The organism is Pseudovibrio sp. Ad5 (assembly GCF_001623095.1).
GTDB lineage: Bacteria > Pseudomonadota > Alphaproteobacteria > Rhizobiales > Stappiaceae > Pseudovibrio.
Genome location: NZ_LMCH01000008.1, coordinates 1 through 113627, shown reverse-complemented (window position 1 = coordinate 113627; position 113627 = coordinate 1). Strand labels below are relative to the sequence as shown.

At 51.0% G+C, this 113627-nt stretch carries 116 protein-coding genes and 2 tRNA genes (1 of these 118 running past the window's edge); 40 read left to right on the top strand and 78 right to left on the bottom strand.

Features of this window, described 5'->3' with window-relative positions; genetic code table 11:
* The 5 genes in view from PsAD5_RS05665 to PsAD5_RS05650 are tightly spaced (at most 45 nt apart) and all read right to left on the bottom strand, a layout consistent with a single transcriptional unit that may run on beyond the window.
* A protein-coding gene (locus tag PsAD5_RS05665; protein WP_063291378.1) for a hypothetical protein crosses the window boundary here: on the bottom strand, window positions 1-215 show its beginning. The gene continues 556 nt to the left of window position 1, outside the view; only the first 215 of its 771 coding nucleotides appear in the window; it begins with the start codon at window positions 213-215; its stop codon lies off the left edge, out of view.
* Window positions 215-1282, bottom strand: a complete 1068-nt coding sequence (locus tag PsAD5_RS05660) for a Rieske 2Fe-2S domain-containing protein (protein WP_063291377.1) — start codon at window positions 1280-1282, stop codon at window positions 215-217. The genes PsAD5_RS05665 and PsAD5_RS05660 overlap by 1 nt, the downstream gene beginning before the upstream one ends.
* Complete coding sequence (locus PsAD5_RS27980; RefSeq protein WP_159096913.1) at window positions 1279-1446, bottom strand: hypothetical protein; 168 nt, start codon at window positions 1444-1446, stop codon at window positions 1279-1281. Before PsAD5_RS27980 ends, PsAD5_RS05660 begins: the two co-directional genes overlap by 4 nt.
* Window positions 1446-1715, bottom strand: a complete 270-nt coding sequence (locus PsAD5_RS05655) for a hypothetical protein (protein WP_057462859.1) — start codon at window positions 1713-1715, stop codon at window positions 1446-1448. The genes PsAD5_RS27980 and PsAD5_RS05655 overlap by 1 nt, the downstream gene beginning before the upstream one ends.
* Window positions 1716-1760: 45 nt before the next feature.
* Window positions 1761-3377 carry a glutamate synthase-related protein gene (locus PsAD5_RS05650; RefSeq protein WP_063291376.1) on the bottom strand — a complete coding sequence of 539 codons (1617 nt, stop codon included), beginning with the start codon at window positions 3375-3377 and terminating at the stop codon, window positions 1761-1763.
* A gap of 523 nt (window positions 3378-3900) precedes the next feature.
* Between PsAD5_RS05650 and mog the strand changes: the two genes are divergently transcribed.
* Window positions 3901-4425 carry a molybdopterin adenylyltransferase gene (gene mog, locus PsAD5_RS05645; RefSeq protein ID WP_057462860.1) on the top strand — a complete coding sequence of 175 codons (525 nt, stop codon included), beginning with the start codon at window positions 3901-3903 and terminating at the stop codon, window positions 4423-4425.
* A 5-nt stretch (window positions 4426-4430) separates the two neighbouring features.
* Here mog and PsAD5_RS05640 read toward each other — a convergent pair whose 3' ends face one another.
* The gene (locus PsAD5_RS05640) at window positions 4431-5015 is read right to left on the bottom strand and encodes a nitroreductase family protein (protein WP_063291375.1); all 585 of its coding nucleotides are present in this window, start codon (window positions 5013-5015) and stop codon (window positions 4431-4433) included.
* A gap of 211 nt (window positions 5016-5226) precedes the next feature.
* Here PsAD5_RS05640 and PsAD5_RS05635 point away from each other — a divergent pair, with 211 nt between their 5' ends.
* Window positions 5227-6447, top strand: coding sequence for a dipeptidase (locus PsAD5_RS05635; protein WP_063291374.1), 1221 nt, complete (start codon window positions 5227-5229; stop codon window positions 6445-6447).
* 70 nt (window positions 6448-6517) lie between these two features.
* Here PsAD5_RS05635 and PsAD5_RS05630 read toward each other — a convergent pair.
* The 5 genes from PsAD5_RS05630 to PsAD5_RS05610 form a co-directional block, all read right to left on the bottom strand.
* Window positions 6518-6594: transfer RNA gene (locus PsAD5_RS05630), tRNA-Arg, on the bottom strand.
* Between the two features lie 74 nt (window positions 6595-6668).
* A tRNA-Arg gene (locus tag PsAD5_RS05625) sits at window positions 6669-6745 on the bottom strand.
* Between the two features lie 191 nt (window positions 6746-6936).
* Window positions 6937-8376, bottom strand: a complete 1440-nt coding sequence (locus PsAD5_RS05620; RefSeq protein WP_208988502.1) for a sensor histidine kinase — start codon at window positions 8374-8376, stop codon at window positions 6937-6939.
* A gap of 238 nt (window positions 8377-8614) precedes the next feature.
* On the bottom strand, window positions 8615-10060 hold the full coding sequence (locus tag PsAD5_RS05615) for a dihydrolipoyl dehydrogenase family protein (RefSeq protein WP_063286800.1): 1446 nt from the start codon (window positions 10058-10060) through the stop codon (window positions 8615-8617).
* A 40-nt stretch (window positions 10061-10100) separates the two neighbouring features.
* A complete protein-coding gene (locus tag PsAD5_RS05610) occupies window positions 10101-10877 on the bottom strand; it encodes a TVP38/TMEM64 family protein (protein WP_057462864.1) in 777 nt (258 codons plus the stop codon).
* A gap of 445 nt (window positions 10878-11322) precedes the next feature.
* On the opposite strand from PsAD5_RS05610, the gene rpmH reads away from it, so the two are divergent.
* The 10 genes from rpmH to PsAD5_RS05565 all read left to right on the top strand — a co-directional run bounded on the left by rpmH (window position 11323) and on the right by PsAD5_RS05565 (window position 20361).
* Window positions 11323-11457 carry a 50S ribosomal protein L34 gene (gene rpmH / locus PsAD5_RS27530; RefSeq protein ID WP_082596783.1) on the top strand — a complete coding sequence of 45 codons (135 nt, stop codon included), beginning with the start codon at window positions 11323-11325 and terminating at the stop codon, window positions 11455-11457.
* Between the two features lie 62 nt (window positions 11458-11519).
* Window positions 11520-11924 (top strand): ribonuclease P protein component, encoded by a 405-nt coding sequence (rnpA, locus tag PsAD5_RS05605; RefSeq protein ID WP_208988501.1) that lies wholly within the window; start codon window positions 11520-11522, stop codon window positions 11922-11924.
* A 49-nt stretch (window positions 11925-11973) separates the two neighbouring features.
* Window positions 11974-13785, top strand: coding sequence for a membrane protein insertase YidC (yidC, locus tag PsAD5_RS05600; RefSeq protein WP_063291372.1), 1812 nt, complete (start codon window positions 11974-11976; stop codon window positions 13783-13785).
* 162 nt (window positions 13786-13947) lie between these two features.
* A complete protein-coding gene (yihA, locus tag PsAD5_RS05595; RefSeq protein WP_057462867.1) occupies window positions 13948-14598 on the top strand; it encodes a ribosome biogenesis GTP-binding protein YihA/YsxC in 651 nt (216 codons plus the stop codon).
* Between the two features lie 283 nt (window positions 14599-14881).
* A complete protein-coding gene (locus tag PsAD5_RS05590) occupies window positions 14882-15808 on the top strand; it encodes an EAL domain-containing protein (RefSeq protein ID WP_063291371.1) in 927 nt (308 codons plus the stop codon).
* Between the two features lie 146 nt (window positions 15809-15954).
* Complete coding sequence (gene argB, locus PsAD5_RS05585) at window positions 15955-16842, top strand: acetylglutamate kinase (RefSeq protein ID WP_063291370.1); 888 nt, start codon at window positions 15955-15957, stop codon at window positions 16840-16842.
* A 114-nt stretch (window positions 16843-16956) separates the two neighbouring features.
* The gene (locus PsAD5_RS05580) at window positions 16957-17655 is read left to right on the top strand and encodes a pyrimidine 5'-nucleotidase (RefSeq protein WP_063291369.1); all 699 of its coding nucleotides are present in this window, start codon (window positions 16957-16959) and stop codon (window positions 17653-17655) included.
* 191 nt (window positions 17656-17846) lie between these two features.
* Window positions 17847-18740, top strand: coding sequence for a LysR substrate-binding domain-containing protein (locus PsAD5_RS05575; protein ID WP_063291368.1), 894 nt, complete (start codon window positions 17847-17849; stop codon window positions 18738-18740).
* A 110-nt stretch (window positions 18741-18850) separates the two neighbouring features.
* On the top strand, window positions 18851-19702 hold the full coding sequence (gene dapD / locus PsAD5_RS05570) for a 2,3,4,5-tetrahydropyridine-2,6-dicarboxylate N-succinyltransferase (protein WP_063291367.1): 852 nt from the start codon (window positions 18851-18853) through the stop codon (window positions 19700-19702).
* A 200-nt stretch (window positions 19703-19902) separates the two neighbouring features.
* Window positions 19903-20361 carry a DUF4265 domain-containing protein gene (locus tag PsAD5_RS05565; RefSeq protein WP_057462872.1) on the top strand — a complete coding sequence of 153 codons (459 nt, stop codon included), beginning with the start codon at window positions 19903-19905 and terminating at the stop codon, window positions 20359-20361.
* Window positions 20362-20985: 624 nt separating this feature from the next.
* Here the strand turns inward: PsAD5_RS05565 and PsAD5_RS05560 are convergent.
* The 10 genes from PsAD5_RS05560 to PsAD5_RS05515 form a co-directional block, all read right to left on the bottom strand.
* Window positions 20986-21603: an HAD family hydrolase gene (locus PsAD5_RS05560; RefSeq protein ID WP_057464148.1), complete on the bottom strand. Its 618-nt coding sequence runs from the start codon at window positions 21601-21603 to the stop codon at window positions 20986-20988.
* A gap of 106 nt (window positions 21604-21709) precedes the next feature.
* Window positions 21710-22180: a dienelactone hydrolase family protein gene (locus tag PsAD5_RS05555; protein WP_063291366.1), complete on the bottom strand. Its 471-nt coding sequence runs from the start codon at window positions 22178-22180 to the stop codon at window positions 21710-21712.
* 205 nt (window positions 22181-22385) lie between these two features.
* The gene (locus PsAD5_RS05550; protein ID WP_057464150.1) at window positions 22386-23567 is read right to left on the bottom strand and encodes an acetate/propionate family kinase; all 1182 of its coding nucleotides are present in this window, start codon (window positions 23565-23567) and stop codon (window positions 22386-22388) included.
* 25 nt (window positions 23568-23592) lie between these two features.
* Window positions 23593-25014 (bottom strand): bifunctional enoyl-CoA hydratase/phosphate acetyltransferase, encoded by a 1422-nt coding sequence (locus PsAD5_RS05545; RefSeq protein ID WP_057464246.1) that lies wholly within the window; start codon window positions 25012-25014, stop codon window positions 23593-23595.
* A gap of 273 nt (window positions 25015-25287) precedes the next feature.
* The gene (locus PsAD5_RS05540) at window positions 25288-25905 is read right to left on the bottom strand and encodes a TadE/TadG family type IV pilus assembly protein (protein WP_153040695.1); all 618 of its coding nucleotides are present in this window, start codon (window positions 25903-25905) and stop codon (window positions 25288-25290) included.
* Window positions 25906-25931: 26 nt separating this feature from the next.
* Window positions 25932-26516: a TadE/TadG family type IV pilus assembly protein gene (locus PsAD5_RS05535; protein WP_153040694.1), complete on the bottom strand. Its 585-nt coding sequence runs from the start codon at window positions 26514-26516 to the stop codon at window positions 25932-25934.
* Between the two features lie 14 nt (window positions 26517-26530).
* Window positions 26531-27040, bottom strand: a complete 510-nt coding sequence (locus tag PsAD5_RS05530) for a pilus assembly protein N-terminal domain-containing protein (protein ID WP_208981681.1) — start codon at window positions 27038-27040, stop codon at window positions 26531-26533.
* 140 nt (window positions 27041-27180) lie between these two features.
* A complete protein-coding gene (locus tag PsAD5_RS05525; RefSeq protein ID WP_063291363.1) occupies window positions 27181-28050 on the bottom strand; it encodes a C40 family peptidase in 870 nt (289 codons plus the stop codon).
* 61 nt (window positions 28051-28111) lie between these two features.
* On the bottom strand, window positions 28112-28462 hold the full coding sequence (locus PsAD5_RS05520) for a MarR family transcriptional regulator (protein ID WP_063286786.1): 351 nt from the start codon (window positions 28460-28462) through the stop codon (window positions 28112-28114).
* Window positions 28463-28573: 111 nt separating this feature from the next.
* A complete protein-coding gene (locus tag PsAD5_RS05515; RefSeq protein WP_063291430.1) occupies window positions 28574-29956 on the bottom strand; it encodes a leucyl aminopeptidase family protein in 1383 nt (460 codons plus the stop codon).
* A 212-nt stretch (window positions 29957-30168) separates the two neighbouring features.
* On the opposite strand from PsAD5_RS05515, the gene PsAD5_RS05510 reads away from it, so the two are divergent.
* Window positions 30169-30951 carry a tetratricopeptide repeat protein gene (locus PsAD5_RS05510; RefSeq protein WP_063291362.1) on the top strand — a complete coding sequence of 261 codons (783 nt, stop codon included), beginning with the start codon at window positions 30169-30171 and terminating at the stop codon, window positions 30949-30951.
* Window positions 30952-30955: 4 nt separating this feature from the next.
* Here the strand turns inward: PsAD5_RS05510 and PsAD5_RS05505 are convergent, their stop codons facing one another.
* The 13 genes from PsAD5_RS05505 to PsAD5_RS05445 form a co-directional block, all read right to left on the bottom strand.
* On the bottom strand, window positions 30956-31930 hold the full coding sequence (locus tag PsAD5_RS05505; RefSeq protein ID WP_063291361.1) for a type II secretion system F family protein: 975 nt from the start codon (window positions 31928-31930) through the stop codon (window positions 30956-30958).
* A 10-nt stretch (window positions 31931-31940) separates the two neighbouring features.
* The gene (locus PsAD5_RS05500) at window positions 31941-32960 is read right to left on the bottom strand and encodes a type II secretion system F family protein (protein ID WP_063291360.1); all 1020 of its coding nucleotides are present in this window, start codon (window positions 32958-32960) and stop codon (window positions 31941-31943) included.
* Complete coding sequence (locus PsAD5_RS05495) at window positions 32953-34434, bottom strand: CpaF family protein (RefSeq protein ID WP_063291359.1); 1482 nt, start codon at window positions 34432-34434, stop codon at window positions 32953-32955. The genes PsAD5_RS05500 and PsAD5_RS05495 overlap by 8 nt, the downstream gene beginning before the upstream one ends.
* A 41-nt stretch (window positions 34435-34475) precedes the next feature.
* Window positions 34476-35756, bottom strand: a complete 1281-nt coding sequence (locus PsAD5_RS05490; RefSeq protein ID WP_063291358.1) for an AAA family ATPase — start codon at window positions 35754-35756, stop codon at window positions 34476-34478.
* An 11-nt stretch (window positions 35757-35767) separates the two neighbouring features.
* Window positions 35768-36502, bottom strand: a complete 735-nt coding sequence (locus PsAD5_RS05485; protein WP_084404346.1) for a CpaD family pilus assembly protein — start codon at window positions 36500-36502, stop codon at window positions 35768-35770.
* An 11-nt stretch (window positions 36503-36513) separates the two neighbouring features.
* Window positions 36514-37872 carry a type II and III secretion system protein family protein gene (locus PsAD5_RS05480; protein WP_208981679.1) on the bottom strand — a complete coding sequence of 453 codons (1359 nt, stop codon included), beginning with the start codon at window positions 37870-37872 and terminating at the stop codon, window positions 36514-36516.
* Between the two features lie 103 nt (window positions 37873-37975).
* Window positions 37976-38755 carry a Flp pilus assembly protein CpaB gene (gene cpaB / locus PsAD5_RS05475; RefSeq protein WP_063291356.1) on the bottom strand — a complete coding sequence of 260 codons (780 nt, stop codon included), beginning with the start codon at window positions 38753-38755 and terminating at the stop codon, window positions 37976-37978.
* Window positions 38756-38985: 230 nt separating this feature from the next.
* The gene (locus tag PsAD5_RS05470; RefSeq protein WP_057464161.1) at window positions 38986-39498 is read right to left on the bottom strand and encodes an A24 family peptidase; all 513 of its coding nucleotides are present in this window, start codon (window positions 39496-39498) and stop codon (window positions 38986-38988) included.
* Between the two features lie 108 nt (window positions 39499-39606).
* Entirely contained in the window at window positions 39607-39822 is a 216-nt protein-coding gene (locus PsAD5_RS05465) for a hypothetical protein (RefSeq protein WP_063291355.1), read from the bottom strand.
* Window positions 39823-39954: 132 nt separating this feature from the next.
* Complete coding sequence (locus PsAD5_RS05460) at window positions 39955-40899, bottom strand: 2-hydroxyacid dehydrogenase (protein WP_208988499.1); 945 nt, start codon at window positions 40897-40899, stop codon at window positions 39955-39957.
* An 88-nt stretch (window positions 40900-40987) separates the two neighbouring features.
* Window positions 40988-41986, bottom strand: coding sequence for a carbon-nitrogen hydrolase family protein (locus PsAD5_RS05455; protein ID WP_063291353.1), 999 nt, complete (start codon window positions 41984-41986; stop codon window positions 40988-40990).
* Window positions 41987-42241: 255 nt separating this feature from the next.
* Window positions 42242-43240 carry a carbon-nitrogen hydrolase family protein gene (locus PsAD5_RS05450; protein ID WP_063291352.1) on the bottom strand — a complete coding sequence of 333 codons (999 nt, stop codon included), beginning with the start codon at window positions 43238-43240 and terminating at the stop codon, window positions 42242-42244.
* Between the two features lie 10 nt (window positions 43241-43250).
* A complete protein-coding gene (locus tag PsAD5_RS05445) occupies window positions 43251-43676 on the bottom strand; it encodes a VOC family protein (protein WP_063291351.1) in 426 nt (141 codons plus the stop codon).
* A gap of 172 nt (window positions 43677-43848) precedes the next feature.
* Here PsAD5_RS05445 and PsAD5_RS05440 point away from each other — a divergent pair, with 172 nt between their 5' ends.
* Entirely contained in the window at window positions 43849-44766 is a 918-nt protein-coding gene (locus PsAD5_RS05440) for a LysR substrate-binding domain-containing protein (RefSeq protein WP_057464167.1), read from the top strand.
* 4 nt (window positions 44767-44770) lie between these two features.
* On the opposite strand, the gene PsAD5_RS05435 is transcribed toward PsAD5_RS05440, so the two are convergent.
* Entirely contained in the window at window positions 44771-45994 is a 1224-nt protein-coding gene (locus tag PsAD5_RS05435) for a DNA recombination protein RmuC (RefSeq protein WP_208988498.1), read from the bottom strand.
* A 232-nt stretch (window positions 45995-46226) separates the two neighbouring features.
* On the opposite strand from PsAD5_RS05435, the gene def reads away from it, so the two are divergent.
* From def to truA, 4 genes are all read left to right on the top strand, one after another.
* The gene (def, locus tag PsAD5_RS05430) at window positions 46227-46754 is read left to right on the top strand and encodes a peptide deformylase (RefSeq protein ID WP_063291349.1); all 528 of its coding nucleotides are present in this window, start codon (window positions 46227-46229) and stop codon (window positions 46752-46754) included.
* A gap of 139 nt (window positions 46755-46893) precedes the next feature.
* Window positions 46894-47832, top strand: coding sequence for a methionyl-tRNA formyltransferase (fmt, locus tag PsAD5_RS05425; protein ID WP_063291428.1), 939 nt, complete (start codon window positions 46894-46896; stop codon window positions 47830-47832).
* 55 nt (window positions 47833-47887) lie between these two features.
* The gene (locus PsAD5_RS05420; RefSeq protein WP_057464171.1) at window positions 47888-48427 is read left to right on the top strand and encodes a GNAT family N-acetyltransferase; all 540 of its coding nucleotides are present in this window, start codon (window positions 47888-47890) and stop codon (window positions 48425-48427) included.
* A gap of 152 nt (window positions 48428-48579) precedes the next feature.
* Window positions 48580-49410, top strand: coding sequence for a tRNA pseudouridine(38-40) synthase TruA (truA, locus tag PsAD5_RS05415; protein ID WP_063291348.1), 831 nt, complete (start codon window positions 48580-48582; stop codon window positions 49408-49410).
* A 65-nt stretch (window positions 49411-49475) separates the two neighbouring features.
* Here the strand turns inward: truA and PsAD5_RS05410 are convergent, their stop codons facing one another.
* From PsAD5_RS05410 to PsAD5_RS05305, 22 genes are all read right to left on the bottom strand, one after another.
* Entirely contained in the window at window positions 49476-50294 is an 819-nt protein-coding gene (locus PsAD5_RS05410; protein ID WP_063286765.1) for a DUF2189 domain-containing protein, read from the bottom strand.
* A gap of 95 nt (window positions 50295-50389) precedes the next feature.
* Complete coding sequence (locus PsAD5_RS05405) at window positions 50390-50998, bottom strand: hypothetical protein (RefSeq protein WP_063286764.1); 609 nt, start codon at window positions 50996-50998, stop codon at window positions 50390-50392.
* A 24-nt stretch (window positions 50999-51022) separates the two neighbouring features.
* A complete protein-coding gene (gene dapE, locus PsAD5_RS05400; RefSeq protein ID WP_063291347.1) occupies window positions 51023-52192 on the bottom strand; it encodes a succinyl-diaminopimelate desuccinylase in 1170 nt (389 codons plus the stop codon).
* Window positions 52193-52294: 102 nt separating this feature from the next.
* On the bottom strand, window positions 52295-52738 hold the full coding sequence (locus PsAD5_RS05395; RefSeq protein WP_057464176.1) for a DUF805 domain-containing protein: 444 nt from the start codon (window positions 52736-52738) through the stop codon (window positions 52295-52297).
* A 250-nt stretch (window positions 52739-52988) separates the two neighbouring features.
* Window positions 52989-54038 (bottom strand): histone deacetylase family protein, encoded by a 1050-nt coding sequence (locus PsAD5_RS05390; protein ID WP_063291427.1) that lies wholly within the window; start codon window positions 54036-54038, stop codon window positions 52989-52991.
* A gap of 47 nt (window positions 54039-54085) precedes the next feature.
* Window positions 54086-55078 (bottom strand): aldose epimerase family protein, encoded by a 993-nt coding sequence (locus tag PsAD5_RS05385; RefSeq protein WP_063291346.1) that lies wholly within the window; start codon window positions 55076-55078, stop codon window positions 54086-54088.
* 142 nt (window positions 55079-55220) lie between these two features.
* The gene (locus PsAD5_RS05380) at window positions 55221-55730 is read right to left on the bottom strand and encodes a retropepsin-like aspartic protease family protein (RefSeq protein ID WP_208981677.1); all 510 of its coding nucleotides are present in this window, start codon (window positions 55728-55730) and stop codon (window positions 55221-55223) included.
* Between the two features lie 164 nt (window positions 55731-55894).
* A complete protein-coding gene (locus tag PsAD5_RS05375; RefSeq protein ID WP_063291345.1) occupies window positions 55895-56557 on the bottom strand; it encodes a phosphoribosylanthranilate isomerase in 663 nt (220 codons plus the stop codon).
* 170 nt (window positions 56558-56727) lie between these two features.
* The gene (upp, locus tag PsAD5_RS05370) at window positions 56728-57357 is read right to left on the bottom strand and encodes a uracil phosphoribosyltransferase (RefSeq protein WP_063291344.1); all 630 of its coding nucleotides are present in this window, start codon (window positions 57355-57357) and stop codon (window positions 56728-56730) included.
* 127 nt (window positions 57358-57484) lie between these two features.
* Window positions 57485-58720, bottom strand: a complete 1236-nt coding sequence (locus tag PsAD5_RS05365; protein WP_063291343.1) for a DUF1688 family protein — start codon at window positions 58718-58720, stop codon at window positions 57485-57487.
* A 243-nt stretch (window positions 58721-58963) separates the two neighbouring features.
* Window positions 58964-59965: an adenosine deaminase gene (locus tag PsAD5_RS05360; protein WP_063291342.1), complete on the bottom strand. Its 1002-nt coding sequence runs from the start codon at window positions 59963-59965 to the stop codon at window positions 58964-58966.
* A 3-nt stretch (window positions 59966-59968) separates the two neighbouring features.
* Entirely contained in the window at window positions 59969-60844 is an 876-nt protein-coding gene (locus PsAD5_RS05355) for a phytanoyl-CoA dioxygenase family protein (protein ID WP_063291341.1), read from the bottom strand.
* Window positions 60845-61094: 250 nt separating this feature from the next.
* Window positions 61095-62315, bottom strand: coding sequence for a phosphopentomutase (locus PsAD5_RS05350; protein WP_063291340.1), 1221 nt, complete (start codon window positions 62313-62315; stop codon window positions 61095-61097).
* Window positions 62316-62414: 99 nt separating this feature from the next.
* A complete protein-coding gene (deoA, locus tag PsAD5_RS05345; protein ID WP_057464185.1) occupies window positions 62415-63731 on the bottom strand; it encodes a thymidine phosphorylase in 1317 nt (438 codons plus the stop codon).
* 1 nt (window position 63732) lies between these two features.
* The gene (gene deoC / locus PsAD5_RS05340; RefSeq protein WP_057464250.1) at window positions 63733-64512 is read right to left on the bottom strand and encodes a deoxyribose-phosphate aldolase; all 780 of its coding nucleotides are present in this window, start codon (window positions 64510-64512) and stop codon (window positions 63733-63735) included.
* A 14-nt stretch (window positions 64513-64526) separates the two neighbouring features.
* Complete coding sequence (locus PsAD5_RS05335; protein WP_063286755.1) at window positions 64527-65333, bottom strand: purine-nucleoside phosphorylase; 807 nt, start codon at window positions 65331-65333, stop codon at window positions 64527-64529.
* Window positions 65334-65335: 2 nt separating this feature from the next.
* Window positions 65336-65740 carry a cytidine deaminase gene (gene cdd, locus PsAD5_RS05330; protein ID WP_063291339.1) on the bottom strand — a complete coding sequence of 135 codons (405 nt, stop codon included), beginning with the start codon at window positions 65738-65740 and terminating at the stop codon, window positions 65336-65338.
* An 11-nt stretch (window positions 65741-65751) separates the two neighbouring features.
* On the bottom strand, window positions 65752-66720 hold the full coding sequence (locus tag PsAD5_RS05325) for an ABC transporter permease (RefSeq protein ID WP_057464188.1): 969 nt from the start codon (window positions 66718-66720) through the stop codon (window positions 65752-65754).
* A gap of 10 nt (window positions 66721-66730) precedes the next feature.
* The gene (locus tag PsAD5_RS05320) at window positions 66731-67834 is read right to left on the bottom strand and encodes an ABC transporter permease (protein WP_063291338.1); all 1104 of its coding nucleotides are present in this window, start codon (window positions 67832-67834) and stop codon (window positions 66731-66733) included.
* A gap of 61 nt (window positions 67835-67895) precedes the next feature.
* Entirely contained in the window at window positions 67896-69434 is a 1539-nt protein-coding gene (locus PsAD5_RS05315; RefSeq protein ID WP_063286845.1) for an ABC transporter ATP-binding protein, read from the bottom strand.
* A 306-nt stretch (window positions 69435-69740) separates the two neighbouring features.
* Window positions 69741-70739, bottom strand: coding sequence for a BMP family lipoprotein (locus PsAD5_RS05310; protein ID WP_082830530.1), 999 nt, complete (start codon window positions 70737-70739; stop codon window positions 69741-69743).
* A gap of 69 nt (window positions 70740-70808) precedes the next feature.
* The gene (locus PsAD5_RS05305; protein ID WP_244271720.1) at window positions 70809-71741 is read right to left on the bottom strand and encodes a sugar-binding transcriptional regulator; all 933 of its coding nucleotides are present in this window, start codon (window positions 71739-71741) and stop codon (window positions 70809-70811) included.
* Window positions 71742-72469: 728 nt separating this feature from the next.
* On the opposite strand from PsAD5_RS05305, the gene PsAD5_RS05300 reads away from it, so the two are divergent.
* The 4 genes from PsAD5_RS05300 to hrpB all read left to right on the top strand — a co-directional run bounded on the left by PsAD5_RS05300 (window position 72470) and on the right by hrpB (window position 77596).
* The gene (locus tag PsAD5_RS05300) at window positions 72470-73294 is read left to right on the top strand and encodes a DUF1194 domain-containing protein (RefSeq protein ID WP_208860247.1); all 825 of its coding nucleotides are present in this window, start codon (window positions 72470-72472) and stop codon (window positions 73292-73294) included.
* 261 nt (window positions 73295-73555) lie between these two features.
* On the top strand, window positions 73556-73984 hold the full coding sequence (locus PsAD5_RS05295) for a methylglyoxal synthase (RefSeq protein ID WP_063291337.1): 429 nt from the start codon (window positions 73556-73558) through the stop codon (window positions 73982-73984).
* A 14-nt stretch (window positions 73985-73998) separates the two neighbouring features.
* Window positions 73999-75042, top strand: a complete 1044-nt coding sequence (glk, locus tag PsAD5_RS05290; protein ID WP_063286752.1) for a glucokinase — start codon at window positions 73999-74001, stop codon at window positions 75040-75042.
* Between the two features lie 100 nt (window positions 75043-75142).
* Window positions 75143-77596, top strand: a complete 2454-nt coding sequence (gene hrpB / locus PsAD5_RS05285) for an ATP-dependent helicase HrpB (protein ID WP_063291336.1) — start codon at window positions 75143-75145, stop codon at window positions 77594-77596.
* 53 nt (window positions 77597-77649) lie between these two features.
* Here hrpB and bfr read toward each other — a convergent pair whose 3' ends face one another.
* Together bfr and PsAD5_RS05275 are read right to left on the bottom strand one after the other, a co-directional pair.
* Window positions 77650-78135 carry a bacterioferritin gene (gene bfr, locus PsAD5_RS05280; protein WP_054784322.1) on the bottom strand — a complete coding sequence of 162 codons (486 nt, stop codon included), beginning with the start codon at window positions 78133-78135 and terminating at the stop codon, window positions 77650-77652.
* 54 nt (window positions 78136-78189) lie between these two features.
* A complete protein-coding gene (locus PsAD5_RS05275; RefSeq protein WP_063286750.1) occupies window positions 78190-78399 on the bottom strand; it encodes a (2Fe-2S)-binding protein in 210 nt (69 codons plus the stop codon).
* A gap of 117 nt (window positions 78400-78516) precedes the next feature.
* On the opposite strand from PsAD5_RS05275, the gene PsAD5_RS05270 reads away from it, so the two are divergent.
* Window positions 78517-79278 (top strand): SDR family NAD(P)-dependent oxidoreductase, encoded by a 762-nt coding sequence (locus tag PsAD5_RS05270; RefSeq protein WP_063291335.1) that lies wholly within the window; start codon window positions 78517-78519, stop codon window positions 79276-79278.
* 165 nt (window positions 79279-79443) lie between these two features.
* The gene (locus PsAD5_RS05265; RefSeq protein WP_208988496.1) at window positions 79444-80169 is read left to right on the top strand and encodes a hypothetical protein; all 726 of its coding nucleotides are present in this window, start codon (window positions 79444-79446) and stop codon (window positions 80167-80169) included.
* A 32-nt stretch (window positions 80170-80201) separates the two neighbouring features.
* Here the strand turns inward: PsAD5_RS05265 and PsAD5_RS05260 are convergent, their stop codons facing one another.
* From PsAD5_RS05260 to PsAD5_RS05240, 5 genes are all read right to left on the bottom strand, one after another.
* Window positions 80202-81002 (bottom strand): FAD binding domain-containing protein, encoded by an 801-nt coding sequence (locus tag PsAD5_RS05260; protein WP_063291334.1) that lies wholly within the window; start codon window positions 81000-81002, stop codon window positions 80202-80204.
* A gap of 41 nt (window positions 81003-81043) precedes the next feature.
* Window positions 81044-81541 (bottom strand): hypothetical protein, encoded by a 498-nt coding sequence (locus PsAD5_RS05255; protein WP_063286747.1) that lies wholly within the window; start codon window positions 81539-81541, stop codon window positions 81044-81046.
* A 3-nt stretch (window positions 81542-81544) separates the two neighbouring features.
* A complete protein-coding gene (locus tag PsAD5_RS05250; protein ID WP_063291333.1) occupies window positions 81545-83908 on the bottom strand; it encodes a xanthine dehydrogenase family protein molybdopterin-binding subunit in 2364 nt (787 codons plus the stop codon).
* Between the two features lie 108 nt (window positions 83909-84016).
* A complete protein-coding gene (locus PsAD5_RS05245; protein ID WP_057464199.1) occupies window positions 84017-84505 on the bottom strand; it encodes a (2Fe-2S)-binding protein in 489 nt (162 codons plus the stop codon).
* Window positions 84506-84698: 193 nt separating this feature from the next.
* On the bottom strand, window positions 84699-85400 hold the full coding sequence (locus tag PsAD5_RS05240; protein WP_057464200.1) for an SRPBCC family protein: 702 nt from the start codon (window positions 85398-85400) through the stop codon (window positions 84699-84701).
* Between the two features lie 356 nt (window positions 85401-85756).
* On the opposite strand from PsAD5_RS05240, the gene PsAD5_RS05235 reads away from it, so the two are divergent.
* From PsAD5_RS05235 to PsAD5_RS05225, 3 genes are read left to right on the top strand one after another with little or no spacing between them, the layout of a single operon-like run.
* Entirely contained in the window at window positions 85757-86962 is a 1206-nt protein-coding gene (locus PsAD5_RS05235; RefSeq protein WP_446737480.1) for a class I SAM-dependent methyltransferase, read from the top strand.
* A gap of 4 nt (window positions 86963-86966) precedes the next feature.
* Window positions 86967-87803 (top strand): TrmH family RNA methyltransferase, encoded by an 837-nt coding sequence (locus tag PsAD5_RS05230; protein ID WP_063291332.1) that lies wholly within the window; start codon window positions 86967-86969, stop codon window positions 87801-87803.
* A 21-nt stretch (window positions 87804-87824) separates the two neighbouring features.
* Window positions 87825-88688, top strand: coding sequence for an SDR family oxidoreductase (locus PsAD5_RS05225; protein ID WP_063291331.1), 864 nt, complete (start codon window positions 87825-87827; stop codon window positions 88686-88688).
* Window positions 88689-88755: 67 nt separating this feature from the next.
* Here PsAD5_RS05225 and PsAD5_RS05220 read toward each other — a convergent pair whose 3' ends face one another.
* Both PsAD5_RS05220 and PsAD5_RS05215 read right to left on the bottom strand, forming a co-directional pair.
* Complete coding sequence (locus tag PsAD5_RS05220) at window positions 88756-89169, bottom strand: GFA family protein (protein ID WP_063291330.1); 414 nt, start codon at window positions 89167-89169, stop codon at window positions 88756-88758.
* A gap of 72 nt (window positions 89170-89241) precedes the next feature.
* Window positions 89242-89658, bottom strand: coding sequence for a GFA family protein (locus tag PsAD5_RS05215; RefSeq protein WP_063291329.1), 417 nt, complete (start codon window positions 89656-89658; stop codon window positions 89242-89244).
* Between the two features lie 204 nt (window positions 89659-89862).
* Here PsAD5_RS05215 and PsAD5_RS05210 point away from each other — a divergent pair, with 204 nt between their 5' ends.
* Window positions 89863-90495, top strand: coding sequence for a DUF2799 domain-containing protein (locus tag PsAD5_RS05210; protein ID WP_063291328.1), 633 nt, complete (start codon window positions 89863-89865; stop codon window positions 90493-90495).
* A 41-nt stretch (window positions 90496-90536) separates the two neighbouring features.
* Window positions 90537-90989, top strand: coding sequence for a YtoQ family protein (locus PsAD5_RS05205; protein WP_063286740.1), 453 nt, complete (start codon window positions 90537-90539; stop codon window positions 90987-90989).
* A 104-nt stretch (window positions 90990-91093) separates the two neighbouring features.
* On the opposite strand, the gene PsAD5_RS05200 is transcribed toward PsAD5_RS05205, so the two are convergent.
* Window positions 91094-92569, bottom strand: a complete 1476-nt coding sequence (locus PsAD5_RS05200; RefSeq protein ID WP_063291327.1) for a methyl-accepting chemotaxis protein — start codon at window positions 92567-92569, stop codon at window positions 91094-91096.
* A 163-nt stretch (window positions 92570-92732) separates the two neighbouring features.
* Here PsAD5_RS05200 and PsAD5_RS05195 point away from each other — a divergent pair, with 163 nt between their 5' ends.
* On the top strand, window positions 92733-93149 hold the full coding sequence (locus PsAD5_RS05195) for a GNAT family acetyltransferase (RefSeq protein ID WP_084405915.1): 417 nt from the start codon (window positions 92733-92735) through the stop codon (window positions 93147-93149).
* A gap of 386 nt (window positions 93150-93535) precedes the next feature.
* Window positions 93536-95437, top strand: coding sequence for a PhoX family protein (locus PsAD5_RS05190; RefSeq protein WP_063291325.1), 1902 nt, complete (start codon window positions 93536-93538; stop codon window positions 95435-95437).
* 173 nt (window positions 95438-95610) lie between these two features.
* Here PsAD5_RS05190 and PsAD5_RS05185 read toward each other — a convergent pair whose 3' ends face one another.
* The 7 genes from PsAD5_RS05185 to PsAD5_RS05155 all read right to left on the bottom strand — a co-directional run bounded on the left by PsAD5_RS05185 (window position 95611) and on the right by PsAD5_RS05155 (window position 100601).
* A complete protein-coding gene (locus PsAD5_RS05185; protein ID WP_063291324.1) occupies window positions 95611-96177 on the bottom strand; it encodes a hypothetical protein in 567 nt (188 codons plus the stop codon).
* A 345-nt stretch (window positions 96178-96522) separates the two neighbouring features.
* Window positions 96523-96879, bottom strand: coding sequence for a 50S ribosomal protein L20 (gene rplT, locus PsAD5_RS05180; RefSeq protein WP_008553032.1), 357 nt, complete (start codon window positions 96877-96879; stop codon window positions 96523-96525).
* 29 nt (window positions 96880-96908) lie between these two features.
* On the bottom strand, window positions 96909-97106 hold the full coding sequence (gene rpmI, locus PsAD5_RS05175) for a 50S ribosomal protein L35 (protein WP_057464257.1): 198 nt from the start codon (window positions 97104-97106) through the stop codon (window positions 96909-96911).
* Window positions 97107-97290: 184 nt separating this feature from the next.
* Window positions 97291-97941, bottom strand: coding sequence for a lysoplasmalogenase (locus tag PsAD5_RS05170; RefSeq protein ID WP_193778136.1), 651 nt, complete (start codon window positions 97939-97941; stop codon window positions 97291-97293).
* Window positions 97942-98057: 116 nt separating this feature from the next.
* Window positions 98058-98564 (bottom strand): nucleoside deaminase, encoded by a 507-nt coding sequence (locus PsAD5_RS05165; protein ID WP_063291322.1) that lies wholly within the window; start codon window positions 98562-98564, stop codon window positions 98058-98060.
* A 128-nt stretch (window positions 98565-98692) separates the two neighbouring features.
* Window positions 98693-99235, bottom strand: coding sequence for a translation initiation factor IF-3 (gene infC / locus PsAD5_RS05160; protein WP_082596985.1), 543 nt, complete (start codon window positions 99233-99235; stop codon window positions 98693-98695).
* 190 nt (window positions 99236-99425) lie between these two features.
* Complete coding sequence (locus tag PsAD5_RS05155) at window positions 99426-100601, bottom strand: glycosyltransferase family 4 protein (RefSeq protein WP_057464213.1); 1176 nt, start codon at window positions 100599-100601, stop codon at window positions 99426-99428.
* 131 nt (window positions 100602-100732) lie between these two features.
* On the opposite strand from PsAD5_RS05155, the gene PsAD5_RS05150 reads away from it, so the two are divergent.
* Window positions 100733-101521: an alpha/beta hydrolase gene (locus tag PsAD5_RS05150; RefSeq protein ID WP_063291321.1), complete on the top strand. Its 789-nt coding sequence runs from the start codon at window positions 100733-100735 to the stop codon at window positions 101519-101521.
* Between the two features lie 34 nt (window positions 101522-101555).
* Here PsAD5_RS05150 and PsAD5_RS05145 read toward each other — a convergent pair whose 3' ends face one another.
* The gene (locus tag PsAD5_RS05145) at window positions 101556-102452 is read right to left on the bottom strand and encodes a LysR family transcriptional regulator (protein WP_208988493.1); all 897 of its coding nucleotides are present in this window, start codon (window positions 102450-102452) and stop codon (window positions 101556-101558) included.
* Window positions 102453-102582: 130 nt separating this feature from the next.
* Here PsAD5_RS05145 and PsAD5_RS05140 point away from each other — a divergent pair, with 130 nt between their 5' ends.
* The 3 genes from PsAD5_RS05140 (at window position 102583) to PsAD5_RS05130 (ending at window position 104309) form a co-directional block, all read left to right on the top strand.
* Window positions 102583-103092 carry a lactoylglutathione lyase family protein gene (locus PsAD5_RS05140; protein ID WP_063286729.1) on the top strand — a complete coding sequence of 170 codons (510 nt, stop codon included), beginning with the start codon at window positions 102583-102585 and terminating at the stop codon, window positions 103090-103092.
* A 130-nt stretch (window positions 103093-103222) separates the two neighbouring features.
* The gene (locus tag PsAD5_RS05135; RefSeq protein WP_063286728.1) at window positions 103223-103840 is read left to right on the top strand and encodes a flavodoxin family protein; all 618 of its coding nucleotides are present in this window, start codon (window positions 103223-103225) and stop codon (window positions 103838-103840) included.
* 148 nt (window positions 103841-103988) lie between these two features.
* On the top strand, window positions 103989-104309 hold the full coding sequence (locus tag PsAD5_RS05130; RefSeq protein ID WP_057464218.1) for a DMT family transporter: 321 nt from the start codon (window positions 103989-103991) through the stop codon (window positions 104307-104309).
* Window positions 104310-104331: 22 nt separating this feature from the next.
* On the opposite strand, the gene PsAD5_RS05125 is transcribed toward PsAD5_RS05130, so the two are convergent.
* Complete coding sequence (locus tag PsAD5_RS05125; protein ID WP_063291319.1) at window positions 104332-105207, bottom strand: nucleoside-diphosphate kinase; 876 nt, start codon at window positions 105205-105207, stop codon at window positions 104332-104334.
* Window positions 105208-105241: 34 nt separating this feature from the next.
* A complete protein-coding gene (locus PsAD5_RS05120) occupies window positions 105242-105934 on the bottom strand; it encodes an SDR family NAD(P)-dependent oxidoreductase (protein WP_063291318.1) in 693 nt (230 codons plus the stop codon).
* 266 nt (window positions 105935-106200) lie between these two features.
* Between PsAD5_RS05120 and PsAD5_RS05115 the strand changes: the two genes are divergently transcribed.
* The gene (locus PsAD5_RS05115) at window positions 106201-107115 is read left to right on the top strand and encodes an AraC family transcriptional regulator (RefSeq protein ID WP_193778135.1); all 915 of its coding nucleotides are present in this window, start codon (window positions 106201-106203) and stop codon (window positions 107113-107115) included.
* Between the two features lie 310 nt (window positions 107116-107425).
* On the top strand, window positions 107426-109450 hold the full coding sequence (locus tag PsAD5_RS05110) for a hypothetical protein (protein WP_084405913.1): 2025 nt from the start codon (window positions 107426-107428) through the stop codon (window positions 109448-109450).
* 26 nt (window positions 109451-109476) lie between these two features.
* Here the strand turns inward: PsAD5_RS05110 and PsAD5_RS05105 are convergent, their stop codons facing one another.
* Window positions 109477-110400, bottom strand: a complete 924-nt coding sequence (locus tag PsAD5_RS05105; protein WP_063291315.1) for a LysR family transcriptional regulator — start codon at window positions 110398-110400, stop codon at window positions 109477-109479.
* 90 nt (window positions 110401-110490) lie between these two features.
* Between PsAD5_RS05105 and PsAD5_RS05100 the strand changes: the two genes are divergently transcribed.
* The 3 genes from PsAD5_RS05100 to mepA all read left to right on the top strand — a co-directional run bounded on the left by PsAD5_RS05100 (window position 110491) and on the right by mepA (window position 113338).
* A complete protein-coding gene (locus tag PsAD5_RS05100) occupies window positions 110491-111081 on the top strand; it encodes a flavodoxin family protein (protein WP_063291424.1) in 591 nt (196 codons plus the stop codon).
* 132 nt (window positions 111082-111213) lie between these two features.
* Window positions 111214-112257 carry a patatin-like phospholipase family protein gene (locus tag PsAD5_RS05095; protein WP_063291314.1) on the top strand — a complete coding sequence of 348 codons (1044 nt, stop codon included), beginning with the start codon at window positions 111214-111216 and terminating at the stop codon, window positions 112255-112257.
* 88 nt (window positions 112258-112345) lie between these two features.
* Window positions 112346-113338 (top strand): penicillin-insensitive murein endopeptidase, encoded by a 993-nt coding sequence (gene mepA, locus PsAD5_RS05090; protein WP_063291313.1) that lies wholly within the window; start codon window positions 112346-112348, stop codon window positions 113336-113338.
* The last annotated feature ends 289 nt before the right edge of the window (window positions 113339-113627 follow it).

Sequence of the window (113627 nt, the reverse complement as noted above, 5' to 3'; positions counted from 1 at the left end):
GGTTTTGCATCTACATAGCCTGTAAACGTTTGATACCCAGCGCCCCAAGCAAAGCGCGCGTCACCCGGATCAGGAACAGACGAGCCAATACCAAACGCCACGCCTGCTGCTGCGCCAACAAGAATTGCAGAGATTAGGAACAAGAAGCCTTGCAGGCTCTTTGGTGGCTTTTTCGCCCAACCGATAAAGAAGGGATCTGGTTTCTTCTTGGCCATTAGCTTCCCTCCGCCATTATCGGAGAAACAATAGGTTCAACATACGTTCCCGGTGGCAGAGCCTCTACGTTCAGCCACAAACGACCGTTTTCCAATTTGAGCCGATAAGTGGAAATTTTCTCTGTAAATGGAGGTGGAGATTTTCCATCTTCCAGACGGTACTGATAACCATGCCACGGGCAGGTCACACAGCCATAGACAATCTTACCTTCTCCCAAAGGTCCGTTCTGGTGGGCGCAAACATTTGAGATCGCAGAGAGCTTCTTGCCATTTCTGAAGATCGCTACGCGCTCATCATCGGTAATGGAGATAATTCTTGCCCGCTTATCAGGAACATCTTTTGGATCACCTACATCCATCCACGTGCCGCTGTCATCCATCGTATTCTGTTGCGTATCAAAGAGGTGCTCTTTTCTTGCAGCAAGCAAGTGTAAGGTGGCGACAAGCGCGACAGACGCACCGACTGCAGTGGTCATGAAAGGACCGGCAGCACTCTGCAATGCACCGAGTGCAACATGGGCAACAACCAGCGCATAAGCCAGATAGATCCCCATATGAAGTGTCTTCCAAAGCGTAGGCTTTAGGAAATGCAGCCAGAAATCATGACTTGTAACTGCGAGAATGGTCAGGATCAGAAGGGCAAAGACGCCGAGGATTTCAAAAGGGAACCCCAAAAAACGGTCGAAGCTGGTATTTACAATGAAGACTGAGACGTAACGATTAATTGGCGAGAACGCATTGTACCAGCCAAGAATGTTGTCGACATGGAAGTAGGCCAGCACGCAAGTGATCACGCCCAAGTGACGGCGGTTATAAAGAAGCGGCAGGAAGCGCTTGTCCAGCCGAGCTAGTGGCCCGATACATAGAATAAATGTGAGTAGGAAGAAGACACAGGTACCAAATGCCTGAGCTTTGTAGATATCCCAATCAATCGGTCTTGTGACTGTCTGGAACATCGGCGCAATGTAGATGTAGATACCCAGATATGCGCCAACAGTTGCCAAGACGACGGCATCATAGACAAATTTTGTACGGTTCCAGATTACCGGTACATATTTAACACTCACTGGTTTGCCTCCAGAGCCGACTTTGCTGTGTCATCAAGGGGAACAGGCGGCTGTTCGTGCGTTCCTGTTGGACGCATCAAAAGCGCTAGGCCCAAAACGAGAGGAATCAGAATGGCCAGAATGAGCCAAATGGTGCGGTGGGCTTTTCTATAGGCACGTTGCATTACTTCTTGGCCTCCTGCTCTTCGTGGAGTTCTTTTTCTTCTTTATCGAGCAAGATCTTTTCACCGGAGCGTTCCAGCGCAATCCAACGTACAATGACGATCGGCCAAAGCAGGATCAGCCCCGGGATGATTTGCAGGCGGAAAAGAAAAGCTCCACGTGCGGCAAGTTCCACGCGCCCAAGGCCAAAACTGATAAAGGCCAGTGCGACGACAAGACCAATCACGCAGTAAATTTGTGCAATCAGAATAATACCTTCAGCAACAATCATTTCTGCACCCTACTGATTTTGTGCTGCCTTTGATGGCAGGGAGAATTAGTCATTGGGGCCGTGCCCTGCCCAGTTGATACCTGCAAGCTCCGACATTTCCTTCTTCCAACTTGTAATATCGTCGATAGAAAAATCGGAGATATGCGCATGCCCGCAAGCCCGGGCCATCACCTTCATCAGTTCAACAGAGGCCGTGAAAAACTTCTCCAAACGCTTTGCAGACTTTTCAACTTCCAGACGCGCGACCAGATGGTCTTTCTGGGTGGCAATACCGACTGGGCAGTTGTTGGTGTGGCATGCCCTCATGGCGATACAGCCGATAGCCTGCATTGGCGCATTCGCCAGGGCTATGGCATCGGCACCCAAGGCCATTGCTTTCACGAAATCTTCCGGTTTGCGAAGACCGCCGGTGATGACAAGCGTTACATCTCGTTGACCACTACGATCCAGGTGACGACGCGCTCTCGCCAACGCCGGAATGGTTGGAACAGAGATATTATCTCTAAACACGAGCGGAGAAGCACCAGTGCCACCGCCACGCCCATCGAGGATAATGTAATCAACGCCAACTTCCAGGGCGGCATCGATATCTTTCTCGATATGCTGCGCAGACAGCTTGAACCCAATTGGGATCCCGCCAGTCTTGTCGCGCACTTCATCTGCAAACTTGCGGAAATCTGCTGGTTTCATCCACTCAGGAAATCTTGCAGGCGAGATAGCGCCCTCTCCCGGAGGTAGTCCCCTCACCGCTGCGATTTTCTCAGTCACTTTCGCAGCTGGGAGGTGTCCACCAGTTCCGGTTTTGGCAGCCTGCCCGCCTTTGAAATGGAAGGCCTGAACTTTTTCCAGCTGATCCCAAGAGAAACCAAAACGTGCAGAAGCTAATTCATAAAAGTAGCGTGTGTTTTCTGCTTGCTCTTCTGGGAGCATCCCACCTTCACCAGAACAGATGCCTGTGCCAACGCTCTCTGCTCCGCGAGCAAGTGCAATTTTGGCGGGTTCTGATAGTGCTCCAAAGCTCATGTCTGAGACAAAGAGCGGGATTTTCAGGTGTAACGGCTTCTGGGCCTTGGGGCCGATAACAATATTAGTTCCAACGGGTTCTTCATCCAACCGCGGCGGCTTTTGCAGCTGCGCTGTCAGTATCTGAATATCTTCCCATTGAGGTAGCTCTGTTGTCGGCACTCCCATCGCTTCAATTGCGCCATGATGGCCCGTCTGCTTCAAACCTGCCCTTGCGTATGTCTGAATCAGTTTGTTATGAGGTTCTTCTTCCGTACCATGAAAATCTGCATACTCACCCAGATAGGCTTTGCGGAAATAGGGTTGCGGATTGTCCTTAGCCCATGCCTTCACTTCATCTTCATCAACATAGATGTTGCCGTCTTCAACGAAATGCGTGAATTTTCGCAGGCACTCTTTGTTGTCATAAGCGCTGACGCCGGAATTCAGGCGATAATCCCACTGATGCAATCCACAAATCAGATTGCGACCTCTGACATATCCATCAGAAAGCAATGCACCGCGATGGAGGCAACGACCGTAGAGGACGGAGATGTCCTCATCGAACCTTACGACAACGAGATCCACCTCGCTAACAAGTGCATGAGCAGGCTTACGATCTTCAAGTTCATCTAATGCAGCAACTTGCACTTTACGCATTAAGCGGATTCCTTACGCTTTGCAGCCCAACAGCTGTTTGAGTGCATTTCAAAATTCAGATCGCCAAGCTATTCTACGTACTTACCCATATCTGTTCTATTTAGCACAGCTGCAGAGTACATGTCCGAAACATCCCGGCGCATCAAAGTTGTAAGCTGAGAATGTCTTAGAATAACTGCACATGACCTTACCCAAAGTTAGTATCGGACTTGCAAGAGACCATTACTGTTACGGGTAAAATGCATCTCAATCTGTTGCAGCTTCTCCCCCCGGATTACGTAGATAACATCCTAAAAACTTCAGTAATGACGGGATAGTAACGTTTAAACAAAGAAGCGTCAGTCTATCAAAATACACAGTGAGAAACACATGGGGAGTAGATGGCAAACCTTGAAAGGAAGCCAGCTCTCTGCTGGCCTGAAAGAATAAGAGGACAAGGAAAGTAGCAGGTAATTAATGTTTGAACCCAAGCATTTCCACGCTTACTCTCGCAGCAAATCATCCGTGTCTATGAGAGATATCCATGAAGATTGCAGCTGTTACCATCTCCGATCGCGCCAGTGATGGAACTTACGAAGACAAAAGTGGCCCAGCTATTCTCGCATACCTTGAAGAAGCTGTGACCAGTCCCTGGGAGCCCATCCATAAGATCATTCCGGATGGAATCGAAAGCGTCAGCACTACTTTGAAGCAATTGGCTGATGAAGATGGTATCGACCTGATCCTTACAACAGGCGGAACAGGCCCCTCTCCTCGTGATCTGACTCCAGAAGCTATGGAACTGGTAATGGAAAAAGAGCTTCGCGGGTTTGGTGAGTTGATGCGACAGTTGTCCCTGAAAGAAGTGCCGACAGCAATTCTTTCACGTCAGACAGCTGGCATTCGGGGCAAAAGCCTCATCATCAACTTGCCGGGTAAACCAGCCAGCATCAAAACCTGCCTTGATGCAGTGTTTCAGGCGGTGCCGTACTGTCTTGATCTGATCGGTGCAGGGCGTATTGAAACGGACCCAGATGTGATTGTGGCGTTCCGCCCAAAAGCGAAGTAAGCGCGTTATTCCGGCACCCACGTTGAGTGAATTTCCTGAGCTTCTTGTCTACCCTTGGCAGGCCTTGCTTCGTCAACCTTACCAAGAGAGATAAAGCACAGGAATTCCTCGTTTTCTGAGAGACCCAGTCCTTTATGGAAGGCAGAGGAACGCGCACTGTCACCACTGGTAATCCGGGATGCATACCCCATTGCGTGAGCTACAAGCACCATGTTTTGCAAAGCTGTTCCCGCTGAGAGCATTTGCTCATATTGGGGAATACGGGTCTCATCCGAACCGTGAAAACATCCGATTAAAACCAGAAGTACAGGCCCTTTATGCGCTTTTTCCCTTGCACGGGTAAGCGCTTCTTCGGTTGGGTCATCTTTTACTTCTTCAACGGCTTTTACAAACAGATCTCCCAGATCATTGCGTGCGTCTGTCGGGATCTCCAAAATTCGGAATGGATGTAGATGCCCGTGATCAGGAGCAGCTGCAGCGGCCTCAATTATCAGCTTCATTTCTTCTCTATTCGGCCCGGGAGCTTTCATGAGCTTAAGAGATGCAGATGTACGCGAGCGAATGGTCTCGACCAGTTGCTGAGCATTCATGATAACGCCTTTCGCCTTTAACTGTTTATAGAACCGATGAAATTAGCTCTCATATTACCCAGAAGTGTTGTCTGCCTACAAGGAGATACGCAACACGCCTGCACTGGGACGGGAGCATCTCTCGGCTAGAGTATCTGGACAAACATGCGATTTACCTTAAGGTAAATCAATATTTCTGGGTCAGTGACTACAAACGTATTGGGCGTGTATTATGGGTATCTCTTATTTAAAGGTTGGTTTAGGTGCCGTTGTGATTGTTGCGGCAGCTGGATACGGTATCATTCGGTCTGGCTACGTTGCCCAGTATGTTGATCAATCCCAAAATCACGTTGTCGAACACGCTTCCTATTCCATCAGTGCAGATGCACAGGCTTTACACGATAGGCTACGGATTGCGGACCTTCACAATGATGTTTTGCTTTGGGGCCGGAACATATCGCAGGAATCGTCGATCGGTCACTCAGACCTGCCGCGCTTCAAAAAGGGTAATGTTGGTGTACAAATCTTCACCAGCGTCACCAAGTCCCCCCGTGGACAAAACTACAAGAAGAACTCAGCTGAGGCCTTTGACAACATCACTTTGCTAGGTTGGCTGCAAAGCTGGCCTTCTAGCGCACTGAATAAGCTTTCTGAGCGTGCGCTGTTGCAAGCACAGCGCCTTTACGATCTGGAGCAGAAGCATCCAGAGGAAATTACTGTTGTCCATAATAAAGAAGAACTGGAAGTTGTCCTCACAGCCAGAGCCCAAGGCTCTAGAATCATTGCTGGGATCTTAGGCACAGAAGGTGGGCATGCACTGGATGGTGATATCAAGAACGTGGATCGGCTTTATGAGGGCGGATTGCGGTTGATGGGCCTCCAGCACTTCTTCGACAATAAACTGGGTGGCTCTCTCCATGGCCAATCCAAGGCAGGTCTCACGGACTTTGGCAAGGACGTGGTACGGCTTATGGAGAAGAAGGAAATGATTGTTGACGTTGCTCACTCCTCTCCAGCGGTGATTGAAGACGTACTGGCAATAGCGACACGACCGATTGTCGTTTCTCATACAGGCGTAAAGGGGATTTGTGAGACGCCTCGCAATCTCACGGATGATCAAGTCAGAAAGATTTCAGCAAAAGGCGGGTTGATTGGTATCGGTTTTTGGGATGCAGCAGCTTGCGACATCAGTCCACAGGGCGTTGCAGCTTCAATTGATTATGCTGTTTCAATTGCCGGTATCGACCATGTGGCGCTGGGATCTGACTTCGATGGCTCCGTTACGACTGCCTTCGATACATCTGAATATGCGGTTCTGACACAGGAACTTTTGAAAAAAGGTTTCACAGAAAAACAGATCGCAGCTGTGATGGGCGAAAACATCATCAGGTTTTTGCTGGAAAATCTTCCACAAGGGCAGAGCGAAGAAGAAACTCTCGCATCAAGCAATTGAATGCTCGAAGAGTTTAGTAAGCACAACTCATCCATAAGATGAAGCAGCTAAATTTTAAGGGAGAGAATATTGGCGCACCGGGGAGGATTCGAACCCCCGACCCCCAGATTCGTAGTCTGGTGCTCTATCCAGCTGAGCTACCGGTGCGCTGTTTCTTGCGAACAAGAATTATGTATCGGCCTAGTGCTATCTAAGCCACCTACTCTCTAGAGAAGAGTAAATGGCGCACCGGGGAGGATTCGAACCCCCGACCCCCAGATTCGTAGTCTGGTGCTCTATCCAGCTGAGCTACCGGTGCAGGCCGCGTTCCCTGCGGAACGGGGGTCTATGTAGCCGCCTTACTGGACCTTGGCAAGCGCTTTAGAGAAGTTTTTTAAAGTGATTTTGCGTTTTGGGGATAACAATTTCTGACTATCAGAACAAAGACGTAGGGCATTGCAGCCTAAACGTGAGAAAAGCTGCACTTGCACAGTACAGCTTTTCTAGAGATTAGCCCTTGCTGCTGTTAGCAGGGAATAGTCTCGTAATTTTTTCAGTCGCTTGTGCCCCATGCCGGTATGGCAACTGGATTTTGAAACAAGCCCCGGTCGTCACCTCTTTCTCCAATGTGATCTTACCTCCGTGCGCCACAACGATCTCTGCTGCAATCGCCAGACCCAATCCTGTTCCGCCAACTTTGCCGGATGTCTGGAAGGCTTTGAACAATCCCTCCTGAGCTTTTGCAGGAATACCTGGTCCCGTATCAGAGACATAGATAGACAGCATGTCGTCTTTAACCTCTGAATGGATCTCAATCCTGCAAACAACACCAGACGCGCCTTTGGACGCTTCCATCGCCTGCACCGAGTTCCGGCAGAGGTTGAGCAGTACGCGGAATATTTGTTCAGGATCTGCTTCCAACTCCTGCGTCTCCGGTACGCTGACATGCATCTCTATGCCGTCAGCGTATCTGGACAGGCCAAGAACCTCCTCCACATCGCGTAGAACCGATGCAAGGCGGATGACACGTAGCTCAGGAGCAGCTTCCTGTGCCTTGCCGTAGGACAGCACTGCACTGGTGTAGGCGGCCGCTCGGTCAAGCGTCGCAAGAATCTTGGGTGCAACACGTTGTACGGTCGGGTCCGGCAATAACTCCAGCCTTTCAAGGAACAACTGTGCTGATGCCAGCAAATTCCGCATGTCATGATTGATCTTGGAAACAGCTAGTCCCAACGCTGCCATACGGCGTTGCTGGTTCAATGTCTGGTTCAGAGACTTCTGCATGGACTGCAGCTGCATTTCAGCCTCACCCAGCTCATCCGTACGTCCGCTTGGCTTGATAATCTCCCGAGCGTTCTCAGGGGATTCAGCAAACCGCATCATGGAGCCAGTGAGCCGCTGCAAAGGACGCAACAGCAATGACCGAATGGACAGGTAAACGAGCGCGGCTGTCAGGCATGAGATGAGGAGAGATAACTGCAGAATGTTCAGAGCATACTTCTGCAAATCGTCTCGCAGCAAAGATGCTGGGAAGACCATATCCACTCTACCGCCTGAGCGCATATCAATATCGCCGATGACGCGTATCTGGCCGGTTCGCGTTCCAGTCAGAAACTGAAGGCTGCATCCGATCGCATCCCAGGGAGAATCTTGTGTCATGTCAATCGTTTTGGTGACGTTCATTTCTGAACTCTCCATAGCGATCAAATTACGACGTTCTCCAAAGGCAAGAGAGATGGCCTGCGCACCAGTTGCTTCCAGTAGTTTGTGCTGGACCTGCGGAGACAGTGTCTCACTTTCTGACAACAATGTCGCAGCAACACCGCCGACTGCCAAACGGTCACTTAGCCAAGTGTTACGATAATTTGCAATTGAAGGTACGAAAATAAGAATTTCGCTGAGCATGACAAACGAGATCGTCAACATCAGGAGTTTGCCAGAGAGTCCCATGCCCCCGCGAAATAATCTGCGGTGTTTGCCTTTCGGAGTACCATCCGAGTTCAATTTTTTCGGTGTGACCTCTGTATCAGAGGTCACTCTCCCATTATTTTGAGCCATCCACCTACCTGATGAGTTGGTACACAATGATCGTGCAGCGCAGATTGTTGTTACGCGCTATGCCTTACTCATTTTTAGCAGATGACGTGTGTCAAGCAACACACTTCTCTCACAGCTGATCACAACTGCGTCATCCAAGCTTTCTCAGAAGCGCCAGAATTCTGCGGACCCATGGATTTTTGGGGGCATCCGCATAATACGTAAGTGCAGCCCTACGAATTGCTTCATTTAGTGTCGGGTACGGGAGGACCACTCCTAAGAGAGCGCCGACCTTCAACTTTTGAGAGATCATCAAAGCCAGCAGACCAATCTGTTCACCAGCGCCTGGGCCCACAATAGATGCTCCAACGAGCTGTCCTTTTCCGTTAGTCAGGAGCTTAACCTGGCCCTTACCTTTGCCTTCAGCAAGCGCTCTGTCGTTTCCGGAAAACTCTGCGGTCAAGATTTTCAGTTTATCGCCCAGCTGTTCGCGTGCCTGCTGCTCTGAAAGACCGACCTGCCCAATCTCAGGCTCAGTGTAGGTCACTGCAGGCATTGTTATGTTGTTATGGTTGACTGGCATCCGGAACAGGATTGAACGAATGACGAGTGACGCATGTGCGCCTGCTGCGTGTGTGAACTGCGGTCCACCGGCGACATCACCGATCGCATATACTTTACGGTTTGTGGTGCGTAGCCCGTCATCTGCTTTGATGCCTTTGCGGCTATACTCAATACCAGCGGCTTCCAAACCAAGAGAAGAGACGTTCGGGGAACGACCTGCCGCGATCAGCAGATGTGTGCCTTCAATGGTTCCTTCTGCTTCATCATCAACTTTAATAGCGACTTTTACGCCAGTGTCAGTGCGTTCAACACTGTTGACCTTGGTGTTTGCAAGGATCTCAACACCTTCGGACTCCATTTTCTGGATAACTTGAGCTGCATGAGCAGGATCGGTCACCGCCAGTGGACGTAGCGCTTCGATGACTGTGACACGGCTTCCCAAACGACGGTGAGCCTGTGCCATCTCCATGCCGATTGGCCCTGCGCCAATAATGATCAGGTGCTCTGGGCGTTCTTTCAGTTCAAACAGGTTTTCGTTGGTCAGGTACGGTATGTTTTCAATACCAGGGATCGGAGGGACCGCAGCGCTGGAGCCCGTGGCAATGACAAAGCGGCGTGCTTTGATGGCCTGCTCACCGACTTTGACGGTATCTGCGGAAGTAAACTCACCTGCGCCCTGAATGACGTGCACACCCAAGCCTTCGAAGCGTTCAACAGAGTCATGTGGAGCTATGGTGGCGATAACATCATGAACGTGATCATTCACCTTAGAGAAATCAATCTCAGGCTCTTGAGCACCAACGCCAAACTTTTCTGAGGACCGAAAGGTAGCGGCAGCTTTACCAGCTGCGATAATTGCTTTGGATGGGACGCAGCCATAATTCAGACAGTCGCCACCCATCTTACCCTTTTCAATCAGGACAACATCCACGCCAAAGGCTGCTGCAGCTGCCGCGACTGAGAGGCCGCCCGAGCCAGCGCCAATAACACAGATATCCGGGGTCAATGTTTTTGCATTATTGTTATTTGTCATCGAGAAAGTCCGTAATTTCGAAATTGATCTGGTCTGAGATTTATTTGCCGCGAAAACGCTGAACAATCGGCGGAATGAGCGCTACCAAACCTAGCGCTGCAAATGCCCAAATCAGCTCAGGCGTAATGAGTGCGGAAATCTCCACTTCACATGTACCAGCAGCCGAACAACCCGGATTTGCCTGCTCTTGCGCCAGGATCACACTATCCAGACCAGCCCCAACGAAGGCATAGGCGAAAGTGCCTGGAATGATACCGACGAATGTTGCGATCAGATATGTGCTCAACGGAACATGGAACAACGCAGGCGCAATGTTGACGAGCCAGAACGGAAACACTGGGGTGAGACGCAGAAAGAGTAGGTAACTGAACGCGTTCTTACGGAAACCCTCTGACATTTTATCGAGGAACGGCCCTGCTCTTGCTTTGAGCGTTGCACCAACCGAAGTTTTTGCAGCGATGAACAACAGTGCGGCACCAATTGTTGCTGCCAGAACGGTGAGCAAACCACCGAAGAACCAACCGAACAAAAAACCGCCTGCGATTGTAAGCAGGGATGCACCCGGGAAAGACAGAGCAACCGCAAGTGTGTACACGACGAAATAGATCAGCGGGGTCAGGATTGGGTATTCGGCCAGATAGCCAGAAAGCAGTTGCTGATTTTTGATCAGGTTGCTGATTGTGATTTGCTGATGCCAGCCTTGAGAGATGCCATAGGCGGACACGGCAAGGATAACAAAGAGTAGTCCCCAGCGTTTGATGAAGCCCAAAGCTCCCTCGGCTGGTGACTTGTTATCATTGTGTTCCGTGATTCCCATGTGCTTTTCCTTAGATGGTTTCAACGTTCAGACCTGAAAAGAACCGAAACCTCAGTGTTCTTGCCTAGTCTAGACTGAATAGGTTACTATGTTTTTTGCAGGCTCAATCGCCTAATGAATTGATGTCTTACAATTTTCATACAATCAGAAAGACCTCCGGTGTTATCACAGGTTCGTGCGTTACCCGTAGTTTCACTCTGTTTTGAATGAGGGGTAACGGCTCTACACGAGGCTGTGAGGCAATAAAGAGTCAGGATATCGTAGATTCCGGCACAGCAATTATTGACTTGAAGCACGCACACTAATATAAGCGCCGACGAATAGGAGTGCGGATCCCCTGCGCAAAGTCCTGCAACTTGAATAAAGTCGCGGTGACTTCGGGGAGAAGACGCACAATCCAAATTAACGTTTAAGTTGGAGCCAACGGCTCTGCTAGGGTAATAAAATGAAGCGTACTTTCCAACCGAGCAACCTTGTTCGCAAGCGTCGCCACGGCTTCCGGGCACGTATGGCAACTAAAAATGGCCGCCAGGTACTGGCACGTCGTCGTTCTAAAGGCCGTAAGCGTCTTAGCGCTTAATCGCGACGTTGCGCGGCGGCATTCACTTCATATCCATTGAACAAAAGTTCCGCCGCAAAAACATGAAAACACTCAAAAAGCGCTCCGAGTTTCTTACCGTCGCAAAAGGCGGAAGGACAGCTCGGCGCGCTTTTGTGCTTCAAGCGGCTAAAACCCGCAGTGATGGCGACCCTCGAATGGGTTATACGGTCACCAAGAAAACCGGAAACTCTGTTGAGCGCAGTCGAATAAAGCGCCGACTTCGAGCCGCTGTTGCCTTTCTTGATTTGGATATCGCCCAGATAGGCGCTGACTATGTTCTGGTTGGCAGGAGAGCTGCACTTTCACAACCTTTCGAAGATCTTCTGAAAGACCTCATAGGCAGTGTAAGAAATGCGTTCAAGCCTCGTAAACCTCGCCCTATCCGATCAAAACCGAACTCGCTGGCAAATTCTAAACCTCCACATGATAAAGTTGAGGCCAACTGACCAGTGATGACTATTTATTCCACCCTTTTGAAAATGAGTGATCCAGTCGATGAACGATAATCGCAATATGATCGTAGCGATCGTAATGTCGCTGGTTGTGCTATTGGGCTGGCAATATTTTATTGCCGGACCACAGTTAGAAGCTCAGCAGGAAGCGCAACAGGCGCAGCTGGCAGACGATGCACAACAAGCCGGTTCCAGCTCACCCGTTGCACTGCCTGAAGGTGCATCCGGTCAAGTGGCTGCTCCTGGCACCGATAGCGGGACCGCGGCGCAATCATTCGTCAGTCGCGCACAAGCACTGGCTGCATCTCCTCGCCTGACCATTGACACCCCTAGCCTCTCCGGCTCTGTCAATTTGCAAGGCGCGAAGCTGGATGACCTTCGCCTGAATGACTACCGTCAGACACAGGCCAAGGACAGTGAAACTGTTGTTCTTTTCTCGCCGAAAGGCAGCCCAGAGCCATACTACGCTGAGCATGGTTGGGTTGCGGATCCAGGTGCACAGGTTAAGCTTCCGAATGCTGAAACTGTCTGGACTGCAGAGACTTCTGGTAACCTGACACCGTCTTCCCCTATCGTTCTGAGCTGGGACAATGGCGAAGGGCTGGTGTTCAAGCGCACTTTCTCCGTCGACGAGAACTACATGTTCACTGTTGACCAGGAAGTGCAGAACAGCACTGGCCAGAACGTTCAGCTTTATCCTTATGGTTTGATTGCGCGTAACGGCGAGCCAGAAACCGCTGGCTTCTTCGTACTGCATGAAGGTCTTATCGGCGTTATCGGCGAAGAAGGCCTCCAGGAAATCAACTATTCTGACCTGATTGAGGATGGAAGCATTCGCCCAGGTCGCGCTAACACGGGTTGGCTCGGCTTTACTGATAAGTACTGGGCTGCAACACTGATCCCAACTCCGGGCACTGAGTTCCAGCCAAACTTCTCCTACAACGCCCGCACTCAGAACTTCCAGAGTGACTATCTTGGTGACGCGGTTCAGATAGCTGATGGCACTAAAATCACCAGCTCATCACTGCTCTATGCAGGTGCAAAAGTTACCAAGCTGATCGAAGGCTATCAGGCATCCTACAACATCGAAAGCTTCGATCTCATGATCGACTGGGGTTGGTTCTACTTCCTGACCAAGCCGATGTTCTGGGCAATTGACTGGCTCTATTCTCTGGTTGGCAACTTCGGTGTCGCTATCCTGCTTGTGACCGTTATTGTGAAGGCCCTGTTCTTCCCGCTGGCAAACAAGTCCTACGTCTCCATGAGTAAAATGAAGCTCGTGCAGCCGCAGATGACTGAGATCCGCGAGAAGTTCAAGGACGACAAGCAGAAACAGCAGCAAGCCATGATGGAGCTGTACAAGAAGGAAAAGATCAACCCATTGGCAGGGTGTTTGCCGATGGTCATTCAGATCCCCGTCTTCTTCTCGCTCTATAAGGTTCTGTTCGTTACCATCGAGATGCGTCATGCGCCATTCTTCGGATGGATTCAGGATCTTTCTGCTCCAGACCCAACCACAATCTTCAACCTGTTCGGCTTGATCCCTTGGGATCCGCCAAGCTTCCTGATGATTGGTGTCTGGCCTCTGATCATGGGTGTAACCATGTTCCTGCAGATGAAGATGAACCCAGCACCAGCTGAGCCTGCACAGCAGATGATCTTCAACTGGATGCCTGTTCTGTTCACCTTCATGCTGGCAACCTTCCCAGCTGGTCTCGTGATCTACTGGGCATGGAACAACACTCTTTCTGTTGCACAGCAGGGAATCATCATGCGTCGTCAGGGCGTGAAACTTGAGCTCTTTGATAACTTGAAGAGCATGTTCAAGCACAAGCCTAAGGAAGAAAGCAAGTAAGCTTTCCTCTTTGAATAAGACTTCGAAAACGCGGCCTCAGGGTCGCGTTTTTTGTTTGGGGTTAACACCTTTTGTGGTGAAGCTTCACCGTAGCAAACATTAAGGCTGCGCTTTGGAAAACAGCACTCGACCAAATCGAGATTGCAGGTTAAAAGGCAGGGCATGAGCTCAGAAAAAGAATATTCAGCAGAACAACTGGAGGCGGGACGCCTTCTGTTTGCGCGTCCTTGGGATTTTATTACCAGTGTGAAAGAGATGCATCAGCTTCCTGAGCTGGATGGTATCGAGATCGCGTTTGCCGGTCGCTCCAACGTTGGTAAGTCCAGCCTGATCAACAAGCTCACCGGTAAGAAAACGTTGGCTCGTACATCCAACACACCTGGCCGGACCCAGATGCTGAACTTCTTTGGAGCAGAGCACTCCATCCTCAAGATTGTCGATATGCCAGGCTACGGGTACGCTGAAGCACCAAAAGGCATGGTCGATGCGTGGACATCACTTATTTTTGACTATCTACGCGGTCGAAGCACCTTACGCCGTGTGTTCTCTTTGATCGACTCACGTCACGGCATCAAAAAGAACGATCTTGATGCCATGGCGATTCTGGACAAGTCCGCTGTGCCTTATCAGGTCGTGCTTACCAAGGCAGATAAACTGAAGCCAGGGCAACTGCAGCGTATGAAAGATGAGACGCTGAAAGTACTCGCGAAACGTCCTGCTGCACACCCGGAAGTCATTGCCACCTCTTCAGAAAAAGGCAACGGTCTGGATGAACTGCGCGCAGAGATCGCGCAGCTGGTCAGTTACGGCTAATCAATTGCAGGTGCAGGGCTCATATTTCCCTGCGCCTTCCTCTTTCGGACAGCGGCCCCACAAACATATCCAACACCCCTTGTCCATCCTGCAATTTCCAAAACTTCCCTTGTTCTCACGTTTTGCTGCCTTTTCCCCAGCCCGCCTTAACCTCTTCTTGACCTAGGGTCAATTTACCCCCCGAATATAGACAGACCGTCGTCGAAGGGGAGGTCGTCGAATGTCTGAAAAAGACAAACAAGATTACGATCACAGTGCTAAAATCAGTCAAAGGGGGTGATGTATGTGTGCAACTCCGTACCTCCGTCATCATTGGGCTCTTGTACCTGAGCATATCATTACCAATGCGTTGACCTATGTTTGGCGTTTCATTCATGCGCTACCAACGCTGCTGTTGGCAGGGCTGAATTTGAAGAAGTGGTACAAAGCACGCCAGCTTGGGCCTACCCCACTGGAGCGTTCACTGATTTCTGCCTACCTCCGTGATGAGTTCGTGCTCCATTATCAGCCAATCGTCCGTGTGACAGATCGCAAGCTGGTTGGGGCTGAGGCTTTGATCAGATGGGAGCACCCTGAGAGTGGCTTGTTGCCCCCTTCCCGTTTCATCACAACCCTGTGCCGCAGTTGCCTTGGAAAGGACGTCGGTTACTGGGTTATCCGTGAGGCCTGCAAAGCACGCAGCGGATGGAGCAATCTTGTTGATCCTAGTTTCAAGATCTCCGTGAACATTTGCGGCAGGATGTTTGTTGACCAATACATCGTCTCCCGCATTCAAAAGATTTTACAGGACACTGGCACCCCCGGGCATTTCTTAGAGCTTGAAGTTACAGAACGAATTGATCTGGACAGGGCACCACATGCCATGGAGAACATGCGCGAGCTGCAGGAGATGGGTATCTCAGTGGCCTTTGACGACTTCGGCACTGGCTTTGCCTCTATGAAACACTTGTTGGATTGCCCAGTTGACCGGATCAAGATCGACCGCAGTTTTCTATCTGGAGTGCCAACCTCTGCTGTTCACAGCACTGCTTGCGCTCATCTGATTGAACTGGCTCACTTGCTAGACATGGAAGTGACGGCTGAAGGTGTTGAAACGGAAGAGCAGATGCACTTGCTGGAAAGCAGCGGCTGCACCAATGCTCAGGGCTTCTTGTTCTCCCCTCCAGCGGGTGAAGACGGTTTTGCAGATTATTTACGCGAGAGGCATTAGACAATTTCCTCGATTACTTGAGTAAATCCACGCAGGTGGGGATGACTGAACATTTGTGACGTGTTCATAATGCGGCTATATACTTCACACGCAGTCCGTGTGATTTGCGTATCAGTCCTTTGTCTTCTCCAGGTGTACAAATCGCTATGAGTTTCTCGGAATCCAGTAATCGTGCGCACGTCATTGCCCAAGCTCTCCCTTATATGCAGCGCTATGATGACCGACGTGTTGTTGTAAAATACGGCGGCAATGCCATGGGAGATGACTCCCTTTCCCGCGCTTTTGCCCGAGATATCACTCTGTTGCGCCAATCTGGTGTTCATCCGGTTGTTGTTCACGGCGGTGGTCCTCAGATCGGCTCTATGCTTGATCGTCTCAACATCAAGAGCGAGTTTAAAGGCGGCCTTCGTGTGACGGATCAGGCGACCGTTGAGGTTGTCGAGATGGTGCTGGCTGGCTCCATCAATAAAGGCATTGTGGCAAGCATCAACCGCGAAGGTGGGCGCGCTGTTGGCCTTTGCGGCAAAGACGGCGACATGGTCACTGCACGCAAACTGCACCGCAAGCACCGTGATCCAGATTCCAAAATCGAAGAGGTTCTGGATCTTGGATTTGTTGGCGAGCCGGAAGCTGTGAACGCCAAGGTGCTTGAGTTGATCCTTGAACGTGACCTCATTCCTGTTGTTGCTCCTGTTGCGCCGGGTCGTGATGGTGCGACTTACAACATCAATGCAGATACATTTGCAGGTGCGATTGCTGGCTCTTTGAACGCCAAACGCCTGCTGTTCCTTACCGACGTTCCGGGTGTTCTGGACAAAGACGGCAAGCTTATCAAGCAGCTGACCCGTGCCGGTGCCCGGGCTCTTATTGAGGATGGTACAATCTCCGGCGGCATGATCCCGAAGGTTGAGACCTGTCTCGAGGCCCTTGAACAGGGCGTTGAAGGCGTTGTTATTGTTGACGGAAAAGTCGCCCACGCCGTTCTTCTGGAACTCTTCACCGACCACGGTGCTGGTACTCTGATCGTACCTTGATAATTGATACAGGGAGGCGAAAGACGCTCGCCTCTCTTGCTATCCTTATTCTTTCCTGTTTTGCTTGGTATCAAACAACACTTATCGGCATAGCTGATAACTGAACGGATAAGCATGACCAATTCCCCATTTGCCAGCGTTGAAAGCTGGGTTTTCGATCTGGATAATACTCTCTACCCTCACCATTCAAATCTGTTTGATCAAATCGATCAGCGGATGTCTGAGTTTGTACAAAAGCTCACCGGAAAGCCGGTTGAGCAGGCGAGAGAGCTTCAGATCTCCTATTACAAAAAGTATGGAACCACACTTCGTGGTTTGATGCTTGAGCATCACATTGAGCCCGATGAGTTTCTTGAATACGTGCATGACATTGACCACTCTGTGCTGGACCCAAATCCTCAGCTTGCAGATGCGATCAACCAACTGCCGGGCAAGTGCTACATCCTGACAAACGGAACGCGGAAACACGCGGAATCTGTTGCCAATCGTCTGGGTATCACACAGCACTTCGAAGACATCTTCGGGATTATGGAGGCCGATTTAGTTCCAAAACCTGCTGAAGCAACCTATCAGCGTTTTTTGGATAAGAACGGCATTCTTCCGCAGAAAGCGGCCATGTTTGAAGACCTTTCACGCAATCTGGTTGTTCCAAACTCTCTTGGCATGCGCACTGTTCTTGTTATTCCGGACGGAACACGTGAGGTTTTCCGCGAAGATTGGGAGCTTTCGAGTGGCAGCGAGCCTCACGTGGATTTTGTGACAGATCATCTGGATGGCTTCCTCTATAATATCCTAGGGGAACTCAAGAATTAAAGAATTTCCATCAAAACACGAAGGTGCCCCTGTTTCGCATCTCAAACTCCTGTAGGGGCAGTTTCGACCAAAAATTGCATTTTTTACGCATAATAAGGCGCAAAGAGAAAAAATATCACGATCGTCTAGACGAATGCCTTTTTTCCCTTTATTGAGATTAATTCAAGAACTCATAAGGAAGGGCATTCGTCATGGTTTCACTGCGCGCGCTACACGCATTTTCACTGCTGGCCAAACACGGCCGAGCAGCTCGTGCCGCAGAGGATCTTGGCGTTACACCATCAGCCCTGACGCACCTGCTCCGATCATTGGAAAATGAACTTGGCGCCGCGCTGGTTATTCGTGATGGCCGCGGACTTGCCTTGACTGAAGAAGGGCAGCGCCTGTCCTCCAATCTTGGCAACTCGTTTGACCAAATCGAGCACGCTGTTGAGGCGTTCCGGCGCAGAAGCCGGACTGAGTTGCGCATTTCTACCCTTTCTACAGTTGCAACACGCTGGCTTATTCCGCGGTTGCCGGACTTTCAGGAAAAGCATCCGGATATTGAGCTGCTGATCTCGACGAGTATGCGCGTCGTGGACCTTGACCGAGAGTCCTATGATTGCGCAATCCGATTGGGGGATGGGGCCTGGCCGCATGTTGAGCGGCACCAACTCTGGCAGGAAGATCTGGTTGTTGCGTTTGCTCCTCAGTTGAGTAACGGCGATCCGAACCCTGACATCAAGCTGCTTGATAAGCTGAAATTGCTGCATACCTCCTCCAGACGTGAAGACTGGCCGCGTTGGTTGAATGGCACTGGCCTGCCTCATCCGGATCAGACCTCTGGTGCGATGTTTGAAAGCCGGAACATGGCTATTCAGGCTGCGGTTGCGGGCATGGGTGCGATTGCGATTGATACCCGCTTTGTTGAACAGGAAGTGGCAGCTGGTCATCTGGTGGTTCCGGACTGGCCACGCCTTTCTCTCGAAAGTGGCTATTGGTTTGTACGTAATGCGAACCGTCCTTTGACCCGTCCAGTATCTTCCTTCCACAAATGGTTAATGGAACAATCCCAGCAGCCATTCAAGGCACATGAAGCAACCTAAATTGATACATGAGACAACCGGAAGTCTGAGAGTATTGACTTCTGGTTGGGGCTTGCGTACCCCTCGGTAGCTCTAATTCGAAACCCATTAATTATGAGAGTCTGCCGCCAATGAGCCAGATTGATCTTGCTGCCCTTGAGGCCACCATCAACGCTGCATTTGATGACCGTGAGAACATCAGCACCGACACCACAGGTGACGTGCGTGATGCAGTAAACACCGCACTGAACCTTATGGATCACGGCAAGCTGCGCGTTGCGGAAAAATCCTCTGGCGACTGGGTTGTTAATCAGTGGGCCAAGAAAGCTGTTCTGCTTTCTTTCCGCCTGAACCCAATGCAGATCATCAAAGGCGGTCCAGACGAGGCTCCCTGGTGGGATAAAGTTCCTTCCAAGTTTGATGGCTGGGGCGCTATCGACTTTGAAGAAGCTGGCTTCCGCGCTGTTCCAGGTTCCATTGTTCGTCGCAGTGCATTCATCGGCAAGTCCGCTGTTTTGATGCCTTCCTTCGTAAACCTTGGTGCATTCGTTGACGAAGGCACAATGGTTGACACATGGGTGACTGTTGGTTCCTGTGCTCAGATCGGTAAAAACGTTCACCTTTCCGGCGGCGTTGGCATTGGTGGTGTTCTTGAGCCACTTCAGGCTGGTCCGGTTATCATTGAAGACAACTGCTTCATCGGTGCTCGTTCTGAGGTTGTTGAAGGTGTTGTTGTTCGTGAAGGTGCCGTGCTTTCCATGGGCGTGTTCATCTCCGCAACGACCAAAATCGTCGACCGCACGACCGGTGAAATCTTCTACGGTGAAGTTCCTGCGTACTCCGTTGTTGTTCCGGGCTCCATGCCAGGCAAACCGCTTCCAGACGGCACTCCAGGTCCAAATCTGGGCTGTGCGGTTATCGTGAAGCGTGTTGATGCACAGACCCGTGCGAAGACCTCTGTGAACGATCTTCTGCGCGACTAAGTTTTAGATCAGATCTGATCGATTAAAGCCGGGGCGATTGCTTCGGCTTTTTTCTTGACTACCCGGTTCAAGTTCCACGTGTTTAAACGCACCTCTTAACCTAAAAACCGGCTCTGTTAGGCTATGAACACATTACCTCAAGATGCTTGTTGCTTCGCTGGAACGCATGAGTATATTGCGCTTAGAATTTGTGAGGCCCCATGAATAAGAACAGCAATCTGCACAAACTTGTCTTCCAGCTGGATCCACATGACTGGCACGGCATTGAGAGTGAAACTGTGTGGGTACGCTCGCTCGGTGGCAATCGCTATAAGCTTGAAAACACACCCTTCTTTGCTTGCGGCGTTGCCAATGGTGACGAGCTGCTTGCCAACCGGCAAAAAGGGCAGCTTGTTTTTGACAGGGTCGATAAGGCATCCGGTCATTCAACCTACCGGATCATGGTGGAAGAGACGACACAGCCGGAAGAATTCTCCAAGCAATGGTCCAAGCTGGAAAAGCTTGGCTGTACATGCGAGGACATTGACGCTGATCCACCGCTGTTCAGCGTAGATATTCCGGCAAATGTCGACATCCACGTCGCCTATTCCATTCTTGAAGAAGGCGAAGGCCTTGGCATCTGGGCTTTTGAAGAAGGTCACTGCGGGCATAAGGTCTAGCGTTTCAACCCGCTCAGACTGACAAGCACGAATATCACCGCTGGATCATCCCGGCGGTGTTTGTGTTTGAGGATCCCGTTAAACGGGTGGAGCAAGGCGAACAGGCTTTGCCTGCGCTACTTGTTAGATATGTATCTTCGGCATCAGCTGTTCGCCTCGCCCGGGCCTTTTATCATGAACACGCGGGCTCCCTCTCGGACAGACGTGAATGACACGTTCCCGTGTCACTGACAGGTTTCCCTGTCATCGACAATTTCTTGTCACCACCGGACGCCCTCCGGAACGACCCCAAACTCCCTAATACCACTGTGGTCTCAATAGGGTATGGCGCTTCACCGGACCTCCTGACACGATACGTTACCTCGTACCAGCAGCCCAACCCCACCCACGCCGCGGAATGGACGGTCCACTCCTGCCCGAATGCGTGGGTACCGGACTAAGAATAAGCAGGATTTTGGGGAGGGGGATAAGTTTTGTAGGCGAAAGTCAGTTGTTCTTTATCTCAGTCCGCCGCCGTCATCCCGCATATGATGCGGGATCTAGCGCAACATTCGCTAATGTCTAAGCAAGGTGCTCTGGATCCCGGGTCTCCGCTACGCTTCGCCCGGGAAGACATCATTGATCTTAGAGTGGCAGGCCAAGCTGCTTTAGTTCTGAGCGGAGTTTGTTTGCTTCGGAGAAGTGGAGCGCTTTCATACCAACGCCCTGAGCTGCTTCAACATTCTTCAGTGTGTCATCAATGAAGACAAGGTTGGAGGCTTCAAGCTGGTTTCTTTCCAGCAGCACGTTGTAGATGGCAGCATCCGGCTTCAGGAGCTTCTCATCGCCAGAGATCACGGTATCGATGAAGCTGTCCGCAAGGAAAGGGAACAGGCGTTTAGCATCCTCAAACTTCTCAGTAGAGAAGTTGGTGATGGCGTACAAAGAGATGCCCTTATCCTTGAGTTCTTTCAGGAGCGCGACATTGGCCTCGATCGCACCGGCCAGCATTTCTTCCCAGCGCTCGTAATAGGCTTTGATCCACTCTTCGTACTGAGGAAATTTGGCAAGCCGTTCGGCGATGGCATCTCCCCAAGGGCGCCCTCTGTCTTGCTCCAGATTCCAGTCGTAGGGGCATACTTCATCAAGGAAGAACTGGCGCTCTGATGCGTCCGGGATCAGGTCCTTATACAGGTTCTCCGGATCCCAAGAGATCAAGACATTGCCAATATCAAACACGACAGCAGTGACCGGTGAGGACATGAGCCCCTCCTTTAGATGTAAAGATTGAGTTGGCCCAGTAGTATTGCCTCAGCATACGGGATGCAATGCGTGGGATTACAAAATGACATCAGCCGGACGCACTGACTTATGCGTGGGTGAGCATTGGTAGTGCGGGCGTCATATCACTTTTTGAGATGTAATTGGCAACTTGCTCACCAATACCAAGACCAGAAATAGAGACGTCCACTGGCTCTACTTCTTCAACATTTTCCAGCACCTGCAAACCTGAATGGACATTTGCCATAAGCTCTTGCTGATGGTCCGTTTCCAGGATCGCTTCAACCAGTGGCTGGGCTTCTTCTTTTGACTGTGGGACCTTGCCGCCAAACAGATCAGGAAGGAACACTGCATAGCCTTGTTCTGCGATTTTCGCAGCCTGCAGGATCGCTTCTTCGGTTAATCCTGCCCAGTCATGAAACAGCACAAGTGCAGGCAGTTTCTTATCTGTCCGAGGTACAATGATGTAGGCTAAATTTCTTTGATGGTATTCCACCAGACGCAGCTCAGCAGCCTGCAAAGAGGCTGGTAGCGCTAATGTAGTTGCAGCGATGATCATAGGAATGCCAGTGTTTATTGAAGCTATATATAATAGAGATGCACGCCTCAATATATAACTTATTTTGATAATTCAACCTATGCAAATATGTTTGTGCAACTATCCCGTCTGCTCTTGTACGTATAGGCAAACAAAAAAGAAGCCGCACTTCTCCTTTAAGAAAAGTGCGGCTTAAACGCTGTGATCAACACCACTTTTAGGTCGATTACGACTCGCAAATCGCTCGGGTCTGACGAGCAATCATGGCTTCTTCGTTGGTTGGGATCGCCATGACCTTAACCTTGGAAGATGCTTTGGAAATTGTGATTGCTTCCTTCGCGCGTGCCTTGTTGGCTTCTTCGTCGATTTCTACGCCGAGGAACTCAAGGCCCTTACAAACACCAGCGCGGGTTTGAGAGGAATTCTCGCCGATGCCACCGGTGAAGACGATTGCGTCCAGACCACCCATGACAGCAACCAGAGCACCCAGCTCGCGCTTAATGCGGTTGTCGTAATAGTCGAGTGCGCGTTTTGCATCAGGGCTATCTGAATTTTCCAGATCACGCATATCCTGCGAGATGCCGGAAAGACCCTTCATGCCGGATTCCTTGTTTAGCAGGTTCGCGACTTCTTTCACGGACATGCCTTTTTCTTCCATCAAATAGAAGATGACACCCGGATCGATCAGACCGGAACGTGTACCCATTGCCAAACCATCCACCGGGGTAAAGCCCATGGTGGTGGTTACAGATTTGCCATTTTCGATCGCACACATGGATGCACCGTTACCGAGGTGAGCAACGACAACTTTGCCATCTGCCACTTCTGGCGCCACGTTGTGCAGCTCTTCCGCGATGAAGTGGAAGGACTGGCCGTGCATGCCATAGCGACGAATGCCTTCGTCATAGTATTTGGTCGGGATCGCGTAGGCTTCGTTCTTGAATTCCTGCGTGCGGTGGAACGCGGTGTCAAAACACGCAACGTTCGGCTTGCCCGGGAATGCCGCTTTGGAGCCAGCAATACCTGCAAGGTTGTGCGGGTTATGCAGAGGCGCAAGCGGGTTGAATGTTTCAAGTTCCGCCGCAACTTCTTCAGTAACCAGCACAGGTGCAGAGTATTTGGAAGAGCCGTGAACCACACGGTGACCAATAGCGTCAACTTCAAGGTTCGGATCGAACTCTTTCAGCAAAGCAAGAATAACCTGCAGAGCCGTGTTGTGGTTCTGTGCTTCTTCTTCTGAGAGCGCACGATCCATGATCGTTGCGCCTTCAGCGGATTTGCCTTTAACCCAAGCGGATGCTCCCAAACCGTCGATCTGGCCGGAAAGCACACTTTCTTCGCCTTTGAACAGCTGGAATTTGATGGAGGAAGACCCAGCGTTCAGTACAAGAATTGTTTCGATTGTCATTATTGTTTTCTCAGCTATCCCGAAATTACTCTGCGGCTTCTGCCAGATCCTGTTCACCAACATACGCAGCGCCGTTGCGCAGGTAGTAGTCGTACATGGATGCCAGAGCACAAGAAACGAGACGCGCACGATCGTTGTCAGCGCGGCTGGTGAGGATGATTGGCACGCGTGCACCGGTTACGAGGCCAGCTGTTTCTGCATGAGCAAGGAAGGTCAGCTCTTTCACGACCATGTTGCCAGCTTCGAGATTTGGCACAATCAGCACTTCTGCACGACCTGCAACAACGGATTCGATGCCTTTGGTACGAGCAGCTTCAAGATCAATCGCGTTATCCATCGCCAGAGGACCGTCAACGATACCGCCTTTGATCTGACCACGCTCAGCCATCTTGGACAGCACAGCTGCATCGATGGTGGATGGGATCGCCGGGTTTACGGTTTCAAGAGCGGACAGGATGCCGACTTTTGGAGGCTCAATGCCGATAGCACGAGCAACGTCGATTGCGTTCTGAGTGATATCAACTTTTGACATCAGGTCTGGTGCAATGTTGATTGCAGCATCAGAGACGATGAGCGGTGTTTCACGCCCCGGAACATCCATTACGAACGCATGTGACAGGCGACGCTTGGTGCGCAGACCACCTTCACGCTTCACAACGTGGCGCAGCAGGTCATCTGTATGAAGGTGCCCCTTCATGACAGAGCGCACACGGCCTTCATGAACCAATGCAACAGCTTTAGCAGCCGCAGAACCTTCATCAGGTGTGTCGATCAACTCGTAACCGGAGATGTCTGCACCGATTTTTTCAGCAGCAGCCTGAATGCGTTTTTCAGGACCACACAGGATCGGAATGATCAGGCCAGCCTGAGCGGCCATGACTGCACCACCGAGGGAGTTTGCATCGTCTGGACACACAACGGAAGTTGGGATCGCTGGCAGCTGGGCAGCAGTTGCAACGAGACGATCAAAGTGCTGGTGGCGCTTCATCAGCAGGCCTGGCAGCTCTTCTGCATCGTAAGAGATTGACTTAGTTGGTGCTTCTACCCGAGCTTCACCTTCAGCAACCAGAGTGCCATCGTCAACCTTCACACTTGTTGCAAGGCGGATGATGTTATCTGGCAGTTTTTCCAGAACGGTTACAGTGACGTCGAGAACCTGATCCACTTTCACCTTGTTATGGAAGGAAAGTGTCTGATCGCGGTACACACAGCCAGGACCTGGGAGGTAGTTGCCGACGACGGCTGAGATCAGAGTAGCGCCCCACATGAACGGTGCCGATGGGCCATCTTTCTTCTCAATGCCTTCCCACTGCGCGTTTGGCAGATGCAGTGGATTGATGTTGCCAGACGCGTGCGCAAAAACGTAAAGATCGTTTGCTGTACAGATGCGGGAGCGAGTGACGGAATCTCCGACCTGGATTTGGTCATAGGTCCGATTGGTAGCCATTGATAGCCTCTTTTCATTTTCCACATACCGCGCCAGTCCGAGCTCATGAGTATTGCGATAGGGCTCATGAGGGGAGGTCTCAGCCATACTATCGCAGCTCTGTGACTGTTCAGCGATATGTGCGTTAAATTCTTCGCCAAGCTTGGGGCGCTTATTCAACATTTGAGCTAACAAATCTATCGGTAAAGATCACAAAATAGCAGTTTTTGGCGATCTGCGAAGTTATGACACATCAATATTTAGATTACAGCACTAAATCTTACGTAGTTGTTATTATGATGGTGGCCAGTTTGCGCAATGGTCATCATACTCAACACAGGAGACCCTTCTAGGGAGAAGTATGAAGCTATCGCTGAGAGAAATGGATGCTAACTTTTCACTATCCCCTGAAAGTAGCCGGCCAAGATCAGACAAAACGCTACCTAGTAAGAAGTCGTATTCAAGGCGAGCGCTTGAGACAACATAAAACTGGCCATTAATCAGCATTGCATCCGAAAAAAACACGCCAGTCGGCTTACTTCCCCGAGCCCATGGTTCGTCTGTATTATTGCCCCAACTCCAAACAACTTGAGGCCTATCTTGCCTTATTTGGACCATTCCAATTCTAACATTGATGTCAGCATCTTCAAAGGGTGTCATTTGAAGCTCAATTGCTCTTTCGATATCGTCCATGTCATTAGAAACATTATCAGCACGCGCGACGAGATCACCTATAGAAGCGCCTGTCTTACTTACACGACGATCAAAGGATAGTGCTGTTGTGAGCTCAACCATTCCAATAAAAAGAAACAACAAGAGAGGCAAAACAATCGCAAATTCGATTGCAGCAACTCCTGTTTCACTAAATAAGAAACACCGTAATTTTCTAAAAAAACTTAAATATGAACTCATGAAGCAAATCAAACTCTAGTTAATATTTACGAAAACGGTTCATTTCTGAAAATTTCAGTTGCGACGAGAATGCGACTCCCATCATCGGTTTGACCAAAAAATTCAATCATCTTTGACGTAATCAAGGGCCAAGCACAAACTACCCGAACTACGACTACATCACTAGCCCGCCCTGGATCCCAGTTTTGGTCCATAGCAATTACACCGTCTTCCAGAAGAGGTTCCGATCCTGGAATATCGTTAAAATTCTCAAAAGATTCTACATTAATGAAAATGCGGTCTTCAGCAGCTTTCAAAAGACCCGCACCATTGTCCAAGATTACATTCTTAAACTTAGTTTGATTGTATTCCCCATCTTGTGCAGCAATAAAGACCTGACCAGTTCGGATCTGCCGCGCCGCTTCGGCGACAGCATTGTCTAATATGACCTCTACCAACATAGAAAGACCAAGCTCGAATATGGCCAGTACAACAGCAAAAAGGACTGGAGCTATAATCGCAAATTCGATTGCCGTTACACCACGTGAATCTGAGAGGAAAGAATACCTCCAGCATTGGCGCTGAAACCCTTTCTTTTGTTTTTGCCGCCTACACGATAGCAGATAAAACATTAGTATATTCCGAATCACTGACCGTTACCTGCCACGGTTCCGTCTTGCGCCAACTCATTACGAACACTGATGGTGCTGGCGACATCCTCGATCTTTTTCTTATTGTCGCCAAGACGCAGGACTTCGTGGCAGTCGGGGTTGCAGGAGTAGGTGAAGCGGTTGCTGTTGCGTTGGATGGCGACGTAGCCGGCCATTTCTGCTGTCACGGTGATCAGCTCTTCGACAACGGGCTCAGAGGCATCGTTCAGGACAACCAGATTGGTGGTGCCGTAGGATTTGCCTGTGATCACGATTGTCACGCGGTCGTGCACTGTCACATCTGCAATGCTTGGATTTCCAAGAATGATGGTTTCGGCTGGCTCCTCGAGACGGAAGACTTTTGCCTGATCGGCGACCACCTCAACATCCGCAGAGGCGGGTGTGATTGAGGTAGCAGAGATGCCTGCGATCATCGCAGTAGAGATTGCGACAGAGGCAATTTTTGACGAACGGTCAGAGACCTGTTTTTGCAGCTTCCAAAACACGGCAAACTCCACCGAATAACTGTTAAATTTTACTAGTTATTTGTGCGATTATTTTAGTGAACGAAAACCTAATTTGCGCGAATTGACGGGTCAGATATTCCGATAATGCGCTTTATGGTTAAGCACGGGTAAACATCGGTTCAACTTAGCCTCTTCACAGAGGTGAGCTGGCCAAATTCGTTCTCGCCAATGCGTTTAAGAGCCGCCTGAAGTCCTTCATAAGCGACCGTCATTGTGTAACCGTTGGCATGCAGCAAGGTCTCAGAATCAGACATAACGCCCACATGCCCCTTCCAGAACATCAAGTCGCCGCGCTGCAAAGCTGGCAGGCCACTGGAGAGGTCGAGTTGTTCGCCCAGCATGGCTTCCTGCATATCCGCATCACGTGGGGCATTTATACCGCCGATCTGGAGTGCAAGTTGGATCAAGCCGGAGCAATCCAGCCCCAGAGTAGAGCGTCCACCCCAAAGATATGGCGTTCCAACCATCGCTTCTGCTGCTCTCACCCAGTCGGCCGCTTTATCAGTCTGCTCTACCAAGTGTTTTTTGACCATAAACGAGCCATCGGCAAGCTGTGCAAACTCCAGCCCGCGCCTGGTCTCATATCCCACAACGCTTACCAGTGCTCCCATGGAGACCTGCCCCAGAGCTGGGCGTTTCATTTCGGCTTCCGGGTAGCGATAGGTGCGCAGGGCAATCACTCTGTGCGTTGCTTGTTCAACAGGCCCCAGCGCGTTCGTCGGCAGCCAGCCGACATATCCGTCTGTTTGCAACTGTCCCCAAGACCACCCTTCTTGCGTTGTCTCAAATACACGAAAGGTTTCGCCAAAATTCAGCTCAGTATCGATTCCGCATGCAACATCTGGCTGAGCACGTAGCTCAATCTTATCTGCTTTGACAGAGTAGTCGGTCCCCTCCACAAAACGCTCCGATTGCACCTGGCCGCGATAGTCAGTGGAAGCCAAATCCGGTCTTACCGGATGTAAACGGCGGTCAAGTTGAGCAGTCATATGAGGCCCCTCCAATCAAAATGGCATAGCGGAGTGATAATGTCTTGGTTCCGCCTTTCGATCAACGCGAAAGGTCCTGAGCTTTTTCTGAGACCAGATCGCCAAGCTGTTCCAGATACAGCGCCCCAGCAACTGTGCGTGTGACAACGACATTGCGGCGGTCATTTTCATCACGCTTTCTGGAAAGTAGCTTGTTTGTTCCAAGGGTATCCAATGCGCGCGTAATTGCAGGCTTGGTTACCCCTAGTTTTTGCGCAAGTCCGCGCACGGTATGTGGTGGAGGCTCAAGATATACAGTTAAAAGAATAGACATTTGGCGAGCAGTCAAATCCTGATCTGCTGCGCGCACCAATTCCAACACTACATCATGCCATAGCTTAAGCGCCTGCGACGGGCGGATCTCTACGGGCATATTTTATCGTCCTAATCCCTATTGCAGGCTAAAACCTAGCCTGCAAATCATTTCGGGACCCTTACCAGATTGAGGTATTAAGTAATTTTGACAGCGCAATCTGCACTTTGCTTAGGCAAATCGAGTCTTCAACATGTCAAAAAGTGCCCGAATTGCCTGGGCTTCTCCGCCATGGGTTCTGAAATCTTTCTCAATTGGTGTCCAACCGTAGATATCAAGATGTACCCAGCTTCCCGCGTTTTCAACGAATCTTTGAAGGAACAAAGCTGCAGTGATTGAGCCTGCAAAGCCTGCTCCGCTTGTGTTGATGTTTGCCAGATCAGCTGTTTTGGAGGTGATGTACTTTTTGTATGGCTTCCAGAGTGGCAGGCGCCACAATGGATCATTCACGGCTTCACTGTGAACAGCGATGGTTTCGGCCAAGTCTTCATCATCAGTATAGTATGGCGGCAAATCAGGTCCAAGTGCGACACGGGCAGCACCTGTCAGCGTTGCCATATCAACAATCAGCTCTGGGCTTTCTTCATCAGCCAGCGCAAGTGCATCTGCCAGGACTAAGCGTCCTTCAGCATCTGTATTTCCGATCTCTACAGAAAGGCCTTTACGGCTTGTGAAAATATCAGAAGGGCGGAAGGAGCGGCCCGAGATTGCATTTTCAACGGCAGGAATAATCACGCGCAGGCGCATTGGCAGCTCAGCTTTCATGATCATTGCCGCCAAGCCGAGAACATTTGCCGCGCCGCCCATATCCTTTTTCATAAGGATCATGCCTGCTGCTGGCTTTACGTCCAAACCGCCACTGTCGAAGATCACCCCTTTGCCGACCAACGTGATTTTCGGATCAGTCTCTTTGCCCCAAATCGCATCAACCAGACGCGGTGCCCTGTCACTGCCGTTGCCGACAGCATGCACAAGCGGGAACTCGTTCTCCAGAACATCGCCCATGATGACCTTTGAAGATCCGCCATGATCTTCAAATAGCTGGCAAGCTGCGGCGGCAAGTTCTTCCGGCCCCATATCATTCGCGGGTGTATTGATGAGGTCTTTTGCCAGGTGTGCGCCAGCGATAATTGGTGCCAGCTCTTCCAAAATGCCCGGCTCGCTGATGACGAGCTGAGACTTTGGCGCAGGGATTTTCTTATAAGCATCAAAACGGTAGGCTGCGAGTGAGAACCCGAGAGCGATACCAGCCGGATCTTCAAAGCCTTTTGCAAGTTCAAACGCGCCAGCTGGGAGCTTTTTATTAAGAGCAGCGCCTGTTTCCAAAGCATCTCTCTGGCTTTCACCATATCCAAACAGCACGGTTGCAATATTGCCTGCTTCATTTGGAACTGCCAGTGTCTCCCCAAAAGCAGCTGTAAACTCCTGCGCTTTCGCCCAAGATTTCACCATGGAACCCGCGGCATCAAGATACGCTTCTAACTCACTGGCAGAGAGCGCTACGACCGGGATTGGATTTACTGTTTTATCGGCAGAAATTAACGGTCCGTGCACCGGGAGCTCCATTGATGAGATGTTTGAAATTTGTGTTCTGTCCTATACGGACAGCGTTGTGGCAACCTAACGACGTTACTGGTTCTGCGCAAGACATTCAGCTTGCTGCTCCCCCGCCCGACAATGGGCTCACCTACACCAAATTAACCAGAAATTAGGGGTAATATTAGATTTTCAAACAATATTTGAATTGCTTCGTTGTTGAGGGTTCCATGGCCGTATTTGACCGCACACACACAACTAAGGTGTCTTCTGGCATTTTAAGAAGTGCAACAGCTGTCTCGCTGCTGCTGGTTTGTGGGCTTGCATTTTCTGGCTGCGCAACCAACAAACCACGCGCTCAGGCATCTATCTCGCAGAGCCAGCAGCTTAAACCTGGCTCACAAGAGATGCAAAAAGCCCTCGCCTATTGGGGCGGTGCTTATGCCAAAGACCAGAAAAATCCTCGTACGATCCTGAACTTTGCAGCAGCTTTGAGAATTGATGGCCAGGGCCAACAAGCAGAAGCAATTTTACGACGTGGTGTCATCGCAAATGCTGACAACAACACAATTGCGGCAAGCTATGGCAAAGTGCTCGCTGAAAACGGCAAGTTGCAGGAAGCGCTCAATGTCATCGACAATGCGTTCGACCCAGCACAACCAAACTGGAAGATGCTTTCTGCCAAGGCGGCTATTCTGGATCAACTTGGTGAGACAAAACAAGCACGCTCAACCTACCAGCAAGCGCTGAAGCTTTCGCCAAATGAGCCAACTGTTTTGAATAACCTGGGAATGTCCTACCTGCTGGGAGGCGATCTGCGCAACGCAGAGACGACTTTACGAACAGCACTGGATACCGGCAAAGCTGGCAGTCAGGTGCGCCAGAACCTTGCTCTGACACTTGGACTGCAAGGCCGGTTTGACGAAGCCGTTCGCATCGCCCAATCCGACATAGACCCACGTCAAGCCGCCGAGAATGTGGCGTACTTGAAGACCATGCTGGGCAAGGCGTGATGGGTTAGAATGCGTTCACTACCTGGATCACTGCAGGACCAATAATAACTATAAACAGAACAGGCATGAAAAATAGCATCATGGGTACAGTCAGTTTAGGTGGCAACGCCGCTGCCTTTCGTTCGGCTTCCTGCATTCGTTCTCGACGGTTTTCATCTGACAGAACTCTAAGGGCGTTGCCGATTGGCGTACCATATCTCTCGGCCTGCGTGAGTGCGACAACAACATTCTTAACACCGTCAAGGCCTGTTCGTTCTGCCAGATTTTGGTAAGCTTTCTTTCGCTCATCCAAGTAAGAAAGCTCTGCATTAGCCAGAACAAGCTCTTCAGCCAGTGCTGCAGATTGAGCTCCAATTTCTTCTGCTACTTTCTTAAAAGCGGCCTCAATCGACATACCAGACTCGACACAGATGAGCATCAAATCCATGGCATCCGGCCACGCTAATCGAATAGTTTCTTGCCGTTTCGAAATTTGATTTTGAACAAAAATACTTGGTGCATAGAACCCGATCGCGGAGAATAACAAACTAATGCAAAGCACACCCAAGACAGGAACATCTAACTTCAAAATGACGGCAAGATAAACAAATGCGAGAATAAAAAAACCTATCGGCAACATAATCTGCATAAACAAATAGGAATAGAGAGGAGATGACCCTCTATATCCTGCCATTTTTAGTTTTCTAACCACTCCATCATTCGATAAAATATTTTTTAGGTTATATTTATCGACAAATTCTCGCACGCTTTCTTTAGGGCTACTCCGAAGAGAAGCACGTTCAACCTCTTTACTGTTGGCTAAACGATTACGTTCTCGTGCTCGAATTTTCTCCCTCTCAAGAGCAACTGATTTCATGCGATCTTTTAGCTCATCGCGTTCAAACAGAGGCATTAAAAGCGTATAGGCTGTTCCTGATACTGCAAGTAATGTGAGAATGACTACAAATAAGTTGCTGTTTCCAAGATCTGCAATTGACATCTCTGGGCTCCTATATCTTGAAATCAATCATTTTACGCATGACCAAGATTCCAAGTGTCATCCAAGTTAGACCAACAGCGATGAGAATTAAGCCAATATCTGTATCCACGAGTAAGCGAATGTAACTTGGTGCGATTAAGTACAGCATGATCGTCACTAAGAAGGGTAGAGAGCCGATGATTGCTGCTGATGATTTTGCTTCCTGGCTGACGGCTCGAATTTTTCCTTTCATCTCTTTACGCTGACGCAACGTCTTTGAAAGGTTATTGAGCGCATCTGAAAGGCTACCACCGGCTTGTGCTTGAATAGCAATTACAATCGCAAGGAAGTTTGTTTCTTGCAGTGGCACTCTTTTCGGCATGTTTTGGATTGCTTCAGCCAGTGGTATCCCCATTTGCATCTTATCCAGTATAAGTGAGAATTCTAACCCAACAGGATCTTTCGCTTCGGAAGCAGCAATATGCATGCAATCTCCTAAAGGCATGCCTGATTTGATGCCACGAACGATGATATCGACTGCATTGGGAAACTCATCAAGGAATTGGTTGAACCGTTTTTTACGACGCCTTGAAACGTAGAACCGAGGTACCCCGAACACGCCCACAAAAAGAAGAGCAATTGAAATCCATAGAGGCTGCCCGGAGAAAAAACTTAAAGTAAAGACAATGCAGCCACACACCACTGAGATGAAATAGAATTTAGGCTTAGACCAGGATAGGCCAGCTTGCCCAATCCAGTCGGCAAAAATCGGTTTGTCTGCATTTTTTTTCTTGGCAGCTTGCGCTGCCTCCATAGCATTAAGCTGGTCCTGAACGGTTTTCCTACGAGCTGTAACATCAACCTTCTGAGACCGTCCGTTTGGTTGAGTTCCATTTTTCTGAACAAGGCCCTCTTTTCGTTTCCCAAGCTTGTCTTTGGAGAAGAGAGGCATCAAGAGTGTGAAAGTGACACCAACGACACTCACCATAATCAAGGCTGTAATCAGATAATCAGCGAGCGGAGAGGCTAAAAAGTTATCCAAGTCAGCCATGTAATCCTCCAGAAACATCTGAAGCATCCAGCGCGCGGGCTAGCCGCTCTTCCTCGTTGAAGTATCTTGCTCTTTCCCAGAAGAGCGGACGTCCTATGCCGGTAGAGCGATGCTGGCCTATGATTTTGCCATTCGCGTCTTCTCCTGTGATGTCATAGGTGAAGAGATCTTGTGTCGTGATGACATCACCCTCCATTCCTACAACCTCAGTGATATGGGTGATACGACGGGAGCCATCTCTCAAACGTGCAGCCTGAACAATTACATCAATAGAGCCAACAATGATCTCGCGTACTGTTTTAGATGGAAGAGAGAACCCCCCAAGAGCAATCATGGATTCAATACGCTTCAAGCACTCACGTGGGGAGTTCGAGTGAATCGTACCCATTGAGCCATCGTGACCGGTGTTCATCGCCTGAAGCAAGTCAAAGACTTCTGGGCCACGCACCTCACCGACAATGATCCGCTCAGGGCGCATACGCAGACAGTTTTTTACAAGATCACGCATTGTGATCTCACCCTCACCTTCCAGGTTTGGAGGTCTGGTTTCCAATCTGACGACATGTGGCTGCTGAAGTTGGAGTTCAGCACTGTCTTCGCAAGTGATAATGCGCTCCGTGCTATCGATATAGCGCGTCAAGCAGTTGAGAAGTGTGGTTTTACCTGAGCCCGTACCACCAGAAATAACCGTGTTACACTGGACCCGGCCGATGATTTCCAGGATCTCAGCACCTTCACGCGAAATCGAACCAAAATTCACCAGCTGATCGAGCGTAAGCTTGTCTTTCTTAAACTTACGAATTGTAAGTGCAGGCCCGTCCAATGACAGCGGTGGGGCAATCACGTTTACACGAGAACCATCAGGAAGGCGCGCATCACATATCGGGCTGGCTTCATCTACACGACGACCAACCTGAGACACAATTCGCTGGCAAATGTTCATCAACTGACGATTATCGCGAAACTGGATGTTTGTTTGCTCCACCATGCCAGCCGTTTCGATATAAATGGTGTTCGCCCCATTCACCATGATATCGGCAATGTCATCACGGGCTAATAGCGGCTCAAGTGGTCCGTAGCCCAACACATCGTTACAAATATCTTCAAGCAAATCTTCTTGCTCAGAAATCGACATGACAAGGTTTTTGAGGGCAATGATGTCATTGACGACATCCCGGATCTCGTCACGTGCATCTTCTTGATCCAACCGGCCTAATTGAGAAAGATCGATTGCCTCCACCAATGCATTGAAAATCGATGCCTTGGTTGCGTAGTACTCCTGAGTTCGTTGTGTTTCAGGAGCAGTTTCTTTGGGCTTTTCCTGCTGAACTTCGACGCCAGACGACTTAGGTTTTGCAGTGCTTGGTGTGTCCTGGACAGCAGGCTTTGTTGCCTGTTTCTGTATCGCAGGATTTATTGGAGCAGACTTTGGATTTTTGTTTCCAAATTCACCGTTGCCACGTCTACCAAACATATTCTTCCGCCTTTGAAATCAGCACAAAATCAACCAGAGGACTATTTGCGGACTTTTCTAATAAGAGATGCGATGAGTGACTTGCTTTTTGTATACGTTTCAGCCTTGCCTGTGACCTTGGCCGCAATCTCTTCAAACAAACCCGCAACAGCGTGTTTGCTATCAAACTCTGCAATCATCTGACCGTTGTTAGATGCAGTCCCAAACAATGCAGGCTCAAACGGCATTACCGCTAAAGAAACCACATCTAGAGCGCTACTAAACTCATCAGGCTTAATTTCAGGTCGTTTCGGAATGCCAACCTTGTTCAAAACCAAGTATGGTTTTGTGTCATTTGGTCGGAGTTGACCAATGCTGTCGACCAGGTTTTTTGCATTTCGAAGGTTTGCTAAGTCAGGCTCGGCTACAATCAAAACTTCGTCTACATGTGCAAGGATATGCCGAACCCAGCTGTTCCACGTGTGTGGCAAGTCAAGAACGACAGTCGGCGTTCCTTTCTGCATGACCTCAATAACTTGATCAAACTTCTCAGTATCAAAATCGTAGGTTTGATCAAGCGTAGCTGGCGCTGCTAACAATCTTAGACGGTCATTACACTTTGCAAGAAGGCGATCCAGTAGCGTGTCATCAAGCCGCTCAGGAGATGCAATTGCTTCCAATACGCCTTGCAATGGATCCTGATTAAAATCTAAACCTGCTGTTCCAAATGGCAAATCCAAATCAGCAATAGCAACATCATTATCGAGTGTTTTCGCAATTGACCAAGACAGATTATGAGCAACTGACGATGCACCACATCCACCTTTAGCACCGATTACAGCCACAGTTCGACCGAAGGGTTCCGCGTCAGTATTTGCATAAAATTGACCAATGGCATTTATCAATTGAGGGATATCAATTGGTCCGACAATGTACTCACCGACCCCCCTGCTAATGAGCGTTCTGTACAAGTTGACATCATTTATGCGCCCAATAACAAGAACATTAGTCCCAGCATCACAATACTCAGCCAGCCGATCTAACTCAGCGATCATCTCTTTTGGATTAGACAACGATTCGACGATCAAGAAGTTAGGTGTAGCGGCAGTTTCAAATGTTTCTACAGCTGCGGGAATACCACCTTGTCGCACCATCGTATGCGTCTTCGACATCCGGCGATCTAAGCTCGCATTCTGGATCGTCTCTGATGTTCTCGAATCCACGCAAAATGCCTGAACAGAAATTCGCGGAATATTTACAAACTGAAAGTCAGAAGTTGAAAGCTTACTCGTCGTTTCTTGCCGTGATGAGGCATCTGAATCGAACTGCGCTAAATCGCTCATAGTTTATCCCACTAGTTCTGCGCCACGGATGATACGTTTGTGCCAACACCAGCTCCATACTGACCTGCAGTCAGGTCTCCAGATCGGTTGTTTGCCAAAATCTCATTGGTCCTCGAGGGATCATTCGGTCCCAAGGGGCGTGGTCGCAACAGATCTGTCGGATTATCGACCATCGCAGCGAGGTTTGCCTGAGTAGCACACCCGAAGTTGTGATAGTCTGTGTTTTGATGATTGCTTATCATCGCATCAGGCCAATTACCGCAATCACGCACAATCCCTTTCACACGCATAAATGAAAGACGGACTGGTGCTGATGCACCCATGTCAGACACCGCGTAGCTCCTCATAACAATATGATCTGCGGCTACTCCGCCTTTTTTCAATGCAGTGCGAATCTGAGGGGAAATAGCTTTTGCTGCTGCTTCATTCCCAGAACCTGACGGAACCAAAACCTCAACAAATCCATTTCCATCGATATCAGCTTGTTTACCAAAAGCAGCAACTGCCGTTTTCATGGACCCGTTCAAATTGCGCATCTCCCCAGCTACGGGAATATCAAAATTTTCAGGCGCTTCTGTAATAACAATCGGATGCCTTTTCCGATAATCAAAGTCTGCAATCGACTGATGTTCAACATATGATGGTTGTGACTGACATGCTCCAAGCATAGCAACAGTACCGAGCACTACTGAAGCTTCTCTCAATTTGCGTACACATTTCAAAGTGGGTGACAGTAGGGTATTCATTTCACTTGTCCTCACTCGTAAATGTAGCCAATTTTGCCGTGATAATTCCCTTTCACAGGAGCGTCTGTTCCCCTGTAAATCCGGCTTAATTGGTTTAGAAAGATTGTAGATTGATCACTTGGAGCTGCGAAATTGTCGTCAGGCCGCGCTACTTGTGAGCGGGCTATTGGTCTCACCACATAAGGTGTTACAAAGATTACAAGCTCAGTTTGGCGATTGATATAATCGCGGCTCTTAAACATGGTACCGAGAATTGGGATATTCTTTAAGCCAGGTATCCCGTCAATCTCCTGCCCATAATTCTGCTTCAGGAGACCTGCCATAACCAAGGTTCCTCCAGAAGGGAGCTCGAGTGTAGACTCCGCTCGGCGAACTTTAAGTGCAGAAACGGCAATAGCACCTGCGATACTTACAGCCCCTTCAGAACTCAACTCACTGACTTCGGTTTTAACTCGCAGTTTGATACGTCCTCCGGAAAGAACAACAGGCGTGAAATCCAACCCGACACCAAAAGGTTTAAACTCAAGGCTTACCTTATTGTCTTCGTAAGCAACCGGGATCGGGAACTCACCACCAGCGAGGAAGCTAGCGTTTTCGCCAGAGACCGCTACGAGTGTTGGCTCCGCCAGTGTTCTCATTACCCCTTCACGCTCGAGCGCTTTGATCGTGGGATTAAGCGTACCGCCATCGAACCCTAACTTACCTGCCAGGGATCCTGCATTTACGACAGAAGGATTGATGTTATAAGCAGGCGACGTGTTGAAATTGACATCAAGAGCACCAATTTTTAGTGAGCCTTGGAGGTTCACACCAAGCTGCTTAATCGTCGTGCGTTCAATTTCAGCAACTGTAACTTTGAGTTGTACTTGATCTTTCTCGGCCACTGCGATTGTGTTGACGATTTTTTTGTCATCGTTGCCCACAAACTTCAGTGCGATATCGTAGGCCTGTTGTGCTTCGAGGGCGGAGATTGCTGTTCCTGAGAGGACAACGCTTTGATTGACGATGTCTGCATTGATTGCAGAGTTTGGCAGCAATCGTTGGATGAGTTCAACCAGGCCTGACGGATCAGGCTGTACGCTCAGGTTAAACGATGCCAGTTGGCGACCACCATTGCCGAACAGAACCAGTGACGCCTGGCCAATCTTGTTTCCGAAGACAAAAACGCGGGTTCTGGTGCGGACAACAGCATCTGCAATTTCTGGGTTCGAGACAAGGACATCACGGACTTCCTCGTTTGTATTGAGGACAATAGATCTTCCTTCACCAACATTCAGCTGACGAACTTTGCCGCGGTGCTGAGAGGTGACTTCCACAGTCGCTTCGAAGTTGCTTTGAGCGAATGCGATCTGTGGCCCAACTAAAACCAACGCAAAGATCAGAAGGAACTGTATGAGAGCACCACTAAGGCTGCATTTTTGCGGTAAACTTCTCGCCAGACTAATTTGTCGATGAAAAACCATAGTTTACCTACTAATTTCCGTTAACAGACTGGGAGGCAATCCCATATTTTACGAACTTCACACCACCTTTGACGCGCGGCGGTTGCTTCAAACCGTCTCTGGAATCTGCAGCACTGCGCAATGAGAGCGAGAGAGTTCCCATCTGGGTTGCGCGAGCGATAGCCTCAGCTTCGTGGGGCAAGAGTTCCAGTGTAGCTGTCTGGTCTGGAGACATCGCCTTCTCACTGTTTTCAGAGGCCGTCGTGGTATCGATAGCGAGCACCTTGATATTCTCGAGGAGCGTTTCACTGATGAAGCCGTCTTCGCGTTTTTTGGCTTGCATGCTGATCAGTACGTCAACCTTGTCTCCTGGAAGGATGAAACCACCTGCGGTAGAGACTGCATCAACCGGAACAGCAACGGCGCGTTTTCCTTTTGGGAGGATCGCTGCCAGGAAGCCTTTGTCCGTATCAATGAGACGCTCTGCACGGATTGGTTCGCCGCTGAACATCGCTGCTTTGATAATCTGTCCCAGAAATTCTTCATCTGCATTTGGGCTTGAGCCGCGCAAGATTACGCCGTCAGATACAGATTCTTCTGGCCATTTGGCCCAAGCTAAATCGCCTTGGGTAAGAGATGTACCGACTTTGAGATCCTGCGCTGCAACAAGAATATCCAGTGATGGAATTTCTTGTACTGGAGCAACAATGGTTGGCGACTGCTCCCGGGAACCGGAAGACAGGTTCAGCCAGGCGGCCAACCCACCAGCGCTTAAAGCGATAATTAAAACTAGTAATCTGGAGGCCTTCATGTGGCACCCACCCTCTAAGAGATTTAGCTAAGCAGCATTCGTTAACCCTAATTTGAGCAAAAATTGTCAAGACATAGTTAATATTCCGTAACATCACTACATTTGTATTTTTTACTTATGTGCATAGAGTCAAATTAGGAATATGCATGAACAGCAATAGGTTAGCGCCAGTGAAAGCACACTAGTTCAAAACATTAATACTTTACTAAGATGATTTGCTCGCGAAATGCTTAGAAAGTTGGAATTTGAGCAAACCAGAAGGTCTTCGGGTACACCTGAATCCCCGCAATTGCGATTGCAATCCCGTATGGAACGCCTGCTTTTCTGTCATGCAATCTTAAGAGCCATTCCTGCCCCTGCATGAACTGCGGAAAGTACGGAACCCTACGCAAGGCCAGGATAACCAGTGTTAATGCTCCGCCATAAATGCTGGTCAGCAAAATAAAGTCCAGCATGTTCATCGAGAGACCGAGCCAAAGAGAGATTGCAGCGAGGAACTTCACATCACCGCCGCCCATAACACCGAGCGCGAACAGACCGAAGCCGACAACCATCACACCGAAGCCGAGTGCGAAGCTCATGCCAACCTGTTCTAGGGGCAATTGCAATAAGAAGGCCAGACTGACAAAGGCAACGACTATAATCAGGTTGAGCTTGTTCGGAATCGTCATTGTGAAGAGATCAAAGAATGCGGCGATTGCAAGCAGCAATGGAAAAATGATCAATAGTCCATTTGCAATCATGTCGTGATCTCCCCCACAAATACCATGTTATGGTTTTGCAAGGGTAATTCCAAAGAAGGCCTTAACACTTGGTAGTTTTGTCTCGCTAAAATTCATTTATTTACAAATTTAATTGTTTGGCTTCACCAGTTCCCACAATTGAAGATCACGCTCGGCTGCGTTTGGCTGCGCACTGGTATTCTTAGCAATAAAAGAGGTGCTGGTGAGCGTTGGTGCGGACACCATGGCAAGAATCGCCAGAGCGATGAGGCCAGAGATGAGGCTGAATTCAATAGTCGCGCTGCCCAGATCTCGCTGGAACAAACCTCGGATTATGGAGAGCATCAGGTCACAACTTAATTGTTATAGTTGTGTTTGATGCTACTCCTTGCAGCTAAACCTTAGATTGATCTCCGCACTCAACTTCTTCCGTTATTTGGCACTCTAAACTAAGGTTTCATCAAGAATCAGGTGAACTTAATACCCGACTTCCAGATCAACTAGGTTCTCGAGCACTTCACCTCGCTCAAATCCCTTGATTTGCTGGGCAACATATTCGGAGAGAGCTTGCGGGTCGCTCTCAGCTGCCACATGTGGTGTGATGATGCAGTTTTTCTGCTGCCAGAGAGGACTTGTGTCAGCCAGAGGCTCGATGACAAACACGTCTAGGCTGGCACCTTTGAGCTGGCCGGATGTCAAAGCTGTGTCGATCGCAGCTTCATCCTGTGTCGCACCACGTCCAGCGTTGATGTAGACAGGCCCTCCTAATGCGCCAGATTGAGACAACATGGCCAATCGCTCTGCATTGACCAGCTTGTGCGTGGCAGGTGTTGAGGGCAACAGATTGATCAGGATGTCAGTACGATTAAGGAACGTCTCAAGCTGGTCTTCACCGGCAAAGCTTTCAATGCCGTCTGCGTCTTTTGGCGAGCGAGACCACCCGGCAACGTTGAAGCCCAGCGCTTTGAGGGCCTTTGCTGAATCCAACCCCAGCTCGCCAAGACCCAGAATACCAACGCGTACGTCCTTTGCCGCCCACTGCCTGTGTCCATTCCAAACACCTGCTTCTTGCTGGGCGGCATAAGTTAAATGTTGGCGATGGTGGAGTAACGTTTGGAAGACCACCCACTCTGTCATGCGGCTGGTGAGGTCTGGGTCAACAATCCGGACCAACGGGAGCTTGGGGAGTTCCGGCAATGAGGTCAGATGATCGACACCTGCGCCCAATGAGAAGATCACCTTAAGATTTGGCAGGGCAGAAAAGACGGCAGGGTCTGGTTTCCAGGCAAGGAGATATTCTGCTTTTTCGGGCTCAGCGACGCCGCCGTTCCAGCCCTCAATCTTTCGATTGGGAAGAAATGCCTGCAAACGGTCGATCCACTCAGGTTCGTTGAAGCTTTTGAGAGATAAAACCAGGTTCATGAGGCACTCCATTGTTGAGCGTATTTTTGTTTGAGACCAGCAGGCTCATCTCACAAATACGCTGTAATATATCAATCTGCGGTTTGTTTTATTCAGAGTCGACGAATTCAGCAAGCTGTTGGCGCTTACGATCGACGACGAGACGTGTAACATCCGGTCGGCTGTAGTGGCCGGTCGGGTCAAAGAGTTGGCGGTCTGCCCGCACCAAGGCGTGATCCAGCTCTGCTGTGATCAGGAGTTCTTTACCAACCTGTGGTGCGACCACCCATGATCCATCAGGTGCAGCGATACAAGACCCGCCATCAGCGAGAAACTCACCACTGTTTTCGAGTATTTCTGCTAGTTCTGGCGTATCCGTTGGGAAATCTGCAGCACGCATCAGCCCTGAGACTGATAGTACGTAGCTTCTGCTTTCTTTGGCAACAAAGCGTGTTGGATCCTCTGTGTTCCGCAGGCCGCCCGGCCAGACGGCCACGTGCAGGTCTTCTCCTTGCGCATACAGGGCGACGCGTGACAAGGGCATCCAGTTTTCAGCGCAGTTCAGGCCACCAACCGTAAAGCGGCCCAGCGGATGGACACGCAAACCGTTGCCATCTCCCGGTGCCCAGGCAAGACGTTCTGCATAGCTTGGCTGCAGTTTACGGTGCGCAGAACCGATCTCACCGTTTTGATCAATGTAGACCAGTGTGCAGTACAGACTATGCCCGCTTCTGTTTGCTGCTCTCTCCATAACACCGAGATACACGGAAATGCTGTGTTTCTTTGCTGCTGCACAGACAGCATTCAGATGACCGTCCTCAATCACCACGGCTTGATCAAGGCATTTGGCGTACATGGCTTTTTGCTTTGGATCATTGAAGCGTGCACCGTCTGTGCGTTCAATCCAAAACGGATAGCCCGGCACCAGTGTCTCTCCAAATGCAACAAGCTGGCAGCCCTGCTTGCCAGCAAGCTCTACCGCATCAATCACTTTGTTCAAGGTCGCTTCACGCTTCAACCAGACTGGAGCGATCTGCGCGAGGGCGACTTTGATTTTGTCAGATTCGGACGGATCGTGGGATAAATGCGTTGCTTCTAAAATTTCCATGTTTCAATACTCAGCTTGCAGATGCGAAGATCACACTCGGGTTTGGCGGGGCTGCAAACAACAGAGTCTATCATTCAGGCAATGAAGCACGTCAGCACCACCTGCTTTGAGATTCTGTTATTTCAGATCTTTATCTTACTATGAGGCAGGGATGCCTGTAGCTGGTCGGATCATTCAACTTTACTGAATTTTTTGAGAGATAAAACCTAAGCTAATCAAAACCCTGCCCCAATAAATCTGCCTGAGTACTTAATTTTATTCAGCGTCGATGAAATCCGCGAGTTGCTGACGTTTCCGATCAACGACCAAGCGCGTCACATCTGGTCGGCTGTAATGACCCGTTGGATCAAAATTCTGGCGTTCACCACGTACCACGGCATGGTCCAATTCTGCTGTAATCAGAACTTCCCTACCGACTTGCGGCTCAACAACCCAAGACCCATCTGGCGCAGAGATGCACGAGCCGCCGTTTGCGAGAAAGTCATCGCTGTTCTCAAGGATCTTGGCAAGTTCCAGCGTGTCTTCCGGGAAATCTGTTGGGCGCATGAGGCCAGAGACTGAGATCACATAGCTTCTGCTTTCTTTGGCAACAAAGCGGGTTGTGTCTTCGGTGTTGTGTCGCCCACCCGGCCAAACGGCAACGTGAAGGTCTTCTCCTTGCGCATAAAGGGCAGCGCGAGACAGAGGCATCCAATTTTCGAAGCAATTGAGGCCACCCACGGTGAAGCGGCCCAGCGGATGAACACGCAAGCCGTTGCCATCCCCCGGCGCCCAGGCAAGGCGCTCCTCGAAGGTTGGTTGCAGTTTGCGGTGCGAGGAGCCGATCTCACCATTCTGGTTGATGTAGACCAGCGAACAATAGAGACTATGACCACTTCTGTTTGCAGCACGCTCCATGACACCGAGATACACAGCGATGTTGTATTTCTTCGCAATCGCACAGATGCCATCGAGATGACCGTCTTCAATCACTACGCCTTGCTCAAGGTATTCCGCGTAAATCGCTTTTTGCTTTGGATCGTTGAAACGTGCCCCGTCGGTGCGTTCAATCCAGAACGGGTAGCCCGGAACCAGTGCTTCGCCGAAAGTGACAAGCTGACAGCCCTGTTTGCCTGCGAGCTCTACTGCATCAGCCACTTTTTTCAGTGTTTCTTCTCGCTTCAACCAGACCGGAGCGATCTGTGCGAGCGCGACTTTGATCCGGTCAGATTCGGCAGGATTTTGTGTTGTATGTGTTGCTTCTAAAATTTCCATGGGGATCTACTCAGGTTGCGAAAATGTCAGAGTCACTGGCGAATGCCTTGAATTCGAGAGCATTGCCCGAGGGATCTTTGATGAAAAAAGTTCCCTGCTCTCCCGGTTGCCCTTCAAACCTGATTTTCGGTTCCAGCAACCATTCAATAGTTTCATGTGTTTTCAGTCGATCAGCAAGAACCTTCCATTCATCCATTGGCAAAACAACGCCAAAATGAGGAATGGGAACTGCATCTCCATCAACAACACCAGTGACTCCAAGGGGAAATTGTGATTTTTCACGAAGGTGGGCGGACATCTGGTGTCCAAACAGGTCAAAATCGACCCATTTGCCTTCAAGTTCACGGCCCTGTTTACATCCAAGCACGCTCATGTAGAACGCCTTCGTTTGTTCCAGATCATCAATCGGAAATGCCAGATGGAATGGACGCGCCATGTTCAGCCTCACCTTACTTTCAAACGAGAATCCGTATTCTGATAGGGGCACTGAGGGCCACTTACTTGGAATAGGCTCTATACCCAAAACTCATGCTGGAGTTGTTTTAAACTACGTAAAATCTCATAGATAGGCCAATGACAGTCACATAGACATGAGTTAAACTCATAGTATGAGCCGACATAGTCTTTCGATCACTTCGCAGATCCTTGCCGTTCTTCCTGTTTTTGATGCAGCAGCACGGCATGGGAGCTTTACCCGCGCTGCACGGGAGCTTGGCATCACGCAAGGGGCTGTGTCCCGCCGCATTCAGAATCTGGAAGAGCAGCTGGGGTTGGTGTTGTTTTCCCGTCAGGGAAAAACGCTGGCACTTACTCAAGATGGGTTGCTGCTGAGCCAGAAGGCCAAGAACGCGTTGAAGCTGGTGGAGGATCTTGAGCATGAGCTGAAGGGCTCAGTCTCTGGTCAGCTGCGTATCGGCACGCTGCCCTCACTCGCCAATCTTTGGTTTATGGAGCGGATCAAAGGCTTTAAGCGGGCCTATCCTGCTATCAGCGTTGATCTTGTTACCATTCCAGCCGACTTTTCAGCTGGTCATAAGGATCCAGTCAACTGGGATCCGTCCAGTGTGGATGTAGCGCTTACTGTTGGGCGTGGCAGTTGGCCTGCTCTGGAAAGTCACCGGATTTGTGATGAAGAGATGGTTTTGGTTTGTCATCTAAGCCTGTTGGGGGATACCCAGCCGGAGAGCATAAAAGACCTTCTGGGCCTGCCCCGCCTCATTCATTCCACGCGACTTGGCAGTTGGGAATACTGGGCGGAGGCACACAAGCTATCAAGCTACCTGCCTGGAGATACCTCCCTCTCCTTTGAGCACTTTTTCATGGTTCTGGAGGCAGCACGACAGGGGCTTGGCCTTGCCTTGCTTCCTTCATTGCTGATTGAGAAAGATCTGGCAGATGGAACGCTGATCGAGCCAGTCCCTGCACGGCATATGACGGGGAACACCTATTACATCGTTGGGAGTTCAGCTGCCTGGAGGCGTCCGGCCGTGGCCGCCTTGCGTGATCATCTACTACAGATCGAATAGGTGCTTATCGCCGATCAAACTGAAAGGGTGATGGCAACTCATCTTCTGCAAGGTGTGTTGTTTGTGGGGCTTGTGATGCGGATGATGAGACGTGGTCTGTTGCTTTGCCGCCCAATTGCATCTCATCAATCTTGCGAGCTCGGTTGCCGATTTTGTCGCCTGAGATCATGATCTGGTCCAGATCTTTGTTGGTCTGGGCAAAATGGGTTTGCAGTTTGGAGACACGCTCTGTCAGACGTCCAACATCCAGCAGGAGCTTACCAACTTCAGCCTGAATGAAGTGAGCCTGTTCACGCATGCGGGCATCGCGCAGCACAGACTGGATCACCTGCACAGCAAGGACAAGCAGAGACGGTGATACGATGACCACGCGCAGGCGGTGGGCTTTCTGCGTCAGGTCCGGGAAACCTTCGTGGATCTCCGCAAAAAGGCTTTCGGAGGGAACGAACATCAGCGCCGTATCCTGCGTCTCACCCGGAAGCAAATACTTGCCTGCGATGTCTTCCAAATGCTTGGAGATATCCTTTCGGAAGCGAGCAGCTGCTTCTTTCAGGTCTTGCTTGGTTTCGGCATCCTTGATTGCAGCAAAAGCTTCCAACGGGAATTTGGCATCCACCACCAGCGGTGGTGCACCCGTCGGCATATGGATCAGGCAATCAGGTCGGGAGCGGTTGGAGAGTGTGCTTTGAAACGAGAAGCTTGTTGGCGGCAATGCGTCATCAATGATTGCCTCCATACGCCCCTGGCCAAATGCGCCGCGGGTTTGTTTGTCGTTCAAAACCATCTGTAGGTCAGTCACCTGCCCTGCCAGCTCACCCATGGTTTTATTCGCTTTGTCGAGCAGTGCCATACGCTCTTGCAGGCCCGTGAGGCTGGCGTGGGTTTGGCGATGAGTTTCCAGAACAGACGCGCCCAGCGTTTTTCCAAGACCATCCAGACGATCATTCACCACACGCATGAGATCTGACTGACGGGAGCCAAACACTTCTGCCATGGTTTGCATGCGGCCTGTCATTTCACCCTGAGAGCGCACCAGGTTTGCCAAGGCAGCTTCGGTATCCTCTGCCCGCTTTTGCTCCAGCACTGATGTACCACGCACTCTGTTCAGTTTTGCGCGCAGGCTCATGATCCAGATGAGCAGCAAAAGGAAAAAAAGGCCTCCAGTAACTATGGTTGCCTGAATATATGAGAGGGTGAATGCACCGTATGTGAAGACTGTCTGTTCCATGAAACAAACATAGAACACTTTGCAAGACCGCGATACCTCTCAGCTTTCTTGGATGCACTGCAACCCACATCCTTCAATTGATGGGGAGTATCCATTAAATGCTGCTAGCCAAAAGCCTATAGTCAACGACTTGGCAAAGTTCTCATAAGAGGATATGAAGCCTAAACAACACTATCAGCTGGCCTCACGTTGAGCAGACAGCTTTGCAACGAGAACAACTTCAAAAGTAATTATGACGATTCGCGAGATAAAATTTGTCCCGGAAAACTGCCTTCGCGAGAAGTGCGCTCCGATTGAAGACATCAACGACGAAATCAGAAAACTTGCCGACGATATGCTGGCGACCATGTATGACGCGCCGGGCATTGGCCTTGCAGCGAGTCAGATTGGTGTTTTAAAGCGTATGTTCGTTCTTGATGTTGCAGAGCGCGAGAGCGAAGAAGACGATTCCGTTGAGAAAGAGCCAATGGTGTTCATCAACCCAGAGATCACATGGTCATCTGAGGAGAAGAGTACTTATCAGGAAGGTTGCCTGTCCATCCCTGGCGTTTATGAGGATGTTGAGCGCCCAAGCGAAGTGCGCGTTTCCTTCCTCAACATTGAAGGTGAGAAGCAGGAAATTGAAGCTGGCGGTTTGCTGGCAACCTGCATTCAGCATGAGCTGGACCATCTGAACGGTGTGCTGTTCATCGATTACCTGTCCCGACTGAAGCGTGACCGGATCGTGAAGAAGATGATCAAGCAGGCAAAACAAGCCTGATCAACTCAGTACTGCAAGCGGAATAAGCGGCCTTCTTTGGAGAGCCGCTTTTTTTGTTGTTTTTTCCTTGTCCTTCCCTACCAGCTGACGCATTAAGTCTGGAACACAAGAATTAAAGCCAGGCAGGTCAGCTATGTCATTGCGCGTCATCTTTATGGGTACTCCTGATTTCTCCGTTCCAACTCTCTTTGAGATCGTCGGGCAAGGTTGGGATGTGGTCGCTTGTTACTCGCAGCCCCCACGCAAGGCCGGACGCGGTATGGAGCTGAAGAAGACGCCGGTTCATGAAGCTGCTGAAAGCCTTGGCATTCCTGTCTTCACGCCAACCTCCCTGAAAAGCGAAGAGGAACAGGAACGGTTCCGCTCGTTTGAAGCTGATGTGGCTGTTGTTGTGGCCTATGGCCTGTTGCTGCCAAAAGCTATTTTAGAAGGAACTGAGCACGGCTGTCTGAACGGCCATGCCTCTTTGCTTCCACGCTGGCGCGGTGCTGCGCCGATTAACCGGGCGATCATGGCTGGCGACAAAGCCTCCGGTATTCAGGTGATGCAGATGGAAGAAGGGTTGGATACTGGCCCTGTATGCATGTCTGAGACCGTTGCGATTACCGAAGACATGACAGCAGGCGAGCTGCATGACCGTCTGTCTGCTTTGGGCGGCGATTTGATGATGCGTGCGCTGTCTGCTCTGTCTCGTGGCGGCCTTGGGTCTACACCTCAACCTGAAGAGGGCGTGACCTACGCCAAGAAGATCCAGAAGAGCGAGACGCGCATTGACTGGTCTTTGCCAGCTGAGCAGGTGCACAATCACATTCGCGGCCTTTCTCCATTCCCCGGCGCATGGTGTGAGATGGATTTGGGCGGCAAGAACTCTGAGCGCGTGAAAATCCTGCGCAGCAGTGTCGCTGAAGGTGCAGGCGCTGCTGGAGAGGTCCTGGTTGTTGATGAGACCACGCTGACGATTGCGTGCGGTTCTGGCGCTATCAAGCTGGTTCAGGTTCAACGGGCGGGCAAAAAGGCGATGTCTGCTGATGAATTTTTACGTGGCTCTAAGCTTAGTGCTGGAGACACGGTTTCCTAACCCTGTTTAATCAGATAGGCTTTTCTTAAGAAACATCAGGAAGCACGGAGGCATCATGGTTGAGTTCCACCAGATTGGAGAGGATCAAGTTGGTCTCCGTACGCCTGAAAAGAATGACGAGCCTGCGATTTTGTCTTTGCTCGTCAAAGCCTTTGGGCAGAGCAACGAAGGACGCCTGGTTGAGCGACTGCGTGCTTGTGGTGCGTTGGTTCTTGAACGGATTGCGACAGACGATGACGGCAAGCTGCTCGGCCACCTTGCATTTTCCCGTGTGACGGGAACGGGAGAAGGACACCGCCTGAAAATCAGCTGCCTTGCACCGGTTTGCGTTGATCCATCCTCTCAAAACAAAGGCGTTGGCACAAAGCTCATTCAGGAAGCATTGGATGACTTGCAGGGACTGGGGGAAGACCTGGTTCTGGTGTTAGGGGCTCCTGATTACTACTCCCGCTTTGGTTTTGACAGCGAACTGGCCAAGAAGGTGCAAGGACCCTATGCCGGGCCAATCTTCATGGCATTGCCTTTTACGCAGGCGGGACGAGAAGACCTGCCGGTTGAAGTTACCTATGCCACACCTTTCCGAGAGTTTGAGTAGGTTCCTTTACGCCTCGCTGTCGGGTCTGGCCTTGCCCATTCAAATCTGATAGTACAGCGCAAAATTTCAGAGATATCCTGCAGGCTCATGCCTGTCTCACGCCCTGCAAACTGGCTTACAGTCTGCTTGCCTAACCTTTGCAAAGAACAAGAATGCCGCGTTACAAAATTACCATTGATTATGACGGACGCCCTTTTGTTGGCTGGCAGCGTCAGGACAACGGGCCGACAGCCCAGGGTGTTATTGAGCGCGCAATCAAGTCCTTCACGGGTGAGACAGTGACCATTGGCGGTGCCGGACGCACGGACTCTGGTGTGCATGCGACCGGTCAGGTGGCGCATCTGGACCTTGCAAAGGATTGGCCTGCGGAAACCGTGAAGAATGCGCTGAACTTTCATGCGCAACCGGACCCTGTTGCCATTCTGGCTTGTGAGAAGGCAGGTCTGGGCTTTGATGCCCGGTTTTCAGCAATCCGCCGTCATTATCGCTTTAAGATCGCAAACCGTCTTGAGCCGCTGACACACGACCTTGGGCTGGCATGGCATGTGAAGCCAGAGCTGGATGCGGAGGCCATGAACGACGCTGCGCAAGTGCTGCTGGGTCATCATGATTTCACGACCTTCCGCCATACGCGTTGTCAGGCGAAGAGCCCGTGGAAGACGATGGAGCGCATCTGCGTTTATCGTCAAGGCTATCATGTCTTCCTTGAATGCAGCTCCCGCTCTTTCCTGCACAATCAGGTTCGTTCCATGGTGGGTAGCCTTCGTCTTGTGGGTGAAGGCCGCTGGACTAAGGACGATCTGAGAGCGGCACTGGAAGCCTGTGACAGACAAGCGTGCGGGCCTGTTGCTGTGCCTGAGGGGCTGTATCTTACGCAGGTCGATTATCGCACCCCGGAAGAGGATGAAGCGTCGTTCCTTGCCTATCAGGACAGCTTGAAAAACGTTGGTACTGATGAAGCCCCAGCGGATGAAGAAGACTAAGTCTCTCTTCCATCCGATAAATCGTTAGGAAACCGGAGACCGTCCACCTCCGGTTACACAAGGTCTTACTTTTCTTCGAATGACACGACCCGTTTGTAAAGATGCCATGTTGTGTGGCCGAGCACTGGCAATGTAACCAGCAAGCCAACAAACATAGGGATCATTGAAGCCATCAATATCGCTGTGATGAGCAATCCCCAGCCTACCATGATCACCGGGCTTCCCGTCACCACCTTGAAGCTTGTGATCATTGCAGTCACGAAATCCACTTCCGTGTCCAGCAGCATCGGGAATGACACCACACTGACTGCGAACAGCAGCATGGCGAAAAATGCTCCAACAAGGTGACCAGCCAACAGAAACAGGAGACCATCAGAGGTCTCAAAGATCGTCTGCGCAAACTGCAGAAATGTGCCGTAACCCTGCATTCCCAAAAAGAGGGCCAGCAGCAGGTGGACCTTAAACATCCATAGGAACTGGATGAAGATGACGACAAAGGCCATCCAGGCAATTTCGCCGCGGCGTTGCTCCCACATCAGCGTAAACAGGCCGCTCATGCGCGGTGTCTCGCCTGCCTGCAGTCGTCTGGAAACCTCATAGAGCCCCAAAGCAGCAAATGGTCCCAGAAGCAGGAAGCCACAGGCCAATGGGTAGCTGATGTAGCTCATGTCCACCCAGAACGAGAGCAGCGTGACCAGTACCCCTCCGACGACAAAGAAGGCGCCAAAGGTCAGGCCAATAACAGGCGTCTTCACAAAGTCCAGAATTCCAAGCTTCAGGGAGCTTGTTATATCCTCTAGGGTAACCTGACGCACGATCGGCTTCGCCAGTTTGTGCTGTGAGTTTTGCGCACCCGCAGGCACAGTCAGATGATTGTCTGACATTCCGTCCCTCCCAATTTTCCTCCACGTTAAGTGTGCGCGGAAACTGGGATGAGCGCTACCGAAAATTTAAAGGGGTGCGTGAAAAATAGGTGTTATTACGCAAATAACCGGTCAAGTGACGCACTGATCAGGATGGAAAGCACCAGATCCAGAACCACCAGACCAATCGAGATTGAGAAGCTGCAATCCCCTGCAACGCGGGCAATCTGGAATCTGTACCACAGCACCCACCCGATTATCGGGAAGGTCAACATGATCAGCAGTTCTGAGGGAATGAGCCCCGCCATATAAAGCAGATACAGCAGCGTCTGCGGGAGCAGGATGATGAGCGTGCTCCAGTTGCGGACGATGATGTATGGTCCGTAGTTGCGTTTCAGCCCCAACGATCCAGCGAGAAGCCCAACAACAATCGGGAATGTGATCCAGTCGACAAACAGGGAGAGGAACTTACCGAAATACAGCTGGAAGCCCCCAGCAACCATCTCAGTGCTCTCTTGCCCCTGCGTGGTGAAATGCTCAACCATCAACGCATGCTCTGCGATCAGGCTCAGCAGATAAAACGGAAGCAGAAGGAAGATGACCAGAAAGGAGCGCCAGAAGCCATCAGCAGACAGATCAAACTGCTGCAACGCTTCCGTCTCACCCTTCATGATCCTCCAGGATGCAATGCAGGATTGGCGAATTTCCTGTGTGCCAAGAACCATCACAACACCCTGTTCCTTGTTAGCTTAAGCCTGAAAGTAATCTTGCAGGAAGCGGAGGTAAATGTCTGCAAGCTGCTCGATGTCAGCTACAGCAACGTGTTCATCAACCTTGTGCATGGTCTGGCCGACAAGGCCGAACTCGACTACAGCACAGTAATTCTTGATGAAGCGAGCATCTGAGGTTCCGCCGCCGGTGGACAGCTCAGGTGTGCGACCAGTGACGGTCTTGATGGAATTGGACAGGGTCTGGATCAACGCTTCATCGTGGGTCAGGAAGCTGTCGGTGGCTTCTCTGGCGAACTCAATACTCCAGTCTAGACCTTCCGGTGCAGCATCGTTCAGAAGCTTCTCAATGTGCTGGCTCAGAGAGCTGACGGACCACTGATCGTTGAAGCGAATGTTGAATTTCGCCATGACGTGGGCTGGAATGACGTTGGTCGCGGTGTTGCCGACATCAACCGTGGTGATTTCCAGATTGGATGGCTGGAATCGCTCATTGCCTTTGTCCAGCTCAACCTCAGCAACCGCACTCAGAAGTTTGAGCATGCCCGGGACCGGATTGTCCGCAAGGTGCTGATAGGCAACGTGGCCTTGGGTTCCGTTAACTTTTACTGTGCCTGTCAAAGATCCGCGACGGCCAACTTTGATCGCATCTCCCAATGCATCCGGATTGGTTGGTTCGCCAACGATGCAGGCATCGAAAACGTGTCCCTGCTCTTTGGCCCATTCCAGCAGTTTAACAGTGCCATTGATTGCCGGTCCCTCTTCATCGCCTGTGATCAGGAAGGAGATTTGGCCGGGAATTCCATCTGGATGCGCTTTAACGTAGTCGATTGCTGCAGCGGCAAACGCTGCTACGCCGCCTTTCATATCTGCGGTTCCGCGGCCATGAAGCATGCCATCTGCGATGGTGCCGTCGAACGGACCGTGGGTCCAGGCTGCTTCATCTCCAACTGGCACAACATCAGTGTGGCCTGCAAACACGAAGTGTGGTTTGCCAGAGCCAATGGTTGCAAACAGGTTCTCGATGTCGGGCGTGTTCTCGTCGGAGAACATCACGCGGGAGACGTTGAAACCGGCGTCAGCGAGCAGCTTTTCAAGCGTGGTGAGAGCACCACCTTCAGCTGGGGTGACACTTGGACAGCGGATTAGGTCGCGGCAGATCTGTACCGCAGGAGAAAGCGTATCAGTCATGCCTCGAGATTTAGCTGTGCTGTGCCTGATGGTCAATCACGAGTTGCCAGCACTTCGTGATATTCACTGGCACATAGCAACGCAAAATCTCAACATAAACGCTTATTTTTTGCGTTGTAATGGGCGGGTGTTGGATGCCGGACCGTATTTGTTCGGGCCTTCCTGGCTCTTTAGGAAACCAACAATGATTGGCACCAGAAGGTTCAGGAATGGCAAGAAGAGTGTCAGCGCAACGAAACCAGTGACACCACGGTCCTGTAACCGCTTGATCACCAGCATGAACACCATAAAGTTTGCGATAAGCAGCAAGGGGTACAGCAACGGATTTGTAGTCAGCAGGTCACTGTAGGCCTGTGCCAGTGTGAGATCTGATGTTCCGTTTTCGATATAAGTATCGGCAAGCGAACTTGTGGCGACATTCACTGCGATGGATAAAACACAGAAGATCAGTGCCGTTGCCAGCCAGTAGACGCCTTTGGAGATGCGTCCAAACGGATTGCAAAATAACCACAGAAGGCTTGTTTTTCTTAGATTTTGCTCTGGCATTCTTTGATCACTTAAAGCAGCCGCCTTTCGTCAGACTGGCTGTGCTGCTCTAATCCCTCGTGGTCTCGCGTGTTGTTATCCGTAAACCGTTCCCCACCTTACGGGAATACGCTTTAAGAAATTTCAGTTCGCAAGGATGTACGCATATTGTGGGCCGCTTTCAAGAGGGGCATTGCGGCAAGACACAAGTGGCGGGAAAGATCTTTCCCCGTCACTACATAAAACATAGGTTTCTGAGCGTGTTAGCTGATTAGGAGCCAACCTTCACAGTATCGAGATATCCGCTTAGTGCTTTGGTGCAATTGATGCCCAGATCCCCAACAGCGTATCCGCCCTCCATCACAAACAAGGTTGGCTTACCTAGTTTGGCAATGCGGGCACCGATTTTTGTGAAATCTTCCGTCTTCAGCTTGAACTGAGAGATCGGATCATTCTCATACGGATCCATGCCCAGAGAGACTATGATGACATCCGGCGCAAACTTCTCGATGGAGTGGCAGGCGTCTTCCATCGCCTCCTCCCACTGAGCCCATGCAGTGCCGTGTGGCAGAGGATAATTGTGATTGTACCCTGCGCCCTCTTTCAAGCCCCGCTCATTCGCATGGCCGAGATAATAAGGAAACTCAACCTTCGGGTCTGCATGGATGGAGAGGAACTGCACGTCAGCGCGGTCATAGAAGATTGCCTGAGTACCGTTGCCATGGTGGTAATCCACGTCGAAGACCGTGACCTTGGCAACGCCTTGATCTCGCAGGTATTGCGCAGCAATCGCTGCATTGTTCAGGAAACAATAGCCACCATAAAGGCGACGGTGTGCGTGGTGGCCCGGAGGACGACAGAGTGCGAAGGCGGAGTTATCACCTGACAGGATCAATTCCGCCCCTGTCAGAGCAGTTTCCGCACTTTTGCGCGCTGCGACCCATGTGTGTTCACCCATGGGCGAGCCAGCATCGAACGAGTAGAAACCAAGCTTTCCGTCGATGTGATCCGGCACAATGTCATGTCTGAGACCATGTACGGGCCAGACGAACGGGAAGACCTCTTCTACTGTGCGCCCTTCTGCCAGCCAAAGCTTCCAGAAATCCTGCAGAAAGGTGACATAATCCGCATCATGTACCTTCAGGATTGGGTCCAGAGAAAACTCATTTGGTGTAAGCACCTCACCGAACTGCGCTTTTTTGAGGTGCGCAAGAACAATTTCGGCACGAGATGGGATCTCATTGGCGGGAACCAACTGCCCATCAGAGATTTCTTTGGTCGGGGCATGCAACAGCTGATCAGGTGAGAAAATGGTCTTCACTGTTATCATCCTTTACAACAACTGATGTGCTGTCTCTCCTTTGCACATCAGATGAAACGGTACTCGGTTACTTGTAGATAGTGCTCAGTGGGTTGAAGCGTGGAACACGCAAATTCTTCATGGTTTGGACTGTCTGGCCAGCATTGAGGTTCCAGACACAGACCCGCTCTTGGGCCATACATTTTGCCGCCAAAGCCCGGAACCGGGGTATTGAGGGAACTGCCGTCGTAGAACTGGATGCCGGGTTCAGTTGACCAGACTTCCATCTTGAGCTCGGTCTCAGGCTCAAACACCACAGCGGATAGCTCAGGCTTTTTCAGACGGAACTGCCTGAGGCAGAAATTGTTATCGAAGCGTGAATCCTGCGCGTCGGCAATCTCGCGCATCTCACGGAAATCATAGGGAGTTCCCGCGACATCAACGATTTCACCAGTCGGAATCAGCTGATCAGAAACAGGGAGGAAAGAGCGCGCAGGAATCATGATCTGATGCCTGGTAACATCCTCATGATCGCCCAGATTGAAGTAGCTGTGATGCGCCGGATTCAGCAGGGTTGGCTTGTCCGTGGTGCCGGAGAATTCGATGCGCAGCGTGTTGTCTTTGGTCAGGGTATAACGGCAGGTGATCTGGACTGTGCCCGGGTATCCCTCTTCGCCATCCGGAGATTCCAAAGAGAGTAAAACACTGTCCTCGCTGGCTTCTTCAATGGTCCAGATCCGATGGGCGAAGCCTTTGTGCCCGCCGTGCAGGTGATGTCGTCCGCCTTCATTCACAGAGAGCTGGAATTCTTCAGAGCCAATTGAGAAACAACCGCTTGCGATGCGGTTGGCGCAGCGGCCTGCAGTCGCGCCCATGTGCGGTGAGTGGAGTTCATAGTCGCGCAGATTGTCAAAGCCGAGTGTCAGGTCGCGATCTCCCAGTTGCAGTCTGCGAACTGTGGCGCCATAGGTGAGGATGCTTGCGGTAAGGTTGCCGCCATGCAGTGTCACTTCTTTGACAATTTCCCGGTTTTCCAGTTCACCGAAATCACGAATAGCCACTGCTTTCCCTTTCCATTGCAGACCTGCCTCCCCTCAGGTCATTCATTCCATACCAACCTCCTATGAAACGAGAATTAGTACAAGCAAGACAAAAGGATACCGCCAGTCTAAGAGCAGCAGAAAGCAGGGTTTATTTTTTTGGTTATCTTGGCGCGATCACGAGCTCTTTGTTGCCGAGCGTGATTTTGCCAAGCCTGTTCAACGCAGACATCCCTAAAAGCACCTGTGAGAGCGCTTCATCTTTAAGGATTAGGCTTTTAACGTTGCGTATATGAATTGAACCCAGATAGAGATTTGAAATAGAGGCTGATGCCCCCGACGTGATGCCGTTTGCTGTGCGCACTTCGACAGTGAAATCTTCGTTGCGCACCCTTATGCCAGCCTTACGTGCGATGCTGTAAGGTATGGCGAGCAAACTTGCACCCGTATCAATCAGAGCTGAGGTCTTGTGACCATTGATCTTGATGGTCGCCATGAAGTGGCCGTTGGGAGACTTGCGAATTCTGGTGATGCGTTTTGAGGTTTTCTGAGGCTCGTTTACACTCTGAGATTCGTGCACCTCAACGACGCCCAGCAAGCGCTCTTCGAGCACCTTGGGCACGATCAACGCGACACAAATGACGACAACCATGACCCAGATATAACGTTGCACGTGCGCCCCCACATCTTCTGGGCACCACAACATCCCGGTCTTTCGCCGTGTTCAGAGATCACTCAGTGTTTTGCCCATTACTTTTCATAGGTATACAGCCGAGCCGAAGAAAAAGGCAAGAATTCTAATTAAAAACCTAAGATTTCCGGAGATCTACCTAGAACTCAGGTACAGGCAATTGCCGCAGCAAATTCTGACAATCGAGTTCGGTTGAGACGACCATTCACACGTACGCCGCTGCAAACATCTACGCCGTAGGGTTTTACAGTCTCAACTGCTTCGATGATGTTCTGAGGGGTTAGCCCACCGGCAAGGAATACCGGAATATCGAGTTTCTCGACAATATGGCGGCTTAGATCCCAGTTGTGCGTTCGGCCTGTTCCGCCGAGTTCATTTTCTGAAGGGCGGCCTGAATCGAGCAGAACCGCATCTGCAACGCGGCTATATTCCTGTGCGATTTCAAAGGAATACTCGTCTTCGACATGAACAACTTGCACGATGCGTGTGCTGGCTGGCAAGTCCAAGCGCAGTTCCTGATATTCGCCCGGATCAATTGGTTTGACAATTTGAACCGTGTTGGTACCGCAGGTGAGCACATGCTCGACGATGTCTTTTGCAGTGGTACGCGATGTGAGGAGCCAGGTTGCGACAGCTGGCGGGACTTGCCGGGCAATATTGAGAATGAGGTCATCTTCGATCACACCGGGACCGGACGGCATGTGGGCAACAAGACCGACAGCATCGGCGCCGCAAGCAACAGCGGTGGCTGCTTCACCCGAAGTTGAAATACAGCAAACCTTCAAACGGGTACGAGCTTTATTAGGCATTCCATCATCCCCTTGCGCGCATGACCTTACAACACGGTCTACACCTCATAAAGGACGAATACACAGTTTTGAGATGCGTATCGTCTCCGGTATTTCTGTCTGTATTTCTTGAGGATGCCTTCAAGAAAAAGCGCCAGACCTGATGCCTGACGCTTCTAAACCAAGAAAGTTTATTTTGTACCGTACATCCGGTCACCAGCATCACCGAGACCCGGGATGATGTAGCCCTTTTCGTTGAGCTTTTCATCGATGGACGCAGTGTAGATTGGCACGTCAGGATGTGCGTCGTTGAAGCGCGCAACACCTTCAGGAGCAGCCAGCAAGCAAACGAACACCATGTTCTTTGCGCCGCGCTTCTTCAGGCGATCAACAGCGGAAATTGCAGAGTTTGCAGTTGCCAGCATTGGATCAACAACGATCACCAGACGCTCTTCCAGCTCCTGAGGCGCTTTGAAGTAGTATTCAACGGCTTCAAGGGTCTTAGGATCGCGGTAGAGACCGATATGCGCCACACGTGCAGATGGGATCAGCTCAAGCATGCCTTCCAGCAGGCCGTTACCAGCACGCAGGATGGAGGCGAAGCAAAGCTTTTTACCAGCCAGAACCGGTGCATCCATTTCAGCAACTGGTGTCTCGATGGACTGGGTGGTCATCTTCAAATCGCGTGTTACTTCGTAGCACAGCAACAAAGAGATTTCGCGCAGCAAGCGGCGGAAGTCCTGCGTCGGGGTTGTTTTTCTCCGCATGTGGGTCAGCTTATGCTGGACCAGCGGGTGTGCGATTACGGTTGCGCCGGACATCGTGTTCCTCTTTTTCAACCCAGTCGGGTCTTTTATATGCAGCTGCCTTTTGTCAGCATGTACATGGCAGTGCGTGTCTTAGTTAGGCACCTGATATTCTCGGGTGCAATTGACGATAGGTTATAGATCAAAAAACGGTTCCATCACTGATAATCATCAGGGGTGGAGATCCATCACCTCGTTTTTCAAGGGCAATTTGTCGTCCTGCAGCCCAAGACCCACCTTCCAGCACACATGCCAGTGGAAGCTGATCCCGGGAGACAGACAAATCTGCCCGAATCCAATCCGCGAGCTTATCGAGAAGAGCGATCGTGAGTGCTCTCCATTCAACAACCAGCTCGCTGCTTACTTCGTGTTTGTTCAGGGACTGCTTTTGATCTTTCAGGCGCAGCACGCCCGTGTCCAAAAACAATCCGCCATTGCGATGCTCAGCAAGGCCAGTCAAACCATCAATGTTTGTCATCTCAATACCAGCCCACGACAGAGGTTCAACTAAAGAATAAGCAATCCATTGAGAAAGTTTGTGAAGAGGGACAAGATTGGTGGTTTTGTCCTGAGTTGTGACCTTGGAATGACGCCAAGTGTCCCCGAGGATTACACCATCGATCTGCTCACGATTGGGCCAGATCGGCCCTAATCCATCCAGAACCAGCTCCAGAATACGTTCTGCATCCAGAGGGCCGTTTTGCCCTTCCTCATAGAGGATATCGAAGAGACCGCCCGGACGTGGCTCATCTTCTTTACCAAACAGATCGTCGCGGAGAGAAACAGCCTCTCCCAGACGGTTCAGCAAAGACAATCGCCCATCCAGCCCGATAAGCTGGTTCTTCTCTGTGATTTGTAAGCCTTCTGCGAGTTCATCCTTGTCTAGGCGGAACAAGGTGATGGCATCTGCCCTGAGCGGGTCCAGCGGCTCGTGAGAAAAGAAACCAGCCGAGAACATCGCCAGTGAACCAATCGCCAGTCCTTCAGAATGCTTGAAGGTCTCATTGGTGATTGCTTCGCGATACGTCCAGTGCTCACCAGCGGCGGCATCAAGCAGCGCTGAAACAATTGCCAGATCGCAGGCTGCACGGCCCATGCCCTGCACATCAGAAAAGCGCCGTGCACCAGCCAGCATGCCCCAGCGGTCTATGCCACCGGTCTCAAACTGGCGCCAGCGGGCATGAAACGGAATTTGCCGATCTGGATAGGTGTTGTCGGTCGCAGCGAGTGTTCTGCGGGCAGCTTCTGCAAGGTGAGACAGATCAACAGCAAAATGCTCAAGTTCGCCCTGCAATCCCAGCTCCAAAAGCATATGTGAGCGTTCACGTACTGCTTTTGCGTTGAGCAAGGACAAAGCCTGCGATGCTTGCATCTCCATCTTCGTCGGTTCCTATCGTTTTGCCTGTTGAGGCCTGTAAAGCACTCGTATTTCTGGTTTGCCGGATTCGGCCTTATGCAACGTCTGCCCTGAAGCTTAAAGTGCCCCAGTGATCTACGTTATAAAGCCCGCACCTTTTTATGAAGGTACGGGCTTTTTGCAATCTATGCTCTGAGGTTTTGAGCATAAGAAACCCGGCTATGCCAGTTTTCCTGCTTATGCACACTCAACTCAAGCAAAAACTCATGCTTCTTCAGTTAAAGTGTCCAAACGCTTTAGAAGAACAGCACGGGTTTCCTCATCAACGAACGCCGCTTCCAGCGCATTCTTTGTGATGGATTTCTGGATGTCACGCGTCCAGCCAAACACACGAGATGTTTCAACATACTCGTGGCCAAGCGTTGTGTGGAAGAATGGCGGATCATCGGAGTTGAGGGTGATACGCACACCTGCCTGACGCAGCATGTTTACCGGGTGGAAGCGCAGGTTTGAGTAGACACCGAGTGCAATGTTGGAATGTGGGCACACCTCAAGGGTGATTTCCTCGTCCACAAGACGCTGAACCAGCGCATCGTCTTCTACTGCACGCACACCATGACCAACACGGGTGATCTTCAGGTAATCCAGTGCGTCACGTACGCTTTCAGCACCGCCGAACTCACCAGCATGGGCTGTGAGGCCGAGACCAGCTTCGCGGGCCATAGCGAAGGCTTTTTCGAAGTCCTTTGCCGGGCCAATGCGCTCGTCACCAGCCAGACCGAAGCCTGTTACCATTGGGTGTGGGTTGTCGATGACAGCCTTGACTGCGCCTTCAACGGACTCAGCTCCTTCATGACGCACACCGAGTGGAACCAGACGGCCTTCGATGCCTGTGTCTGCTTTCGCACGTTCCAGACCGGCTATGAGGCCTTCCAGATAGGAGTTGTAGCTCAGGCCTGCTTTGATTGCATGATCGGGAGAGATGAACACTTCCGCATAGATCACGCCTTCAGCTGCCAGCATCTTGTAGTAGGTTTCAGCTAGTTCTGCATAGTCGCCCGGGCGGCGGAACAGAGATGCTGCAACATCATACTGCTGAATAAAGGTGGTAAAGTCATGCCAGCTGTAGGCTCCGTTGGTGTCGAACAGATCACCCAAGTCTACATCATAGCGCTCTGCCAACTTTCTTACGAGCGTTGGAGGTGCTGCACCTTCAATGTGGCAGTGCAGTTCGGCGCGTGGCACCACGTTCTGCTTTGGTCTCATTTCTTAAAATCCGTGCATTGGCTTGTCTTTAGCCCGAACAATCCAGTTGTCATCCGACCATTTTGCAGTTCCGTCTACCATATGCACAGCATAGGCATGACGGGACTTATCAGAGCGGTTCGGAGCAGATTTGTGCGGCACAAGTCCATGAAGGATAACAAGGGTCCCTTTCGGGGCAACAAGTGGCGCCGCATCATCTGCAGATTTTTCGAGTGGGGTTTCGTCTAGGGTCTCCATCACAAGGCCTTCGCCGTTGTAATGGAAGCGTTTGCGAAGCGGTCCTTGATGACCACCTGGAACGCCATACAAACCACCGTTGGTTTCATCCGCATCTTCCAAAGCGAACCAGAAGCCTGTGCAGGTCAACGGCGCTGTGTGGAGGAATGTGGAGTCTTGATGGTTGTTTACTTCTCCGCCGATGTGAGGCGGTTTGAAGATGTACATGGATTGAGCGAGCAGTGGCTCTGTCAGTCCGATATCTTTGGCCACGCGTTCCATTTTAGGGGAGCGTGAAAACTGTTCAAACACAGGGTCATAGTCATGCAGGGCATGGCCGACTTTGTTCAGTGCCTGATGTTTGTCTTTGGTCAGAGCACCATTTTCGTCAAATGCTTCTGCCTCGAAGAAGAAACGGATTTTATCACCGCTTTCACGGAAATAAGCGTCCTTCGCATGCGTCTGCGCATTGGTCTCAAACACGGACGCGACTGTTGACGGGTCAAACTCGTCAATCAGGTGAGCCATGCGTGCTTTCAACTGATCACACTCTTCCGGCGATGCAAATCCTTCAAGAACGAGGAAGCCGTCCTCTTCAAACGCCTGCTTCATCTCAGGCGTTAAGCTTCCATCTTGCTGTGCAGTAAACGTGCGAGCCTGCATGCTGCATTCCCCTCTCATGTAACACGACGGATGCCTCTCCCAGCATCCTCAGAGCATGCCGCGTTCCTTTAAAGTCACGCATCATGCTCTAACATTTTTATTGGAGTGAATTCTTGCCGTTTGATTGTGTCCAAACAAACGGAACGCACTCTAACAATTGCAAATCATAGGCAATTCAGAAATATATCGCGGTACACTAAACCGGGCAAACAATGCTTGCCCGGCTTATTTTCAAAATTTCCTACTGGATCTACAGAAAACTATTTCCGTTTTCGCCAGTTGAAATTCCAAGATGTTTGGCAACGGACTCGCCCATATCAGCGAAAGTCGGGCGTTTTCCGATGTTGGAACCCTTCTCGCCTTTCACCAGAGCCAGTACAGGAACATGCTCACGTGTATGGTCTGTGCCTTTCCAGGTTGGGTCACAACCGTGGTCGGCAGTCAGAATGAGCAGGTCGCCGTCGTTCATCTTTTCAATCATCTCTGGCAGACGCTTGTCGAAATGCTCCAGAGCTGCGGCATAACCCGGCACGTCACGGCGGTGGCCGTAGAGCATGTCGAAGTCAACGAAGTTGGAGAACACAAGGTCTCCGTCTTTCGCCAGATCCATTGCTTCCAACGTGCGGTCAAAGAGCTGATCGTTGCCAGCACCCTTCAGCAGTTTGGTGATGCCTTGCGCTGCATAAATATCGGAGATCTTGCCGACAGCAATCACCTGACGGCCAGCATCTTCCAGACGATCCAGAACAGTTGGAGCTGGTGGCAAAACAGAGTAGTCGCGACGGTTTGCAGTCCGCTCAAAGCCTGCTTCAACAGAGCCCTCAAACGGACGGGCAATCACACGACCGATGTTGTATTCGTCTACCAGTGTGCGGCACTTCACGCAGAGATCCAGCAGGCGCTCAAGGCCAAAGCTCTCTTCGTGGGCAGCGATCTGAAGAACACTGTCTGCAGAAGTGTAGATGATTGGCTTGCCGGTTTTGACGTGCTCTTCACCGAATTCCTCGATGACAACAGTGCCAGAACCGTGCGTCAGACACAGAACACCCGGGAGTTCACCAACTTCGATGATCTTTTCGATCAACTCAGCAGGGAATGACGGGTTCGCATCCGGGAAGTAGCCCCAGTCGAATGTGACTGGTACGCCAGCAATTTCCCAGTGACCGGATGGTGTGTCTTTGCCGTTGGAAACTTCAGCAGCAAAACCCCAATGGGATTCTGGCGTGCCGGAGAAATCCAGGCCTTTAATGTCTTTACCAGTGGATGCACGAGCGGCAGCACCCAGTCCAAGACGATCCATGTTTGGCAAGGAGAGAGGACCGCTGCGCAGACCTTCTTTATCGCCTTTACCTTCTGCACATGCATCGGCAATGTGACCAAGGGTGTCGGAGCCGACATCGCCAAACTTGTCAGCGTCGTCGGCTGCGCCGATACCGAAGCTGTCGAGTACACACATAATTGCGCGTGGCATTCGCGTTTCCTTAGTTTTTGGAGGACAGCTCTCAATCAGATAATTGTCTGCTCAAAAGAGGTGAGAGGCTGTCCTGCCAGTTAATTATTGCTGCGCAGATTAAGGCGCAATACGGTCACGGATTGTGTCGAACTCTTTAACGTCCGCTGCAGAACCAAAGGTGTAAGCATCACGCAGAACTTTCTCTGCACGCTCTACCTGATCTTCGGTGTGTGCGTGGATGACAGCGATTGGAGTTTCGCTGTCCACGGAAGTCCCAACACCAGCGATGTCTGTGAGACCAACAGCAGGATCGATTTCGTCCGCTGCGGCACGACGACCACCACCAAGTTCAACAACTGCGAGACCGACTGCACGTGCATCAACACCAGTCACCAAAGATGCTTCTGGCACATGAATTGCGCGCTGGATCGGAGCCTTTGCAAGGTATGCTTCCGGCTTCTCCATGAAGTCGTTTGGACCGCCGAGTTCGCCGACCATCTTGCCGAAGAGTTCAGCTGCCTTACCAGAGGTGAAGGCTTCTTCCATCTTCTTCTTACCGTCATCAACGCTGTCAGCAAGACCTGAGTTGGCAAGACCTTCTGCACCAATTGCAACGGTCACATCCCACAGACGATTGTCAACGTGGGTGCCTTTCAGGAAGTCTACAGCGTTCTGAACTTCGATCGCGTTACCAGCTGCAGATGCCAGAGACTCGTTCATATCTGTGAGCAATGCGGTGGTTTTAAGACCTGCACCGTTTGCAACAAGAACGAGACTTTCAGCCAGAGCTTTCGCGTCTTCGTAGTTCGCCATGAATGCGCCAGTGCCCCACTTAACGTCGAGAACCAGAGTTTCAAGGCCAGCCGCCAGCTTCTTGGAGAGGATGGACGCGGTGATGAGATCAATGCTCTCAACAGTCGCGGTCACGTCACGGATACCATAGAAGCGCTTGTCAGCAGGTGCGAGGTCGCCAGTCTGGCCGATGATCGCACAACCAACTTCACGAACAACCTTGCGGAACAGTTCGTTGGATGGTTTTGCGGAGTAGCCCGGAATGGTTTCCAGCTTGTCCAGAGTACCGCCGGTATGGCCGAGGCCGCGACCGGAGATCATTGGAACAGCAGCACCGTTTGCAGCAAGTGCAGGCGCAAGCATCAGAGAAACGTTGTCGCCAACACCACCCGTGGAGTGCTTGTCAACGACTGGTGCGCCGATGTCGGACCAGTCAAGAACGTCACCGCTGTCACGCATGCCGAGTGTCAGTGCAACACGCTCGTCAACACTGAGACCCTGAAAGAACACGGCCATTGCCAGAGCAGCAACCTGCCCTTCGGTTACGCTGTTATCAGTGATGCCCTTTACAAAGAACTGAATTTCTTCAGCTGTCAGGACTTCGCCTTCACGTTTCTTACGAACGATTTCTTGAGGAAGCATATCAGTAGGTCTCTTTAGTGTCGTTATCACGGCCTTCGATGCCAGCGAGCACTGCATCAAGCAGGCCACTTGCGCCGAAACGGAACGTTGCTGAGGATACCCAGTTGCTGCCCATCAAGTCGTCAGCCAGTTTCAGGTATTCAGCTGCTTCTTCTACAGTGCGCACACCACCAGCTGGCTTGAAGCCAACAACGCGGTGATCTTCCTTAGAAGTTTCACGCAGTACGTTGAGCATGATTTCCGCAGCTTCGAGAGTTGCGTTGACTTCCACTTTACCTGTTGAGGTTTTGATGAAGTCTGCGCCCTGTGCAATTGCAATTTCAGAAGCCAGGTGGATCAAACGAGGATCCTTCAGCTCACCGGTTTCAAGGATAACCTTGAGCTGTGCTGGAGCAGGAATTGCGCCACGAACCTGTTTGATCTGGTCTTCGGCGAAACCACGACGGCCTTCTGCGAATGCGCGATATGGCATGACGAGATCAACTTCGTCCGCGCCGTCAGCAACAGCCTTTTTGGTTTCTTCGATCACTGCTGCAGTGTCTTCACCACCAGCAGGGAAGTTCACAACAGTCGCGATGCGAACTGGAGAGTTCTTCAGAAGCTCAGCAGCCTGCTTTACAAAGCGAGGCCAGATGCAGATGGCTGCAGTGTGACCGTAAGGTGTAGTTGAGCGCTCAATAAGTGCTGCTACATCTTCTGCAGTGCAGTCATCATTCAGGTTGGTTAGATCGATAAGTCCTAGAGCACGCTTTGCTATTTCTTTTGTTGATGCTTCGGTCATTTTGCCAGTTTCCTTCAAGCCATGTTTTTGAGGAAGGCACGCAAAATCTTTTTGATCTTGGCCGCTCCGAGCGGGGCCATTTCCTTGGTTTCATCATGAGAGAGGCCGTGGGCTTGTAGGCCAGCTCCCATATTGGTGATGGTGGAGATTGCTGCGACGCGCATGCCGAGGAAGCGAGACATAATCACTTCCGGTACGGTGGACATGCCAACGGCATCAGCACCGAGCACCTGAGACATACGAATTTCTGCCGGAGTCTCGAAAGACGGGCCGGAGAACCACATGTAGACGCCCTCTTCGAGGTCTTCACCAGTTTCAGCAGCTGCTTTTTTGAGCTGCTCACGAAGCTCTGGGTCGTATGCGGCGGAAAGATCGAGGAAACGGCTCTCGTCTTCTTCGCCGATGAGCGGGTTCAGACCAGACCAGTTGATGTGGTCATTGATCAGCATTGGAGAACCCGGCTTGATATTTTCACGCAGGGAGCCTGCAGCGTTGGTTGCAACGATTGTGTCACAGCCAAGTGCTTTGAGGGTCTCAAGCGGAGTGCGCATCACGGATGGGTTGCCGCTCTCATAGTAGTGTGCACGACCGGACAAAATAACAACCGGGACACCTTCCAGAGTGCCTGCAACCAGCTCACTTGCGTGCGCGGTAACAGAAGAAACAGGGAAACCGGTGAGACGGTTGTAAGACACGCGAACCGCGTCTTCCACTTCGTCAGCCAGAGAACCCAGACCAGAACCGAGGATCATCCCAACTTTATAATCACCTGGGCGAGCAGCGCGTACAATTTCCGCTGATTCCTTACCAAATCCGCTCATAATCAATCCTCAATCTGTTCATTCAATTCAAAGCCAGCAGGCAGCAGTTCTTCCATGGTGAAGGTTTTACGCAGACCTTCGAGGTTGGCTACATGGATCTTGATCTGCTTGTTGCTTGCAAATTCAGAAAGTTTTTGACGACACCCACCGCATGGTGTGCACAGCGCGGCGTCTGCCAGCACTACAACTTCGTTGATCTTGGTGGAGCCACCGCGGATCATTGCCGCGATTGCTCCGCCTTCAGCACAGGTGCCTTCCGGGTAGGCGCCGTTTTCGACGTTACACCCGGAGACGACTTTGCCATCAGAGGTGAGCAATGCAGCGCCCACCTTGAAGTTGGAGTATGGCGCATAGGCGGTTTCTCGTGCCGCCTTTGCTTCTTCAAAAAGCTTGTCAAATGCGCTCATTATTATTGTCCTTATGTACGCTCTTTAACATATGGGATACCAGATGCTTTCGGTGGGATTGCGCGACCGATAAAGCCGGCAAGAAGAACCACAGTCAGCACGTAAGGCAGAGCCTGGAAGACCTGAACAGGCACTTCACCAATTCCAGGAATTTCCTGGCCCTGAAGACGGATTGCCAATGCATCTAGGAAACCAAAGAGAAGGCAGGTGAACATGGCGTTCACTGGCTTCCACTTTGCAAAGATAAGAGCTGCCAGAGCAATAAAGCCCTTGCCCGCACTCATATCTTTAATAAATCCGGCGCCCTGAGCAACAGACAGGTAAGCACCAGAGAACCCGCAGAGAATACCACAAATGATTGTCGCACGGTAACGTAGCAGTGTTACTGATAGACCTGCTGTATCAGCTGCGGAAGGGTTCTCGCCTACTGCGCGAAGACGCAGACCAAAGCGGGTTCGGAAAATGATCCACCAGGTCAACGGTACGGCAGCGAAAGATGCATAAACCAAAATGTTGTGACCAGAGATCAGATTGGCATAGATCGGACCCAGCACAGGCACGTTTGCCAGAGTGTCGGCGAATGGCAGCGTGAGGCTTTCAAAGCGGGTTGCCGGAGACAAAGCCGGTGTTCGTCCACCTTGAGAGAACCATGCCTGACCCAGCAATACGGTCAAACCAGCTGCAAGGAAGTTGATCGCCACACCGGAAACCACCTGGTTGCCGCGCTGACTGATAGATGCGTAACCGTGCACCAGTGCCAGCATAACGGAAACCATGATACCCGCCAGAAGACCGATCCACGGGCTTTGGAAGACGTAGGCTGCGGCAGCGGCAGCAAAAGCTGCGCCGAGGATCTTACCTTCCAGACCGATATCAACGATACCGGAGCGCTCTGAAAACAGGCCAGCAAGGCACGCAAACAGAAGAGGAGTTGACAGGCGGAATGTGCTGTCGAGAACAAGAATGATTGTGTCTAACATGTCCGTCTCCCTATGCTTCTGCTGTGCTTGATGAGAGGCGATCGAAGAACGCTACAACTGCTGGGCGGAACATATGCTCAAGAGCACCAGCGAAGAGAATAACCAGGGCCTGAATGACCACGATCATGTCGCGTGAGATTGTTGGGATTTCGAACGCCAGCTCTGCGCCGCCCTGATAGAGCAGGCCAAAGAGCATGGAGGCGAGAATAATCCCGATCGGATGCCCTCGTCCCATCAGCGCGACCGCGATACCAACGAAGCCTGCACCACCTGCGAAGTCGAGAAGCAAGCGTGTCTGCTCACCCATCACAACGTTGATGCCCATCAAGCCAGCAAGAGCACCGGAAATCAGCATGGTTACAACGGTAATGCGAACCGGGGAGATACCAGCGTAGGCTGCTGCATCCGGGTTTGCACCGAAGCTGCGGATTTCATAGCCAAGTTTGGTGTGCCAGATCAAAAGCCAAACCACCACGCAAACAGCGAGAGCGAGGAAGAACGCCAGATTCACAGGAGACTGACCGAAGTCGAAGCTTGAGAAGACGTTTCTAAGCAGTGGAAGCTGACCGCCAGCCTCGAAGTTACGAGAGGATGGGGACATCGTACCCTGAGGGATCAGGATGTTAGACAGCAGGTACACCATCAACGCGGATGCGATGAAGTTGAACATGATCGTCGTAATAACGATGTGAGAGCCACGCTTTGCCTGCAGGTAACCCGGAATGAATGCCCAGGCTGCACCGAATACAGCACCACCGATAATCGCGAATGGGAACGTCACCCACCATGGCACAAAGCGGTCCATGGCGAGGCAGACCAGAGCGATACCCAGGCCGCCGACATAGGCCTGACCTTCACCACCAATGTTAAACAGACCAGCGTGGAAAGCGACTGCCACAGCCAGGCCCGTAAAGATAAAGTTGGTTGCGTAGTAGAGGGTATAGCCAAAGCCTTCACCGTAACCCAGCGCGCCCCAGACGAGCCATTTAACGGCTTCGAATGGATCTTCGCCAATTACTACAACGACCAAGCCAGAGATGATAAATGCCGCGAGCAGGTTGAGGGCCGGTAAAACACCGTAGTCAACCCAACGAGGAAGTTGCCCCTTACTCATTTCTGTGTTCCCCCAAATGTCAGGTCAAAGCAAATTTTGTTGTTAAACAGGGAGTTCATGATCATTCTGCTGCCTCTTGATTGACACCAGCCATGAGAAGACCAAGATCCTGCTCTGTTGCTTCTGGCCCGCGTTCACCAACCACGTTGCCATCAAACATGACAATGATGCGGTCGGAGAGTGAACGAATTTCTTCAAGCTCCACGGATACAAGAAGGACAGCTTTGCCCTGTGCGCGCATGTCCATGATCCGGTTGTGGATGTACTCAATGGCACCGATATCAACACCGCGTGTCGGCTGACCGATCAGAAGAACGTCCGGGTTGCACTCAATTTCACGTGCCAGAACGATTTTCTGCTGGTTACCGCCAGAGAACTTTGCAGCTGTCATTTCGGTGGTTGGAGGGCGAATGTCGTACTTCTCGATGCGTTCCTTAGCTTCCTTACGGATTGCATCTTTATTGAGGAACATACCTTTTGAGTACTTCGGTTCGCGATGGTAACCGAGAATGGAGTTCTCATACTCTGCGAACTTGTTGACCAGCCCCATCCGGTGGCGATCTTCAGGTACGTGGCTCATTCCCTTGGTGCGCATTTCAGCTGCATTATGTGCCGCTGAGAGATCCAGCGTCTCGCCTGACAGCTCCATCTTGCCGCTTTCGGCGCGGGTGATGCCGGAAAGAGCTGCGAGGAGTTCAGACTGACCGTTGCCGGAAACGCCTGCGATACCAAGAACTTCACCTGCACGCACTTCGAAGGAAACATCCTTCACGCGCATCACGCCGCGATCATCCCGAACGTTGAGGCCTTCCACTTTGAGGAGAGGCTTGCCAACTTCGACTTCAGGCTTGTCCACTTCCAGAAGAACACTGCGGCCAACCATAAGTTCAGCCAGTTCTTCCATGGAGGTTTGAGCAGTTTTGCGAGAGGCCACCATTTCACCACGACGCATCACGGACACCGTATCGGTTACATCCATGATCTCACGCAGTTTGTGGGTGATCAGCAGAACTGTTTTACCCTGATCGCGCAGTACGCGAAGAATGCGGAAGAGGTGATCTGCCTCAGACGGTGTCAAAACACCAGTCGGCTCATCAAGAATGAGAATGTCTGCGCCGCGGTACAGAGCCTTCAGGATCTCTACTCGCTGCTGCAAACCAACTGGCAACTCACCCACGACTGCGTCCGGGTCAATTGTCATGTCGTATTCGTCTGCCAAACGCTTAAGTTCGCGACGTGCGTTTGCTACACCATCTTTCAACAGTGCGCCGCCCTCAGCGCCAAGAATAACGTTTTCTAGAACTGTGAATGGATCGACGAGCATAAAATGCTGGTGCACCATACCGATGCCCTGCGCAATCGCGCTCTTCGAATCAGGAATAGTGGTTGTCTTGTCATCGATCTTAATTGTTCCGCTATCGGCATGGTAAAAACCGTAGAGGATCGACATCAAGGTGGATTTGCCCGCTCCGTTCTCCCCAATGATGCCGTGAATGGACCCTTTTCCTACAACAAGGTCAATGTCCTTGTTTGCTTGAACAGGCCCAAAACTTTTACTAACGCCAATTAACTCGATGGCAGGTACATTGCTTTCAGCCACTGTTGCCCGGCCTTTCTGGTCTATCAAATCAATAACTTGCGCATCAATCTCGTTCTTGCTTTCGAAGTACACCGTTTCAAAAGCGTTGCCCCACCCCCAGGAGAAGCAGAGAACAGATCCCAATGCAGTTATCCTCGTTTCCCCTTCAACCTTCGCTCCCAAAGGCTGAAAACTCTACTCGGGCTACAGGGGCGCAAGTCCCTCATAAATCCCTTCAAGACCGAAAGTCTGGAAGGAGTGGTCGTTCCGAAGAACCACCGTAAGCGAAAATGCCCACACCAGATAGTGCGGGCACTTTCCATTAGATTAGAACGGACAGGTAGAATCCACCATGTAATCGTGAACTTCTACTTTGCCAGAAATAATATCCATCTTTGCCTGTTCAACTGCAGACTGCATTTCTGCTGTGATGAGAGGCTTGTTATACTCGTCGTAAGACCAGGAAACACCATTCTCAGCAAGGCCGAGAACTTCAACACCTGAAGTCCACTTGCCTTCTTTAGCATCTGTCAGCGTCTTATCGACAGCAACATCTACTGCTTTGATCATGGAAGTCAGAACAGAACCAGGATGCAGGTGGTTCTGGTTGGAATCCACACCGATACCCAGCTTGCCTTCATCTGCAGCTGCCTGAAGAACGCCAGTGCCGGTCAAGCCTGCTGCGTGGAACACAACATCTGCGCCACGCGCGAACTGTGAACGAGCAAGTTCACCACCCTTGAGTGGGTCAGTCCATGCTGCGCCGGTGGTTCCGGTCATGTTTTCGATAATTTCAATGTCAGGCTTCGCGTATTTCGCGCCCTGCTTGTAACCACATGCAAACTTGCGGATCAGCGGAATGTCCATACCGCCAACAAAACCAATGGTGTCGGATTCAGTTGACATTGCAGCCAGAAGACCAACGAGGAATGAACCTTCACCTTCTTTGAAGACGATGGAACGTACGTTTGGCAGGTCTACAACGGAATCAACGATTGCGAAGTGCGTGTCAGGAAATTCCTTAGCAACTTTCTCCAGTGCAGCTGCCTGAGCGAAGCCAATCGTGATGATTGGATCGAGACCACGTCGCGCGAAGTTACGCAGAGCCTGTTCACGCTGAGATGGATTCTGGATCTCAAAATCGCGGAACTTGATGCCTGTGCGTTCTTCGAACTGCAACGCGCCTTTGTAAGCTGCTTCATTGAAAGACCGGTCATTACGACCGCCGAAATCATAAACGACTGCGGGCTTGAAAGTTTCTGCCATAGCTCCAGTCGTCATGACTGCTGCTAAAGCAACTGCACCGAGGATTGTTGTGGTTTTCACGGTTTCTTCCTTATTATATCTTCCCGTAGAGCGGAAAGGACTCTCCCTTAAGAAGAACAGACTCCCAACTTATGTCGTTGCTTCGAGCTCGTTCTCTTTCAGCAGGCCAGCGAGTTCTCTGGCCAAAACCTCATCGATGATCAGATCCTTGATGATGCCGGTCGCCAATGCTGCCAGTGTTGCTTTCGCCTTGCGGTAACCGCCAACGATCGCGACAACATGCGCCTTGCGGACGTCATCAAAGTGCAAACCAACTGCTTTTTCGTTTAGAGAACAGGCTACTTCGTTGCCGTCAATGTCGACAAAGCGGCCCATCACGTCAGAACAAGCGCCACTTTCCAGCAGTTCTTCACGTTCTTCAGAGGTAATCAGCTTGCGTTGTACAAGGTGGCCTTCCTTCTCAACGGACCCGATGCCGATGATGAAGAGTTCTGCGGCCTTAGCTCTTGCGAGCAGCTCCTGAACAGCGCCCTGAGAGACAAAGGTGTCTCTTTCTGCTTTGGTTTCAGCAATATAAGGAACAGGAAGATAGAAACCTTCACCGCCCGTCTTCGCACATAGCTGCTGCACAACATCATACGGGTTGGCAGAAAGACGACGGGTGAGCGAGCCGGATACGGACAGCAGCTCAAGCTCAGGAAGGTGAACACGAGGCATTGCCTCGATGGTGGACTGGAGCGTGCGCCCCATGCCTACACCAATGCGCTTAGGTGGATTCGTTGTAAAAAGTGAATGAAGGTATTGGCCAGCAAAAGATGAAACTGCCGTGAAAGAGTCTGTTTCGTCACCGCTGCCAAGATCCGGAGCAATAAAGCAATTTTCCAGATTCATTCGCTTACAGAGAAATTGTTCTAATTCAACGCATTCAGAAGGCCGGGCTTCGATATGAAATTTTATCAAGCCTTCTTTTTGAGCATGTGCTATTAGGCGATGAACTTTTGCAGGGGAAACCCCAAGGCGGCCAGCAATCTCTCCCTGAGTGCTTCGGCCAATGAAAGACATCCAAGCGGCCCTAATGGCCAAAGATGTGGTCCATTCGTCTGCCTTCATGGTCTAGCCTCTTATATTCCTATATGGCTTTCTGGAAATACCTCCAGAATCCATTCCCAATTTTCCTACCGAAATGCTCAGTTTCAGAGCTTCTGAGCACTCCCCCAAATCAGAGAAGAATATTTCTTCACCACGTGAGAAATATTTCAAACACACATTTGCATTAGGTGAAACGGAAGGTCAAGGAAATAAACTGCGCGATTTGCAGAATCTTATTGCTAGCTAACTAAACCACTGTTTTTGCCATACTAATAAAATCAAATAGTTTCAATTCAAGTACTTGCGGAAATTACTTAGGTTACGACTCACGCCTCAGGTCAAATTTGCAAAGCGATCATGAAGAAATTAATCAACTTTATGTAACATTTGATCAACTCTCAATATTTGTAAAATAAACAAAATATTTTCAACGCACTAACTGGCACAACATTTGTCGCCGCAAAATCTTCAGATTGCGTTTACTGGCAAATCAAACAGTTATTTTCCGCAGAGCCAGCTTAATACAACCCTATATATATCAATGCTAGTGAATGGTCTTCCACATTCATGGATGACCGTGGGAATACTATGGATGTAACCTGTTTTCGTTAGCTCAGTGCCGATTGCAGCAAAACAAAAAAATTGAGGCGGGGAGGTCCGTGACCGGGACACCTTGAACCTTGCAAAAAAGGAGGCTGAAAATGCGGCCCATGTGCACAAAACCCCTCACTGCGATTGCGGGCGCATTCGCACTTGGTGGTTTCTTGTTTTCTACCCCCATTCTGGCAACTTCCAATACTCATGCATCTTTGAACTTCGATATGTCCAAGGAGGTCGACCTTGAACTGGTTCTGGCCGTGGACATTTCTCAAAGCATGGACCCAGAGGAACAGCGCATTCAAAGAGAAGGGTATGTTGCGGCACTGACATCTGACGAGGTGCTTGATGCGATCAAATACGGCCCCATCGGTCGCATTGCTGTTGCCTACATGGAGTGGGGCGGCAAAGACGAGCACTTTGTTGTTGCGGACTGGACCATTATTTCGGACGAGGCAACTGCGGGTAAGTTTGCAGGCAAGATTGCCGAAGCCCCCTTGCGCCGGGTGCAGCGCACTTCCATCTCCTCCGCGCTGACGCAGGCGGTCAATCTGGTCATCGCGAACGAATACAACGGCATGCGTCAGGTCATCGATATCTCCGGCGATGGTCCGAACAATCAGGGCAGTGCTGTCACCGAAGCGCGTGATGCTGCGATCGCGCAGGGTATGACAGTCAACGGCCTGCCTTTGATGCTGAAGGAAGAGAGCATTTCGTGGCAATCCATGCTGCATCTGGACCATTACTATGAAGACTGTGTCATTGGTGGACCTGGGGCATTTTCGATTCCAGTCCGCTCCAAGGAAGGCTTCAGTGATGCCATCCGCATGAAACTTGTGCTGGAGATTGCCGGTCTTGTTGATGACAAACCCAAATTCATCCGCGCCAAGTCACGCAGAGATATGGTCATGTGCTCTTTATTCGACTGATGCTGCGATCTCCGAAAAGTTTCGGAAACCTGTGTATGACCTGCTGCCGTTTGTCGCCGCTCAAATATCAGGCACAAACGGCGCAAGTTGACTCTTTCAAAGCCTGTCAAGACGCGCTAAAGGATAAGTAATCCCAAGAGACTTAGAGCATGCCGTGCACAGTTTCAGGCAAGCTCTAAGTTTTTGTTTCTGCGTGTCCCTCTCCGAAAAACGGAACCACCTTTCAGGGATGCGCTCCAGCGACGTGTTGACGGAGCCCAAATGACCGAGCGTAGAACTCTCGCCCTTATCGCCCACGATGCCAAAAAAGACGAAATGGTCGCGTTTGCCAAATTGCACGAAAGCAAACTCGCTGACTATAAGCTCTTTGCGACGGGGACAACGGGTGGCCGTATTCAGGAGGCATGTCCATCTCTGGATGTACAACGCATGAAAAGCGGCCCGCTTGGTGGTGACCAGCAGATTGGCGCAATGATTGCTGACCGCGCTCTGGATGGTCTTTTCTTCTTCGTCGATCCCCTCTCCCCAATGCCGCATGATGTGGATGTGAAAGCATTGATGCGTCTGGCGTTGGTCTACGATATTCCAATGGCGTTGAACCGCAGTACAGCAGACATCATTTTGCGCTCTGCACGCCTGGCGGGGCTTTCCACTTCCTCGCAAACACCAGAAATTTCCAGCCAACAATAAAGTCAAACTTATAAATGCTGCACTCTGCTCCGCTTACAAGAAACCTACCCTACCCGGTCCTTGTCGCTGACATCGGCGGCACGAATGCTCGCTTTGCGCTTATCGAAGGCCCCAATGAGCCTACCAAGCTTTGTGGTCAGGAAGGTACGAAGGCGCATGCAACCATTCAGGATGCCATTCGCGCCGGAGTTCTGGAACAAGGCTACGCTGCACCTCGGTCTGCGGTGCTGGCTGTTGCTGCTCCCGTTTCCAGCGACCGGATTGCCCTGACCAATGCAAGTTGGGTGATTGAGCCTCCCGCTCTCATCAAAGAGCTTGGTCTGGAACAGGTGGTTCTTCTCAACGACTTTGAGGCACAGGCGCTTGCCTTGCCATCCCTTTCCCCAGTCGATCTGGATCAGGTGGGCGGCGGCGTGGCTGAGCAGAACGCGACCAAGTTTGTTGTTGGTCCGGGTACTGGCCTTGGTGCTGGTGCGATGATCCGCTCCTGCGGAAAGTGGATTCCGGTTCCCGGCGAAGGCGGCCATGTTGAGCTTGGCCCGTTGAGTGAGGAAGAATACCGCATCTGGCCGTATATCGAGCGCATTGGCGGGCGTGTTGGTGCCGAGCAGGTTGTCTGTGGTGCCGGCCTTGTGCGCCTTGCTAAGGCTGTGCTGCAGGCTGATGGGGTGCATCGTACCTATGAGAAGCCATCGGATGTGCCTTTGGCGGCAGATGATGGTGATGAGGTTGCGCAGAAAGTGCTGCGCTTGTTCAGTGCTGCACTTGGCCGTGTTGCGGGGGATTTCGCAATCACCAATCTTGCGCGCGGCGGTGTGTATCTGGCGGGCGGCATTCCGCCGAAGATCTCGCATTGGCTGCATGGTGGTGAGTTTCGGGCTGCTTTTGAGGCCAAAGCTCCGCATGAAGGCATCATGAAGTCTATTCCGACTTACATCATCACGCACAAAAGCCCTGCCCTTGAAGGCCTCGCGGCTTATACCCGTGCACCTGATGAGTATCTTGTGGACCTGACGGGCCGTAGCTGGCACCGCAAGGACGCCAAGACAGCAGATTAGCCTTGTGCTTAAATTCCAAATTGACTGGAAGCAGCTTTGCATAGATTAAGGTCTGTGGAGCTGCTTCCTCTTTTTTGACGCCTACTTTTTCGCGGAGCCCATGACGTCTTCCTCTTTGCCAATCGAAGCGATCCTGCCGGACTTGCTCTCTGCTCTTGAGCAAAACACCAATGCGGTTCTTGTTGCCGAGCCGGGTGCGGGTAAGACGACCCGTGTGCCGCTCGCCCTGCTGGATGCTCCATGGCGAGACGATGGTAAGATCCTCGTGCTGGAGCCTCGGCGCCTTGCAGCACGTGCTGCTGCGCGACGAATGGCGCATACGCTGGGTGAGAGCGTTGGCGAGACAGTTGGTTACCGCGTACGTATGGACAGCAAGGTTTCAGGCAAAACACGCATTGAGGTGGTGACGGAAGGTGTCTTCACCCGCATGATCCTTGATGATCCTGAGCTTTCCGGTGTGGCTGCAGTTCTCTTTGATGAATACCACGAGCGCTCCATGGACGGAGACCTTGGGCTGGCGCTTGCTTTGGATGTTCAGGAAGCGTTGCGCGATGACCTGCGCATTGTGCCGATGTCCGCGACGCTGGATGCGGCTGAAGTTTCCAAGCTTTTGGATGATGCACCAATCCTGAAGAGTGAAGGCCGGCAGTATCCGGTTGAGACGCGCTACATTGGCCGCGATCCGCGTGGAAGGCTGGAAGATCAGGTGGCGCGGGCTGTTCGTTCAGCATTAGCTGAAGAGACAGGCTCTGTGCTTGTATTCCTTCCAGGTCAGGGTGAGATCAAGCGCACGCAATCCTTGCTGGAAGGACGCGTTGCTGCTGATGTGAGCATTGCTCCTCTTTATGGCGCTTTGGATAGTAAAGCGCAGGATCTGGCTGTTCGTCCTGCCAAGCCCGGTCAGCGAAAAGTGGTGCTGACCACGGCCATTGCACAGACTTCCCTGACCATTGAGGGCGTGCGAATTGTGATTGATGCGGGTCTTTCTCGTGTGCCGCGTTATGATCCGCAGACAGGACTGACACGTCTTGAGACCGTGAAGGTTTCTCGTGCGACAGCGGAACAGCGCAAGGGGCGCGCGGGCCGTGTGGAATCGGGCATTTGTTATCGACTTTGGGAAGAAGCGCAGACGAAGGCCCTTCCTGCTGCTGAAAAGCCAGAGATTTTGGAGAGTGATCTTTCCGGACTTGTGCTTGATGTCGCCAATTGGGGTGTTTCTGATCCCGCTCAGCTGAAGTTCATGACACCGCCGCCTGCTGCTGCCTGGTCTGAGGCTAAAGAGCTGCTGGAAGAGCTCGACGCGCTGGATGCAGATGGCGGACTGACCAAAGCTGGGCGTGACCTTGCCGGACTGCCGCTGCACCCCCGTCTCGGGCACATGCTGGTGCAAGCCTCGCAAGAGGGACAGGCCGAGCTGGCATCGCTGGTTGCCGTGATTATTGGTGAACATGGTTTAGGCGGTCGATCGACTGACCTGCGAGATCGTTTGCGCCGATTGATGCAAGACCAGAGTCCACGAGGCAAAGAGGCACGAGCGCAGGCCAAGCGTTGGGTGAAGCTTGTTGGCGGACGCTCCTCTGAGCGTGCTAACTTTGAAGATGCCGGTGATATTCTGAGCCTTGCTTATCCTGACCGCATCGCACAGCAACGTGGTGCCCGGGGCAGCTTCCGCCTTGCCAATGGGCGTGGTGCACAGCTGGAAGAGAGCGAGGCGCTTTATGCCGAGAAATTTCTGAGTATTGCTGAAGTGACCGGTACAGCAGCTCGCGCACGCATTTTGCTGGCTGCACCGCTTTCCTTCAATGAACTCGAAGCCCGCTTTGCCTCTCACATCCGAGAGAAGGAACAGGTCCAGCTGATGCCAGATGGCGCCATCAAGGCGGTCCGGCAGCGGGTCCTTGGCAAACTGGTGCTGAACGAGAAAAAAATCTCTGATCCCGATCCAGAAGCGATTGTTGATGCACTGCTTGACCAGATTGCCCGTAAAGGTGCGACCCGTCTGCCATGGAGCAAGGATCAGTTACGCTATCGCGGACGGGTGACTTATCTGCGCGAGACGGCAGGTAAGGAATGGCCGGATTTGAGTGACAAGGCTCTGAGTACAGACTTTGAGTGGCTGCGTCCGTTTCTGGCAGGGAAGACGGCGCTGTCTCAAGTGAGTGCGGGCACATTGGGCGATGCGCTTGCAACGCTGGTTCCATGGGAGTTGAGTTCAGAACTTGAAACTCTTGCCCCCTCACACTTTGTCGTGCCCACGGGATCGCGCATTCCGGTTGATTATGATGGCGAGCAAGGGCCGATGCTTTCCGTTCGGGTGCAGGAGTTGTTTGGCCTTGCGGAGCACCCAAGCATTTGCGGTGGGAAGGTTCAGCTGGTGTTGCAACTGCTTTCCCCTGCTCAGCGGCCTATTCAGATCACCAGGGACCTACCTGGGTTCTGGCAAGGGTCCTGGGCGGATGTGAAGGCTGATATGAAGGGGCAGTACCCAAAACACCCGTGGCCGGATAATCCGCTGGATGCAGAAGCTACGCGCCGGGTAAAACCGCGCAAATAAAAAGCCGAAGAGCATAACGCTCTCCGGCCTTCTAAAACTCGTAGATGAAAAGCTTATTCGCCTTCGTTTGCAGGAGTTGCCTGCAGCAGGCCGTAGCGCTCGACGCCAATCTTTTCCAGAAGTTCCAGCTGGGTTTCGAGGAAGTCGATGTGACCTTCTTCGTCTGCCATCAGGTCTTCAAAAAGCTTCATGGTGACGTAATCACCTTCGTCACGGCAAACTTCGCGTGCTTCTTTGTAAAGAGCACGAGCGGAGTATTCACCTGCCAGATCGCATTCAAGGCATTCCTTGAGGTCCTGACCGATGCGCAGCGGATCGAGTGTCTGCAGATTCGGGTGACCTTCGAGGAAAATGATACGCTCGATCAGTTTATCGGCGTGTTCCATTTCCTCAATGGATTCTTCACGTTCTTTTTTTGCAAGCTTTGTGAAGCCCCAGTCTTCAAGGAGACGGTAGTGCAGCCAGTATTGATTTACTGCGGTCAGCTCGTGGCGTAGAGCCTTGTTGAGATATTCCAGTACTTTAGGTTCACCCTTCATGTCACTCTCTCCTTGACAAATTGAGGTATTGACCTTTTTTAGAATAATTCCAAGTTACTGTCCAGAGTCATCTTTAACTTGTTCAGCCTCAGCGTATACAACTTCGATGATGCTTTTAAAGCAACCACCACATTTTGGCCTGTACCCAAGGTGACGAAATACCGCGCCCGGAGTGGGGACTCCCCCCTCAGGATTCTCGCAAAGCTCACGTGCAGCTTGTTTTATTTGTTTGTCATTAATGACGTTGCAGTGACAAATGATCATTGTTGGTTGCTTTCGGGCTCCCAATTTCGCTTGCAAAGCATTATATAAACAGTAGATCTTTTAAAACTAGAGAATAATACTCCAGTTTCCTGCAGTCCTATCACGAGCAAAGCCCCTATGAACACCAACCAAACGACGAAGGATCTCCGCAAGACAATCGTCTTAACGGGCGCAAGCCGTGGAATCGGCCACGCAACCGTAAAGAAATTTTCTTCAGCGGGTTATCGGGTCATTAGCTGTTCCAGACAACCATTTTCTGACAAATGCCCTTGGCCATCCGGGCCGGAAGACCACATTGAAGTGGACTTGGGTGATGCAGATAATCTGGAAAACGCCGTTCTCCAGATCAAAGAGCGTCTGAAAGACAACGGCTCCATGCTTCATGCCCTTGTCAACAATGCGGGTATCAGCCCGAAAGACGAGGAAGGCCAACGCCTCGATTCCCTGACAACCCCAATGCAAACATGGCGAGATGTGTTTCAGGTAAACTTCTTCGCGCCAATTATGCTGGCTCGCGGTTTGTTTGATGAGCTGAGGGCTGCGAGAGGCTCTGTCGTTAACGTCACGTCCATCGCCGGGAGCCGTGTGCATCCGTTTGCGGGAACAGCTTATGCCACTTCCAAGGCGGCTCTTGCTTCCCTCACGCGCGAGATGGCTGCTGACTTTGGGCCGCATGGCGTTCGTGTGAATGCGATTGCTCCGGGTGAAATCGATACTTCGATTCTCTCACCTGGTACCGAGAAAATCGTCGAGACCATTCCGATGCGCCGTTTGGGCAGCACCACAGAAGTGGCAGACACCATCTACTTCCTGTGCTCTGCTCCATCTTCTTACGTGACAGGTGCGGAAATACATATCAACGGCGGTCAGCACGTATAAACGCGTTCTTATGTGAAACGTGAAAGGGGCGCTTTGGGCGCCCTTTTTTGTTGCCAGCATGCGTGCTGAAGGGCGTCAATTATTGGCAATATTTCTTAGCTCTTTTTTATGGATCCTCTGATTTAATTAGCTGGTTGCATCAAGAAGTGTTGGGGGATCAAACACATGCCAGCAGTCAACTTAAAAAGGGTGCCTGTCGTTCTGTACGGTATGGTGTTTCTGATCGTGCTGCTCGGCATTGTTCAACAGGTGTTCGTTGACACCATTGGTGTTGAAACCCCTTTGAAAGACCTGCGGCATATTTCTCTCGATGAAGAACTCAACCTCGGCGCATGGTTCTCTTCTATGGTGATGGTCTGTATTGCTGGTCTAACTGCTGTGATCGGCATCATTGAACGACATTCCAAGAAACCACAAAACTGGCCCTACTGGTTGGTGCTCGCCTTTGGTTTTCTCTATATGTCTGTTGATGAGAACATCGCAATCCATGAAGTCACAATCGATCCGCTACGCAATGCGTTTGACCTGAGTGGTGCCTTTTACTTTGCATGGGTTCTGCCTGCTGTGGTTCTGGTTGGAACGCTAGGCCTCGTTTATCTGCGCTTTCTCATAAGGTTACCGCGACGGTTCGCTGTTCTGTTTGTTGTGTCAGGCAGCGTTTATCTTGCAGGCGCGATTGGCTTTGAGATGCTGGGAGCCATGTTTGCTGGCAGCGAAGGCTATGATGCGCTTGGCTACAAGATCTTCTACATTTTGGAAGAGACGTTTGAACTGGTTGGCCTAACGACCTTTCTCTCTGCTCTGCTTGCCTATCTGGGTAAAGTTCACCAGTACGCAGCGATTACATTCCAGCGGGCGATCCAGGCTGGTTATGTAAAAGCAGGGGAATGAGGAGAAGGGACAAAGCCCCTTCTCTCAATGTGTTAGCTGGATGCCGCGACAGCACGCTTTGCCATGACCGTCACCAGATTGGCGCGGTAGGCAGCGGTGCCATGAAGGTCTGAGAGCATGTTGTCAGCAGATGGTGCCATGCCAGCAACAGCATCAGCAGACCAGTTGCCATCCAGAGCTTTCTCCATGTCAGGCATGCGGAAAACACCATCCTGACCTGCACCTGTCACAGCTACGCGAGCACCCGCTCCGGTCTTTGCTACAAAGACACCAGCCATTGCGTAGCGCGAGGCAGGATTGGGGAACTTTGCATATGCGGTGTTCGATGCGACCGGGAAGACAACCGCGGTCACGATCTCATCTTCATCCAGCGCTGTTTCGAACATACCAGTAAAGAAGTCCTGCGCAGAGAACTCACGCTTGTTGGTCTCGATGGTTGCCCCAAGAGCCAACAAAGCTGCCGGGTAATCCGCTGCCGGGTCATTGTTGGCGACAGAGCCACCAATCGTACCCATATGGCGGACATGCGGATCACCGATTGTGCCAGCCAGATCAGCCAGTCCGGGAAGGGCTGCCTTGATATCTTCATTGGCCGCGACATCTGCATGGCAAGTTGCTGCACCGATGCGGATTGAGCCATCAGCCTGCTTCACAATGCCGGAAATTTCTCCGATGTGGCGCAGATCAATCAAGTCACTGGGTGCTGCCAGACGTTGCTTCATGGTTGGGATCAAGGTCTGACCACCAGAAAGCAGTTTGCCGTCATCAGCATTTTTCAGCATTGCCGCAGCATCTGACACTGTTGATGCGCGATGATATTTGGTCTCGTACATTTTTAGCCTCCCATCCCCTAAAGGGGTCTTTGGCAGAGTTGCTATGAGTTAAGTTCAGACAATTCAGTTTTCGGGTACGGAATAGCTTCCAGATCAGAAAAGAAAATCTTGCGATTTTGCTCACCGTGGATCAGTTGGCCAAGCCGTGCAGCTCTTTCAAACAGAACTGAGGCTTCGCCTTCTTCCCCTGCCAGCAATGTGGCGCGTGCCAGAAGTTCAGAGGCATAGGCGTGATCAAAGTCTGCCATATCCTCTTGATGAACCTCTGTCAGGTCCATGGTCTGCCGGGCGTAACGCATTGCTGCTTCACGGTTTCCAAGCAGAACATGGATACGACCTACCAGCCACAAGCCACGTTGGTGATGGACTTTCGTTCCGGCCTGAAGCCAGTGCCAAAGGCTGGCGTGGGCGACATGGAGCATCTCGTCATTTTCCTCGGGCGAGCGGCTCTCATTTTCTAAGAGAGCCCATGCGCGCTGATTGAGTTCGATGGCGATGAACTTGTGATCCAATGTCGATTTAGCGCCAGCCTGTGCCATTGATTACTCCGCTGCCTGCTTCATGCCGTTGTCCTGAATGAGCTGCCAGACGCGGTTTGGCGAGGCAGGCATATTCATGTCACGAATGCCAAGGGCGTCCGTTACGGCGTTGATGACAGCAGGTGGTGACCCAATCGCGCCAGCCTCTCCGCAGCCCTTCATGCCGAGCGGATTGCCCGGGCATTCAGTGACTGTGGTTTCCAGCGTGAAGGATGGCACATCATCCGCACGCGGCATGGTGTAGTCCATGTAAGAAGCTGTAAGCAGCTGACCATCTTCGTCATACTGGGTGTGTTCCAGCATGGCCTGCCCGATGCCTTGCACCAAACCACCGTGCACCTGACCTTCCACAATCATCGGATTGATGATGGTGCCGAAGTCATCAGCTGCGACAAAGTTCTCGATGGAGACAACGCCCGTATCCGGATCAACTTCGACCTCACAGATGTAACACCCAGCGGGGAACGTGAAGTTTGTTGGATCGTAGAAGGCGCCTTCCTTCAGGCCCGGTTCCATGCCTTCCGGCAGGTTGTGGGCTGTATAAGCTGCCAGAGAAACTTCGGTGAAGGTGAGTTTCTTATCGGTTCCGGTGACTTTTAACTCACCGTTCTCGATTTCGATGTCTCCTTCAGATGCTTCCATCAGGTGCGCTGCGATCTTCTTCGCCTTCGCTTCGACCTTGTCGAGTGCCTTGGCTATCGCAGACATACCAACGGCACCAGAGCGAGAGCCATATGTGCCCATGCCCATCTGCACTTTGTCGGTGTCACCATGGACGATGGAGATGCTCTCCGTTGGCAGGCCAAGCCGGTCAGAGACCAACTGAGCGAATGTGGTTTCGTGGCCCTGACCATGGCTGTGCGACCCAGTCAGAACCTCAATGGTTCCAACGGCATTCACACGAACCTCAGCAGATTCCCAAAGACCTACACCTGCACCTAGTGAACCGACAGCTTGAGATGGTGCGATACCACATGCCTCAATGTAGCAAGACATGCCAATACCGCGGAGCTTGCCAGCGGCTTCGGATTGAGTGCGACGCTGAGCAAAACCATCATAATCGATGGCCTTCATGGCTGCATCAAGAGAGGCTTCGTAATCACCGGCATCATAAGCCATGATCACTGGTGTTTGATGCGGGAACTCGCGCACAAAGTTGATACGGCGGAACTCAGCTGGCGCCATGCCAACTTCTTTTGCAGCCGTTTCCATCATGCGCTCAACCACATAGGTGGCTTCTGGACGTCCTGCACCGCGATATGCATCCACCGGAGTGGTGTTGGTGTAGACCGCTTTCACATTCGCGTAGATGTTTGGAATGTTGTACTGGCCCGACAGCAACGTCGCGTACAGGTAGGTTGGTACAGAAGATGAGAACAAAGACATGTAAGCGCCAAGGTTGGCGACTGTCTTCACACGGAACCCGGTGATTTTGTTGTTCGCATCCAAAGCCAGCTCTGCGGTGCTGTGGTGATCACGACCATGCGCATCTGTCAGGAAGGCTTCTGTGCGGTCGGAGGTCCACTTGACTGGACGGCCAACGCGTTTTGTTGCCCAAAGACAAGCAATCTCTTCAGGATAGATGAAGATCTTGGAGCCAAAGCCACCGCCAACATCCGGCGCAACTACGCGCAGCTTGTTCTCAGGTGCCACGTTGTAGAACGCGGAGAGTACCAAGCGTGCCACATGCGGGTTCTGAGAGGTGGTGTAAAGCGTGTAGTGCTCTTCTGACGGGTCAAAATGCGCCAGAGCAGAGCGTGGTTCCATCGGATTTGGAACAAGACGGTTGTTGTCAATGTCCATCCGAGTGATGTGCGTAGCGTTTGCAAACGCTTCATCCGTTGGAGCTTCCTCGCCGATCTCCCAATCGTAGATGAGGTTGCCAGCGGCTTCCGGATGGAGCTGTGGTGCGCCATCTTTCAGAGCATCAAGACTGTCAACGACAGCTGGCAGGTCTTCATATTCCACCACAACAGCTTCGGCTGCATCACGTGCCTGCTGCTGAGTATCAGCAACAACAACTGCGATGGCCTGACCGACATAACGGACTGTTTCCGACTCCAAAGCACGGTAAGCGCCCATGTTCATTGGAGAACCATCTTTGGAATGGATCATCCATCCGCAAATGATGTTGCCGATGCCGTCTGCGACCAGCTGATGCCCGTTTAAAACCGCATCAACACCCGGCATTTTCATCGCATCATCTGTGTTGATGGACTTGATGCGAGCATGAGCGTGTGTTGAGCGAACGAAAGCGGCGTGACCCATGCGTTGCATGGTCATGTCGTCCGTGTAGCGGCCATTTCCGGTAATAAATCTTTTGTCTTCTTTGCGCAGCACTCGTGCGCCGATTCCTTCTGCTGTCATTTCCATCCCCTCCCGGAAGGTTGACTTCAGCAACTGTTCATAGGCTCCAGCAGTGCAACGCACCTGAAATAAGGTGCAGCTGGATCAATGATCAGTTGAATTTCCGAATTATTCTGCGGCTTCGAGAACTTCGGCCATTTCGTCAGCTGCGGCTTTGATTGCCTTGACGATGTTGTGGTAGCCGGTGCAGCGACAAATGTTGCCTTCCAGCTCATGGCGGATTGTTTTCTCGTCGAGATCTGTACCCAGGCGATCAATCATATCGATTGCGGACATGATCATGCCAGGGGTGCAGAAACCGCACTGAAGACCGTGGTTTTCCTTGAAGGCTTTCTGCATGATGTGCAGTTGGCCATTTTGGGAAACGCCTTCAATTGTGGTGACAGCAGAACCAGTTGCCTGAACAGCAAGCATACTGCAGGACTTCACTGCTTTACCGTCCATGTGCACGAGACATGCACCACACTGTGAGGTGTCACAGCCGATGTGTGTTCCGGTCAGTCCCTGATTTTCGCGCAGAAATGTAGACAAAAGAGTGCGGTCTTCGACCTCACCAGAAATCTGCTTTCCATTCACCGTCATAGAGACAGTCGTCATGGTTTTCCTCCCTCAAAAAAGCCTGCAATTTCGCGTCCGCAGACTATGAAGCCAACAGCCTTGGTCAGGATCTCCCGTCCTATCAAGGCAGTTGGTTGTAATTTAGGCCATTGGCCTTGTTATTCGGCGGGGCCGTTAGCTTACAAAGCACCCTCTACGCGCCTTGCAATCTCCGACCGCCAAATTCCTAGTTTCAAAGTAACCAATAAAGAGCAATCAAAACAACCAGAGCCATAAGGCCCCAACCTAGCGGACCACCTAAGAATCCCTTGCCCGCCGCAACTTCTACCTTCTCCTCAACGTCTTTGACTGCATCTTCCAACGCATGTTCAGCATCAGCCATGGCTTCAACTGACCCTTCGATGGCATGCTCGTTTGCGATAGACTTGGCTTCCTCGATCAGACCCTGATCCAACTCAACAGCTTCTAGCGGCTCGTCCTTGCCTGCTACCGGAGTTCCACCGAGTTCTCTGTTCAGATTCGAGAAGAACTCCTCAGCCATCTTCTTGGCAGTTGAATCGATCAACCGGTTTCCCAATTGAGCAAGTTTACCACCGACCTTTGCATTAACCTCATAACTCAAAAGAGTGCCATCCCCACTCTCTGACAGGGTTACATCTGCCGAGCCCTTCGCAAACCCTGCAACACCGCCTTTGCCTTCTCCGGAAATTTTGTAGGAGTTTGGCGGGTTCAGATCAGAGAGAGTTACTTCTCCTTTGAACTTGGCTTTGACCGGTCCCACTTTTGCTGTGACCGTGGCAGACATCTCAGTGTCGGAGGTTTTTTCCAGGCTATCGCAACCGGGAATACACTTTTTCAGCAATTCAGGATCGTTGAGAGCTTCCCAAACCTTTTCCTGACTCGCAGGTATTTGCTGCTCTCCAGACATTTCCATGGATTGGCCCCCTCGTTCTTTTCAGTGCTTCCTTTAGGTAGGCTCCACGCCTTAAGGTCACTTTTGCATTCCACGTCATGTAGATTGGACTTAAATCGAGGGAAAAGACAAGTACCTCTCGTGTTAAAATTGTCATGGATGCTCAAAACTTCTTTTCAGAACACAACGACGTTTTATACGTCCTGCATTATGCTGGTGTTCCCACGCTGTGGATACTCACTTAACGGTAAAGAGCTTGTTTTGCGCTAAAGCGTTGACCCGAGGCCCGCATCGCCTTAATGCCTTTTCATTAAATAAACGAATTCAGCGTGAGGCTTTGTCTCGCGTTTGTGCGCAGAAAATCAAAGGCAACATCCTTGAGCAAATCACCCAAAGGCGGCGCTCCACGAACCGGCAATGCGCAATCCAAAAAAGGCGGAGCACGGAAGGACAACGGTCCGAAGCGTGGTTTTTCTGCCAAACGCGATACCCGAGATAATCGGGACCAGAGAGAGGCGCGCAATCCCCGCGACACTCGTGGTGGCAAGAAAGATAGCGCAGCAGCAACGCGCCCGATCCGGCGAGACCAAACGCGCAGCGCTCCAGCCACCACGGTTGTTGAGCCCATTGTACGCGAACATAAGCCAACATCTGCCCGCTTCACCACCCCTGCCAGCGTTTTGCCTGTGATGGTGGAAATGAACGGTTGGGACGATTATGCCCTGCTGGATATGGGACACGGCCAAAAGCTTGAGCGCTATGGCCGCTATAAGCTGATCCGCCCTGAAGCGCAGGCTATGGGGGCCCCTCGCCTGCCAGAAAGCGAATGGAAAAGCGCAGACGCTATCTTTACCGGTGACGTTGAAGAAGAAGGCCCAGGTCGCTGGAAGTTTGCAAATCAGGTTGATGAGATCTGGCAGATGAAATACGGCCCAGCCACTTTCAACGGCCAGTTCATGTCTTTCCGTCATGTGGGCGTGTTTCCTGAACAGGCTGCACACTGGGACTGGGTTGGCGAGCAGATCAAAAAAGCAGATCGTCCGCTCAAAGTTCTCAACCTGTTTGGATACACAGGAATGGCTTCGCTGCTGCCTGCTGCTCTTGGCGCGCAAGTCACTCATGTTGATGCTTCTAAAAAGGCCATTGTCTGGGCACGTGAGAATCAGGAGTTATCCGGCCTTGGAGATAAGCCAATTCGCTGGATCTGTGATGACGCCATGAAGTTTGTAGAGCGGGAAGTGCGCCGCGGAAACACCTATGACGGCATTATCCTCGACCCGCCGAAATATGGCCGCGGGCCGAATGGAGAGGTCTGGGACTTCTTTGAGAGCGTACCGCACATGTTGGCGTGCGTGCGAAAGCTGCTCTCGCCCAATGCGCAGTTCCTGCTGATGTCCAGCTACGCCATCCGCGCCAGCTTCCTGTCTTCTCATGAGTTGATGCGTGAATGCCTTGATGGTTTGCCGGGCACGATTGAATCCGGTGAGCTGGCTATTCGCGAACTTGATGGACCACGATTGCTCTCAACCTCCCTATTCAGCCGGTGGAGCGCACCTGAAAACAATAAGGCTGAGGGAGCATAACCCGATGGAAACCAGAGATAATCACCGTGCCGGTGCAGTAAAGCAGATCACCTCACATTCCAATCCGATTGTGAAGGAAATTAAAGGCCTTGTTGCTCAGCGCAAGAATCGCAAACAGTCCGGATTGTTCGTTGCTGAAGGCCTGAAACTGGCAACCGATGCATTGGAAGCAGGCTGGGGTGTGCGATATCTGGCGCTTGGTCCTGAAGCTCGTGAGAACAAGATTGCGCTAGAAGCGGCTGCGAAAGCAAAAGCCCGTGGCGCCCTCATTCTTGAGGTGAACACGGCTGTGCTTGGTGCGATCACCCGCCGTGACAACCCGCAGATGGTGGTTGGTGTTTACGAACAGCAAACTATGAAGCTGAGTGACATTGACCCGAAAAGTGCCACGACGTGGATCGCGCTCGATCGTGTCCGCGATCCCGGTAATCTGGGAACCATTATCCGCACCGGCGATGCGGTTGGTGCGACTGGTGTTATTCTGATTGACGAAACAACTGATCCATTTGCTGTTGAGACTGTACGTGCGACAATGGGCTCTCTGTTCCATATGCCACTTGTGCGTTGTACTGCTGATGAGTTCGTTGAATTCCGCAAGAGCTGGTCCGGACCTGTGGTTGGCACCCATTTGCGGGGCACAAAGGACTATCGTGCTGTAGATTATAAAGAACCTGTCATTTTGTTGATGGGCAATGAGCAGGCTGGCCTGAGTGATAAACTGGCTGATACCTGCTCTGATCTGGTGAAAATTCCGCAGGCGGGGCAGGCTGATTCAATGAACCTGGCTGTTGCAACGGCTGTGATGCTTTATGAAGTGCGCAGGAACTATCTGAAGCTGTAAACGTAAGCCGGGGGGCTTGGAATGCGCTTGTTGATTTTGGGAGCTGGATATTCAGCTCGCCACTTTGTGAAAATGTACGGGACCGAGTTTTCCTGGATTGGCGGAACGACCCGCTCTCCTGAGAAAATGGAGGAACTGCGGTCCAAAGGGGTTCAGCCGATCCTCTTTGACGGACAAACAGCAAGCGATGAGCTGTTGGAGGCTATTGCCACTGCAACTCATATTCTGGTTTCTGCCGCTCCAACGGACGATGGTGATCCTCTGCTGAATGCTGCGCGTGACGCAGTTGCGAAAGCAAAGCCAACGGCGGTCTGCTATCTCTCGACCATCGGGGTATATGGCGACCACGGAGGTCGTTGGGTGACAGAAACAGCGGAGTGCAATCCAACCTCCAAACGCTCCAAGCAGCGTCTGGAAGCCGAGCACGAGTGGCTTGCATTCTCAGAAGAAACCAACATTCCAGTCAGCATTTTGCGCCTTGCCGGCATTTATGGCCGTGGCCAGAATGCGCTTTGCAATCTGGACAAAGGTAAAGCACGCCGGATTATCAAAGAAGGTCAGGTTTTTAACCGTATTCACGTGAGTGATATTGCTGGTGCTGTCCAGCATGCGTTTGAAGACAACGCCTCCGGTATTTTCAACGTGTGTGATGATGCGCCGTGTCCGCCAGAAGATGTGGTGGAATATGCTGCTCGTCTGATGGGGGTGGAGCCACCGCCAGCAATCGCCTTTGAAGATGCTGATCTTTCACCTATGGCGATTTCGTTTTACGGCGAAGTGAAACGCGCGAGCAATGCCAAGCTGAAAGGCGCTTTGGGGTATAAATTCAAATTCCCGAACTACCGGGAAGCGTTGGATTATATGTGGGAGAACGGCTGGAGCTAGAGCGTGTGAAGAACACGCCTTGATCCAACCGCTCACCTTGCACCGGTTTTGACCGCAGAGCGGATTTTTATACTGTTTCGTGTTGAGGCAGGTCTCCTTCTATCTCGTAGTAATCGCCTTTGCTGGCGCAGAAGATGTGACCTGCCAGTTTCGAGCCTGTCGGTTCTTCCAGAAGCCCAGCGCTGAAGTAAACTTCATGAGCAATCTCGGGTATTTTGTCTCCGTGATAAAACAGGCTGCTGCCGCAGTTGTTGCAAAATGCGCGCTTCGCGTAATCAGAGGAGCGGTAATATGAGATGTTCTCTTCTCCGCTCTCGACCTTCAAAGCATCAAACGGAATCGCGATTGCATGGAACGGTCCGCTGTTCCAACGACGGCACATTGTGCAGTGACATAAACCAATATCTTTCTGGGGCGCTTCAGCCTTGAATGAGACTTCGCCACAAAGGCATTTCGCTTTATAAATCCGCAAGTCAGACATATCTCTCTCCCTTAGAGCTTGTTGGGTAACCTTAGCCGAGAGCCACGGTTTGGGATAAGATCAATTTCCTCATCAATCTTCGTAGGCATATTGAGGGCGACCATCTTCAATCTCGTAGTAGTCACCCTTTGTGGCACAGAAGATATGATTGCCTGCTGTGAGGCCTGTTGGCTGCTCTAACGTACCCACGGCAATCGCAATTCGGTCTTTCCATTGAGGATGGCGGTCTGCATGCCAAAACAGGTTTGATCCGCATTTTGAACAGAAGCCGCGGCGGGCAAACTCAGAGGATTCATAGTATTTGACGGCATCTTCGCCAGAGATGAACTTCAGATCTGCCAGCGGCAAGCTGAATGCCTCAAACGGGCCGCTGCCCCACTGACGGCATTGCTTGCAATGGCAGCTGCTGACCGGTTCATTCGGCGCTTCACCTTCAAAAGTGACCGCGCCACACAGGCAGCGCCCTTTAAATTCAATGGTCTTCGTCATCTGACTTTCCAATACCTACTGAAATGAGATGGCCCCTCGAATCGAGAGCTATGCGATTCCTTAAAGAGAACATATAGCGAACATTTGTATTCAGCAAGCGTTCAGGTTAAGTCTCGTATCTGGGTTTCATAGATTCAATTTTTGTCCAATCAGATGTGCGGGGCACTACAAAGGCGATTGGGCTTTAGGGAAGGCATGTTGGGGATGCGGGTACTATTTACTGTTGTTGGACTTGGGCTGGCGCTGAGTGGTTGCGCCTCCCTTTCTGAGGAAGATTGCAAGGTCGGCGACTGGCAGGGCATTGGTGTTGTTGATGGGCGCGCTGGTTACACCTCTGACAAGCTGAATGAACATACAAAAGTTTGCGGCAAATACGGCGTCACACCGGATGTGAGTGCGTATATGGCTGGACGCACCATTGGCCTGCAAAGCTACTGTACGCCAATTTCTGGCTTTGAGCAGGGCCGTGAGGGTAAGAGCTATCGTGGTGTATGCCCAATCGCCACAGAAGAGAGCTTCAAAGTTGGCTACTCCCTGGGCAACCAGCTTTATTCAGTCAATGAGACTGCCAGTGAAGCTCAGGAAGCAGTCTGGGAAATTCAACGCCGTATAGACCGGCTTGAAGAAGAAGCACGCGGCGAAGATTGTAAGTCTGGCAAGGAAGGCAAGGCCTGCCGAAAAGCTGCTGATGCCGCCCGGACCGACTCGTATCTGGCTCGTGCGGATCTACTCCTTGCACAAAACAGGCTATTCTCTCGCGAGCGCCAACGCGATCGTGTCCGAAAAGAAGTCACCAATAAGCTGCTTGACCTTGAACCGAGCTACAACCCCTCTTAAAATTTGCAGGCAAATGCAGATTCTTAGGGGAAGGCGAGCCGATGAAAACGTGGCGTGTTTATCTTTCAGGTGAGATCCACACCGACTGGAGAGAGCGTATTGAACATGGTGCGGCTGATGCTGGCCTACCTGTTCATTTTGACAGCGCAGTGACCGATCACGAAGCCAGTGATGATTGCGGTGTCGAAATTCTAGGCCCGGAAGAAAACAACTTCTGGCGAGATCACAAGGGGGCAAAGGTGAATGCAATACGCACTCGCACGCTGCTCTCTGAGGCCGATATCGTTGTGGTTCGCTTTGGCGACAAGTACCGGCAATGGAACGCAGCCTTCGATGCAGGGTTCGCCTCAGCATTGGGCAAGAGCATCATCGTGTTGCACGAACCAGCTCTGACGCACCCATTGAAAGAAGTGGATGCAGCAGCCCTTGCTGTTGCCGAAGACCCTGACCAGGTGGTTGATCTGCTTCGTTACGTGATCCGCGGCGAGCTGTAAGCCCCTCCCAATTCAAGGGAAGACGCTGTTTCACCACGGCCCTACACTCTCCCCTCGCTATGAGGGATGAGTGTGGGGCCTTTTGTTTTTTGGGGCTCTGAACATCAAGTATTGAATGCGATGAGGGTGTTGCCCCAGTGGCGGCCTTTGACCCAGATTGGGGCTGAGACCAGTTTGATCATCATTACTTTGCCGCCCCCCATATCTCGGCGATACGTTTGCAGGCTGTATTCCTTGGTGTTCTTGCTTGCGTTCAGGCCAGCATGATCATCGAACATTCTGCGGTTACGGCAGTTTGCTGCATTCCAGAGCGGGTCATTGCCTTGCGGTTTTGAATAGTCTTTGCTGTGTGTTGGCAGATAAGCGTTCTTATCTAGCGCTGCGCAAAAGACGATGTGGTCATCGAGATCTTTGACAGGTTCCTGAATAGCTGGAAGCACCCGGTCGGTCATTTGGGTGAAAAGCGCCATGAACTGAGCTGGATTGGAGCCTTCAATTGGCGTGTAGTTGAAATCGAAGAGATCATTCACTGAGATTCGACCTGCGTCCACTTCAGCTTCAAACGCTTCCATGGTCTTGCCAGCGGTCTCTTTTGCTACTTCGATCATCTGCTGATTGAGGTTGTCGCCATGTTCGACAGCCACTTCGGCGAGAAGCGCGTCGGCGGTCTGAGAGGTTCCCAGCATCTGGCCCGAGACCTGTTCGATGCTTTCCGCATTTGTTGAGACAACACCGATCACTTCATCACGGTTGCGCAGAAGCTCTTCGGTATCTGCATCGTTGTTTGCACAAGCCGTTCGTATGGAGTCCGTATTCGCGGAAATGTTATCTACCATCGCTTCCAGTTCATGGAAGAGGTCATTGATGGATTGTGTGCTGTTCTCAGCAGTTCCGACTGTGCTAAGCGCGCCCTTACCTAAATCGACCAGGGTGTCCGCTTCTTTGCCGAGTTGGAGAATGGTCTGGTCGATCTGCTCCGTCGCAACAGTCGTTTGCGTTGCAAGAGCCTTTACTTCACTGGCTACGACAGCAAAGCCTTTCCCTGCTTCACCGGCACGGGCTGCTTCAATGGTTGCGTTGAGTGCCAGCAAATTAGTTTGCCGGGCAATGGCATCAATGGAGCTGGAGAACTGGCGAACGTTGGCAAATGAGGCCTGAAGACCTTCCAACTGCCTGTTGATGCTGCTGATGGCTGTCGACAGGCTATTGATATTGGCGAGCGCGTCGGTCACCACCTCCTGAGACTTAGACATAGTATCGCGGGCGTTAGACGTCTGCTCAGCAGTTTGTTCAACTGCGGCACTGACTTCACGGTTACTTTCGACAACGCGCCCAGACGCGTCCTGGAGGCTTTCCATGGCCATTCTCAAAGCGCCTGCAGTGTTATTCACGGCGTCCAGCTCTCCCGCAGCTGATGCCATGTCCAACGCGAGCGCATCCAATTCGCCAAACAAGTGTGCGCTATCAATGGAATTCTTAGGTTCTGCAAATTCCACCACTGCAGACTGACCGATTACTTCTCCTTGGTCGTTTGCAGCGGTTTCAGCAAGCATTTGTGTATTACGCTTAAAAAAAGCCATATCGAAAACCTCTCAATCACGCAAAGATTTTCATATTTTTACTTATAGATTATTAACCTTGTTATTATTCCTCTTTTCAATTTCAAGCTACTGTATTAAAAAGGATAATTACAAAACATCCTGTGATTATTTTTCTATTTTCGAACTACTATGCGCGGTACATATGATTTGTCGTGAAATGTGCTTATCAGATCAGGACGCAGTTATTGCTCTTTGGAAAGCTGCCGGGGTCTTCCGTGAATGGAATGATCCGATGCGGGATATCGAAAAAGCACTGGAAGGCGAACACTCTACGATCTTAATCGGTGAGTTGGATGGCGCTATTGTTGCCAGCATAATGTGCGGTGAAGACGGGCATCGTGGCTGGTTCTATTATGTGAGTACACACCCGGACCATCAGGGGAAAGGGATTGGCAAGGCAATCACGGCAGCAGCAGAAGAGTGGTTGCGGGCTCGAGGTATTTGGAAGGTCCAGCTGCTCGTGCGTGGTGATAACGCGCAGGCTGTCAGCTTCTATGAAGGACAGGGGTACAATGACACCCACTCCATCTGTTTGCAAAAGGTGATTGAACCGCTGTGAAGCATAGTTTTACGCGGTTTTCACAAGGCTCTTGGAAACAGTTGAAAGCTTGCCTGCTTGGTTTGAAGCATTCCCGAAATTTACTTGCGACACCAAATCATTAGACGTCAATACTTAGTTTTCTGATCGCCTACAGCACTCTGACAGAATTATCCCATCAAATTTAAGTAATCAATAAAATTAAATAATAAAAACCAACAATAGCTATGAACCTCAACAACTTAACTCTAAGACCCATAACAGATCCTTACTCCAACATGCGATGCACTTTAACTTGAATACGATATTCATATTACATCTGCAGGATTTTCATCGCCCTATTGCTTCGTGAAGATGTCATGTTAGCGCTCTAGTGTGCGCTCACCTTCTTCTACGGGATTTTTCCAATGACGAATGAATTTATGAATGAACTCACAGCAGATGAATGGGATGAACAGAACTTCCCACGTGCTGAAGAAAATGAATTTGACCGCGTTGTCGAGCGTGCGATTTCACGCCGCGGGTTTCTGGGTGGCGTGTTGGCATTTGGTTCCGCCGCAGCTGTGATGGGCACTGGTGTCCTCAGCCTCTCCATGTCTGAAGCCAAAGCTTCTACTTCACGTTTCGCGTTCAAGCCCATCCCAACTTACACTGATGCGACTGTACATGTGCCTGAGGGCTACAACTGGGAAATACTGGCGCGCTGGGGTGATGCACTGGTGGATGGTGCTGAAGCCTTCAACCATGAGACAGGTGGTTCTGCTGCTGGTGCTGACAAGGTGTTTGGTGAGAACACCGACGGCATGGAAAGCTTCCAGTTTCAGAGCAAGCAGTTGCTGGCGATCAACCATGAATACGCTAACCGCAAGATAAACCTGCCCCAGAACGAAGATGGTGCTCCTAAGAGCGCCGAGGATGTTCTGAAGCTACAACATCTGCAAGGCGTGGTCGTCATTGAAGTGGAAGACGGGGACAATGGCTGGTCTATCGTGAAGAACAGCCCGTTCAACCGCCGCATCACACACAACACCCCGATGACGTTGGCAGGCCCTGCTGCTGGTCACCCTTTGCTGCAGACAGCAGCTGACCCTTCCGGTACGCAATCGCTTGGCACCTTCAACAACTGTGGTTCCGGCAAAACACCGTGGGGCACGTACCTGACTTGCGAAGAGAACTTCAACGGGTACTTTGGCGCGACTGAGGCTGCTCCTGCGGCACGTCTGGACGGTGTTGATGCTGGCTATAAGCGCTATGGCATCAACGAGACGGGTTTCAACTATGACTACCATAAGTTCGATGAGCGCTTTGACATTGCGAAGAACCCGAACGAACCGCATCGTGCTGGCTGGATTGTAGAGATCGACCCAACAGACCCAACCTCAACACCGGTGAAACACACTGCTCTGGGCCGCTTCAAGCATGAGAATGCAGAAGCTGTTTTGGCACCAGATGGCCGCGTGGTCGTTTACATGGGGGATGATGAGCGCGGTGAGTTCATGTACCGCTTTGTCTCCAACGGCGTTTACGCTCCAGGGCAGCCAACTGATGGCTTACTCGATGAGGGTACGCTCTATGTTGCCAGGTTCAACGATGACCAGACAGGTGAGTGGTTGGCGCTAACCCCAGTGACCACTGGTATGGACGCGGCGAGCATCGCGATCTTCAGCCGTATTGCCGGCTCTGCTGTTGGCGCGACCACCATGGATCGCCCGGAATGGATTTCTGCCAATCCTAATGCAGTAGAAGCTTATTGTTGTCTGACCAACAACAAGAACCGCGGCGTGAAGCCAAACGCAGGTGGTGACGATACTTCCGTCAACGGGCCGAACCCACGCGAGACCAACAAATACGGCCAAATCGTGCGCTGGCGTCCGCACAATGAGGATCATGCCGCTGATACGTTTGACTGGGATCTTTATGTGATGGCTGGCAATCCTGCCGTTCACGAAGGTCCGAAGGCCGGGTCTGCAAACGTCAATGCTGGCAATATGTTCAACTCACCAGATGGTATGGCATTTGATGAGACGGGCATGGTCTGGATCCAGACAGATGGCAACGACAGCAATGAAGGCGATTTTGCCGGAATGGGCAACAACCAGATGCTGGTTGGTGATCCTGTAACAGGAGAGATCCAGCGTTTCATGACCGGACCAACCGGTAGCGAAGTCACTGGCCTGACCTGGTCTGCTGATCGCCGCAGCATGTTTGTGGGCATTCAGCACCCGGGCGGTAACTGGCCAGACGGCGGCAAGCTGCCACGCTCTTCCGTCATTGTCATTAAGCGTGATGATAATGGTGGGATTGGGTAAGTCATTGAAGTGAAGACTTGGGCCCTTCGGGAGAAGTTCCGGAGGGCTTCTTTGTATCTATGCTGCATGATGAAGCTATTGTGCCACCTGTAAATCACTGCTTCCCGGAACAGTCACTCCAGCATCAGAAACCTTAGCCTAAAACTGACCTGTTAACCTTACAACAAGTAATCCTATAGGTGATCAATTCCTAATTCTTTCTGTAGCTCTACAACCAACCCTTCGCACCAAGTGATCATCATCCAATGGGCTTGGAACAGCTCATCTAGATCGAGCTTGATCCCAACATGCCTATTGCCCCTATTGTCAGTTGGATATCGAAATCGATCAGCCAAAGGATCAACAGACTGAGCATCTTCAAACAACACGAACACCTTCTTGGTGATTTCATCGTCCATGTATAGGCCTTTGTCGGTAGCCGCTTTCTTTAGCTCTTTAAACAAAACCAAGAGATTGTGGCCGGGTTTGCTTTTGAACTTACCTTCTATCTGGAGAATTGAAGACTTGGCCGTGAGTTCAATGCTCTGCCGCCATACGCTGAGCAATGGCAGTATCAAGAAATTGGATTGCTCAGCTTTCACGACGTCCCACAACTTTTCAAACCCGCTTTGAAAGCTGTACGAGACTAGATCCCACGATCCAGAAGTTAAGTCGGTGTGCGAGTCGTGCAAGACCCCTTCTAGATAAGGGTACTCTTCCATAATTTTATCGGAAAGTGCTTTTCGCTTTTGTGCCGACATGATTTCCTCAATGAATACATACTCAAAATCTCATTCCTTGCGCCTCGATAGCAGGCTGGCTTTGGCAAGGAAAGCAGTGTTCTCATTACAAACATAGTTGCTTCTAGATCTGCAAAACTTAAGACGTGGCGGCCGAGAGAGGCAGCCCGTATTGGTGTTTTGTAGACTTTGCAACAAGTGCTTCCTGCATACTGTGTTCTTCCAGCAGCCAGCACTCATCTCTTCGGGAGGGAAATATATTTTCCCTTCGAACTCTCTCAGAACACCAATAGATAGACACAAAAAAAGCAGGCTCCTTTCGGAACCTGCCTTTTTCAAAAAAGCTTCTGCTTTCTACTATAGCAATTAAGCTACAGCAGCCTGCGCCTTTTCAACCAGTGCTTTGAATGCGTCTGGCTGATTGATCGCGAGGTCAGAAAGAACCTTACGGTCAACTTCGATGCCAGCTTTGTTCAAGCCATCGATGAAGCGGCCGTAGGTCATGCCGTGTTCACGGGTCGCTGCGTTGATACGCTGGATCCAGAGTGCACGGAAGTTCCGCTTGCGAGCTTTACGGTCGCGGTAAGCGTACTGTGCCGCTTTCTCGACTGCCTGCTTAGCAACGCGGATGGTGTTCTTACGACGGCCATAGTAACCTTTGGCTGCCTTAATAACTTTTTTGTGACGAGCGTGGGCGGTGACGCCTCTTTTTACACGTGACATGGTAGTCTCCTAGTGTCAGGTTTTAAGGCTTAGCCGTAAGGCAGATATTTTTTCACGATACGTGCATCTGCATCGCACAGAGTGGTTGTACCACGTGCGTTACGGATGAACTTGGTCGTGCGTTTAATCATGCCGTGGCGTTTGCCAGCCTGGCCACACTTAACTTTGCCAGTCGCGGTCAGCTTGAAGCGTTTTTTAGCTCCAGACTTCGTCTTCAACTTGGGCATTTTGCGTCCTTTCTTGTGATGATCAGTAAACTGATCAAAAATTTGCAATGGATGCATCAGAAGCCGCCACGGCATGCCCTGTAATTTCTGCCTGATTTCCTATAAATACCTAGGAGGCAAACTACAGCCGGGCGACTTTGAACGAGGCCTTATAAAACTGCCAGCAGGGGAATGCAAGAAGATTTCAAGAGAACTTGCTGACTGGAACTCGGTCTCTGCTGATAGCCAAGAATATCAACATCTGACCACAATAATAAAATGTCCAAAGTGCTACTGAAACTGGTAGCTGAAGAGGGCTGATGTCGTCCAGGCGGAAGAGCTGGATAGCTAACAAAGTGTCAGACATCATGAAGGCGAGAGCGCCTATCAAAACCCAGCCACCAACCTGTGCTGCCATCCCTCCCATAGTTGCTATCAAAATTATATAGATCGCAACAGGAATCATGAGATCACCGGTAAAGGGAAGCAACCACCAGCCAGTTGACAGCACCAGAACTGAGAGAGCAGCTCCTGACACTATGAATATCCTGGAATCGAAATGCCTGATTTTTCGAGAGAACAGGAGGATATAAAAAACATGTGCGACCGCAAAACTGCAAAGCCCAACAAGGAACCAAACTTCACCCGGCACAGCCAGCGATGCATCTCCAACTGATGATGTCGTCAGGGCCAATGCAAGCAGGAGCGGAGCTTGCGTTACAAAAGCCCAAAGAGCAACAACTCCGAGAGCAGTTGTTTTCACAACGGTTTTCAGTAATGACGGGTCTTGCCAGCAAAAATACACTCCATAGGCAAGCGCAAAACTAAAGCTAATTAAGAAAATAACCTGTCGCATTATCATCGCCTAATTTCAAAACCTATCGAAACCAGGCTAAGGCGCCTTTTGATCGAATGAAATAGCCTATACGGCAAATAATTTTCTACAAAGAATGTTGCCGACCATGAAGTGCTTTAGATTTCTATCCCAAGCCTTTTCATCGCGCTTGCACACTGCGTGAAGAGCAGCTTACAGGCTTCACGCTCAACGCCTTCAATCACTGTGATCTGGGGGCGCTGCACCATATGACCTGTCAGATCCTTCGTTCTCAAATCCATTTCCTGAGGCCAGAAGTGGGTCGCGTCCTCATTGGTGAAAGCGCCGAAAACAACCTGATCAATGCCAGCCCATATGGTTGCGGCGGTACACATGGCACAAGGCTCACAGGTGCTGTACATGGTGCAACCGGCAAGCCAGCGAGAGCCCAATATTTTACTGGCCTGCCGAATGGCATTGACCTCTCCATGACAGGTCGGGTCACACTCCCGGATCACACTGTCATAAGCCTGAGCCAACAACCTTCCGTCAGCGGTATAAATCGCCCCACCGAATGGAGAAGGATGCAAGGTTTGGAAGGAGGAAGCAGTGAAGGCAACAAGCGCTAGCATTCGCTCGTGATGTAATTTCATCTCGTCATTCATAATCAGCCTCCACTCTCAGGTACAAACGAAAATACCCGACACAATGTGCCGGGTAATCTCAAAATTCTCTGGGGCTGCGGTTGAGTAGCTACACGGAAACAAAGCCGGAGCGCTTCAACCAACCCGTATTAACGAGCGATAGGTGAGAGCACCATCATCATCTGGCGGCCTTCAAGCTTTGGATGGGACTCGACTTTAGCGATGTCCGCAGTCTCTGCTTTAACCTTCAGGAGCAACTTCATGCCGAGATCCTGGTGAGCCATTTCACGGCCACGGAAGCGAAGTGTCACCTTCACTTTATCACCATCTTCAAAGAAGCGCTTCATGTTCCGCATCTTCACTTCATAATCATGAGTGTCGATGTTCGGACGCATTTTGATTTCTTTGATCTCAACGATCTTCTGTTTTTTGCGTGCTTCTGCAGCTTTCTTCTGAGCTTGGTACTTATAGCGACCATAGTCCAGAATCTTACAAACAGGTGGCTGACTGTTCGGAGCAATTTCGACCAGGTCCAAACCTTGTTCCACCGCCATTGCGAGGGCTTCTTCGGTTGGAGTTGGGCCGAGGTTGTCACCCTCGGTGTTGATCAGCTGCACTTCGCGAACGCGAATCTCTTTATTGGTGCGCGGCCCTTCCTTAGTGGGTGGCGGTGCGCGAAACGGACGGCGAATGTGAGTATCTCCTCTTTAGACTGCCGAACTTGCGAATATTTGGTAACAGTTCAATGACTGGTTCCGACTGTTTCGTCAAGTCGAGAAACGCGTGGGAAGGGCATCAATTGCGCTGCATTGCTAGAATCAGGAAAAATGCCACGTAAGTCAACACTAGTTTTGTAGGTTCTGACGCGACATTTACAACCAGTTAGCTTCCTGTTGGTAACAGCTCGCGGTAAACGTTTAGTGTGGCATCACACATAGCCTGCTTGGTGAATGACCGTTCTACATGGTCATGAGCCCGTTTGGTGAGTTTGGCACGGTCTCCAGCGCTCATATCCAAGGCCTGAGCCATCAACTCGCAGAGTTCTTCAGCATCACCATTTTCAAAATGCCAACCAGTACGCTCTTCAGCCTTTACAACAGGCGGTACAAGAACCGTTTCCGGTACAGCACCAATGTTGGAGACGATGATCGGCACACCCGCTGCTTGCGCTTCTACAGCTGCACGACCAAAAGCCTCGGCTTCAATGGAAGCAACAACAGAAACATCTGCTATTGCGAGGGCTGCCGGAACATCTGAGCAGTGCCCAACGATGCGCACGCGTTCTGTCAGATCAGATTCTGCAATCTGAAGTTCCAAAGACTGGCGATAGGATTCGCGCCCCTGATCATCGCCCGCCAAAACCACAAGCACGTCATCATAGCCGCCACGTTCGATCAACTGGCGCGTTGCTTCAATCAGCACGCGCTGGCCTTTCCATTCAGTCAGGCGAGCAAGGTTTATCACCACGCGGCGGTTGTCAGAGACACCCCAGCGCGCACGCAGGTCTGTGATACGCTCATCGCTGATATTGTCGGGGTTGAAGGATTCCACATCCGGGCCGCGATAGATAACCGAGGTTTTGCCTTTTGTGCGCGGGTCGCGTTTTTCCACCAGATCCGCTGTGAATCTGGAGTTCGCGATCACCTTGTCCGCACGGGTCATGGAGGAGTTGTAGAACGCCTTGAACTTGTTCGTTTCCTTATAGATGCCGTGATAGGTGGTGACATAAGGAATATTGAGACGATGGGCAGCCCACAAGGCCGACCATGCAGGGGCACGGGATCGGGCATGCACCAGATCAACTCTGTTCTGCTGGCAGATACGCTCAATCAAATAGGAATTACGCCACATGGTCCAAGGGTTCTTGGACTTCACTGGCAGTTCAAAGTGCACCGCCCCTGTTGCTTCCAACTCGGGGACCATGCGTCCGCCCTGCGAAATCACAAGGCTATTCCAGCCTTCGTTGACGATCGCCTCTGCGACATCCACTGTGGTGCGCTCGGCTCCGCCGGTTTGAAGGTCGGGGACAATTTGCAAAATGGTCGGCACTTTGGACATTTCTCTATGTTTTTTGAGAGTGATCCAACTATGCTCGCCAAAATGTCCGGCGGGCAACTGTGGAGGCACTGTAATCAGGTTTCCGAACAATTGCCGGCCAGTATAAGCCGATAAGTGTTTGGAGGTTATGAATGAGTGCTGACTTACCGCAATTCATCAGCGTTGGCAAAGGAGACAGTGCACGGAAGATCGCAGTGCGACATGATGAACGCGGTGCGCCGGGTGTTCTGTGGCTTTCCGGTTTCAAATCCGACATGCTTGGCACCAAGGCCGAAGTGCTTTGTGAGTGGGCTGAGAAGCAAGGCCTGACCTGCACGCGCATGGATTATTCCGGTCACGGTGAATCCGGCGGTGAGTTTGTTGACGGCACCATCTCTCTTTGGTTGGAAGAAGCCGTTGCTGTGTTCAGGCAGTTCTGTAAAGGACCGACCATTTTTGTTGGCTCTTCCATGGGTGGCTGGATGGCACTGCTGCTGGCAAAAGCGCTGCATGAAGCCTCCGAGACCATTGAGGGCACCCTCTCCGGCATGGTGCTGATTGCCCCTGCCCCGGATTTCACCGAGGAGCTGATGTGGAAGCATGAATTTACCGATGAAATCAAGCAGGAGATTATGGAGAAAGGCCGCTTTGAGCGCCCATCCGAGTATGAAGATAGCCCATACATCATCACCCGCGATCTGATCGAGGACGGCAGGACAAACCTTTTGCTTGGCGCGCCGATCATCACCAATTGCAAGACCATCATTTTGCAAGGTCAGAAGGATGATGCAGTGCCGTGGCAGCATGCGCTGCGCATTGTTGAAGGCATGGCCCATGACGATGTGGTGCTGACACTGGTGAAAGACGGCGACCACCGCCTATCTCGCCCGGAAGATCTGGACCGCATGATTGCTGCTGTGGCGGAACTGGCCCAGCGCTAATCTGATTTTGTGGTTAGGCTTCTGTGATGGTAGCCTAACTGCTGCTCATTTGACCGCATAGTTCTGCGATTTTTTTGCTGAACCAGTCATAACGCGCTGCCAAAGTGCGATGCTTTTTAGCTGTCAGATAGAGCGGGTCACTGACGGCTTCTTTCAGCTCCACAATTCTGATGTTCGCTTGTGCCTCAAAACTGCGAACGGCGGTTTCTGGTAAAACCGTGTACCCGAGTCCTTGCGCAACAGGTACAAGGATCTGACTGAGCTGGTTGATGTAACCGGTTGTTCTAAGGTCAGCAGAAACAGCACTTATCTCTGGAAAATTTGGCGTGAGCAGGTGCTCTGCATAGTGTAGTCCATCCGGATGATCGATGAAGCCCAGCGACTCCAGGTCCGCGAAGACCGATGGGTTCCCCTCGAAATCGGCTGGCACCACAAGGCAAAGCGGTTCATCGCCGATGTGGTGTTGCACAAGTGAGGACTGAACAGTCTGCTGAGTAACGATGCAGAGATCGACCTCATTGCTTTGCAACAGTTGGAGGCTGCGATGATTGGGAGCGACTTCGACTTTCAGCAGCAAACCGGGATGGGCGCTCTGTTGCTTGAGAAGCTTTGGATAGAGGTAAAGCGCCATAGACCCGGAACAAGCAATGCGGATTTCACCGGTATTGGGATCGTCTTGCTGTATGGCGGCGCGAAGGTCTGCTTCCTGCCTCTCTGCTTTCAATGCAAAGCCCAGTAAAAGCTCTCCTTCCCGCGTCAACTCAAAGCCCTTGCCGATTTTTGTGATCAGCGGCGCACCGATTTGCTGCTCCAGCTTTTTCAGGTGCTGGCTTACACCCGGCTGTGTCATGCCAAGCTGATTGGCTGTCTGGGTGAAATGACCAGTTTCAGTTAGTTTAACGAAGGTCTTAAGCCACTGAGAATTCAACATGGCCCAAGAATACATAACATTAAATTATCATAAAACTAATAAATGATAATTTTTGGTTTTCTCACAGAGTTGCTACATCCAACGTATCCAAGGCATTCCGCCTGTAATGTTTAGCGTAGAGAGGTCTGTTATGTCCGCACCTTATCCAAGACGTTTCTCTCACATCGGTCTTTCCGTTCCGGATGTTGAAGCCGCAGTGAAGTTCTATCGTGATGTGATGGGCTGGTACATCATCATGGAACCAAGCGAGATTGTTGAAGATGATAGTCCGATTGGTGAAATGTGTACTGACGTGTTTGGTAAAGGCTGGAAGAGCTTCAAGATTGCTCATCTTTCCACCAGTGATGGCATTGGTGTGGAGCTTTTTGAGTTTGCGCAGAACGAGACCCCGGAAAATAACTTCGAATATTGGAAGACCGGTATCTTCCATTACTGTGTTCAGGACCCGGATGTGGAAGGTCTGGCCGCCAAGATTGAGGCTGCTGGCGGTAAACGCCGCATGAAGGAGCCGCGCTACTATTATCCTGGCGAAAAGCCGTACCGCATGATCTACATGGAAGATCCATTCGGCAACATTCTGGAAATCTACAGCCACTCCTATGAGCTGCATTATTCCAGCGGAGCCTATAAGGAATCCTAGGTAAACAGGTATGTGCGTGACGAATTTTAATCGAGCACATCTAAATCTGCCCAAGCTATCTTAGAGTAGCTGAAAGGCGTTTGCTCCCAAATAGACCGGAATTCTGACAGGCTTTGAAGAGTAACGGTCCATGTCAAAAGACATTCTGGTAGCAATCGCCTTTTTTTCTGCCAACGGACATACCGAGGCACTGGCACATGCAGTCGCTCGTGGCGCCAGTGAAAACGGTGCTACGGTCACTTATGTGCCTGTCAGCGATTATGAGGATACGGACTGGGACGCTCTGGAAGCTGCTGATGCCATCGTTTTTGGAAGCCCTACCTACATGGGCGGTGTTGCTGCCCCCTTCAAATTCTTCATGGATGCCTCTGCAACCGTTTGGTACAAACAAGGCTGGATCAACAAGATCGCCGGTGGTTTCAGCGTATCAGGTTCCATGAGCGGCGACCGGCACAACGTCTTCCTTCAAATGGCAGCCTTTGCAGCCCAGCATGGCATGATCTGGGTAAGCCTTGGCATGCCGCCGGGCAATAATTACAGCTTTGGCAGCGACGAAGATCTCAATCGCCTTGGCGTGTATTATGGCGCAGCAGCGCAGGCCAACATGGATCAAGGGCCAGAAGTGGCTCCTCCTCAATCAGACAGAGATACAGCCTTTGCCTATGGCGCCCGCATTGCAAAGGCGACACGTCGATGGGTGGAAGGTGGAGAAAACCATCCATCTCAAGGAAAGAGCCCTTTACACTGAGGGCTTAAACCGCGTTTCTTGTAGGTGATCAAATTTGGAGTGGACCGCTCAAACGGCATCAAGCTTTTGTTTCGTCGCGTATTCTCATTGGTGCACCGTTGGTGGTGACCAGAGGTTACGCTGTAGACGTTGCGTTGGAGGCAACTGAATGGCATGGATCTGGCTCATCATCGCTGGCCTGTTTGAAATGACCTTTGCTGTCTGCCTCAAGCTGTCTGACGGCTTTACCAGACCGCTCTATACAATAGCCTTTATCATCACAGCCTTGCTGTCACTTTACTTCCTGACCAAAGCCATGGTGTCCATACCGCTTGGTACAGCCTATGCTGTGTGGACGGGGATCGGTGCCTCTGGCATCGCTATCCTTGGCATCTTCCTCTTTGGAGAACCAGTCACCTTCCTCCGCCTCTTCTTCATAGCCATGCTCATCGCCGCAATCGTGGGGCTAAAGTTTGTTTCGAATGGGTAGGGGGGGGAGAGAGACAGATTTTTTAGATACGCTCAAAGTGGGCATCAAACATATCGGCCAACTCTTGCGAAGCTCTGATCGAACCGGGTGATTGCCCGCCGAAGCTGCCACCAACACAGAACAAATTGTTTTCTAGTATCGATGTGCGTAGCATTTCCGTTTCCAGAAGTGTGAATTTCGGCTTGTAGCACACCACTCCGTGTATCTTATGCGTCTCTTTCATGTGTCTGATATGTTGCGAATATTCCTGCAGATCATGCAGAAGCAAGACCCTCACTTCAGGCATATCTTTAGCGCTTAAATCTGCTTTCCTTCGATACCGCAACAGTTCTGTGCTGGTATGAATGCGTTCGCGGTATCCAACATACCTGCAGTTTCTCAGACTGCATGTTTCCCTGAACTGCCGCGAATTCGCCTCTTCGTTATTAGCCGCTATCAGATTGAAGCTGGCAAGTCTCGATAGCTCGCCCGACTGTATCTCGTTCAAACTACTAAAATAGACGCCCTGATCAGCAAACTGATGATGCTCGGTGATATTCAGGTTTGGAAAGAACAATTCGAACTGCACGGCAAATTCATTGCCCGGTTCTGTCGAGTGCAGTATGTTTTTGAGCTTATCCGTTGAGTGCTGCTTTCTGAAATGGAACTTATAGTTCCTTCCGAAGCCAACAGCAGAATGGCCACGATAAAGTATTGCTGCGATTGGACCACTGGTTATGTACGCTAAGTGCTGACTACTTTTGCAGATAAAGTTGCCTTCAAATTCTGCAGAACTCAGCTGCCTATTTCTAACTGCAACAATCTCGTATCCGCTCTCCAAGAAGTCAGCTCTGATGGCCTCGGCAAACCTTTGTTGATTAGACGGGTCTGGCTTAACGAGGATCATGTTGTGTTCCATCAAGGCTCCTCCCGTCAGCAAGCTGCCTAACCGCCTAGATTGTTACCAGATTATCATCCAAAGTTTCGACGACCTCTACCCGTGCCGGATCCCTCAGCAGTTTTGCAAACTTATATTTAAAGCTACCACCGGAAAGCTCGACAATTTGTTCTGATACCCAGGACGGATCAAGCATCGTCTCTGTATCTTCCTCGGTATCGTCCCAGAATGGCGTTCGAATTCCCGACGGTGCTGCGACAAGAACTTTGCCGAGGCTTTTGTCACGCACGAGTGACGCGCCTAGCATTCCCAGCGCAGATTTGGTCGCGCAATATGCAGGTTCCAGCTCACGAGGCGTATACTGTGAACTGGAGGTGATGAGCATGATCTTAAGAGGATGATCTGATCTTCTTTTCAGGCGCTGTATCAGCATCATAGGTGCTAGCAGGCCGACATTGACCATAGTTCCGAGTTGATCATCAGCAAGCTCGTCAATATGCCCACGTTGAAGGAAACCTGCGGCGTAGATAAGCGTATGAACATTGTTGAAGCCGTCCAACACCTGATCGATGTCAAGGGCTAACTGAACCGGGTCATCTGTCATCGAGAATTTTTGAAAGGTCGCTCCTTCAAGCTCAGGATTTTGGCGCCCAGTAAGCCCAACATTATGGCCTTCTTTTACATAATGCTTCGCCAGCTCAAGACCTACGCCAGACGTACCACCAACAATCAAAATATTCTTTTTCACGAAATGATGCCTTCTCAGATTTGCATTGAGCTTCAAAGTTTCTGGTCAGTTAAAGGAGATTGAAGCGTAGGTCCGAAACGATTCAGCAGAGCGTCCTACTCACTTGCTCCCTCGATTTCCAAGTGTTAACACTACCACCATCAGTTGCAACGTATTGGCAGCATCTTCATTTGCGAAAAAAATCAGATCATATTTCTTTACATCGGCAAAAAGACGTTCGGTGGGGGGACTGGGTAGAAACCTATCATGCAGTTACCGGGGATGTGGTGAACAAAGCCTATTGCCCGCCCGTAGAGAACTTTTCTGCATCTGTAAGCGCCCGATTTCTTCCAGATGCCAGCCTTTGTCTGATTTCCGGTGGTCACTATTATGTCGAGCGAACTGAGAAGCGAACTGCACAAGACAACATCGATGTGTATTGCATTCAGTTCTACTGCCATACCGGAGGAAGCGAACTTGAATGCTCCAAAGGGAGCTTTGGACTGCAGAGCGGTGATCTGATTTTTTATGATGCTACACAGCCCATGTCTGCACATCACGCAGATTATCAACTTTGCAAGTTGATGCTGCCACGCGAGAAGTTGAGTGGTTACATTTCAGCCCAGCGTAGCCACCCTATCCAGATCTTTCGCGGGAATTCTACTCCCTTGCCAATCATTCGGCAATTGATGCTCAGTCTCAGCACAGAGATCAACACACTTACAGATGATCAATACACCAGCATTGTTGATTGCATCGCAGAGTTGGTCGGACAGATCGTGTCACATCAAGACAATGAAAACTCCAGCTCTACACTTTCCCGTTCAGTTCAGCATCTCCGCAGGCTTCAAGCAAAAGGCCTGCTCCGACACAACTTATCTAACCCTGACCTGAGCAGTGATGATCTTGCCCACTTGATGGGTATTTCGCGAAGTACCCTTTACCGTCTGCTTGATCCGATGGGAGGCTTTGCAAAATACCTACGCACCATGCGGTTAGCGCGGGCCCGCCAGCTCCTACGCCTGCAAAATCGGAAAGAAATTGGAGAGCTCGCTGAGGCGTGTGGCTTTAAGCACTTATCGACATTTTCCAAGGTGTTTCGAAGCGAGTTTGACATGAGCCCCAGTGAAATGCTGAATGAACTGCATCGGAGCAAGGGGACTCCACTCAATACTTATATTCATTGGGCCAAAGCACAATAATTTCTGTGTGACGAATTTAAACTGTTGATAAATAAAAGAAATTACCTCTTCACTGACAACACATGAGTGAGGCTTACTTTTGCTTCATCGTGTCAAATGAGCCCAAAGACCTCCGAACTATTTTCTCTGGTGCTTCATGGCAGTCCTTAACTGTGAGTTTTTCCGTAATTGTCGGACACTTCATTTTTGCCAGGACTTCAATTTATGCTCATCAGTGAATGAAACAAATATTTGCAGTGCTCTCTATCTCGGTACTTTTGGATGATTAGCGGCCAAGATTCAGCCTCGCTTTTTCGGACTCTTATTGCTCATGCACTTTTCACCTTTCTCGTCAGAATTTCATCTAGCAGGTTTGGCGCTTACTTTACTTTGGTCACCTTTTACCATCACAACGAGCCTTGCACAAAGCCAGCTTCAATGGCCACCTTTGGAGGTGGTCACTTCTCTACCTCACCCACAAGACCCTTCTGTAACTCTCTCTCTTGCTAACGCTATCAATGCAGATGGGACAATAGTCGTTGGCGTACAGGGCCTGGCAGGGGCCTCTAGCGCAGCTGTCTGGAATACAACTCAGTCCCCCACTGTCCTTCTTGGCAATCTTCCAGGATATTCGAGCTCATTTGCGACAGGGGTCAGCGCTAATGGGCAAGTTGTTATTGGCAACTCTATAAAATATTCAAATTCGAGTGTGGTACATGCATTCCGTTGGGAGGGAGGTCACTTACAGGACCTTGGGCACCTTCCTGGAGGAAACGAGGCATTTGCAACCGCGACCAATGCATCTGGAGAGATTGTGGTGGGCAACGCAGATAATTCCAGCGGCCTCACACGCGCATTTCTTTGGCAAAATGGCAGCATGCAAGACCTAGGTACGACTGGGGGCGCTAGTGAAGCAGCAGCAGAAAATGTAAATGCCGATGGAACCGTAGTCGTCGGCACTTTAAATAAAGGAAACCAGATCTCCGGAGCGTTTCGATGGCAAAATGGCCTGATGGAAGAACTCAATCCTCTCACAGGGGATGTTGAGGCTGATGCAAAAGATGTAAGTGCTGATGGACGGATCATCGTAGGGCATTCTGGAGACCGTAGCACTCCCAATGCCACGAGATGGGTCAATGGCAAAGTTGAAAGTTTGGGGACTCTTCGCGGAGATTCCTACTCCTATGCTTTGGGGATAAGTGATAGCAGCGGTGTTGTTGTCGGCAACTCAATCGGAGCTGCCAGAACACGCGCATTTCGATGGCAAAATGGAGAAATGAAAGATCTCGGCCAACTGACAGGGGCTGTTGCTACTCATGCGATTGACATTAGCGCTGACGGTTCAACGATTACCGGCTACTCATATGATGGAACCACGTACAGCGCCTTCATTTATCGCACAGCTATTCAAGATCTCACTAACGTGCAAGCTTCTGCCATTGAGGTCGCAAATGAATTTGCGAATGCCGTGGATCTGAATAGTCATTTAGCGAGGAAGCTTAGGGAGGAAGAGTGCCACATTTCGCAGGGCCGCAATGCCTGTTTGGGTGTTCGGGCTGGCGCAACTAGTTTGTTTCAGGGGACCAATGCTTTTGGTGGTAGTTTAACTGGTGCAGTCAACATCAGCGATGCTTTCAAACTCGGTGCAAGTGTTGGGACCTATGGAGAAGGGAATACTGGTTCAACGTTGGACTTGAACTACGGTATTGGCGTCGGTGCATTCGCCGAGTATTTGATTGGTTCGTTACCTCTCGGTCCTAAGGATACGCCTGTTCGTGCCCGCCTTGATGGGGCATGGCTTTATAGCGATGCAGATGTCACACGTGGGCAAGATTTCACTGATGTACAGGTAGGAAGGGGCTCCACTCATTTCAGCAGCAGGACTGTGGGTGCGCGACTTATTGTAGATCATCAACTCTCAGAGAATTTCATGATCTCCCCCTATATCGGCGCATATTGGGAGAACACCTATCAAGCTGGATATGACGAGCAAACAGAGCTGGACACCATCGCCTATATTCACGGTAACTCGACAAGTGCAGCTGCTGGTGTCTTTGGCCTCCGCTCCCGGTTTTCTGTTTTCGAGCAACTGGAACTCGGTTTTGGTTTGCAGGGGGAAGTGGACTTCTTTGTAGATGACGTTGAGGTATCAGCTTCTACCAATATCCCCGGTCTGGCACATTTTTCTGTTGGTGCAGATCGTTCAAAGAACAGAGCTCGTTTTGTTGCCGAAGCAAGTGCAGCCTATAATATGACTGAGCAAAGCCGCGTTGAGGTCATGGGGAAGGTCTTTTCGGCCCGTTATCAGGACCAGCTTAGTGGCGATCTTGCTGTCAGGTTCTCAAGCAGTTTTTAAGTGCGTGGCATACATCGTCACTTTAGCTACCGGTATTGCTTCGTAGTTTCTTTCATCAGGTCGCGGGTCCATTTGATCATTGGGTCGTGGTGGTAGCGCTCGTGCCAGTAGAGGAAGAATTCCTGGTGGTGGTCCTTGAGGAAGTCGGGCACTGGAGAGGGAACGGTGTTGTGGCCGTTGTAGATTTGGGTGTCAAAAATGGAGGGCACCAAAAAGAGCATGTCGGATTGGCCACAGAAATGCATGGCGGCGAAGAAACTGCCGATTTTTACAGCGACGTTTCTTTTGTGGCCCAGCACTGCCAGTTTCTCATCAATTATGCTGTGCCCCGCCCCGGTGATCATGACCGAGATATGGTCCTGACTGAGGTAATCCTCCAATGAGACGGGCTTGCCTGCAAGTGGATGGTTCCTGCTCATCAAACACACGTAGCTGAAGCGGCCCAGCGAAAAGCAGTGAAGCTGGCTTGTTGCTGTGGTTGGGGTTTGGCCTGACAAGACGAAGTGGGCTTTTCCATTTTCCAGCGGTTCGAACTGATTGCGGATGTCGCTCTTCATCTCCAATTTCATGCCGGGTGCTTCACGCTTCATCCGTCGTAGAAGTGGAGGGCCATACAGATTCAACTCCAACTCCGGCCCAGAGAAACGAATGGTTTCTTCTGCAGTTGTGGGGTCAAACTCCGGTTTAGCGATCACATCCTTGATAGTTGCCAGAGCGGACGGGAGCAGCCTTTGGATCTCTATAGCTCTTTCCGTCAACTCATAATCTCCGGCAATGCGCACCAACAAGGGATCTTGCAGGGCATCGCGGAGACGCTGCAAGGCACGGCTCACTGCAGGCTGGCTCATGTGCAATTGTGTGGCAGCAACAGATACATGCCGCGTTTCCAGCAGCTTCTCCAAAACGACGAGGAGGTTCAGGTCTACACTGCGTAAATTCACCTGACGCATAATGATTATACCTTACATGCATTAGACGAATGATACTTAGCCGAATAGACAGGGGCTGTCGATCTCACAGTGCAGGAAAAGGAAGTTGCAATGAGCGTGCAGAGCAAGGTCATCGTCGTTTATCATAGTGGGTATGGCCACACTCAGGTGCTGGCGGAAGCCGTGCTTCAGGGTGCCTTGGATGTGGGTGCGGATGCTGAACTGATGTCTGTTGCCACATTGGATGATTTGAACTGGGACAAGCTGGCCGCGGCTGATGCCCTTATCTTTGGTTCGCCGACATATATGGGCAGTGCGAGTGCACCGTTCAAAGCCTTTATGGATGCCAGTTCCAAAGTTTGGATGGAGCGCGGTTGGGTGAACAAAGTCGCTGGAGCGTTTACGGTTTCCGCTTCTCGCAGCGGCGATAAACTTGGCACACTGACACAGCTGAGCGTGTTTGCTGCGCAGCATGGCATGATTTGGGTTGGGCTGGATCTTATGCCCGGCAACAACAGCAGCAAAGGCTCTGAGGAAGACCTCAACCGTTTGGGCAGCACGCTGGGTGTTATGGCACAGGCCAATGCAGATGAAGGGCCGGAGGTTGTTCCGCCAACAGCCGATAAGGACACAGCTAAAGCACTTGGTGGCAGAATTGCGAAGGTTGCAGCCTCCCTCACCCTTGTGAGTGAAGCGGCTTAACCCTTAATTCACTGCAATTGCAAGTGCTTGTATTTCTGCGGGTACAGGTGCCATCTCTTCACCTCATTTTTGGACAAACTCGATACGTATAAGAGCAAATTAAAACACAAGATCACTGTATCGGGTTTGTCTATGAAAAAAAGAAAACGCATTATCCTTTCCATTGACGGTGGCGGAGCGCGCGGCCTTATTCCAATTCGACTGCTGCGCGGCCTTGAGACCAAATTATATGAGCGCGGAAAATCCGCTCCTCTTTGCCGATACTTTGATTTGATCTGCGGAACATCCAGTGGTGGCCTGATTGCTGCTGGGCTGACAGCACCGAACCCAGACCGTGACAAATCCGGCCAGCCAGCGATGACGCTCAGCGAGCTGCAAGAGTTTTTTGAGATCGAAGCCCGTGAGCTTTACATGAACAACCGCAGGCACTGGCTGCCTCGGCGCCTCTACCATACTTTCGGGCAGTTCAATAAGGGCATTCAGGAACGGCCCATTGAGCAAGCTATCAAGCAGCATATTGGCTGGAGTGCACTTTCCTGCAGTATGACGGCTATTCTGCTGACTGCGTATGACCTGAAAAACCGCCGTGTTGTTTCCATGAGCAACAACACAACCGGGCGGGATGATTATTATTTCTGGCAGGCTGTGCGGGCAACGACCTCCTCCCCATCGTGGTTTGAACCAGCCCGCGTTGAGAACCTGACAACTGGCGATGAAGAAATCATGATTGACGCTGCCGGCTTCCTGAATGACCCAGTACTTGCAGCCTATGCAGAGGCGCGTCGTCATGGATGGGCGCCTAAAGACATCATTATTCTCTCGCTTGGCTCAGGTAATCCGGTTGAAGAGAAGCATAGCTTTAATCAGGCAGTGAACTGGGGCACCAGTGGATGGCTTTCTCCAGAAGAAGGTACGCCCCTGCTCTCCAGCTACATGCATGGGCAAACGGCCTCCACGGGACAGTATGCTGACGTGCTGTTTAAAGACATGCCGGGGATTGAGTACATTCGCCTCAACGCTGATCTTCCACACTTTGGCAGCGACATTTATAGCGTGCGTCCGGGCGAAGTGCTTCAGCTCAACCGCATTGCAGATGACCTCCTTTCCGGCCACGGAGATGAGCTGGACAAACTGGCCGACATCATGGAAGAAAGGCAGGATGGCCCCGGCTTTTAGGCTTCACAATCCTTCCGCCCCTGCTACAACCACTAGGATGAATAGTGAAAGTGATTCACGCTATAGCCGTGGATCCATCGGAGGGATCATGTTTGGGTTGAGAGGTCATCAGCGCACGATTGCCTTAATGGCTGGTGGAATTGTTGTAAGCCTGCTTTCTGCTGGTGCTCATGCTGTACCTCTTCCTGACACGAAGCCTCCGCTCTCTGCTGAGGATTATCGCGACGCCCTGAAAAAGCAGCCAGAATTTCCGGGAGCAGCCAAGTATCACTTCGGGCACAAGAAAACACCTGCCAAAACGAAACCTCTCTCCTTTGGCAGCTATGCAAGAGGTTGTGTTGCAGGGGCCGTCTCTATTCCTGAAGACGGTGAGAACTGGCAGGTCATGCGCCTGTCTCGTAACCGCAATTGGGGGCATCCTGTTCTCATTGATTTCCTGAAGCGTCTGGCTGCTGATGCGCCAGATTTGGGTTGGAATGGCTTGCTGGTTGGCGATCTTTCGCAGCCGCGCGGTGGCCCGATGTTGACGGGTCATGCTTCTCATCAGATTGGATTGGATGCTGATATCTGGCTGAGACAAATGCCAGACACACGCTTCAGCGCCAAGCAACGCGAGTCAGAGAGTGCGATTTCCATGCTGAATGGCAACCTGAGCAAACCGGGGGCGGACCGCCGCGTCAACCCGAAACGCTGGACGGATGCCCATGCGAAGCTAATCCGCCGCGCTGCCCAGGACGCTAGTGTGGCTCGCATCTTTGTAAATCCGACAATCAAGAAAGCACTGTGTGAGTTTGAGAGTGCTGATCGCGACTGGTTGCGCAAAGTACGGCCCTGGTGGGGACACCACTATCACTTCCACGTGCGGATGGCCTGCCCAGACGGCAGCACACAGTGTAAAAATCAGGCCGTGCCACCTGCTGGTGATGGCTGCGGTAAGGAGCTGACCTATTGGCTTTCTGATACCCCCTGGGTTCCTAAGAAGCCGAAACCAGGTGAGAAACCAAAACCACGCAAGCCAAAGCCTCCGCTTGCTGTTGCCGACCTGCCTAATAGCTGTGCGACGGTTTTGAGAGCAGAGTAAGTTTGGCGCGCACATGGTGATGTAGCTGATCGAACAACCTCCGGTTTGTTCGGCGGTGACTGCTTTCATGTGCTGGTGTTTAGCCCATGCTTTTCGGATGAGGCTGAGGTAGAAAAAATCATATTCATGGCCGTAGAGACTACACCGGCATGTTTGCAAACAAACTGTCCGTCGTCAAAGATAGTTGGACAAAATTGGCTTTCGATTAGTGGAGTGTCTGGCCCAATTGCGTGTTGATGTTAAGCGGCTTGTGCGTGGTAGCGCAAGCGTCGGTTTTGAATAGTTCTGC

What these genes read in the sequence shown, in the direction of transcription:
- dapD (WP_063291367.1), top strand. Translation starts at nt 18,851, where the DNA reads ATGAGCCAGATTGATCTTGCTGCCCTTGAGGCCACCATCAACGCTGCA.
- PsAD5_RS05485 (WP_084404346.1), bottom strand. Translation starts at nt 36,502, where the DNA reads ATGAATACCCTACTGTCACCCACTTTGAAATGTGTACGCAAATTGAGA.
- PsAD5_RS05615 (WP_063286800.1), bottom strand. Translation starts at nt 10,060, where the DNA reads ATGACAAATAACAATAATGCAAAAACATTGACCCCGGATATCTGTGTT.
- PsAD5_RS05470 (WP_057464161.1), bottom strand. Translation starts at nt 39,498, where the DNA reads ATGATTGCAAATGGACTATTGATCATTTTTCCATTGCTGCTTGCAATC.
- rnpA (WP_208988501.1), top strand. Translation starts at nt 11,520, where the DNA reads ATGAAAACACTCAAAAAGCGCTCCGAGTTTCTTACCGTCGCAAAAGGC.
- PsAD5_RS05450 (WP_063291352.1), bottom strand. Translation starts at nt 43,240, where the DNA reads ATGGAAATTTTAGAAGCAACACATACAACACAAAATCCTGCCGAATCT.
- PsAD5_RS05190 (WP_063291325.1), top strand. Translation starts at nt 93,536, where the DNA reads ATGACGAATGAATTTATGAATGAACTCACAGCAGATGAATGGGATGAA.
- PsAD5_RS05260 (WP_063291334.1), bottom strand. Translation starts at nt 81,002, where the DNA reads ATGTACGAGACCAAATATCATCGCGCATCAACAGTGTCAGATGCTGCG.
- PsAD5_RS05650 (WP_063291376.1), bottom strand. Translation starts at nt 3,377, where the DNA reads ATGCGTAAAGTGCAAGTTGCTGCATTAGATGAACTTGAAGATCGTAAG.
- PsAD5_RS05350 (WP_063291340.1), bottom strand. Translation starts at nt 62,315, where the DNA reads ATGCCACGCGCAATTATGTGTGTACTCGACAGCTTCGGTATCGGCGCA.
- PsAD5_RS05500 (WP_063291360.1), bottom strand. Translation starts at nt 32,960, where the DNA reads ATGGCTGACTTGGATAACTTTTTAGCCTCTCCGCTCGCTGATTATCTG.
- PsAD5_RS05495 (WP_063291359.1), bottom strand. Translation starts at nt 34,434, where the DNA reads ATGTTTGGTAGACGTGGCAACGGTGAATTTGGAAACAAAAATCCAAAG.
- deoA (WP_057464185.1), bottom strand. Translation starts at nt 63,731, where the DNA reads ATGCTTCCTCAAGAAATCGTTCGTAAGAAACGTGAAGGCGAAGTCCTG.
- yihA (WP_057462867.1), top strand. Translation starts at nt 13,948, where the DNA reads ATGAGCTCAGAAAAAGAATATTCAGCAGAACAACTGGAGGCGGGACGC.
- rpmI (WP_057464257.1), bottom strand. Translation starts at nt 97,106, where the DNA reads ATGCCCAAGTTGAAGACGAAGTCTGGAGCTAAAAAACGCTTCAAGCTG.
- PsAD5_RS05420 (WP_057464171.1), top strand. Translation starts at nt 47,888, where the DNA reads ATGGTTGAGTTCCACCAGATTGGAGAGGATCAAGTTGGTCTCCGTACG.
- PsAD5_RS05540 (WP_153040695.1), bottom strand. Translation starts at nt 25,905, where the DNA reads ATGAGTTCATATTTAAGTTTTTTTAGAAAATTACGGTGTTTCTTATTT.
- cdd (WP_063291339.1), bottom strand. Translation starts at nt 65,740, where the DNA reads ATGAGCGCATTTGACAAGCTTTTTGAAGAAGCAAAGGCGGCACGAGAA.
- PsAD5_RS05405 (WP_063286764.1), bottom strand. Translation starts at nt 50,998, where the DNA reads ATGGTTCTTGGCACACAGGAAATTCGCCAATCCTGCATTGCATCCTGG.
- hrpB (WP_063291336.1), top strand. Translation starts at nt 75,143, where the DNA reads ATGACGTCTTCCTCTTTGCCAATCGAAGCGATCCTGCCGGACTTGCTC.
- PsAD5_RS05165 (WP_063291322.1), bottom strand. Translation starts at nt 98,564, where the DNA reads ATGAATGACGAGATGAAATTACATCACGAGCGAATGCTAGCGCTTGTT.
- PsAD5_RS05535 (WP_153040694.1), bottom strand. Translation starts at nt 26,516, where the DNA reads ATGTTTTATCTGCTATCGTGTAGGCGGCAAAAACAAAAGAAAGGGTTT.
- PsAD5_RS05185 (WP_063291324.1), bottom strand. Translation starts at nt 96,177, where the DNA reads ATGTCGGCACAAAAGCGAAAAGCACTTTCCGATAAAATTATGGAAGAG.
- PsAD5_RS05590 (WP_063291371.1), top strand. Translation starts at nt 14,882, where the DNA reads ATGTGTGCAACTCCGTACCTCCGTCATCATTGGGCTCTTGTACCTGAG.
- PsAD5_RS05635 (WP_063291374.1), top strand. Translation starts at nt 5,227, where the DNA reads ATGGGTATCTCTTATTTAAAGGTTGGTTTAGGTGCCGTTGTGATTGTT.
- PsAD5_RS05545 (WP_057464246.1), bottom strand. Translation starts at nt 25,014, where the DNA reads ATGGCTACCAATCGGACCTATGACCAAATCCAGGTCGGAGATTCCGTC.
- def (WP_063291349.1), top strand. Translation starts at nt 46,227, where the DNA reads ATGACGATTCGCGAGATAAAATTTGTCCCGGAAAACTGCCTTCGCGAG.
- PsAD5_RS05335 (WP_063286755.1), bottom strand. Translation starts at nt 65,333, where the DNA reads ATGAGCGGATTTGGTAAGGAATCAGCGGAAATTGTACGCGCTGCTCGC.
- PsAD5_RS05250 (WP_063291333.1), bottom strand. Translation starts at nt 83,908, where the DNA reads ATGACAGCAGAAGGAATCGGCGCACGAGTGCTGCGCAAAGAAGACAAA.
- PsAD5_RS05325 (WP_057464188.1), bottom strand. Translation starts at nt 66,720, where the DNA reads ATGTTAGACACAATCATTCTTGTTCTCGACAGCACATTCCGCCTGTCA.
- PsAD5_RS05575 (WP_063291368.1), top strand. Translation starts at nt 17,847, where the DNA reads ATGGTTTCACTGCGCGCGCTACACGCATTTTCACTGCTGGCCAAACAC.
- PsAD5_RS05410 (WP_063286765.1), bottom strand. Translation starts at nt 50,294, where the DNA reads ATGTCAGACAATCATCTGACTGTGCCTGCGGGTGCGCAAAACTCACAG.
- PsAD5_RS05550 (WP_057464150.1), bottom strand. Translation starts at nt 23,567, where the DNA reads ATGACAATCGAAACAATTCTTGTACTGAACGCTGGGTCTTCCTCCATC.
- PsAD5_RS05655 (WP_057462859.1), bottom strand. Translation starts at nt 1,715, where the DNA reads ATGATTGTTGCTGAAGGTATTATTCTGATTGCACAAATTTACTGCGTG.
- deoC (WP_057464250.1), bottom strand. Translation starts at nt 64,512, where the DNA reads ATGACCGAAGCATCAACAAAAGAAATAGCAAAGCGTGCTCTAGGACTT.
- PsAD5_RS05525 (WP_063291363.1), bottom strand. Translation starts at nt 28,050, where the DNA reads ATGACTGCTCAACTTGACCGCCGTTTACATCCGGTAAGACCGGATTTG.
- PsAD5_RS05205 (WP_063286740.1), top strand. Translation starts at nt 90,537, where the DNA reads ATGAAAACGTGGCGTGTTTATCTTTCAGGTGAGATCCACACCGACTGG.
- mepA (WP_063291313.1), top strand. Translation starts at nt 112,346, where the DNA reads ATGTTTGGGTTGAGAGGTCATCAGCGCACGATTGCCTTAATGGCTGGT.
- PsAD5_RS05505 (WP_063291361.1), bottom strand. Translation starts at nt 31,930, where the DNA reads ATGTCAATTGCAGATCTTGGAAACAGCAACTTATTTGTAGTCATTCTC.
- PsAD5_RS05620 (WP_208988502.1), bottom strand. Translation starts at nt 8,376, where the DNA reads ATGGGACTCTCTGGCAAACTCCTGATGTTGACGATCTCGTTTGTCATG.
- PsAD5_RS05300 (WP_208860247.1), top strand. Translation starts at nt 72,470, where the DNA reads ATGCGGCCCATGTGCACAAAACCCCTCACTGCGATTGCGGGCGCATTC.
- PsAD5_RS05195 (WP_084405915.1), top strand. Translation starts at nt 92,733, where the DNA reads ATGATTTGTCGTGAAATGTGCTTATCAGATCAGGACGCAGTTATTGCT.
- PsAD5_RS27980 (WP_159096913.1), bottom strand. Translation starts at nt 1,446, where the DNA reads ATGCAACGTGCCTATAGAAAAGCCCACCGCACCATTTGGCTCATTCTG.
- glk (WP_063286752.1), top strand. Translation starts at nt 73,999, where the DNA reads ATGCTGCACTCTGCTCCGCTTACAAGAAACCTACCCTACCCGGTCCTT.
- PsAD5_RS05440 (WP_057464167.1), top strand. Translation starts at nt 43,849, where the DNA reads ATGAGCCGACATAGTCTTTCGATCACTTCGCAGATCCTTGCCGTTCTT.
- PsAD5_RS05140 (WP_063286729.1), top strand. Translation starts at nt 102,583, where the DNA reads ATGTCCGCACCTTATCCAAGACGTTTCTCTCACATCGGTCTTTCCGTT.
- truA (WP_063291348.1), top strand. Translation starts at nt 48,580, where the DNA reads ATGCCGCGTTACAAAATTACCATTGATTATGACGGACGCCCTTTTGTT.
- PsAD5_RS05130 (WP_057464218.1), top strand. Translation starts at nt 103,989, where the DNA reads ATGGCATGGATCTGGCTCATCATCGCTGGCCTGTTTGAAATGACCTTT.
- yidC (WP_063291372.1), top strand. Translation starts at nt 11,974, where the DNA reads ATGAACGATAATCGCAATATGATCGTAGCGATCGTAATGTCGCTGGTT.
- PsAD5_RS05255 (WP_063286747.1), bottom strand. Translation starts at nt 81,541, where the DNA reads ATGGCACAGGCTGGCGCTAAATCGACATTGGATCACAAGTTCATCGCC.
- PsAD5_RS05445 (WP_063291351.1), bottom strand. Translation starts at nt 43,676, where the DNA reads ATGGCGCGTCCATTCCATCTGGCATTTCCGATTGATGATCTGGAACAA.
- dapE (WP_063291347.1), bottom strand. Translation starts at nt 52,192, where the DNA reads ATGACTGATACGCTTTCTCCTGCGGTACAGATCTGCCGCGACCTAATC.
- mog (WP_057462860.1), top strand. Translation starts at nt 3,901, where the DNA reads ATGAAGATTGCAGCTGTTACCATCTCCGATCGCGCCAGTGATGGAACT.
- PsAD5_RS05555 (WP_063291366.1), bottom strand. Translation starts at nt 22,180, where the DNA reads ATGATCATCGCTGCAACTACATTAGCGCTACCAGCCTCTTTGCAGGCT.
- argB (WP_063291370.1), top strand. Translation starts at nt 15,955, where the DNA reads ATGAGTTTCTCGGAATCCAGTAATCGTGCGCACGTCATTGCCCAAGCT.
- PsAD5_RS05360 (WP_063291342.1), bottom strand. Translation starts at nt 59,965, where the DNA reads ATGAGACCAAAGCAGAACGTGGTGCCACGCGCCGAACTGCACTGCCAC.
- PsAD5_RS05100 (WP_063291424.1), top strand. Translation starts at nt 110,491, where the DNA reads ATGAGCGTGCAGAGCAAGGTCATCGTCGTTTATCATAGTGGGTATGGC.
- upp (WP_063291344.1), bottom strand. Translation starts at nt 57,357, where the DNA reads ATGTCCGGCGCAACCGTAATCGCACACCCGCTGGTCCAGCATAAGCTG.
- PsAD5_RS05490 (WP_063291358.1), bottom strand. Translation starts at nt 35,756, where the DNA reads ATGAGCGATTTAGCGCAGTTCGATTCAGATGCCTCATCACGGCAAGAA.
- PsAD5_RS05455 (WP_063291353.1), bottom strand. Translation starts at nt 41,986, where the DNA reads ATGGAAATTTTAGAAGCAACGCATTTATCCCACGATCCGTCCGAATCT.
- PsAD5_RS05265 (WP_208988496.1), top strand. Translation starts at nt 79,444, where the DNA reads ATGCCAGCAGTCAACTTAAAAAGGGTGCCTGTCGTTCTGTACGGTATG.
- PsAD5_RS05215 (WP_063291329.1), bottom strand. Translation starts at nt 89,658, where the DNA reads ATGACGAAGACCATTGAATTTAAAGGGCGCTGCCTGTGTGGCGCGGTC.
- PsAD5_RS05220 (WP_063291330.1), bottom strand. Translation starts at nt 89,169, where the DNA reads ATGTCTGACTTGCGGATTTATAAAGCGAAATGCCTTTGTGGCGAAGTC.
- PsAD5_RS05105 (WP_063291315.1), bottom strand. Translation starts at nt 110,400, where the DNA reads ATGCGTCAGGTGAATTTACGCAGTGTAGACCTGAACCTCCTCGTCGTT.
- PsAD5_RS05560 (WP_057464148.1), bottom strand. Translation starts at nt 21,603, where the DNA reads ATGTCCTCACCGGTCACTGCTGTCGTGTTTGATATTGGCAATGTCTTG.
- PsAD5_RS05245 (WP_057464199.1), bottom strand. Translation starts at nt 84,505, where the DNA reads ATGACGACTGTCTCTATGACGGTGAATGGAAAGCAGATTTCTGGTGAG.
- PsAD5_RS05230 (WP_063291332.1), top strand. Translation starts at nt 86,967, where the DNA reads ATGGAAACCAGAGATAATCACCGTGCCGGTGCAGTAAAGCAGATCACC.
- PsAD5_RS05200 (WP_063291327.1), bottom strand. Translation starts at nt 92,569, where the DNA reads ATGGCTTTTTTTAAGCGTAATACACAAATGCTTGCTGAAACCGCTGCA.
- PsAD5_RS05355 (WP_063291341.1), bottom strand. Translation starts at nt 60,844, where the DNA reads ATGCAGGCTCGCACGTTTACTGCACAGCAAGATGGAAGCTTAACGCCT.
- PsAD5_RS05125 (WP_063291319.1), bottom strand. Translation starts at nt 105,207, where the DNA reads ATGGAACACAACATGATCCTCGTTAAGCCAGACCCGTCTAATCAACAA.
- PsAD5_RS05150 (WP_063291321.1), top strand. Translation starts at nt 100,733, where the DNA reads ATGAGTGCTGACTTACCGCAATTCATCAGCGTTGGCAAAGGAGACAGT.
- PsAD5_RS05465 (WP_063291355.1), bottom strand. Translation starts at nt 39,822, where the DNA reads ATGCTCTCCATAATCCGAGGTTTGTTCCAGCGAGATCTGGGCAGCGCG.
- PsAD5_RS05295 (WP_063291337.1), top strand. Translation starts at nt 73,556, where the DNA reads ATGACCGAGCGTAGAACTCTCGCCCTTATCGCCCACGATGCCAAAAAA.
- PsAD5_RS05320 (WP_063291338.1), bottom strand. Translation starts at nt 67,834, where the DNA reads ATGAGTAAGGGGCAACTTCCTCGTTGGGTTGACTACGGTGTTTTACCG.
- PsAD5_RS05240 (WP_057464200.1), bottom strand. Translation starts at nt 85,400, where the DNA reads ATGGAAATGTCTGGAGAGCAGCAAATACCTGCGAGTCAGGAAAAGGTT.
- PsAD5_RS05170 (WP_193778136.1), bottom strand. Translation starts at nt 97,941, where the DNA reads ATGCGACAGGTTATTTTCTTAATTAGCTTTAGTTTTGCGCTTGCCTAT.
- PsAD5_RS05640 (WP_063291375.1), bottom strand. Translation starts at nt 5,015, where the DNA reads ATGAATGCTCAGCAACTGGTCGAGACCATTCGCTCGCGTACATCTGCA.
- PsAD5_RS05460 (WP_208988499.1), bottom strand. Translation starts at nt 40,899, where the DNA reads ATGAACCTGGTTTTATCTCTCAAAAGCTTCAACGAACCTGAGTGGATC.
- PsAD5_RS05580 (WP_063291369.1), top strand. Translation starts at nt 16,957, where the DNA reads ATGACCAATTCCCCATTTGCCAGCGTTGAAAGCTGGGTTTTCGATCTG.
- PsAD5_RS05365 (WP_063291343.1), bottom strand. Translation starts at nt 58,720, where the DNA reads ATGGAGATGCAAGCATCGCAGGCTTTGTCCTTGCTCAACGCAAAAGCA.
- PsAD5_RS05565 (WP_057462872.1), top strand. Translation starts at nt 19,903, where the DNA reads ATGAATAAGAACAGCAATCTGCACAAACTTGTCTTCCAGCTGGATCCA.
- PsAD5_RS05210 (WP_063291328.1), top strand. Translation starts at nt 89,863, where the DNA reads ATGCGGGTACTATTTACTGTTGTTGGACTTGGGCTGGCGCTGAGTGGT.
- PsAD5_RS05135 (WP_063286728.1), top strand. Translation starts at nt 103,223, where the DNA reads ATGTCAAAAGACATTCTGGTAGCAATCGCCTTTTTTTCTGCCAACGGA.
- PsAD5_RS05110 (WP_084405913.1), top strand. Translation starts at nt 107,426, where the DNA reads ATGCACTTTTCACCTTTCTCGTCAGAATTTCATCTAGCAGGTTTGGCG.
- rplT (WP_008553032.1), bottom strand. Translation starts at nt 96,879, where the DNA reads ATGTCACGTGTAAAAAGAGGCGTCACCGCCCACGCTCGTCACAAAAAA.
- PsAD5_RS05435 (WP_208988498.1), bottom strand. Translation starts at nt 45,994, where the DNA reads ATGGAACAGACAGTCTTCACATACGGTGCATTCACCCTCTCATATATT.
- PsAD5_RS05145 (WP_208988493.1), bottom strand. Translation starts at nt 102,452, where the DNA reads ATGTTGAATTCTCAGTGGCTTAAGACCTTCGTTAAACTAACTGAAACT.
- PsAD5_RS05275 (WP_063286750.1), bottom strand. Translation starts at nt 78,399, where the DNA reads ATGATCATTTGTCACTGCAACGTCATTAATGACAAACAAATAAAACAA.
- bfr (WP_054784322.1), bottom strand. Translation starts at nt 78,135, where the DNA reads ATGAAGGGTGAACCTAAAGTACTGGAATATCTCAACAAGGCTCTACGC.
- PsAD5_RS05155 (WP_057464213.1), bottom strand. Translation starts at nt 100,601, where the DNA reads ATGTCCAAAGTGCCGACCATTTTGCAAATTGTCCCCGACCTTCAAACC.
- cpaB (WP_063291356.1), bottom strand. Translation starts at nt 38,755, where the DNA reads ATGAAGGCCTCCAGATTACTAGTTTTAATTATCGCTTTAAGCGCTGGT.
- PsAD5_RS05375 (WP_063291345.1), bottom strand. Translation starts at nt 56,557, where the DNA reads ATGCCTAATAAAGCTCGTACCCGTTTGAAGGTTTGCTGTATTTCAACT.
- PsAD5_RS05520 (WP_063286786.1), bottom strand. Translation starts at nt 28,462, where the DNA reads ATGCCCGTAGAGATCCGCCCGTCGCAGGCGCTTAAGCTATGGCATGAT.
- PsAD5_RS05510 (WP_063291362.1), top strand. Translation starts at nt 30,169, where the DNA reads ATGGCCGTATTTGACCGCACACACACAACTAAGGTGTCTTCTGGCATT.
- PsAD5_RS05225 (WP_063291331.1), top strand. Translation starts at nt 87,825, where the DNA reads ATGCGCTTGTTGATTTTGGGAGCTGGATATTCAGCTCGCCACTTTGTG.
- PsAD5_RS05095 (WP_063291314.1), top strand. Translation starts at nt 111,214, where the DNA reads ATGAAAAAAAGAAAACGCATTATCCTTTCCATTGACGGTGGCGGAGCG.
- PsAD5_RS05610 (WP_057462864.1), bottom strand. Translation starts at nt 10,877, where the DNA reads ATGGGAATCACGGAACACAATGATAACAAGTCACCAGCCGAGGGAGCT.
- PsAD5_RS05395 (WP_057464176.1), bottom strand. Translation starts at nt 52,738, where the DNA reads ATGCCAGAGCAAAATCTAAGAAAAACAAGCCTTCTGTGGTTATTTTGC.
- PsAD5_RS05270 (WP_063291335.1), top strand. Translation starts at nt 78,517, where the DNA reads ATGAACACCAACCAAACGACGAAGGATCTCCGCAAGACAATCGTCTTA.
- rpmH (WP_082596783.1), top strand. Translation starts at nt 11,323, where the DNA reads ATGAAGCGTACTTTCCAACCGAGCAACCTTGTTCGCAAGCGTCGCCAC.
- PsAD5_RS05305 (WP_244271720.1), bottom strand. Translation starts at nt 71,741, where the DNA reads ATGTCTTTCATTGGCCGAAGCACTCAGGGAGAGATTGCTGGCCGCCTT.